The sequence below is a fragment of the Desulforhopalus vacuolatus genome (assembly GCF_016918505.1).
Lineage (GTDB): Bacteria > Desulfobacterota > Desulfobulbia > Desulfobulbales > Desulfocapsaceae > Desulforhopalus > Desulforhopalus vacuolatus.
Window position 1 is genome coordinate 57,672 of the sequence record NZ_JAFFPZ010000001.1, and the last position, 115,343, is coordinate 173,014.

Below are 115,343 nucleotides of genomic sequence, written 5' to 3' on the forward strand. Positions count from 1 at the left end.
CCATGACGCCACGTACGGGCAGAGTTGCCAGTCCCCCTCTCCCTTCTGGATCTTCTTCCCGACCTTGTCCAGCTCGACCATCTGTTCCGGCACAATATTCTTTGTACCCTTCAAAAAGATCACGGGAGTATCCCCCTCTTTCAACATCTCCTCACCGAGTTTCATCCCCGCATAGGCCAGTGCCCCGTAGGGTCCGAGGGCGTAGATAGCGTAGCCGGAAAGTGCCGGAACAACCGCCTTGCTCAACGAGGTGACAACGATGTCGGTGAGACCGATATTAAGATTATCGAGTGCCCCTTTCAGCGGAATATCAAGGTCGATATTGCCATCCTTGTTCTTCAGCACCGACAAAACCATGGACAGCGGTATCGGCAGTTGATTATCCAGCTTTGCTGCAAGCTCTTTGGAGATCAATTTGGTCTCCAGATTAATCAACAGCACATTGTTGTCCATTTTCAGGTAATTCCCCTCCAGATTGACGGAGGTTTTAACCTGCAGCTGGCCGCTCGCCAGCCCGGTACCCACAGACTGTATGGTATAAGCAGTGACGTTCTGCAGCGGAAAATTTTTCAGACTGAGAACCAGGTCAGCTGCGGGATCACGTAAAAATGGCGAGATGGAACCTTTCACACTGAGCGGAGCGCGCCGCTCCAGCATTCCGTTGAAAAGAAGCGGCGTTTTGGCACCCGGATTTCTCGAATCAAGCGCGCCAATGGTGAACTTTTTGATGCTGAGATCATTCTTGAAAATGGCGGGAAGAGTGTAGTCTGAAAAATTAACCCCGCTGTTCCCGCTGATTGACATCTCTCCCAGGAAAATGGGAAAAGGCAGGTCAAGCGGTGTACCCTTCTCTACTTTTTCCCGTTTTTTCTCCTTCGCCACCTTCTCAACCGGTTTCACAAGAGTATCTTTTTCTCCGTCACCTGCACGCATGGCGTCAAGCCGCTCGGAGATATTAATCCTGCCCTCTTTATCTCGCACTATGGTCGTGAGCAGATTCCTGAAATCGAGTTTCTCTCCAGAAAAACCACCTTTGCCCATCCACTTAATGCCGGTAAGACGGGCCTCTCCAAGGCTCAGCCCGGGCTTCTCATCACTTCCTTTCTCCCCATCAAGAAAAACCAGCTTGTTGAACGAAAGACGCTCCACCGAGGCGGTACCATCGAGAGCTGCCTGCAAACCGCTGAAGGTAATATCACGCAGGTTGAGCAGTTCGGCATTGTTGTTGACAGCTCTTATTTTCGGACTCTTGACAGCCAGCTCCTGCAGAGAAAAATTTTCCAGGTCATCGGTGCCAAAGCTGTTGAGACTGAGAGATGGCACGATAACCTGCAGGGGAAAGTCACCCTCTACCGTAGTCACCAGTCCCTCGGCGCTAAGCTGTGCGGCCTTGAGCTTTGTGCCGCCCTGCCCCTCAAAATCCTTGAGTTTCAGGCTTCCCAGGAGAATCATGGGCTCCTGCGCTCCATCCATCAGCAGGGTAAATCCTCCCGCGTCAAGAGAACTGGTGCTCTTAATGTCTATCTTTTCACCAAGACGCAGCCCGGTTTTACTCTGCACTCTAAGGTTTTTCTCGCTGATCTTCATTCCCGCCGAAGCGAGGTTCACATCAATGGTCTCACCGGTAAGGACTCCGTCGATACCAATACGGCTGCCACCTTCCGGCATGCCGAAGCTGAAGGTTCCATCCCATCCCAGCCCCTGCAGGGCGACCGCGATCTCTTCACTCTCTTTTCCAAAGGTGAAATCAAGAGGCTTCAGAGTAAGCACACCGGTGGTATCCACCACGTTGGCCTCACCGTCACGCTGCCCCTGATAGCCAATTTTTCCCTTCCAGTTAAAATTCTCCTCGGCAACATACATGGAGCTTTCCGGCATGGTGTAGTTGAGCACGGCGAGATTCAACTCCCCGTCGAGACTGACGAGGTTCTGCCTGGCAAGGTCGTAGCCAATTTTCCCCTTCCACACGAACTCATTGGCGGTGGATTGCAGGATGGGTATATGGAAATTTATTCCGGCAATGGTAAGAAGACCACTGTAGTCAACAACAACACCGTCACCGATGGTTACGCTGGTCATGCCATCAAGCTTGACGAGTTTTTCGCTGGTGGTCAAGTCAGCGCCGGGAACACCGAGATCATAACCGTCGGCAGTGAGAATACCGTCGGTCTGCACCAGCATTGGTGCCTTTTGCGGCATGGAAAAGGCAACCTTTCCATGGTAATTGAGATTGTCGGCAGAGGTGCGGAAGGATTCAGAGCCGACGTCCGCCTTCTTCACATTAATATCACCATCATATTTGACGTCGATGACGCCTTCTTTCATCGTAAAATCAACCACTCCCATAAGTGCCGCTATTCCACCGAAAGAGGGCAGAGCATCCTTGAGAAGAGTGTCCAGCTCATCAAGATCGAAGGCACTCACATCCACCTGACCGGCAACCTTGAGTTCAGGCATTACCCGCAACGCAGAGAGGTTCAGAGCAATCGGTTTCCCATTGACACTTCCTTTCAATGTCAAAGTCCCGGGTGCGGCACCTTCACGGGTGGAAAAATTGTTGAGAACAAGGCTGTCCACCTGCACTTCAAGGTCAAGCAGCGGAGAGATATAGTGCACCCTGCAGTTCGTAAGGGTGACATTGCTGGCGAGAAAAGCCCAGAGAGGACTCTCCTCTTCCGGCTCCGTCACCGTTACCGGAGGGGCCTGTGGCTCGTCCGCCTTTGGCAGATTCACGGTGCCGATTTTAACGCTGCCATCGGGGCCCTCCACCACAAAGAGATTGAGATCGGTGTAGGTGGCGCGGGTCAGGGATATATCTTTTTTGAAGAGCGCAGGCAGGCTCATCTTGAGATCAAGATCGGCCTGACTCATCAGTTTTTTGTTCCCCTGCTTAAGATCAACCCCATTCAGCCACACCCGACCGGCAAAAGGGTTCCAGCCGAGCTTGTCTATGTGGGCGCTGTCTGCACCATTCTGCAACAGCCAGTCGGTGAGGTAATATTTTGCGCCAAGTGGCAGCACAAAGACAAAAAGAAGCACAAAAATCCCCGCAAGCATTCCAACAACGGAGTACCAGCGGCGATACCAGCGTTTCTTCCGAGTCACTTCCTGCGACAGGGTTTCTCTTTCGTCAAACTGCCCTTTGTCCTTTTCAGCCCCATCAGTACTGACACCTGCAATGTTATTTTCTTTATTTTCCGGCATGGTCCGTATCGGTTGAGGTTTTCAAAAGGGGACCTTAAATAATTTTGTGTTTCGTTCATATTCAAGGTTCCCCAAAGCCCTTCCTGCCCCTTGTTCACTGAGCCTGAGCCGATCAGGGTGCCAGCCGCACCGGCGGCTGCCACAGGCCCTCTTTTTTCACATACTGGAAACGGTCATGCAGGCGGCTTGAACCGCCCTGCCAGAACTCTATCTCCTGCGGTTCCACGCGAAAACCACCCCAAAAACTCGGAATGGGTACTTTGCCCTCGCCGATCTTCCGCTTCATCTCATCAAGTTTCTGCAGCAGTGCCTGCCGTGAAGTCAACGGCTTGCTCTGACTTGACACCCAGGCCGACATCTGGCTCTCTTTTGGACGGCTGAGGATATATTTTGTTGACTCTGCCACCCCCACCTTCGTCGCCCGCCCGCAGACACGCACCTGGCGCTCCATCTCAAGCCAGACAAAGATGAGAGAGGTCTGCGGGTTTCCGGCAATTTCCCGGGCCTTGCGGCTTCCGTAGTTGGTGTAAAAGACAAAACCACGCGTATCATAAAATTTAAGCAGCACCGTTCGCTGACTCGGCATGCCGTTCTCCCCTACCGTGGCAACCACCACTGCCGTAGGGTCAGGCATACTCACCGCATCGTTGCGCGACAGCTCCAGTGCCTGTGCAAACCAGTGAGAGAACTGCTGCATGGGGTCGGCCACAAGATCTTTGCGGGACAGCCCGTCTTTGACATAATCTCTGCGATACTCTCCCAGATCCATTACTGAAGCCCCTCCAGTTTCCACCCTTCAGTTCCTGTCGAACGCGCCCAGCTCCACTCTTCTTCAAATTTCACTGGCGTGTTCATATCGCCGTCCACAAGTTTGCCGTTGCTATCGCTGACATTATAATCCAGCAGGTTGGCGATAAAACGAACGGTGATAAAATCTTCCCGGCCATCACTGCCTGCCGCCACAATCTCAACGCTGCGAATAGCGATGGATTCCAGTTTATTGATAATTCCCTTCTCCCGCATCTCGGCAAAATGCTTCTCATACTCTGCCGCGAGCTGATCACCGAGCAGATGACGATAACTTGACAGATCCCGCCGCATCCAGCCCGCCTGTACCTGAAAGAAGACATCTGAGGCAACCTCTTTAAAGTGGTCCTCGTCAAAATTACGGTCGTACTGACGAATCTGTGCCAGTCCTTCTGTCACCTCCATCGGAGTCTCGGCAAGGGGCTGCTGTTCTGTCTCTGTCTCTGTCCCCGCGCCAGCGGCTGAACCGAGACCGGCCCCAATGCCGGAACCGATATCCGGGGTAACACTCCCACCGGTGTTCTCCCGGTTCACAGGTTTCTGCTGATTTCCCGAGTTCTGCCCCGGAAACTTCCACTGCCCGCTGCTCTTGGAACTTCCACCGTCCTGAGAACTTTTATAGCGTCTCCACAGGAACCAGGCACCCCCAGCGAGCAGCAGAGGAAGCAGTAATCCCATCCCCTGCCCGCCCGAACCGAGAAGGGAACCGAAAAGCATTCCGCCGAGGGCTCCTCCCAGCAGGCCGCCCATCAGACCGCGGCTGAAACCGCCACTCTGATTCTGCATGCGGTTATTAGAAGCGGGGGCCTGTTTCTGTGCGGGACGCGTCATCTTAAAGCTCTTGCCGCCCATCTTCGAACGCGCCTCAGCGTATTGAGGAGTAACTGCGGTGACTGTGACTCCCACTACAGTGTAAACGCAGAGAAGAGACATAATAAGACTCAAAGTAAGGAAAAAACGTTTCATAATCGTTTTATGCTCCTTTTTTGTTAAGGTTTTGTTGAGTTTCCGGTGCAGTTTTTCATACGGAAAAAAAGGAACCTTGAATTACGGGTAGACTTTCTCCTTTTCAAGGGTGCAAAAAAGTTTCACACACTATAGTCTGTACTGTCAGATTTGCTACACCACAAAGATAATAATATCGATTTCTCCGCGCTGCGACTCTACATTACCCTGCCGCGCCTCCTGCCATTTTCTCCCAACAGATGATTTTTTCATATTTGACATGACTACTCTTCTTCTCATCGCCCCGCCTCATTTCAAGGCCTGTGAACCTCCCGCCTCCCTCGCCTTTCTCTCTGGTGCACTGCGGGCAGGGGGCGTGGAATGTGTGACGGCCGATCTCAACCTGGAAGGACAGCTCCGTCTGCTGCAACAGGCGAAGAACCTGTCCCTGGAGGGGAAATGGCAACAACGGGCGGTAAAAAACTGCAACCGTAACCTCAAGGCACTGCGCATGCCGCGCAGCCGACAACTCTACGGCAACAATGACCGCTATCGCCGTTGTGTCATCGATATAAACAAAGTGCTGGAAATGGCGGCAGCCGAAACGGGAGCAAAAGCCAGTCTGGCCGATTTTCAGATTCCCGGCCGTTCTCCGCTCGCTTCCGAAGATCTCCTGCAGGCAACCAGAGAGCCGCAAAGCAATCCGTGGTTTTCTTTCTTTTCTCATCGTCTGCGCGAACTGCTCTGCGAGAACCGCGCAGACTGGCTGGGGATCTCGCTCAATTTCCTCAGCGAGGCACTCACGACCTTTGCCATTATCGGCTGGATGCGGCAGGAATTCCCCGAAGTGAAGCTGGTGGTCGGCGGCGGATTGGTCACCACCTGGATGAGCCACCCGAACTGGAGCAGCCGGGGGAGTCGTCTGGCCACTCTCGCCTGCTTCATCGCCGGTCCCGGAGAAGAGGCTCTGACCACCCTGCTCGGCGGCACACCGATCGCCGATGCGCCTCCGGATTACAGAGAGCTTGCCGGTCCGTATTTTTCACCCGGATTTGTCCTCCCCTGGACCGCCTCACGCGGCTGCTTCTGGCGGAGATGCACCTTTTGTCCGGAGACCGCCGAGAGGAACACCTTTCTCCTCAGTCCACCCCGGAAAAACATTCTTCAGCTGGAAAAGCAGTGCGAACGGCACTCTCCGGCCCTGATTCATTTTCTTGATAACGCCATCACCCCCGCAATGATGCGAGAGCTGACAAAATGGCGAATGCCTCCATGGTACGGATTTGCCCGTTTTGACGGCCTCCTCACGAACGAGAAGTTCTGTCGTAAACTGGCCGCATCCGGCTGCGTGATGCTCAAGCTGGGACTGGAATCCGGAGACCCTGCGGTACTGGCCGCCATGAACAAAGGGACGGCCCTGCCCCTCGTGGAACGGGCGCTGGCCAGCCTGAAGAACGCTGGCATTGCCACCTACATCTATCTTCTCTTCGGCACCCCTGCAGAGGAACGCGATGCGGCCCTGCGCACACGGGATTTCGTCGCCGCCCATGCGCAGGAAATCGACTTCCTCAATCTCGCCATCTTCAACATGCCGCGACTCTCCGAAGAGGCACGCGGTGGCATTACGACCATGGACTTCAGCGATGACGACCTCTCCATCTATACTGACTTCGTCCACCCTCTCGACTGGCACCGCAGCAAGATTCGCCGTTTCCTTGACAGTGATTTTCGCCGGACTCCGGAGATAGCAGCTGTTCTGCGCCGTGATCCGCCCTTTTTTACCTCCAACCACGCAGCCTTTCTCCTCCCAGCCACTATACAGTATGCGGAGCGACAGAGATGAACATGTCGGAACTGCCTGTCAACGCCATCCTGCCGGAGCTGAGACAGCTCCTTGCGGAGAACCATGCCGTCATCCTCGAAGCAGAGACAGGTGCGGGAAAATCAACCCGCATTCCCCTTGCCCTGCTCAATGAGAAGTGGCGGGCGGGCAGGAAGATCATCATGCTTGAGCCGCGTCGTCTCGCCGCCCGCTCGGTAGCCGCCTTCATGGCGCGGCTGCTTGGTGAACAACCGGGACAGCGGGTGGGTTGGCAGATCCGCAACGACTATCGGCCGGGGAGTGTCATTGAGGTGGTCACTGAGGGGATTCTTACCCGCCGCCTGCAGAGTGACCCCGAATTACAGGATGCGGCACTGATCATCTTTGACGAATTCCACGAACGTTCCATCCACGCCGACCTTGCCCTCGCCCTCTGCCGCGAGGTACAGACTGCTCTGCGCCCCGATCTGAAACTGCTGGTGATGTCTGCCACCCTTGAGAGCAAACCGCTCTGTGAGATGCTGGAGACATCAGCCTGTCTGCAGGTGCAGGGACGCCTTTTTCCGGTAGAAACCCGGCATCTGCCGCGTCCCGTCACGGGGAATATTACGGTGGCAACCGCCCGCGCGGTTCACCGCGCCCTTGATGAAAAAAACGGCGATATTCTGGTTTTTCTCCCCGGCGTTGGAGAGATTCGCCGCACGCAGGAGATTCTGCAGGCAGAGCTGTCACAGACACTGGTAACGGCTCTCTATGGCGGTCTCAGCTTCTCCGCTCAACAGCAGGCGCTGGCACCCGCACCTGCTGGACGCAGCAAGGTGGTACTGGCGACCAACATAGCCGAGACCAGTCTCACCATCGAAGGTGTCGGCTGCGTGGTTGATTCCGGCCTTGTACGCAAGGCTCTCTTTGATCCTGCTACCGGAATGACCCGCCTCGTCACCCGCAGGATTTCCAGGAGTTCGGCTGAGCAGCGAAAGGGCCGGGCGGGAAGACTGCGGCCGGGCATCTGCTTCCGCCTGTGGAGTGAAGGGGAAGAAACAGCCATGAAGGAGCAGGAGGATGAGGAGATTCGCACCACCGACCTCTCCCGCCTGGTCCTTGAACTGGCAGCCTGGGGAGTAACGGAGCGGGATGGCCTGCCATGGCTGACGCCGCCACCTGAAGGCAATTTTCGCCAGTCACAGAACGTTCTCACCCGACTCGGTTTTCTCGATGCCCGCGGTATCACACCTCTCGGCCGCAGGGCCGTTGAACTGGGTGTATCCCCTCCTCTTGCCGCACTGCTGCTGAGGGGCAACTCCACAGACGCCATCTGGCTGACCGCCCTGCTCGGGGAGCGTGACATTTTCCGGCGGGATTCCGGTGCGGACCTCACACGGCGACTTGAGGCCCTGACAGCTTTTCGCAGGGACAGCCAGCGGGCCACACGCTCCTATCCCCTGTTGCGTCAGGCAGCGGAGCAGGTGATAAAAAGCGGAAAAACGCTGAAGAGAAAAAGTGCTGACGGGCAGGGGGATAATTCCCCTGCCACCCTGCTGGCCTTTGCCTGGCCGGAGAGGGTGGCACACAAAAGAGGGGAAACGCGCAATGGCCGCGCCGAGTTTCTCCTCGCCGGAGGTGGAAGCTGCTTTCTGCCGCTGGAAGACCCTCTCTCCCGTGCCGAATGGCTGGTGGTGGCCGACCTTGATGGCGAACGCAGCGGCGGGCGCATCTATCTCGCCGCAGAATACAGCCGTAAAGAGCTGGAGATACAGTTTGCAGGGGAACTGGAGGAGACCATCCTCTGTAACTATCTCCGTGGGAAGCAGCGGCTGGAGGTGGAGAAGGTGCAGAGTTTCGGCAGCATTGTGCTGGAACAGCGGCGCATCGCCCACCCGGAGTCGAAGCAGATAGAAGCGGCACTGCTTGAGGCGGTACGAGTGGAACGTCTCACCATCCTGCCATGGACGAAAAAGCTCAGCCACTGGCTGGATCGCGCCCGCTGGCTGGCCGCCCAGGGAGAAGACTGGCCAGACGTGAGTGAAGAGAATCTGCTCTCCGGGCTCGACCACTGGCTGGCACCCTTTCTCGCCGGGCTGACAAGTATTGGCAGGCTGGCAGAGATCAACCTTCGCTGCGCACTGCAGTCCCTCTTTACACCGCAGCAGCTCAACGACATAAAGCGCGAGGCCCCGACTAACTTCACCACTCCTTCCGGACGTACTCTGCCCATCCTCTATCGCAAAGATCAGGGACCGGTGGTGAGCGTCAGACTGCAGGAGATGTTTGGCCAGATCGACTCCCCGCATCTTGCATGGAAGCGGATTCCCCTGGTCTTTGAACTGCTCAGCCCGGCCGGACGTCCCATCCAGACCACCGCCGACCTCGCCGGCTTCTGGGTCACGTCCTATAAAGAGGTTGCCCGGGAAATGCGCGGTCGCTATCCCAGACATCGCTGGCCGGAAGAGCCATTACAAGAGAAACCGGGCAGGTCTCTGAAGCGCAAATGATACCATTTACATTTTGTATTGACCAGAGAGCGCGACTGCGTGGACATCTTTTTTTGTGATTACGAATAAATAAACAGGATGTAAAGAGAGCATAATACCATTCCTATTAAGTTATACCCCGTTTTGTCTGCTGTTTATCCATTCATGGTTACAAACGACAAAAGGAACCACGAATGGACACGAATAAACACGAATTATTACTGAAAAAACCATAAGAGAATGCCCTTGTGGTTGAATTCGGTCTGTTATTTGCTTTGAGGTAATTGATGTATGAGAGCGTAAAACGCTCACCCCCGACTTGCGGATGACTACCAAAGTTGATTAATAATCCTGGTGAACCGTACGGCTTAACTTCGGATACAAACGTTTTCGTTTAATGCGTGGTCCCTGTTCGTGAAAATTCGTGTCCATTCGTGGTTACAAACTGCAAAAGGAACTACGAATGGACTCGGATAAACACGAATTATTACTCATTCGTCATCGCCAAAAAAAGATGTCTACGCAGTTGCGTTCTCCGGTCAATACAAAATGGAAATGGTCTAATCATGCGAAAAAGGGCATTTTTTATAAAAGCGTAACTTCTTAAAGTTTTTCGCTGTTCCGTCTTTTGCTTTTCCCCGTCTCCTTTCTCCTGTCTCCCATCCCCCTGCCTTTGAATTCGCCAATAGAAAGTGAAAATGGCATTTAGCGAGGTTATAACTTAAGAGGAATGGTATAAGAAAAGGGTTCCAACGAAGTACTCCGTTGGAACCCTTTTTATTGTCACTGTGAAGGTCGACGCGTCAGCGCTTCATGCTCATCATCAAATAGGCCTTGATGAAGGCGTCGAGATTGCCATCGAGGACCGCATCAATGTTGCCGGTTTCGTAGTTGGTACGCAGATCCTTGATCATGCGGTAGGGCTGCATGACGTAGGAACGAATCTGACTGCCCCACGAGATACCCATCTTATCCCCGGCGAGACTTTCGTGCTCTGCTGCCTGTTTCTGCCGCTCCACTTCATAAAGCCGGGAAGCAAGCATCTTCATCGCAGTATCCTTGTTGTGATGCTGGCTGCGCTCGTTCTGACACTGCACCACAATTCCTGTAGGAATATGGGTAAGACGAATGGCGGAACTGGTTTTATTAACGTGCTGACCGCCCGCGCCGCTGGACCGATAAGTATCAACGCGCAGATCCTTGTCATCAATCTCCACGTTGATAGAATCGTCAAGTTCCGGCATTACCATCACCGAGGCGAACGAGGTGTGACGACGGCCGCTGGAGTCAAACGGAGAAATACGCACCAGACGGTGGATCCCGATCTCCGAGCGGAGGTAACCGTAGGCAAAGCGACCGGTGAACATGACACTCACCGATTTAACTCCGGCCTCATCCCCTGCCTGGTAGTCAAGGATACTGGTCTTGCATCCATGACGCTCACCCCAGCGAAGATACATGCGCAGAAGAATATCGGTCCAGTCTTGAGCCTCCGTACCACCGGCACCGGCATGGATTTCAATAATGGCGTTGGAGCGATCGTGCTCGCCGGAGAACATGCATTCCAGCTCGGCGAGAGCAAGGCTCTCTTCAATCTCTTCAATCTTGTCGGCAATCTCCTGTTCCAGCTCGACGTCCTTCTCCTCAATAACCATCTCAAGGAAAAGATCAGTATCCTCATACTCTTTCCAGCGGGCGTCAAATCCGTTGACAGTGTCCTGAAGCTGTCCCAGTTCCTTCTGAACCTCCTGCGCCACATCCGTTTTTTCCCAAAAACCGGGGGCGAGAGTCTGCTGTTCAAGCTCTTCAATGCGAAATCTCAGATTAGAGACGTCAAAGATGCTCCTTCAGGCCGAGCAGGCGACCTTTGATATTGTCAAGTTTCTGTTGCGAAACTGCGGTACCGATTTCAACAGCCATAAGAGTTCTCCTTCTTCATACGGGGAGTAGAGCCAGCCATTGCCGACCGGTCTCCGGTAAATCCTGCAGCCGGACACTCTGTCCGACGAACGCGTTGATTTATCATTATTTTACAGATTATACAACCCTTTTGCACACTGCGGAAGCAGCAGACAGCACAATCGACACCAGAAAACAAAGTGGGCCGAAAAGCCAGCCGAATAGCACATAGGGAGTACAGCCGCTCATCAGCGGGGCGAGAACCGTCTCCGCCGCAGGCACAAAAAGATCACTGCGCTGTTGCACCCGTCCGTCGGGCAGGATCAGCCCGGAGTAGCCGGTATTGGCCGCGCGGACGATGGCACGGCGGGTCTCAACGGCACGCATGATGGTCATGGCGAGGCTGTGCTTCGGTGCGCTGCTTCTGCCATACCAGGCGTCATTGGTTATGTTGACCAGCAGATTCGCACCCGCGTTTACCCACTCGCGACTCAGCTCTGGAAAAACCGATTCATAACAGATTAGCACTCCGGCATGTAGAGACGTATGCGCCCCGGGAACGTCGTCTGTGTGAGCGAGGGGAATCTCCAGGGGCGTATGGATGGTGCCAGGGGTAAAATTTCCTCCGGACTCCACCAGTGGTGCGAGAAAGGGCAATACCTTCTGCAGAGGTACATATTCGCCAAAAGGAACCAGGTGAGATTTAAAGTAGAGGGCATCCAGTTGTCCCTGCGGGGTAAGCAACAGAGCGGCATTGTAAAAATTCAGCAGCTTTTTCTGTCGGTCAATGACCGTAAACCAGGGCACCCCCGTGAGCAACGGGGTCTCACTGGTACGAACAAAGTTGACGAGGTTCTCTGTAAGATCACTGACGCCGGGATAGAATGGCATGGCCGTCTCCGGCCAGACGAAAAGATCTGGTTGTTCACTGCCGTGAAGCAGACTGCGGGAGAGCGTCAGGTAGTTGTGAACCGTCTCCTTTTGAGCCTCGGGACTCCACTTGTCCTTTTGTGAGACGTTCCCCTGGATTATGCCCACCCGTACCTCGCCGGCGGGCTCTCCCGAAGGAAGAAGCGAGGCAAGTGCATAGAGCATAATGCCCGCGACAAGAAACAGTGACACTGAATGTCCGCATTTTATATAACGGGACAAAAGCAGCCAGACACCCGTATTGATGAAAACCAGCATTGCCGTGACGCCGTGGTGTCCGAGCAGTGCTGCCGGCTGAATGAGAAACGGTTCTGAAGCAAGATAGCAACCAAAATCCATCCAGGGAAATCCTGTAAAAACCCACCCTCGAAGCCAGTCCAGTCCCACCCAGCAGGCAGGCAGAAAGAGGAGCAGGAGGACAGCGGGAAACCGGGAGGCGACCTGGCGTACTGCAAGGCAGAAGAAGGCGGGATAAAGAGCCATATAAACAGAAAGGAGCAACAGAGCAAGCACCGAAACGGGCAGCGGCAGGCCACCATACTGGCTGATGACATTGACAATCCAGTGAAGCAGAAAAACAAAGAGCACCACCCCGAAGGCGAGCCCCGCGAGGAACACGTTCTTTACCGACAGCGGTTGAAAAGCCGCCTGCTCAAGAAAAAAAAAGAGCGGAACAAGAGCAAAAAAAGAGAGAGGCCAGAAACCGACATCACCTGGGGCTGCAAGCCAGAGCAGAAGGGTGGAGAGCAGCGGGAGGAGAGAGATCCCGCAGCCCGGTCGACGTTCCTCATTCCACACCATCATGACTGTTGCTCCGGCTGATACAGATTTGGATCAACCCTCGAAACACGGATTCGTTCAATATGGCGCATAGAGGCCTTTTCCACCCGCAGTTTCAAGCCGGAGACCTCCACCTCGTCATTTTTCTCCGCAAGGCGACCGAGCGTCTGCACGACCAGTCCACCAATAGATTCATAGGGCCCCTCAGGAAAATCCACGTTGAAATACTCTTCAATTTTCTCCACGTCCACCCAGCCGTGGACACGGACACAGCCGTCTGTGAGAACCTCAAACGTAACCTCTTCGTCAGTGACATCGTCATACTCATCATCAATCTCACCGACAATTTCTTCGAGGATATCCTCCATGGTCACAAGACCGCGCACTGAACCAAACTCGTCGGAAACAATGCTGATATGCAATTTTGTCCGCTGAAATTCACGCAGGATCTCGACAATAGGCCGCTCTTCCGCGCAGATGTTCACCGGCCGGAGAAACTCCTCGAGATTTGACTCTTTCTCTTCAAGTCCGGCACAGAGACGCAACAGATCCTTGACGTGGATGATGCCAATCATGTTGTCAATATTCTCGCGGTACACCGGAATGCGGGTAAACCCGCTGTCAATGGCCAGGGTAATCAGATCAGAAACAGGGGAGGATATCTCACAGGCAACAATCTCTGCAGCGGGAGTCATCACCTCGGAGGCGGTAGTGTCGTGGAATTCAAGGAGGGAATTAATCATTTTCTCCTCAAGTGAGGAGATGAGCCCATGCTCCTCTCCCTCCTCAAGAATATCCTGAATTTCCTGATCAAGATCTTCCCTCATCCCCTTTTTACGAAAAAGGATGAAGTTTAGAATTCTCTGAAGCAGGCTCAAGGAAAAGGATTTCGTACAGATCTCCTTCTCCTCAGGTTCAGAGGGGTCACTATCTTCGGTTTTATCAGAGGGGGCTGCATCATCCATAGGTATAGAATTTTCCAAAGAAAACAGGGTTTAAAAAGGTAGCAGGAAAGGACATTTAATTCTCCGACACACCAGCAATTCACGGCCAAAAAAATTTTACCCTTCAAAAAAAACAGAGGGTTTTTTCATTCTTACATATTATCACCTTCAGGAATTTTCATCCGGCAGAGAATTGTAGTGCATGGCAGCTGAGTTGAGCTAACATATACTGCTAACTTACTAATATATCGATAATTAGAAATTAAAAAGAGTATCGCTTCACCAGCCAGGGACTATAGCTCATACTCTGCCAGACTCAAAAGAAAGACATCATTGTTATGAAGTGGATCAGCCAACGACTGCTTATCCAAATTTTTCTGTAATTTATCCCCAGATCGCTACACACAGCTGCCTCAGGCGAAGAAACGATTGTGCCATATCGCAACATTCATCAACGCCCACAGGATATGGTTATGATTGGCTTTCCCTGCACAGTGCTCCTCAATCAGCCTGTTCACATAAGTAACATTAAGATTTTCCCGAATTACCCTGGAATCATTGAGTAAAGAGATCATATAATTCTTCAGTTCTCCTCGCAGCAGATGCTTCACGGGCAAACTGTACCCCTGTTTTCCCCTATGGACAATTTTATCAGGCAGCAGCCCCTGCAAAGCAGCACGAAAGATATGCTTTGTCTCCATCCCCTTAATTTTCCAGCTTCCCGGCAGAGATGCCATGAACTCAACAAGGACATGATCCAGCAACGGCACCCGAACCTCCAGAGAACTCGCCATCGACATGCGATCTACTTTCATCAGAACCGAATCTGCCATCATATATCTCATATCAAGATATATCTGACGATTTATTTCATCTCCCCCATCACAACGATCATTATATTCCTTCACCAACCGAAAAGGATCCATTGTCATTTGGGCAGCAGTTGTATCTGTAAAAAGCTGTCTTTCAATGTCACGAGTCAAAAAATACTGCCAGCGAAGATGTTTTCCGGCGGAGTCAAGATTGGCACCATCAACAAAGCGCTTCAACATATTAACAGCACCCTTCTTCTGCTGCTGATCGGGTAAAACATTCATCGCCCGCCCAATAAGATGCTTGCGGATTCCAGCAGGAATCAAATGAAAATAACGATCAAGCCGTGCCGCCTTAAAACGATCGTACCCTGCAAGGCTTTCATCTGCCCCTTCTCCTGATAAACAAACAGTGACATGTTCTTTTGCCTGTTTGCAAAGAAGATAAAAAGGAACCGTTGAAAGGTCGGTCATAGGCTCATCAAGATGCCAGAGCGTCTGCTCCACATATTCAGGTTTAAGGCTGTCAAGCATAAGAACATGATGCTCTGTATCACAATGATCAGCAACAATTTGCGCATAATCAAGCTCACTATAGGATTTATCCTTATAACCTATAGTAAAGGTGCGCAAGGGCCCACTGATATGCCGCCTCATGAGAGCAACAATACACGAGGAATCAAGCCCTCCGGAAAGAAATACACCGAGGGGAACATCACTTACCAAATGACTTTTTACTGCAAAGTCAAGTTGAAAACGAAACTCCTCAACGGCCTCATCAAAACTCAGGGTATTTTCTCCCGGATGGAACTTAAGATCCCAATACCGCTGAATATTTATTTTTCCTTTTTCATAAACAAGAGAACAACCAGCAGGGAGTTTGTTAATTCCTGCAAACATTGTTTCAGGAGAAGGAACAAATTCAAAACCGAGATAGTCGTAAAGTGCCTGATAGTTAACCCGACGCTCAACCCTGGAACTTTCCAATAAAGTTTTTATCTCTGAACCAAAAAGAAAATACCCTCTCTGGAAACTGTAATACAGCGGTTTGATGCCAATACGGTCACGGGCAAGAAGAAGGCGTTTTCTGGGAACATCCCAAATGGCCAGTGCAAACATTCCCCGTAATTTCTCAAGAACTCCATCACCCCATTTTTCGTAACCATGGACAATGACCTCAGAATCGGTATTACTGCGAAAGACATATCCGTCCTGCTCCAGATCATGCCGTAATTCTCGGAAATTATATATTTCACCATTAAAAACAAGAACAACAGAACCATCATCGTTGAACATCGGCTGGTTCCCGTTATCGCTGAGATCAATAATGGAAAGCCGCCGAAAAGCAAGGCTTATTTCATCACTGACATAAATACCTTCATGATCCGGCCCCCGATGGACAATCTGTGCTGCCATTTTTCTGGCCAGCATTTCATCATTCCAGTTGAACCCACAGATTCCACACATGCCCTTTCACCCACTTTTTATAATCAAAAATGCACCTTCATTCCAAGAGATCACACAGTATAAAACCCAGGCCAATTATTTTTTATGAAAGTAGCCTTCCTGAATATACCACTCACCAGTACGCTTAAGCCCTTCATCAAGTCCCACCCTGGGTGCATAGCCAAGATCACGTTTCGCCTTGCTGATATCAAAAGCCCGATTCTGACGAAACCAGTCAACACGCCTGGGGAAAATCGGCGGCGTAATCTTCAGAGGCTTACATATCTTCTCACAAATATGACCTGCGATTATCAGCGGCAAAAGAGGGAAGTGCGGAATTTTAACGTTTACCCCAAGGGCTGTCGCGGTACGAGAAACCAGATCGTTGAGTTCAACATACTCTTCATCCGCAATCAAATATTCCTCACCAACCCCTTTCCCCGGCTCCATGGCAAGCATAAATGCGTCAACAAGATTATCAATATAAAGAGGATGATAAAGCGTTTTCCCGGAACCAAACATAAGGAAAGAACCATTATTAACCCGGCGAAAGATCATCGCAAACCGCTCTGGATCTCCAGGGCCATAAATGGCAGCGGGACGAATAATAATAGTTTCCATTCCCTTAGAGATGTATTCCTTGACTTTCGGTTCGGCCTCATACTTCGTTCGTTGATAATAATCCCCCGGGGCAATGGGTGAATCCTCTCCACCCGGCGGATGTTCAACATTGCCATGAACCCCGCAAGTCGAGCAATAGACAAACTTTTTAACACCTGCTTTAAAAGCCTCCTCCAGTACAATCTCCGTACCGTGGATATTCACCTCATCATAGTACTCATTCGGCACATCCAACTCTCGGAAAGCTGCAGCGAGATGTTGTACAATATCAATACCCTGCATGCAGTCTGCAACCACACTACGGTCCGTAACACTACCAATAACGACCTTCGCGCCCCATTCGCGAATCTCATCAGTCTTCAACCCCTCCTGATAATCAAGACTAACCACTTCATGCCCCTCATCAAGAAGACGTTTTACCAGAGCCTTCCCCGTAAAACCGGTTCCACCTGTCACAAGAATCTTCATATCTCTCCAATGTTCCTAGTAAAATACTATATATTATATATCTCCAAAAGGATCTTACCAGCATGAGTTGCAGAATAGAAATCTGCAACTCTCGTCTGTGCCTTTATGCCTATATCATGCCATCGCTCTCGGTTGATAAACGCCAGCTCCATCGCCTGCACGAGACCATGCGGTGAAATATCCGCCGCATAAAAACAGTTTTCTTCAAGCAACTGTCTATTGTTCAACAATTCAAAACAGACCACAGGTAAACCAGTTGCCATATAGTGAAGGATTTTTCCGCTCGCCTCCCCCGAACCAGACTTCTTAGGATCGACAGCAATATCTGCCACCGCTAACCATTCCGCCAGTTGCAGATAAGAAACCTCTCCAGGAATAAGGACACTCTGCTCCAATCCTCTACTCTTTACCTCTTTTTGCAACCATTCAACAGGATACCCCAGAAAAACAAAGAACCATTCAGGATGAATGGTTGCAATTTCCTCCACTGCCTCTAAAAGGATATCAACTCCTTTACCAACAAGAAGCGACCCGGTGTAAATTACCACGTCTCTTTCTTGAGGAACACCCTTTCTTTGTCGCATAATATTTTTATCTCTTATCTGAAAGAAAGTATCAGGAACTACATCCGCCAGAAGAGTAACTTTTTCTGCTGCCACAGCACATCTGGAGAGCAGAAAATTATGACTTGCAGGGGATGAACAAACAATACTCTCCGGGAGACGGCAGATAAGATACTCTACCCCAGAGAAAAAACGCAATAATAATGGAAAGTTACGGAAATAACCGTACGCTTCAAGCTCACCAGAAAGACTTCCCTGTACATCCATCACTACCTGCATCTTACGCCAGAAAAGAATGCGACTGACAATCCAGCCAATTCCGCCTCCCTCATGAAGATGACCATGAAGAACTGTCGGACACTCTTTAAATGCCGTTTTCAGCACCAGAAAAAACAGAAAGAAATCAGCAATAATACGGTATGGAGAAAACCCTGCACTTGTCTTTGTATAACCAGGAATAGAAAAAATTCGACGAACATCAACTCCTTCGACATCTTCACCAAGGCCATAAGTACAGATAATCACCCGTAAACCGTTTTCCTGCAGGCTTCGCACCTCATTGAGAATACGAATATGGCAGCCACGATTGGCAAAAAATGGAGTAGGAGCGATATGTAAAATAGGTTGAGACATAGCGGTATATGCAACAAAAAATTATTAATTTTTCAATGAAAAATAAGCTGGTAATGTCGTTCCACAATATCAAGCTGCTCTTTCTTCTTCTCCTCTGTCCAGCTCAGTGTCCTCTGCATTATATCAGCCACACTCTCGAGCACATCCCGGCCAGGATAGCCGACAGAACCCAAACCAGTACGAGCAAAGACAACATCCTCCAAAGTACAGGCCATCTCTTTTTCTACTGCCCATAAAACCTCTCCAGCAACACAGCCTCTTCCTTCACAAACCCTGTCAAGAGCTCCTTCTTTTTCCCGCATCCAGGCAACGGCCTCATCCAGTTCAGATCCAAACGTTTGAACCAGATGAATAATAACATCCTGATCAAAAAGATGCGCATAACGTTGTCTGGCTGATTCTTGAAAATCTGTAAAATCAGAAATTTTCCCGCCAACCAATGGAGTAAAAGATGTTTGGCTCTTCTCCTCACAGCCAAATCTGGAGGCAATCATATCCACCGCCTGTTCAGCAACCGCTCTCGCTGTAGTGTACTTTGCACCCAGGACAGAAACAATCCCTCCGACACCATCTTTTGCAGCATGATCAACGAGTTGATACTCTCCATGCCCTTGATATGTATCCGTTTTTATCTCATCACTCAGCAAGGGATAGAGTCCCGAAAAAGCATAGTAGACATCTTTACGTTCAAGTCCAATCCCTGGAACAATCTCATTTATATCGGCAAGGAAGTCGACAATATCTTTTTCAGTAACACAAACCTCATCCGGTGTCCCCTCAAACGGAACGTTTGTCGTCCCAATCAGAGATCTGCCTCTCCAGGGAATGATAAAGATATGACGCCCCCCCCTTGTTACTACTCCTTCTGTTTTCCTGCCACTGCTCAGTGCTAGAGCATATTTCCCTTCCAGTTGGCGAGTAACAAGATGCACTCCCTTGGAAAAACCAGTAGTCTCCTTACGCAGCTTTATCTCAGGAATCCTTCGATTAAGTGCCGACAAAAAAGGACCGGCAGCATTTGCAGTCATCCGGGCACGAACGGAAAATTTTTCCCCACTCAAGGTGTCAACACAAGAAACACCAGCAACACGCCCTTCTTCAAAGAAAAAATCTTCCACCATACAATAATTGGCAACAACAGCTCCCCTGGCAGCAGCAGACTTCACAACCTGCAGTGTCATCCGCTCAGAGTTCGTCATATGCACTTCGTAAAGGGTGTGTCCTCCATTTATTCTACTAATATTACGTAGAATACTCGCCATTGAAAGAACTGTACTTTTTCCCAAAAGATGACCAGAAGGAACCTTCTTGGAACAATCCTCTATTTGTGAATTAAGGCAAGAACAGAGGAGACGATAAAGCCACATTCCAGTACAGAGTGCTGTGCGTCCTTTCATAAAATCCCCCTGGTATGTGGGAATAATAAAAGGAACAGTCGTTGTCAGCTGAGGGGCAATTATCTGAAAGAAAGTTCGCTCCCGAGCCGACTCCCTCACCTTATTAAGCTGCAGCGTCTGCAGATAACGAACCCCTCCATGGAGAAGTTTAGAAGAAGCAGAAGATGTCGCCATACCAAAATCTCTCTTTTCAATCAGTGCTGTTTTTATCCCGCGCAATGCTGCATCATAGGCCAGAAAAGCTCCTGTGATCCCCCCGCCAATAACAAGAAGATCAAACTCTTTTTCCGCCAGACATTTGAGATCTCGTCTCATTTCTCTTCTTCTCCTTTTTCGAACAGTATAACAAACTCTAAACCCTTCTGAGGGTAGTTTTTATTATTTATGCTCAAAACCAAAATAAAATGGTATTTCATCCTGCTTTCTCAGTTTTCAAAATTAAAATAAAACATCGTATAAAAAAATGATAACACATCTTTTACACAACAAACAATTCCAAGCAAAAACTCCTCACTACACAATATTATTCCCTGAGAAAAACTGCAGAGATAAACTTATATTCAAGAATGAAGTGTAACATCCACATTACTCCAAAATAATTTGAATAAAGTTCTAAATCCAAGTTTTTTCCCTGGTCTATGGTTTTATCGACTCACAACCATTCCCAATTTGAGCCCGAAATCGGTCTGAAATTGATTTTCGCACCATCGACTATAAATTCAGAGTAAAAGAAGTGTCATGCCGTTTGTTACCCAACAATATGTAAACTCGGTGAGTACCAGACATATTTCTGGTGCCATTTCGACACACTAATGAATTTGCCACTGTTGGTGTTTTTTGAACAGAGATCTCATCTTTGATATCATTCCGATTATGTCATCAGTATTGCAGTGAAACCGGGTTATACAGTAACACGCAGGTGCTGCAAATACAGATGTGCGTTGAACAGGTACAAAAAAGCCCGGTTTTGAAAACCGGGCTTTTCAAAAACAATGAGAAGAAAAAATTGTCCGAAACGAACTCACGCCTCAAGCAATCGTTCCCTGTTAGAACTGGTACGCAATACCAAGGCGGAAGGCAATGTTATCCATCGGGAAGTGCCCTGTCTGAGCATTGGTCTGCACACCGTCCAGGTAACTGTCAAATTCAGCATCAACATCTGCGGAAACATACTGCATTGACAAATTGAGCATCCAGTGTTCCACAAATTCCCACTCTGCACCGGCAGTAAGTAAAAGAGCAGTAACATCGTCCACATTCATGTATCTGTAGGTATCATTGCGGGAAATGTCATGCGTCCAGGTAGATGTTGCATCAAAACCGCCGGAGAAGAAACCAGCACCAATACCAATAAACGGAGTGACCGATGTTTTATTTTTATAACGCCCGATCACACTTATGGTGGGTCCTGCGAGCGTAACATTACCATCAGTTTTAATATCCATGGTCTCGCCGTTGGTAGCTACAGTTTCAGCCTCCATCTGGTCATAGGCAAACTCAATCCCGACGTAATCATTGAAAAAATAGGTAAGATAACACTGCATCGGCGCAACATTCTGATCTTCGTCAAGAGCATAAATAGTTCCGAGGTACGTTCCTGTACCATATGTCCCTCCCTTGTGGCCGGAATCATCATCGGTCAGTGTACGGTATACAGACCGTGTTCCTATCTGCAGATGTCCACGAATAAAGTCAGGGATGACACTTTCTTCACTTTCTTCTTCCGAAGTGAGATCCATGACCATTGAGCCGTCAGCCGATTCAACGGTCTTTGTGGTCTGCGGCTCCACAGGGCTGACAGGGGAGGTTTCCTCTGCGAGTTCAATCACTTCTACAGCAATGTCTTCAACAGCAGCAGTTTCCTCTTCCACCTGCGACGCGGGAATTTCTACCTCAAGGGCAATTTCCTCCGCCACGGCTTCGGCCTTGTCTGCTGTTTTATCTTCTGCAGCTGTCACGGCAGTGGCCGCATCAGTAGAAATTTCATCGTCTTGAACTGTGACTTCACTGACGACTGCTTCTGAATCTGCGGCAACAGTTGAAGGAATTTCTACCTCAAGGGCGATTTCCTCCGCCACGGCTTCAGCCTTGTCTGCTGTTTTATCTTCTGCAGCTGTCACGACGGTGGCCGCATCAGTAGAAATTTCATCGTCTTGAACTGTGACTCCACTGACGACTGCTTCTGAATCTACGGCAGCAGTTGAGGAAATTACTTCTTCAGCATCTGCAAAAGACGGCAGAGCTGCACATAAAAAGAGTGTGGAAAGTATCATTACATGCAACACTTTACTGTTGTATACGTTTTGCATTGAATCATCCTGTCAGTAATAAATGAAGGACCTGAAGCGAAAGCGGTGCGGATCACACGCCTCGCTGTTGTCCGGACTTCTCTTTCCCACAAAATACCTCCCGCAGAAAAGAACAAATATTTTGTTCTTCCCCCCGCCTCAACAATCCCTGAAAGACTCTTTCAGAAATGCCCCTCAGGCCCGACAAGTCTGTGCAGGAAAAAAAACAAAAAATACATAACGACACGATTTTACCATACATTAAACAGTTGGACAATATTCATTCAGCACATTTCCCTTGAATGCCCCCGGACAGGCTGTTATATAAATTAACATCTTGCCCGCCTGAAGGGTGGGATTTTTACGCATTCAGTTAAATTTATCGAGAAGTATCTCTACTCTCTATGAGCCGTTACAGAACCCTGCCATTTTTATCTCTCACACTTTGCGTTATCCTGATCATGCTCACTAACATCAAACCTTATATTCAGATTGCCATTTTTGATCACTGGTTCAAAAACGTTTTCATGCTGCCAGGGGTTGTCCTTGCCTTTTATGCTGTCCCCCCGCTTTTCGGGATCACAGCTCTGTGGCAGTTATTGCTCGCGTTGCTGGCAACCGGTTTCGTTGCCTCAAGCAACTACGTTATTAATGAACTTCTGGATGCACCCCTTGATACATTCCATCCGGTGAAAAAATTTCGCCCGCTTCCATCCGGCAAAATCAACAAGAGCCTCGTTTATTACGAATGGATTCTACTCGCAGTTATCGGAATCTCCCTTGCAGCCTGTCTGGGCAGCACCTTTTTTCTGATTGATCTCTCCCTGTGGATTATGGTGTGTATCTATAACATTCCACCCTTTCGCAGCAAGGACAAGCCATATCTTGATGTGCTCAGCGAATCCATCAACAACCCCATCCGTCTCTTACTCGGCCGGTACGCCACCGGGATAGCCATTTGCCCCTCTCCCTGCTGCTCGCGTACTGGATGATTGGAGCCTTTTTTATGGCAGTGAAACGCTTTGCCGAATACCGTAAAATCAATGATGCGGAGCGAACTTGCAATTACCACCGATCCTTTATTTATTATAATGAACCCGCCTGCTCACCAGCATTCTCTATTATGCCGTTACCTTCACTCTCTACTGCCTGCTCTGCAGCTGCGCCATGCTGCTTCTCCTGTTCACCACTATTCCAGTAATGCACACATTCTTTCAATTCTCTCTCTTAACCAGCCCCTAAAGGATAATTATGGAACAACCTGCCCGCCCTCTTGCCCTGTTTGATTTCGACGGAACTCTTACTTCCCGCGACAGTTTCGCCCTCTTTTTAATAAAGACAAGACCTTTGCGCTTCTACCTGGCGGGAATACGCTTCCTGCCACAGATCCTGCTCTTTTTTGTCCGCAGGTATCCAAACCAGAACCTGAAGGAGCGTTTCCTCAATTTTCTACTGGCAGGCATGCATAAGGATGAGCTGAAAAACAGAGCTGCCACTTTCGTCAAGGAGGAGATTCCCGCAATCATGCGGCCACAAGCCGAAGTGACGATAAAAAAGCTCCTCGCAGACAAAACGCGGGTCGTTGTGGTTACCGCCTCTCCACGACTGCTGGTGGAACCATGGTGCAGGAAGATGGGAATAGAGATACTCGGGACGGAGCTGGACTTTGCAGACAGCATCTTCACCGGCAGGATTGACGGTCTCAACTGCCGGGGAGAGGAGAAGGTGAGGCGGATCAACAAACTTCTCGACCTCAAGAGATATGCTCCCATCGATGTCTATGGAGACAGCTCGGGAGACCTGGCCATGCTGGATCTGACCAGCACGTCCCACCAGCATTTTAAACCTTTCCGCGATTGAGCTGAAACTGAACAAAAAACAGCGATCTGGAAAACCGGATCGCTGTTTTTTTGTTCAGTCAAAGAGAACCACCTCGAACAGATGACTTCATTCGTCCGTGTCAATCTTCAAGATCTTCGAGCCTGGGAACAATGTGTCCCCTTTCTTCGCAGAAATAGTGGTAACAATCCCCTGCATTCCCGCGAGAACAGGTGTCTGCATCTTCATCGCCTCCATTATGGCAACCCGGTCACCCTGAAGTACCTCCTGGCCTTCTTTCACCGCAATCTCTACGATTTTGCCTTTGAAGGGTGAACGAACGTCACCGGCTTTGGCAAGGTCGAGGATCTCTTCCCTGGTTAACTCCTGAATCTCACTCACACCACCAGCCCGTTTTTCCGCCTGGTAACTGAAAATAGTCTGATGGTGATCAACAACCATATAGACGTTGACTTCGCCGGTCTCACTCACTGGTGACGGCCCAATTTCGACAAGATGTTTTTTGCCGTGACAGTCGTTGTAATTCAAGTGCTCGCCGGTCTTGAACCCACCATCTTTAAAGAAAATTGACGGCGGCAGGACATAAACTTCGCCGTACTCTTCGGAAAATTTAAAGAAATCCACTGCGTCATTCGGCTGTTGCAGAAAGAGTACAAGCTGGTGGTTCGTCGGCTCATAGCCAAGATGCTCGGCAAGAGCAAAACGTTCGTGGGCGAGGTCCATATCCGGAACCTCTCTCTCGCCGCCCTCCTCTTCCAATACTTCACGCCAGTTCCCCCCCAGCACCTTCTCATAGATCCAGTCCTCCGGTTTGAAGAAGGGAAAAGGTCCATACTTGCCGAGAAGAAGATTGCGCAGATCTCCGCTTGGATTGCCGTAGCGCTCGCCGTCGAGGATATTGGAGACCGCCGTCGTCCACAAAATCTGTGAACCCGGGGTCACCGACCAGTAGTTACCCAGTTCCTTCTGTACCCGTGGCAGTTCTTCCTGCAGAATCTCCGGCATCTTGTTAAGGAAACCACCCTTCACCGCCTGCTCAAGACTCGAACCCATTGCCCCACCAGGCAGTTTATGGGTCTGCACCGTCGGTTGAAACCCTTTTATCTGTGACTCAAAGGGGGCATAATATTGACGCTCAGACTGAAGGATCTGTGAGGTTTCATTCACTGCATCTTCATCCAGCCCCTCCGGCTCAAAACCATAATCCCGCAGAGTCTGCACTACGGTAAGAATCGGCGGAGGCCCGTAGAAACCGGTAAAAGAGGCATCGCCCGCATCAACGATACCCGCACCGTTGCGCACCGCAGCCACAATCCGTCCGATGTCATTGCCGTCGGTATTATGACCGTGATAATGGATTGGCACATCGGGGTAGTGCTGTTTCAACCCGTCCACCAGTTGACCTATGCGTTTTGGAGTACCGAGTCCGCCGTGATTCTTAATGCAAAGAGTCACATCCTGCCCCGTCACCTCAAAAATTTCCCCGGCCTTTTTAATATAAAAATCGTTGGTATGTTCCGGCCCGGTGGAGAAGCAGAGACATGGCTCGTTGAGTTTACCGGCCCTGCCAACTTCTTCGAAGACCGCCATCATATTAGGAACATAATTGAGAAAGTCGAAGGTGCGCCACACATCAACGTAAGGTGCAAATTCCCGCACCGTAAAGCGAATCACATTCTGCGGATAGGGTCGATAGCCGAACAGATTTGTGCCACGACAGAGTGTCTGAAACATGGTGCTCGGCATTTTTTCCCGCATCAACTCCAGTTTCGTAAAGGGGTCAACCTGTTTGCGCAGGATATCTACATGAACTGAAGCACCGCCGGTGATCTCCAGTGAAAAATAACCAGCCTTCTCTCTGCTCGGCGCGGCAAGCAGATCGGTATGCAGCAGAATACGATTCTTAAAATCAGACTGTGACAGATCCCTTGCCGTATTCGTTATGTAATACCTGCCCTCTTTTGTCACTTCCCGCAGGGTCTTTGCAATCTCACCCACCGGAGTTCCCTGAACAATTCGTCTCATAGTATCTTCTCCGTTTATTTGGCGAATGGATTCTCTTTTGAATGATGAATTTCAGCGATGAATCGGGCCAGTTTGCCCCCCTCACTCGCCTCTTCATCGTAGTGAAATATAAAGGGATGGGTCTCTATGTAGGAGGTATCGAAATGACCGCTGATAAAATCCTTCTCTACAACGATGTTTTTGTAGAAGGGTATGGTGGTCTTCGGTCCACGAATAGCAAAGTTGTTAAGACAGCGTGCCAGCCGCCCCACCGTCTCCTCCCAGGTGTAGCCGTGAACGGTAAGTTTTACCAGCAGCGAATCATACTCTTCCGGTACGGTATACCCCTGATAGGCCATCCCGTCGAGACGCACCCCGAAACCACCGGTGGAACGATAAACCGTCACCTTCTTGCCCCCCTCAGGCATGAAGTCATTTTTTGGATCTTCAGCATTGATGCGAACCTCAATAGCGTAGCCACGTATCTGTACATCCTCCTGCTCAAAGGGCAGCGAATGCCCGAGGGCTATATTGATCTGATTACGCACAATGTCAATGCCGGTTATCATCTCTGTAACGGTATGTTCTACCTGAATCCTTGTGTTAATCTCAAGAAAGTAAAAATTGTCATCCTGATCGATCAGAAATTCCACTGTCCCCGCATTGAGATAATTGGCTGCTTGTGCTGCCTTCACCGCTGTATCACAGATTGTATCAAGCAGTTTTTTGTTTTGTATATGTGACGGTGCCATCTCAATCAGTTTCTGGTTGCGTCGCTGAATCGAGCAGTCGCGAGTACCAAGATGAATGGTCTTACCAAAATTATCGGCAAGGATCTGTACCTCCACATGACGGGGATTGAGGACCAGTTTCTCCAGATAAACAGAGTCGTCATTAAACGCGGCCAGCGCCTCAGAACGGGCCATGGGCAGCTGTGCCTGCATCTCCTCATCACTGTCGATTCTGCGAATTCCCCGCCCGCCCCCGCCAGACGTCGCTTTGAGCATGACGGGATAGCCGTGTTCCGCTGCAAAACCAAGTGCCTCATCAATCCCTTTGCGTCCCTGAGAAAGATTTTTTGTCCCCGGAACCATGGGAATACCGGCCTCAGCCATAATATGTCGGGCAACGACCTTGTTTCCGAGATCAGCAACGGTCTTTGAATGCGGCCCGATAAAGATGATCCCTTCTTCTTCACAAACCTTCGCAAAAAGAGGGTTTTCAGCCAAAAAGCCATAACCAGGATGGATGGCGACAGCCTTCGCTTTTTTGGCAGCAGTCACCATTTTTTGAATATTAAGGTAATCACAACGTGGCCCGTCACCAATCCAGATGGCATCGTCTGCAGTAAGGATATGACGCGACATTTCATCAGGGGTTTCATAGACAGCAACGGCCTCAAACCCGAGTTCCTGCACTGCCCGGATAACCCGCAGAGCAATTTCCCCGCGGTTGGCTATAAGGATTCGTGTTTTCAAGGTTCCTCCTTCAGGATTCGTGTTATTAATGGAAAACGAGCCGCAACAGAACGTCACGACCGTTGGGTAAAGGTATTACCAATTTTAGAGCGAAAAAATACTTATTATTAAAATAAATATTAATTATTACAGCTTTTCTTTAACTTTACGCAAGGACTTTTTCCACTGCCTCGACGAAAGGAATCCTTCGGGCAGGATATTTGTCCTCCCCTTGTTCATTGACGAAAGGACGATTTTCCGGTAATAATGAGAAGTTTTATCCTCAAAGCATAACTTCCAACCATCCCACCACCCGGACATCATCGGATGTCCACTGCGAGGATTTGTCTATGAAAGCACTCATTGCCCTTGAAGATGGCACAATCTTTGAGGGAACCTCTTTCACCGGAGCCGGGGAAGCCCTCGGTGAAATCGTCTTCAACACCTCCCTCTCCGGCTACCAGGAGGTACTCACTGATCCCTCCTACACCGGTCAGCTGGTCACCATGACCTATCCACTGATCGGCAACTACGGTATCAACGATGAAGACATGGAGTCAGCGGGAATACACCTGAAAGCTTTTCTTGTAAAAGAATACTGCCCCTTCCCCTCTAATTATCGTTCAACCAAAACTCTCGCTGTATTCCTTCAGGAGTTCGGCGTGCTTGGTGTTGAGGGTTTTGATACCCGAGCCCTCGTACACCATATTCGTACAGCCGGTGCGATGAAAGCGGCGATCTCCACCGAAGATCTTAATCCCGCCTCACTCATTAAAAAAGCCAGTGGCTGGAGTGGAATTGTCGGCCGGAATCTGGTGGCAGAAGTAACGTGCAGTGAGCCATACGGCTGGGCAGATAATCAGCCTGTGCCAGGAACGAATTTTTCCTCTGCAAAGGCTGTCGGCAGTGAAAAGTTCAAAGTGGTCGTTTTTGACTTCGGTGTCAAATACAATCAGTTGCGCATTCTCTCCGAACTGGGTTGTGCGGTACAGATTGTCCCCGCCACAACCTCTGCAGAGACGGTACTGGCGATGAACCCCGACGGAATCTTCCTCTCCAACGGTCCCGGCGACCCTGAGGGCATTCCCGGTGTGGTGGAAACAGTGCGGGCACTGCTCGGGCAAAAACCGATCTTTGGCATCTGCCTCGGACATCAGATTCTCGGCCTCGCGTATGGCGGGTCTGCCTATAAGTTAAAATTTGGCCATCGCGGTGGCAATCAGCCGGTGAAGGACCTGACCACCGGCCACATTGAAATAACCGCCCAGAATCACGGCTTCTGCATTGATGAGAAGACCCTGCCTGCAGAGGTAAAAATCACCCACATTAACCTTAATGACAACAGCCTTGAGGGGATGCAGCACACTCTGTATCCGGCCTTCTCGGTGCAGTATCACCCCGAGTACGCCCCGGGCCCCCACGATGCAAAATATCTCTTTGATCGCTTTCTCGATATGATGCAGGGCTGAGAAAAAAATTTCCCCACCGTTTCACAAAACTCTTTCAACAAGAGCGGATAACCATGCCAAAACGTACAGATATAAAAAAAATTCTCATCATCGGCTCCGGCCCCATCATTATCAGTCAGGCCTGCGAGTTTGACTACTCTGGTGTCCAGGCAGTCAAGGCGCTGAAAGAAGAGGGTTATGAGGTCATTCTCATCAACTCAAATCCCGCCACCATTATGACGGACCCCGAGTTGGCCGACGCCACCTACATTGAGCCGATCACTCCGGAATTTCTCATTAAAATTATTGAGAAAGAACGTCCCGACGCCATTCTTCCCACCCTCGGAGGACAAACTGCACTGAACATTGCCATTCAGGTAGCGAAAACCGGCGTGCTGGAGAAATACAACGTAGAAATGCTCGCCGCCAACATCGACGTTATCAACAAGGCTGAGGGGCGGGAAGAGTTTCGCGACGCGATGACCAAAATTGGCCTCAAGGTGCCACAGTCCTACATCGTGAGAGACCTTGACGCCGCCATGGAAGCAGGTGAAAAAATCGGCTTTCCGATCATCGTGCGCCCAAGTTTCACCCTCGGAGGCACCGGCGGCGGCGTCGCCTACAACCGCCGGGAACTGCAAGAACTCTGCACCTCCGGACTTGACCTTTCCATGACCACCGAAATCATGGTGGAGAAATCGTTGCTCGGCTGGAAAGAGTATGAGCTTGAAGTAATGCGCGACAAGGCAGACAACGTCGTAATTATCTGCTCCATCGAGAACATGGACGCCATGGGTGTGCACACCGGGGACTCTATTACCGTGGCACCGCAACAGACACTCTCCGATGTTGAATACCAGAACATGCGCGATGCCGCCATCGCCATCATCCGCGAGATTGGTGTGGAGACCGGAGGTTCCAACGTGCAGTTCGCTGTCAATCCGAAAGACGGCGAATTGATGATTATTGAGATGAACCCCCGCGTCTCCCGCAGCTCGGCGCTGGCCTCCAAGGCTACCGGTTTCCCCATCGCCCGAATTGCAGCCAAACTCGCCGTCGGCTATACCCTCGACGAGTTGAAGAACGACATTACCCGCGAGACGTTCGCCGCCTTTGAGCCCTCTATCGATTACTGTGTGGTGAAAATTCCCCGCTGGACCTTCGAGAAATTTCCCGAGGCGGAAGATCACCTCACCACTGCCATGAAATCGGTGGGTGAGACCATGTCCATCGGCCGCACCTTCAAAGAGGCTTTTCAAAAGGCGATGCGTTCCCTCGAAACCGGCCGCTTCGGCTTCGGTGGCGACGGCAAAATGCCCCTTGACAACCTTCCTGAAGAGGATCTGCTTGACCGCCTGCGCATTCCGAATTCAAAACGTCTTGCTCATATTTATGAAGGGCTTAAACGTGGCATGACAGTGGAAAAAATTTCCGAACTCACCCTTATCGATCCATGGTTTATCCATAATCTCAAGCAAATTGTACATATTGAGGGAGAGATTCGTGAAAAAGGCTTTCAGGAGCTGGACACTGATTTCCTGCGCTACTGCAAGAAACACGGCTTTTCCGATGTACAGATTGCCTTCCTCACCGGCGTTGACGAGGAAGACATCCGCCAGCTCCGCCTGAAAAAAAAGGTTACACCGGTGTTCAAACTGGTGGACACCTGCGCCGCCGAATTTGAATCCTATACCCCGTACTATTATTCTACCTATGAGCAGGAAAACGAGGCAAAAGTAACCACCGCCCGCAAGATAATCATTCTCGGCGGTGGCCCTAACCGCATCGGCCAGGGTATCGAATTTGACTATTGTTGCGTGCATGCGGCAATGGCCCTCAAGGAGTTGGGAGTGGAGTCGATCATGGTCAATTCCAACCCGGAAACCGTCTCCACCGACTACGACACCAGCGACAAACTCTTCTTCGAGCCGCTCACCCGCGAGGATGTGCTGTCAATCATCGATCAGGAGAAACCAGATGGAGTCATTGTCCAGTTCGGCGGCCAGACACCTCTCAATCTTGCCGTCCCTCTTGAAGAAGTGGGTGTGAAGATTATCGGTACCCAGCCTGACGCCATCGACCGTGCTGAAAACCGCGAACGATTCAAGAAGCTGCTGCAGAAGCTGAATCTGCGTCAGCCCGCCAATGACATCGCCTATACCGTAGAAGAGGCACTGGTCGCCGCCCGCACAATCGGCTACCCGGTGGTAGTACGTCCCTCTTATGTCCTCGGCGGCCGCGACATGCGTATCGTCTACTCCGACGAAGGTGTCAAAGACTTCATGAAGGCAGTGAGCAATGGCGCCAGCCGCATGGAACACCCGGTACTCATTGACCAGTTTCTTAAGGATGCCACCGAAATTGATGTGGACGCCCTTTGCGACGGCAGCAATACGGTGATCGGCGGCATTATGGAACACGTTGAAGAAGCCGGAATTCATTCCGGGGATTCTTCCTGCGTCCTGCCGCCGCACACCCTGACCGCCACCATAATCGAATCCATCAAGGATGCGAGCCGGGCAATGGCCGAAGAACTTGGTGTAATCGGACTGATGAACGTGCAGTATGCGGTAAAGGACAATCAGCTCTATATCCTTGAAGTCAATCCACGCGCCTCCCGCAGCGTCCCTTTCACCAGCAAGGCTACCGGTGTACCCCTTGCCAAACTGGCCACCCGGCTGATGCTCGGCGAAACGCTGGCGGATATCGGTTTTACGACAGAAGTAGAAGTGAAACACTGGGCGGTAAAAGAGGTGGTCTTTCCCTTCGACCGTTTTGAAAATGTTGATACCCTGCTTGGTCCGGAGATGAAATCTACCGGAGAAGTAATGGGGATTGATGACAACCTCGGCCTGGCCATCGCCAAGGCCAGCCTGGCTACCGGCGTAAAGATTCCGCGAAGCGGCAACGTCTTCATTTCCGTACGTGATAATGACAAGAAACAGATTGTCGCCGTTGCGGAGAAGCTGGAGCTGCTCGGTTTCACTCTCTTTGCCAGCAGTGGCACCATGAAATATCTCAAGCGTGCCGGGGTAAAATGTGAACTGGTGAAAAAAATATCCGAAGGAAGACCACATATTCTTGACAAGATCCGCGACAACGAAATTTGCTGGATCGTCAACACCTCGCTCGGCAAGCGCACTACCGAGGACAGCTACCTCATCCGCCGGGCCGCACTGGACTACCATATTCCCTATACCACCACCGCGAGTGGGGCAGGCGCAATGGTAAAAGCCATTCAGGAACTGTCGAAAAAAGAGCTCGAGGTACAGCCGGTGCAATATTATAACAGACTGCTCAGTTGATTTTCCCTCAACAATTCTGTTTTTAGCTCGACAATTCTGTTTTTAGCTTTACATTTACAGGTTTTAAGTGGGAGTTTCCCGCGCCACGGATACCGTGGCGCTCACCTTGTAAAACCATAACAGCACGGCAATTCAGCCCTCTGCCCATCAATGGAGAGTCCGTTTGAATACCTTTTACAAAAATCTGAGCATGTGGCTGGTTATCGGTCTCACCTTTATTTTGCTCTTCAATCTCTTTAACAAACCACAGACAGCCACCAACTCTATTCCCTACAGCGAGTTCGTCAGCGATGTGGAACACAAGAGCATCAGTTCCGTAACCATTAACGGTGATGTCATTACCGGCGAGCTGAACAGCGGACAGAAGTTTCGCACCATTTACCCGCTCAACGACGGCAAGCTTATGGAGATAATCCGCAACTCAGGTGCCTCCATTGAAGTGAAGGAGCTGGATAAAGATAACTGGATGATGACCCTTTTCGTCTCCTGGTTCCCAATGCTGCTGCTGATCGGGGTGTGGGTTTTCTTCATGCGCCAGATGCAGGGCGGTGGCAAGGGCGGAGCCCTTTCTTTTGGGAAGAATCGTGCCAAGCTCACCGAGCAGTCCGAAAACAAGGTGACCTTTGCCGACGTGGCCGGGATTGACGAGGCCAAGGAGGAACTTGAGGAAGTTGTCGATTTCCTCAAAGATCCCGGAAAATTCACCATCCTCGGTGGCCGTATTCCTACCGGTGTGCTCCTTACCGGCCCTCCAGGTACCGGGAAAACTCTGCTTGCCAAGGCCATTGCCGGCGAGGCGGATGTTCCTTTCTTCTCTATCTCTGGTTCCGACTTTGTTGAGATGTTTGTCGGTGTCGGAGCCTCCCGGGTACGTGACATGTTTGCACAGGGCAAGAAAAACGCGCCCTGCATCATTTTTATTGATGAAATTGATGCGGTAGGACGTCAACGTGGTGCTGGACTTGGAGGTGGTCATGACGAGCGCGAGCAGACCCTCAACCAGCTTCTTGTAGAGATGGACGGTTTTGAAACCAACGACGGTGTTATCATTATCGCCGCCACCAACCGTCCCGACGTCCTTGACCCGGCCCTGCTTCGCCCCGGCCGCTTTGACCGCCAGGTGATAGTCTCGGTCCCCGATGTCGGCGGCCGTCGGAAAATTCTTCAAATATATGCACACAAAACCAAGATAGACCCGCAGGTCAACCTTGACCTCATCGCTCGCGGAACTCCCGGTTTTTCCGGAGCCGATCTGGAAAATCTCGTCAACGAGGCTGCACTGATGGCAGCCCGCACCGGGGTCGGTCAGATCAATCAGGAATTACTGGAAAAAGCCAAAGACAAAATCATGATGGGTGCTGAGCGACGCTCCATGATCATCAAGGACAGTGAAAAAAGGATCACCGCCTTCCATGAAGCGGGCCATGCTCTTATCGCCTGGATGCTGCCCGAGGCGGACCCCGTACATAAGGTTACCATTATTCCCCGCGGTCGGGCCCTCGGCTTGACCATGCAGTTGCCGGAGGATGATAAATATACACACAGCCTCACCTACCTGCAGGATGAACTCTGTATTCTCTACGGCGGACGCATCGCCGAAAAGATTATCTTCAACGAGATCACCACCGGTGCCGGGAACGATATTGAACGCGCCACCGGCCTGGCCCGCAAGATGGTCTGCGAATGGGGCATGAGCGAAGAACTTGGGCCACTGACCTACGGCAAAAAGGAAGAGCAGATTTTTCTCGGTCGGGACATCAACCAGTCACGAGATTTCTCCGAAGATACTGCACGGCAGATTGATGCCGCTGTCCGTCGCATTATTAACGACGCAGTTGCCACCACTGAAAAAATTCTTACTGAAAACAGGGATATTCTGGAGAAGATGGCTGAGGAACTGATAGATAAAGAAACCATCATGCTTGAGGATATGGAGAACATCATTGAAGGACTCCGTCCCGATAAATACACTGAGGACATCAAAGAACGCCGCCGGAAAGAAGAGGAGATGAGAACTCAACCCATTCAGCCGGAAGAGAAAAAAGAAGAAACGGTTTTCACCGCCACTGAAGAACCGGAAGAAAAACCGACAGAAGCATCCGACGACAAAGAAAAACCGGAGGAGTAACAGCAACGCTTCTCTGAAAATTTCTTAAAGAACAGAAAGAGGGCAATGACATCAGTCATTGCCCTCTTTCTGTCTCCAGCGCACAGCTCAAAGAATAACTGGCAAAAGACGATAAACATGACAAAAACACGTACAAAAATAATGGCTGTACTCAACGTCACCCCGGACTCTTTTTCCGACGGTGGCAGATTCAATACTGTTGACACGTCCCTCGCCAGGGCAGCATCTCTGATCGCCGACGGGGCAGATATCCTCGACATTGGCGGGGAATCCACCCGTCCCTTTGCAACCTCCGTGGGACTCGAAGAGGAATTGCGCCGGGTAATTCCTGTCATTGAGGCTATCCACAGCGAGCACCCTGCAATTCCCATCTCCATTGACACCATGAAGGCAGAGGTGGCACGACAGGCCCTCGCCGCCGGAGCCACCATTCTCAACGACATTTCCGCCTGCCGTGCCGATGAAGCAATGGTCAACGTTGCGGTAAAAAGCAACGCTCCGCTGATTATCATGCACATGCAGGGCACTCCGCAAAATATGCAGGTCAACCCGCAATACAACAACGTGGTGGAGGAAGTGTTAAACTTTTTCCGCAAACGCCTTGCCAGCCTTGCCAACGCAGGTGTGAGCCGGGAAAAGATCATTCTCGATCCGGGCATCGGCTTCGGCAAACGACTGGAGCATAACCTCAGTCTGATCCATCATCTCAATCGTTTCGCCGAGCTGCACCAGCCGATACTTCTCGCCCACAGCCGCAAAAGCTTCCTTGGTGACGTCACCGGTATCAAGGAAGAATCGCAGCGGGACTTTGCGACAGCCACCGTTGCCGCCCTCGCCTGCGCTTCGTGGGTGGATATGGTGCGGGTACACAATGTTGCCCTCACTCGCGAAGCACTGCTGATAGCAGAAGCCATTGCTTCAGCTGGATAAGAGGGAGAAAAAAAAAGGGAGACGGGAGAAAGGGAAAAGCAAAAGACGGAACAGCGAAAAACTTTTTGCCAACGAATAAAAGCTCTAAACATTCGAATAAAGGCAAAAAAATTAAAAAAATATTTTAAAATTAAACAGATAATTGCTGTTGTTCTATCTTTACTCTTTGCGTTCTCTGGTTAACACAAAATGTAAATGGTATAATACCATTTCCATTTTGTATTGATTCATCACCATTGATAGAAAATCGGCACGGCAGTGGTTTCCCACAATGTTGTTGTAGAGACAAGGCATGCCTTGTCTACACTGTGACGGGAAACGTAACGATAACAGTGGAATTACACAACCATTGGTGGGCTAAACTGGTAGTAATTCCCGGAATTATTAAGAGCAGGTACAACCGCGATTGGGCCCCCCAAATGAGGCATAACTTAATAGGAATGGTATAACTTGATATCGGAGTCTGGCGTTTACCTCCAAGGTTTGAAGACCTCCCGCCTGCCCCAGGGACATTTCTCAGGAAAACAACAGCCCGGAGGTAAGCCAGTAGTAGAAAATATAACCGCCGGCAATCAGCAGCAGAACTGCGGAAATTTTCTGCACCCACGGCATCACCCTGCGCAGAGTGCTGACCACAACCCCCTCACGTAAGACCGCAATCCCAAGAGTCAGCAGCAGGATGATACTTCCCATACCAAGGATATAGCTGATAAAAGGCCAGATACCAGTAAGAAAATTCCCTGATGAGAGCGAACTCCCCACCACCATGAGAAAGATCGGCAGGGTGCAGCCAAGCGAGGCAGCCCCGAAGGCGAGACCAAAGAGAAAGAAGCCGCGCACACTGATATCACGGGGATCGCCAATCTTCGCGGAGAGACTCTGAAAACCACCAAAAGAGAGATTTTTCCCGGCGAGCATTGCCAGCCCGAGCAGGAAGAGCAATCCTCCCACGATCAATGCGACCCAGGGCATAAACTCCATCAAATAGCTTCCCCCTGCGGAGACAGCAACCCCGACAGCCCCAAAAAGCAGACCGAAACCTGAGGTCACCACTGTGGCAATCCACACTGCCTTAAAAAGACGCAGCAGAAAGGAGCCGTCACGAAAGGTTTGATCCTGAGCCCCGAGATAGAGGGTGAGATAAATGGGCAGCATGGTGAAACCGCAGGGATTTACGGCTGACACCATTCCTGCCCCGAAAGCGTATCCGAAGGGCAGCAGTGTTGCAACCTGTGCCAGCCATTGACTTATTTCTGCCTGCATGATGACCTCTGTGCTGTAGATATTTTGGAACAAATTGAAAGAGTTCTCAAAATAATCTCCCTGACGAAAATAGCAACGCACACTTCCTGCCTCTGCCATCCCGTTCGCAGAAGAGACATCGACACGAAAACCCGAAACAAAAGTATCCCGCCGTCCTCTTTATAAACACTGATCAAGGGCCTAAAACAGTCTTCTTCCTGCAAAAAAAATCCATTTTTTTTCATTTAAAGCCTCTCTTCATGCAATTCTCCTCACCTTACGGTATAGTCTTTTTTCTTGGGCGGGGGCCTTCCCATGCCAAATACAGGCTGTTTTTTATTCTTCAATATCTCTTTTTATTTCAGAGGATTACTATGAAAAAGTGTTGCCTTCTCGCAACGGCTCTGCTCGTTGCCCTGTTCCTGCCGATCTCTGCTTCTGCAGAGGAGGCGCAAACCCTGCGTATTACCCTGCAACTGCCGCTGAAACACCATCTCGGAACCAACCTGCAGAATTTCAAACAGGAGGTTGAAAAAGAAAGCAACGGCAACCTGAAGGTGGAAATATATCCCTCCGCGCAGCTCTACAAAGACAAGGAGGTTCCCGAAGCGGTCGCCTCCGGTGCCATTGAAATGGGTGTTGTCTCCGTACCGCAGTTTGCCGGAACCATCCCCGCCATTGATATTTTCTATGTTCCCTTTGTCTTTGACACCCCCGAGAAAATACAAAAAGCCACCGCTCCCGGCAGCGCTATCCGTTCCGAGCTGGATGCAGCCATCCTCAAAACCGGAACTCGTGTCCTCTGGTGGCAGGCCTACGGCAGCTCCATCATCCTTACAAAGGATAAACCTGTGCGTCTCCCTGGCGATTTGAAAGGAATGAAGATTCGCGTCTACGGGAAAACCCTCGGCGATATGGCCACCACCCTCGGAGCTGCGCCCACCATGCTCTCCGGCTCGCAGCAGTTCATGGCCTATCAGCGTGGAACCGTTGATGCCGGGATGACCGGCATCACTCCGGTAAAATCCCGCAAGCTGTATGAAGTAATGGACAATATGACGCTCACCTACAACGCCGATATTGAATTTGTAGTTATCATCAACGAGCAACTCTGGCAGAAACTCTCCGATACACAGAAGGCAATCATCACCAAATCCGCCCGCCGCGTGGAAAAAGAGCTGCGCGAAAAGGTCGGTCAAATTGAGAAGGCCGATCTCGCCTTTGTGAAAACAAAGATGAATGTCATCTCCCTTACCAGCGAAGAGCGGAGCCTGTGGCGCAAAGCCACCGCACCAGTTATCGAGAGCTACATCCAGCGCACCGGAGATCTCGGTAAAAAACTCATCGACGAAGCTGCAAAGCTGTAAATTATGCTGCGAATTATCGATTCCATTACCCGCGCTGCCGCTCTGCTGGCAGCGTGGCTCTTTTTTACCATCGGCCTGATGGTCACCTGGGAAGTGATCATGCGCAAGATTTTCAACGCCCCCACCATCTGGGCGGATGAACTTTCGCGCCTTCTCCTCGTCTGGGCGGTCTATCTCGCGGCGGCAGAGGTTCTGAAACGCCGCAAGCTCATTACTGTGGAGCTTTTTGAGCATCTTCTCAATAAGAAGGCAATACGTTATTTCGACCTGCTGGCACTCCTCGTTATCTTCATCTTTTCCGCAGTGGTCACCTGGTACGGACTCGGCACAGTAAGAGATGCCATTGAACTCGGACGCAAGACCTCCAGTATCCTCGCCATTCCCAAATGGGTCACAGAAAGTTCTATTCCGGCGGGCTTCGGGCTCCTCGCAATTCAGGCAGTGGCAGAGGGAATCAAAGCCATCTGCCGCAGAAAGGAGGTGTCCCCGTGACAACACTGTGGATCCTGCTGGCACTCCTTGCCCTGCTCCTCTGCCGCATTCCGGTGGCCTTTGCCCTCGGCGGCATTGGCCTGAGTCTGCTCTACGTTAAAGGCTTTTCTCTGGCCATGGTACCGTTAACACTCTACGGTTCCATGGATAATTTTGTGCTGCTCTCCGTGCCTCTCTTTCTGCTGATGTCAAACATCCTGCTGAAGGGTGGCGTCGGCAAAGATCTCTTTACCGCCGTACAAAGCTGGGTGGGACACTGGCCGGGCGGCCTCGGTATTGCTACCATCATCAGCTGTGCCATCTTCTCCGCCATTTCCGGCTCCTCCCTGGCCACAGCGGCCACCATCGGAACTGTGGCCATTAGCGAAATGACAGCGCGCGGCTACAGCCGCCCTTTTGTACTGGGCCTGGTAGCGGCTGGTGGAACTCTGGGAATTTTAATTCCACCCTCCATCCCGATGATTGTCTATGGCGTCATTACCGAGGAGTCCATCGTCTCGCTGTTTCTGGCAGGCATCGGACCCGGTCTGCTGCTGGCAGCCTGTTTTATCATCTACTGTTTTCTCTATGGAAAGTTCAGCTCCAGCTATCAGCCGGTAGCGAAGGCAACCCCTGCAGAGCGCGGGACAGCAACGCTGAAGACCATCCCCACCATCTGTATTGCGGGAATTGTCATTGGCGGAATTTACGCTGGCTGGTTCACTCCCACGGAATCGGCGGGGATCGGCTTCAGCCTCTCCCTTCTGCTGGTGACTGCCATGAGGCGGATGAGCTGGGGAATGCTTTATGTGGCCGTACAGGAATCGATGGTTACAACTGTCACCCTTTTTCTCATTGTCGCAGGCGCAAAACTCTTCGGCAAGGCAATCACTCTCTACCGCATCCCGCAGGAAATCTCCCTGTTGATCACCAGCAACATTTCCGAACCGGCAATGTTTGTTTTTCTGATCTGCATGGTCCTGCTGCTGATGGGCTTTTTTCTCGAATCGATGTCGATGCTGCTTATCATGATGCCGGTAATCTACCCCTCACTCGGAGGACTGGGAATCGATCCGATATGGTTTGCCGTGATTTTTGTCATAATGATTGAGTGTGCTCTGATTACACCGCCGGTGGGCCTGAATCTTTTTGTTATCCAGGCAGTCTCACAGGCTCCCCTTGGAGAGGTCATTCGCGGGGTGTGGCCCTTCATTCTCATGCTGGCGGGCTCCATTATCCTGCTGTGGTTTATACCTGACCTGGCCTTATATATTCCGTTCAAGATGTAATTCCACCGTTATACCCCTGTGGCGACAACGTGGTGTTGTATCGTTTCGCGGGGTATCGGTGATGGTTGCCATTCTGGTGATTATCGCCACCGTAGAGACAAGGCATGCCTTATCTACACAACAAAATACGTTGGGATCTATATCTCAAAAAACCTGCTGGATGTTTTCTTCCCTGGTCTCAACCTGGGAAGAAAACATCCTTGAGGGAATGAATTATTTACTACTTTTTTTGGTGATTTTCTTCTTTTTTTCTTTCATCTATTCTTACTTTTTTCCTGTCTTTTGCTTCTGCGTTTCTGCGCTTCTCATCTGCAGTTTCTAAAAGTAATCCTGGCACCTGGCATGGTTTACCGTTTTTATCTAACGCAACAAATGTCAAATACGCCGATGCAATGTGTTTCGTTTCTCTTGTAAAAACGTTTTCAGCTTCGACTCTCACTCCAATTTCCATGGAGCTGCTTCCTGTAAGATTTATGCCAGCTTTTAAACTTATTACTTCTCCGATAAAAACAGGATTATGAAAACTGATACGATCAATAGAAGCCGTTACTACATTGGTCCCGGCATGTTTGAAGCCAACAACACTGGCTGCATTATCAATCATTTTCATGATGACCCCACCATGAACGTTCCCGGCATTATTGGCATCAGTGGGCAGGGATATACTGCTCATAAAAACTACGCTGTCTTGAATTTTCTTTTTATCCATTTTTTTCTCCTTTGTTTACAGTTAAATTGATTACAATCACCACTGGTCAAAATATCAAGGAATACAAGAGTATTCAAGGGACCCTGCCGTGTAAACATGGTCTCCAGCTCCAATGCAGAAAACATCCTGTTTCTTCCGGTATCATGAGACAAGCAAAGTAACGCCGCGATCCTGAATGTTTACCTCGCTGATCTTCCACCAGTCTCGCCGATCACAGGCAAACGATGGCTCCCGATGCGGCACATCAAAGTGTAATCATAGTCTTGAATCTAAGCGTAAATTATTGTCTACTATAGTAAATTATACGTTTCTATAAATCCTTAAAGATCTTCGATAAAACCGAAGTTTAAAAGATTCTCCACGTATGTACTCGATAGACTCTACCAAGCTACAATATCCATGGCTGCTGTAGTACAACAGTTTACACGAATTACAGGGATTGCAGGTTCCTTTTGCTTTCAATTTTCATTATGCATGTTTTATTTATAAATACAACCGTTTAAGATAGTATTCTTTGAGTAAAAGTATCCTTATATATTTCTACTATATACTGCATTTTACTACATTATAAATGAATCTATACCATACTTATTTGCATAGACAACATCCAACTTTTTATCCCTTGAGAGGACCGCATAAATGAAACCGCATGATCTCTTTGTCGCCACATTCCCAGGTTGAGCCTGTTGACAAAGGGAGGCGACAAAAGAGTGTATGAAGAATAAAAATAAAACATGAACAACATAATTAATATAAAAATGAAAATATGGGTAGATGCAGATGCGTGTCCGGTCGTAATCAAAGATATCTTATTTAAAGCCGCTGAAAGAACAGGCATACGATTAACTCTTGTTGCGAACAAACCTGTTCGTATACCAGCATCGTCTTATATCAAATTTATTCTCGTTTCACCTGGCCCTGATGTCGCCGACAAAGAAATAGTTAAGAGACTTGAAGTTGGAGATCTTGTTATCACCAGTGATATTCCTTTAGCTGCAGACGTTGTTAAAGAAGGAGGTTTTGCTCTAAATCCTCGTGGTGAAATGTATACAACGGAAAACATAAAAGAAAGATTAAGTACCAGAGATTTTATGGATACCCTCAGGTCAAGCGGGATAGACACTGGTGGCCCATCAGCCCTAAGCAAACGGGACCGTCAATCTTTTGCTAATCATTTGGACCAGTTCTTGAGAAAAAATTCTGAGAATACATATCGGGACAGGAACGGCCATCACTGACCGCCCTTCCCACACTCTACCGGGCTATGATAAACATCGCGGAAGGGAGAGTAAACGCAAGGGTTCCTTGAATAATCTTGTATTTCGTTCATGTTCAAGGCACAGGAGAAAATTTACCGGAGGTATATGTTTGATATTCCGAGGATAAATTTTTGACTGTAACGAAGAAGATGGGCGAAAGACTGATTATTCAAGGTACCCGCAAATGAGACAGGGATAAGGCCCCAATGCATTTCATGGCTGCCTGTGCGCCGCTTTATACCGGATCGTGATATCTGCATAGCAGCGTAACCAGAAGTCCCCTTCCGGCGAAGAGAAAAAACCGGGGCGTTTCAGGCCAAGGCCATAGGCAACACGGGCGTTCTCATACGCACCGTCAATATCACCGGACCTGTCCCGCACTTTTGATTCCAGGAAAAAAGCCAGAGGCGATTCCGAATCATATTCCAAGGCCTTTTGGGCATCTTCCTGGGCGTTTTTATTCTCTCCGATTGCCAGGTGAGACAAACCCTGGCGGGCATAATAATAGGATTTCAGCGCAGGTGTTAAAGGGCTTGAAGTCTCAAATCCTTTTTTAAAATCACTCAGGGCGGCTGCATACTTTTTCTGTGTGTAAGCAAGATCTCCCCTTCGCAGATAACACAAACCGCAGTCTGGCTGAAGCTGGATTGCCTGCCCCAGAAATGTGACTGCTTTTTCAGGATGGCCACGGCGGACGGCAATGGCATACTGCAGTTTCAGCGCCTCTGCTGTAATTCTTGTATTGTTTCCCTGGGCAAAACGCGTCCGTCTGGCATGGCGCATGGCCTGATCCATGTCCCGGTGCTTATATGCGCGATATGCAAGACTCAGTTCTTTTTGGGCATCCAGAACAAAGACACCAGCCCCCAGTAATCCCAATGCCACGAAAAAGGTCAGGATTCGGGCCCATGTAATCACCGGCTCTCCTTCGGCTGGCTGTTAATGCCCACAAGCAGAAAAAACACCATGAAAAAAAGGTCGAACAGGTTTAAAAAAATCCAGAATCCCCCGTTAACCCCCAGTTGGAAATTCTTTGCGACCGCGCCCCCGAGAAGGGTTATTCCCCAGATCGACTCTTGTGTTCCCCCCTGGATCACCCGCCCCAGCCAGCCCACAGGATCAAACCATGGCTGGGCCATACCAAATCCAATGGCCTGGGCCACCATGAAACAGGCAAAAAATATCAGAACCAGTGTTATGGAACATGGCTTTTTTATAGTTTTCCGGTGAGTTAACGTCGTTGAGCAGACAATCACCGCCGCCCAGGGAATAAACAAGCCAGCAAGGACTCCCTGGCCCAGTACAAAATACCCATACCAGTACCTGGCCCATCCGGCAACAACACCAGCGAAAATTGCCAATCCCATACCGGCTGCCAGGTAACAAAGCGGCATACGCACTGTTTTCCTTTGTGACTGGACCGTTACATTTTGTGTCTTTTCAACGGTCATACCCAATTTTTCACCTCACATTTAAAAGATGCCCCTTTTGATTCTCCACCAGGCCCCCTTGTTGAAACACCTGGTCTCTCAATTCCATATAATACCATTCCTATTAAGTTATACCCTGTTTTGTCTCCTGTTTATCCATTCATGGTTACAAACGACAAAAGGAACCACGAATGGACACGAATAAACACGAATTATTACTGAAAAACCATAAGAGAATGCCCTTGTAAACCACGGAAGACAGGGAATATGAGAGCGTAAAACGCTCAACCCCGACTTTCGGATGACTCCCAAAGTTGACTAATAATCCTGGTGCACTGTACGGCTTAACTTCGGATACAAACGTTTTCGTTTAATGCGTTGTCCCTGTTCGTGAACATTCGTGTCCATTCGTGGTTACAAACTGCAAAAGGAATCACGAATAGACTCGGATAAACACGAATTATTACTCATTCGTAATCGCCAAAAAAGATATCTACGCAGTTGCGTTCTCTGGTCAATACAAAATGTAAATGGTATTATACAGGGGAAACCGAAAAACCCCAATACCATAACCATGGTATCGGGGTTTTCTTTTACAGGGTACTGCAGAAGCATCTCCGCAGTTTCACTCAATCCTTTTGCAGAAAGGGGTATTCATAAGTAGAAGGTGCCAGAAATGTCTCTTTCACTGTTCTCATGGAAACCCAGCGCATGAGGTTGGCTGCCGACCCGGCCTTGTCGTTGGTGCCGGAGGCACGACCACCGCCAAAAGGCTGTTGACCGACAACAGCACCGGTGGGTTTATCGTTGATATAGAAATTGCCTGCGCTGTGCTCCAGAGCCGCCATGGCAGTACCTACCGCCAGACGATCCTTTGCAAAGATACTTCCAGTAAGCGCATAGGGAGAACTTTCATCACACAACCTCAAGGTCTTTTCATAATCAGCGTCATCATAAACATACACGCTTATTACCGGCCCGAAGATCTCTTCAACCATGGTTTTAAAATGGGGATCGGTTGCCAGAATGACGGTAGGTTCAACGAAATAGCCTTTGCTGTCATCACATCCACCGCCGATAAGAATCTCCGCGCCATCGTTATCTCTGGTGTACTGAAGATAGGAAGAGATATTATCAAAAGCGGCCTTATCGATAACAGCACCGACAAAATTGGTGAAATCAGTGGGGTCACCCATTTTAATGGTACTCATCTGCGCCCGAACCTCTTTCTCAATATCGCCCCAGAGAGATTTCGGAATAAAGGCCCGGCTTGCAGCAGAACATTTTTGACCCTGGAATTCAAAGGCACCCCGCACAATCCCGGTGGCGACCTGTTTCGCATCTGCAGAGCTGTGCACAAAGATGAAATCCTTACCGCCGGTTTCCCCGACAATTCTCGGATATGCATGATATTTGGTGATATTTTCGCCGACAGTTTTCCACATTGACTGAAAAACACGGGTGGAACCGGTGAAGTGAATTCCTGCAAGGTGTTCACTTGCCAGTGCAGTATTCCCCACATCAGAACCAGAGCCGGGAACAAAGTTGATAACTCCTGGCGGAAGCCCCGCCTCCTCAAAGATCTGCATCAAGAGGTATGGCGTATATACAAGTGCGGAAGCAGGTTTCCAGACCACTGTATTGCCCATCATGGCGGGAGCAGTCGGCAGGTTACCCGCAATCGCGGTAAAGTTGAAAGGAGTAACGGCAAAGACAAAGCCTTCCAGCGGGCGGTACTGCACGTAATTCCACACTCCTTCAGAAGAAGTGGGTTGATTACGATAAATTTCTTCAGCATATTTTGCATTGAAGCGGAGGAAGTCAATCAATTCACAAACAGCGTCAATTTCTGCCTGGAATACAGTTTTTCCACCAACCAGCATCGCCCCGGCATTAATCTGATAACGATATTTTTTCGAGATAAGCTCGGCAACCTTCAACATAATCGCCGCACGCTCTTCCCAGCGAATGGAACGCCACATTTCCTGGCTCGCCACGGCACAATCAATGGCCTGCTGAACCTCTTTCGGTCCCGCTTTATGGTATTCAGCAAGAACATGGCCGTGATCATGAGGCATGGTAACTTTACCCATATTGCCAGTTCTCACTTCTTTCCCGCCGATGATAATGGGAATTTCAATCTTTGTTGCCGCCATTTCTTTCAACGCAGCCTGCATGGCCTTTCTCTCCGGACTTCCGGGAGCATACGAATAAATAGGTTCGTTGGTCGGTTCTGGAACATTGATGATGGCGTTGTTTACTAAATTCATAGGTATTCCTCTTGTTTTAACCTTTAACAAAAATTGCTTTGACAGCCATTGAAACCATATTTGGATTTTCTTTCAGTCGACGGGTGCAATATCCAAACCAGTCGGCACCATAAGGGAGATAAACCCGCATGGGATGGCCTTTATCAATGATAGATTGACGCAAACCCGGTGCTACGCCATAGAGCATTTGGAACTCATATTTATCTGTGGGAACTTTATATTTTTCCAACAGCTTATACGCACCTTCAACGAGGGCCGAATCGTGGGTGGCAATCGCCGGAAACATCTTCAATTTCAGCATCACCTCCAAATCTTCGAGGTAATGATCACGAACGTCCTGCGCATCTTTAAAGGCAATCTCCGCAGGCTCAACATAGATACCTTTACAGAGACGGAGATTCACCGGTGCTTCAGGTGTATTGAGATCCGCGAGGCTCTCAATATCACTTTTTGTCCGTTTCAACATTGCCTGTACAACAAGCCCGACATGATTGGGGAATTCCTGCTTGAAACGTCGGAACATGGCAATTTCCATATCGGTGCATGGAGAATCTTCCATATCAATCCGGATAAAACGGTTATAGGAGACAGCCTTTTCGATCAGCTCATGAATATTTTTCTCACACACCTCTTTATCAAGCAAGAGGCCGAAAAATGTAGGCTTCACCGAATAGCTGGTGGCAAGACCTGCTTTTTCCGTTCTTTCAATCAGATCGAGATACTCTCTCTTGTTCTGCTCGGCCTGATCAAGGCTGGTGATAAACTCCCCAAGAATATCAATGGTAGTTTTAACCTTTATTTTATTGAGTGCCTGCACTTCCTCCATGGCCTGTTCAACATTTTGACCAGCAACGTACTCCCTGGAAAAACGCCATACAAAGGACTGTGGAAGGTATGGTAAAATATTTGCTACGACTTTTTGTAACATGTTGTATCTCCTGTTTAATTTTTAAGTATATCCCTTTTGCACTTGAAGATTGTATACAATTAATGTATAAGGATTGTACGAATATCAAACAAACATGTCAACTATTTTTGATTCACAGGAGAAAAAAATGACAAAAAACGTTGAAAAGCATGATAAGGAGCAGCAAAAAGAAAAGGAGAACAGATCTTCCGAGGAATTTGCCTATCAGAAGTTAAAAACGGCCATACGCAAGCGTTACATCACCAGAGGAAGTAAACTTGTTGAAACAACTCTTGCGGAAGAGCTCGGCATCAGTCGGACCCCTGTCCGCAGCGCAATAAAACGCCTTGAGTCAGAAGGCCTCGTTAATATTTTCCCTAATCGGGGCGCTTTTGTGATAACTCCCACCCGCAGAGAGATTGAAGAGACCTTCCAGGTGCGGGCGGCCCTTGAGTCCATGGCCATTGAACTGGCCATAGAGAAGGCGTCGGATGAGCAGATAGCAGAACTTCGCCACATCATCAACAGGGAATATGAGATCCTTGAAAGAAAAGCCATGAACGAGTACTGGCCGAATAACAATGCCATTCACCTGAAAATAGCGGAAATGAGTGATAACCGTGTCCTTTTCCTGCGCGTTTCCGAGATTCTCGAACAAAGCTCTCTTTATCTGGTACTCTACGATCCTTTCTCCCGCCTGGATTACTGTCCCATGGCGGAGCATGAAAAACTTTTTGCAGCCCTGAAAGCAAAAAATAAGGCGGCAGCACGCGCCGCCATGGAGGAGCATCTGAAAAGTTCAACGGCATACGTGTACGTCGCTGAAGAGGTACCTGAAGATTACATCTCCCTTCACTCAAAGATGGAAAATCCTTAAAAAATACAAGTTGAATTAATACTACAAAGATGTAATCTTTTTCATCTCAAGGATTTACGATTATGTCCATGAACGGGTGGCGGGAGAAAAGCATTACAGTCTCTCCCCCGTCCCCATCCTCAACTGAAAAGGAGAAAAAATATTCAAAAATCCGTCATTCGGATACACGAAAGAAGAGACATCCAAGACGAAAACCATTCAACAAGGAGCTTGACATGCTGAACAAAATTTTCCCTGCGGTTTGCGCCGCAGCAGCCACCGCACTCTTTTCCTTCAATACTGTCTTTGCCAGTCCGACAATTCTCAAGTTCGCCGGTCAGAGCGCTGCAAATCACCCGGCAACAGCCTTCATGAATGATATTGCCAGCCAGGTGAAAGAGAAGACAGACGGAAGGATAGAGATAAAAGTCTATCCTTCCAGTCAGCTGGGCAACTACTCCACCGTGTACCAGGAGCAGATCCAGGGAACAATCGCCCTCTCCTGCATCTCTCTTCCCAGTGATTTCGATCCCCGCATGGAACTTGTTTACATTAATGGCTACGTGAACAGCTATGAAGATGCCAGGCGTATTTTTGCACCGGATCAATGGATGTTTCAAAAACTCAGTGAGTTCAATGAGCGTCTCGGCGTTAAACTTCTCGGCTTTTTCATTGAGGGATTCATCGGTATAGGCACGACAAAAGAAGTTGCAGAACCACTCAACCCCAACGTTTCAAAAGGTGCTGTCGTCCGTATTCCCAACATGAATGTGTATAAATTCGGGGCAGAAGCAATGGGATACAAAACAGTGGGTATTCCCTATCCTGAAGTATATCAGGCAATACAGACCAGAGTTGTTGATGGCGTCGATGGATATCCCGTTGCAGCTGCGTACACCAATCTCTCCGATGCAATCAAATACTGGTACAACACAAAATACTCTATTGAATTTCAAGGCTGTATGGTAAGCGAAAAAATCTGGAAGACCATCACCCCTGCAGATCAAAAGGTAATTCAGGACATTTTTACCAGTGCGACAATGGCTTCCATTGATAATGCCAAAGAAATTGATGATCACTATATGGAGCTTATGCGTAAAAAAGGCATCACAGTATATGATTACACCTCGGAAGAACTGGCACCGATGACCGCCGCCATTGTAAAAACATGGCCGAAGTTGAAAAAAACGATGAATCCTGAACTGATTGATGAATTTGTAAAAGAGATGGCACCAAAGAAATAAGATATCTGTACACATTTTATTTCTTTCATTTTTCAAATGCCTCCGGAGAATTCCTTTCCGGAGGTGTTTTCCCGCGACATTAGGGAACCTTGAATAATCAGTCTCTCGCCCATCTTCTTCGTTACAGTCGAAAATTTATCCTCGCAATATTAAACTATAGCTCCGGTAAATTTTCTCATGTGCCTTGAATATGAACGAAATACAAGATTATTCAAGGTACCCATTAAAGGAGTATTCTCATGGCGAAAAATGAATATGAGAGCAGCAGCTCTGCTCTCATTCAGCTTGATCTCTTTAACACGCCAAAGAACCTGTTCGACAAAATAACGATCAACTTTTTTTGCGTTACCTGTTTTACCATGACAGTACTTCTGACCACTGTTATCTGTGCAGTAACTTTCTTTCGTTATGTGCTTCAAGGAGATTTGTATGGCTATGAAGAGTGGGTGAAACTCTTTGCTTTCTGGCTCTATTTTGCCGGTGCCGCCGCTGGAGCGTGGGCACGAACCCATATTTCTGCGGACCTTGTCAACGTCTATGTAAAAAGAGGACTCCTGCGCAACGGATTGATTTTTCTGCGCAATCTCATCAGCTTCAGTGTGTGTGCCGTTTTTACCTGGTATGCGTTGAAATTCTTTCTGTTTGGATACACAGGCCCCCTGGGAACCGGCATCGCCATTCCCAAAACTACCGTCTGGCGAATTCCCTACTGGGCAGGCTATCTCTCTGTCCTTACAGGGATAGGTTTTATGACTTTTTACTTCTGCAGAGATTTCATCATCAGTGCCCGTTACCTTTTCAAAAGGAGCCCTAAATGATCTTCTTAGCACTTATTATTCTCATGTTCTGTCTCGTCATCGGGGTGCCGGTCCCGGTGAGCTTCATGGCATCCTCTCTGGTCCTCATTTTTTTTGGCGGACCTGATGGTGCCGGCTACGCGGCTTCTCAACTTCTGCCCTACGGTTATCAGCAGATGAATTCCGTCCCGCTTATTGCTATTGCCCTCTTTATTGCGGCAGGCGGAATTATGGAAAAGGGGAAGATTGGCGGACATCTGATTGATTTTGTCGACGTCTTTGTCGGCCACAAACATGGCGGACTCGGCATCGTTGCCACCATCTCCTGTGCTATTGTCGGCTCCATCTGTGGTGCTGCCGTGGCCACGCTTTCCTGCGTTGGTTCCATCATGTTTCCCCGCTTCGAAAAGGAAAACTACCCGCGGGGTCTCTCTGCTGCACTCATTGCCAACGCCTCGCTGCTGGGACTCCTTATTCCTCCCAATGCGACTCTAATTATTTTTGCATGGATCTCAGGGCAATCGGTACTCGCCTGCTTTCTCGCCACAGTTATTCCGGGGTTTATCACCATCATCCTTCTGTGTACAGTTAATGGCTGGATCCTCAAACGCTACGACATGAAGGTGACTAACGAGAAGCGAAACCGCACCACTGCCGATAAAATAGCACTCTTTAAATCGAGAGGAAAAACAGCGATTCCGTCCCTTTTCCTGCCAATTATTGTTCTTGGAGGGATTTATGGCGGTATCATGACCACCACAGAAGCTTCTTCCATGGCAATTCTCTATGCCATCCCGGTTGGAATGTTTATCTACAAGGGGCTGAATCTCAAAAATACCTACCAGACTCTTGTTGAGGCCGCGATCACAACTGGTGTCATCATGGTGATGCTCTACTGTGTCTCCATGCTCAGTCGTCTCTACCTGCTGGAAGACCTGCCGGGTGTATTGCTTACTCTCTTCCAGGGGATTTCCGACAACCCCCTCGTCATCATGCTGATGATCAACATTTTTCTGGTCGTCATGGGAATGCTGATGGACGATATCAGCGTTGTAGTGCTCACTACGCCGATTCTTCTCCCCATCGTAATGCAGATAGGCTACGATCCGATCCATTACGCCGCCATTGTCGGTGTAAATACGGGCCTGGGCTGCATCACCCCTCCGGCCGCACCGGTGCTCTACCTCTCAGGTCGTCTCAGCGGTACCCCCATTGACGAGATGATGGGTCCCTGCCTCTGGTTTATCGGACTCTGCTGGATTCCGGTCCTTGCCATAACAGTGTTAATGCCAAAAATATCTCTTCTGCTTCCTCATTTTATTCTGGGAGCCGCATGGTAATAAGGAGACAATTATGAAATTTTACGAAACACTCTTCGCTGTCTTCTGCTTTGCCTTCTTTCTTGTTGCCCTTACCACCCAGACGCCCTTTGCCTACCTGGCAGCGGCAATCTTTGCGGCCCTCTCCCGCACCGCAAAGAAAAAAGGCTGGTGGGATAAAACCGAGGAGTAAGAAACAGCTCCAGTCAAGAAGAAATCGAGCCGGGCGAGACAGGTCTCGGGAGCCTGTATCACCCGCTTTCGCAAAATCAGGCACAAGAATAATGTCCGTGTTGATTGATGGCTGAAGACTCCCTGGGCACACAATGGCAGTGCAGGACTTGCGGCCTGTACAGAGTATACAGGTCCGGGGATGGAGAACAGTAAACTATGACGAAATCTTTTTCACATTCCACCAGGAACTCTGAGAATACCAACAATACATACGATATAGCAGAGTCCTTTCCAGTGCTGATGATGACCTGTGTGAAACACCTGAGGGAAAGTCTCAATGCACACTTTATCGAAGCCGGGCAAAGTGTTACCACGGAGCAATGGCTGATTCTCACATTCCTCGCACATCAGGATGGGGTTTCCCAGCAGCACCTGGCAAATCGCTATGACAGAAGCAAGGTGTCAACCATGGCCCTGCTGAAGAAGCTGGAAAAGAACGGTCTTATCATCAGAAGACCTGATCCTGGCGACGGCAGGAGCAATCTCGTCTCTCTGACCAGAGAGGGACGAACGTTGCAGCATTCGCTCATCCCCCTGGCAAAGGAAAATATCACCCGGATGAGTAAGAATGTGCCACCTGAGGATATCGAGCAATTGAAATCAATCTTGAGGAAAATTACTCAAAATCTTAAGAGCTGATTTTTTTAAAACCAAATTAGTTAGGGTGCTTACTATGATTTAACCCTGAAGTAATTCTACAGAGAATCAAAGAAAGGCTCAATCATGACAAAAACATCAAACCGTAAAATGCTGGTGCTGCTCTCGTTACTGGCGGCATTTCCACCACTGTCAACAGATATGTACCTCCCTGCCCTGCCCCTGCTGAGCAACACCTGGCAGCAACCGATGTCTGTTATCAATCTGACTCTCGTTGGTTTTTTCACAAGCTATTGCATCTTCATCCTGATCTACGGCCCGCTGTCCGACAGGTTCGGCAGGCGCTATCCACTCCTGGCAGGAATTGGGCTGTATATCGTTGCCAGCCTCTTTTGTGCAGGGGCAGAGAATATTGTAAGCCTGATTGTATTCAGGGTGCTCCAGGCCGCCGGGGCCGCATCTGCCTCTGCACTCTCCATGGCCATCACCAAAGATCTTTACCAGGGAAAAGAACGACAGCGACTGCTGGCATACATGGCTATGATTATGGGGCTGGCACCGATGCTGGCACCACTTTTCGGTGGCTGGATTATGACCTGGGCTTCCTGGCCATGGGTATTTTTCGCCCAGGCCTTTATTGGACTTGTTGCCTGGGGCGGAGTCTTCCGAATGGCAGAACCGTTGCACACGAAGTCCAATGACAGTATGATAAAAACCATTGGTTTATATTTATACCTCTTGAGCAACAGGAGATATGTACTCCTCGTTTTACTGTTTAGCTGTATCGTTCTGCCGCATTTTGCCTTTATCGGATCGGCAGCAGAAATTTATATCAATAATTATGGGACCACCGAACAGGTATTCGGCTATTTCTTCGCCTTTAACGCACTGGCAATTGTCACGGGGGCATTTGTCTGTACCTGGCTGCAGAAAAAAATAGAACCTGGCGTCATTTTAGCTCTCAGTTTTGGCGGGATACTGCTGGGTGGTGTTATTATGTTTGCAGGTTTTTTTCAGGAACCGTGGAGTCTGGCAATACCCATGGCCATCGCGTCGTTTTCCTTCGGCCTCAGCCGTCCTCCAAGCAATCACCTGATCCTTGAGCAGGTTGACAAGGGGGTCGGAACAGCATCATCATTTATGATCTTTGTCTACTTCATGACCGGAGCTTTTGCCATGTGGCTGATATCGCTCGGGTGGGCAGACAAAGTTGAAGTTATCTCACTCCTGGCCATGACAAGCGGAGGGATTGTTCTCGCGATATGGCTCATCTCTCCACATTTCATGTTATCCGACAGAAAAGGGAACCTTGAATAATCAGTCTTTCGCCCATCTTCTTCGTTACAGTCAAAAATTCATCCTCCGACAAAGCGAGGAACGAGACGTCGATATATCAAATACATAGCGGTGATTTTTTTGTGAAAATGCTTCGCTTCTGGATAAAAGGCCTATTCTCAGACAGACTCCTGGGTGATCGAAAAACGTAGACTTCCATGGCATGGATTTATTATCTTCGACAAAATTAGCGTACATTTTTTTCCCGTTGGCCTTAAAACCCCTTTTTCAAAAAATAGACACTTGCATTTCTCTACAATAAAACGCATATTATAATGGTTATGCCTGCCGGGGCTACAGTGAAGCTTGCCCCGGTACTCAACTTGGCTCAACACCGAGCTCAAAATGATGTGTTACCTTGACAAAACAGGAAATTATTACAATTTTTACTAGATCTGTAGATCACCTTCAACTATCTTGTTTCTTTATACAATAATAGTTTTGGGGTAAGTACTTGAATAAATAAGGAGACTATTTCTAATGGCATTCTGGGATAATTTAAAAGAAAAAGTAGATAGCATGAATAAAAATCTATCGACTAAGGTTGCCCAATTCAAAAATAACGACTTTGCTGATGCTACAATGGCTATATGTGCGCTGGTTGCAGCAGCCGATGGAGACATCGACGGGACAGAAAGGCAAAAAACAGCTGCTTTTATCATGAGCAATGAAACTCTTAAAATATTCGATGCCTCGGTCCTTCGCGAAAAGTTCAATTTTTTCTGTGACAAACTTACTCAAGATTTTGATTTTGGTAAAATTGAATGTATTCAGAGTATTTCAAAAGTAAGAAAAAATGAAGGCCAGGCCAGAGCCATAATTCAAATTGGAATAATCATTGGTGGTGCGGATGGAAACTTTGACTCCGATGAAAAAAAGATTGTTAAAGAAGCTTGTAATGCAGTTGGAATCAGCCCCGGTGAATTCGATCTGTAATAATTTTTCAGTTGTCTGGACCACTGGTGACATGATGATTCTTGTATAGTGTTTTGAGCAACGTAACAGCAACCCTCAGAGGGTCTTGCTGACGTTCCAGAAAGAATTTCTCTAAAACAGCACACTCAGGCTTTAAGAGTATTCTCTCTTTCGCTATGCTTACGAATTCCCGAACTGTAGACTCTTTTGTAAGAACAGTAATCCATCCACTGTCTTTCAAAGAGTCTACAGCAATTCGGTTAAAATCAAAGATTGGCCCTAAAACGACGGGAACTCCGGCAAGGAGCGATTCCACAGGATCAAAACCTCGTTTTCTTGTATCATACCCTCCCCCCAGGTAAGTCAACGCACAACTATTGTAGAGTTTATTTAAATCGCCATATGTGTCAACAAAAAGGAATTTAGGATTCTCCCCACTTTTTAATCTGGAATAAAAAACCAGGTCTTCCCCCAGACATTCAACAGCATCTCTAATCATCCGATTACGGTCCACATTAGTAACAACTCTGGGAGCGATAATTAGAGCATCCAGGTAAGGTGACAATTGTTGAAAACCTTCTATAGCTATCTGAATGTCCCTTTGATCAACAATATTTGCTGCCATCATAACCCGTGGACCGCACATTGTGATTAAGGGAGGCATCTTTGAAAAAACATTACACTGATTGAACATGTCCGCAATTTTCAGAAACATTGGATTGATATAGAAGGTGTTCTCAGTTTTCGGATGCCGGGTTATCAATCTTGATATGGTATAGTCATACCACGGTGCGATATCATCAGGATGATCATATAAAAAGAGGATGAGTGAAGGCTCTGATTTGAAATGAGGAGAATCTGGAACACCAGGTGCGGAAAAGCGAGGTAATTTATTTGGCAATTTCACAAAATCTGCTAATTTATCGCTTATCGCTTTAAAATTTTTCAAATTCTCTATCCCGAGACGTTCCTGACGAAAAATCAATCTATAACGTGCATAGGGAAGTAAAGAAACCATAACTTTCAGCAAATTTCTTAAGGGCTTTACTTCTCCGCCCCAATCACGCATCCTGATCTCAATAAGCGTTTCTTTTCCAAGAGCAAGATTTTTACTCAATTGATTTACGGCATATATATCCGGTTTTACCCGAGGGTATTTAGCAATATGGAAAAGGTGATTCAAAAAAACGCACCGTGACTTGCGAAAAATCTCGATCTCCTCAAAAGGAAGGCGGGGGCCAGGTACCGCCAACTTCGTGAGATTATTCTTAAGATGATATAGTATCAACTCAAGAATTTCTATTACGCCACTATGGTTTTTTTCATCCGATACGTAACCACCTCGTTTATGGATATAATTCTGTACCAGTAATGAAGAACCTGAGATGCTGAGTGGGAAAGACGCATATTGTAGTAATGTCAAATCATCTGGCGCATCTCCAGCTGCGAATGCAATCAGGTAATCATCACCAAAATTATGATTAAACGCCAGATACTTATCTCCTTTTTTTGGGATAATGGAAATTTTCCGTTTACCGACGGAGGTACGAAACTTGTTCTCCAGGAAGCCAGACATCTTTGATAGAAAATATTCGGATGAAAATTTGTCTCTACCTGAATAAAGCAGGAAACCCTTATGATTTTTTTTATAGCATTCGGTATCAACAGGCAGTTTATGGGCTTTGACTATCGTCTGTGCTTCCGCATGAATTGTGGAGAGATCTATTCCCTGCAGTACATTTTCTGTCCATTCCGGGTAACCCTCAACAATGGTACCATGTTCTAAAATCCAACCTGTTATTTCTACTCCAGCCTGCAAAAAATGGGTCTTGAAATCAACAACCGTATCAGAAGATCTACCAGTGGCCACAAACAGGTCGAGGAATCTACTGATATCTTTTAATAAAGCTAATGTCCTCTTATCTATTACAGCATTGGATACCCGGCCATTTATATTTAATCCATCTGGGATCGTTGTGGCATGGCTTATTGTGGAATCAAGATCAAATACAAATGCTTTTTTCTTAGGTGAGGTTTTCATAATCCCTGCGTGATAAAAATCTTGACAACCGGCTTTGAAAAACATGGTCAACTCTCATCCAACCACCTAAAGCTGGAACAATCCAGCTCTCTGAAACCCTCTGATACATTCCTGTGTGATCCATCTCTAATTCACTCCTTGCGCCAATCCGGTCATCCTGCCACGGTTTCGTTTGAAGTTGCAGATTGAAAAATTTGCTCATTTCTGGTGGTAATTGGGGAACAATCTGTTCATCAGATATTGGCCAGGGGTCAAATAACACCAGCAGTGGATTTCCTGGTGTCCGAGTAAAGCCTCTGGGAGATTTTGCTTCAGGAATAGCGGAGGTTTTAGGATCAAACAATTTCCCTAACGGTCTAACAGCCCACCCTTTATGCGCGGCAAAACGTGCAGCACGCATTATTGAACGGGGAAAACGACGCCTTGAAAAATCACATAATACAGGTAATCTCCCTAAGTCAGTAGCAATCTGTACAGCCTTTTCAAGTCCTTTGCCCTCAACTGTATTTTCAAGCAAAATTCGATGTTCTGAAGATGAAATTTTAAGATTTGTATAAAGGAGAATCCTTCTCTCAGGGCATAAATTATTTTCTTGATAGAGCGAGACCCCTTTGGGCAGAAAACTGCAAAAATAATCTGTTGGTGTGCACTGGTTTAAAATAACAAAAAGGGGGGCAGTTCTGGCAAGTTCTAATAATTCAATCCAACCTTTATAGATAACATCAGCTTCCCTTCTCAGCAGCTCCCGTAACGACCATGCAGTTGATTGAAATGTCCATTTATATCTGTTTTGCAGGTCCATCATAGCATCAAGAGGAAAACTGTCAGCCTCCCAGTAGGAAACATTGGTAGAAAGAAATGCAAGTAACTGGTTACCAGCATGTATCATGTCTTTATTAAGGGAAATATTATACTGTTGGGAGACCCTTCCAAAGACGTGTTGTAACCAACGCTTATTTTCAATATTCCGAGTGAGTTGAGCGCTGATTTCGGGATAGCTCAGCCGAGGATATCCTGGATCAAAATTTGCTTGATCAGGTGTCTCGGGAAGCGAGAGAGATTCAGTGCTTGAAAAGACCTCATCCAGTAATTTACGGGTTAAGATCTTGCAGGAAGCTGCTGATAATGCTTCAATGCGTTCAGGAGTGGGCCGACTACCATTTTCTATTAACTGCTTGATAAGAAAAAAATTTGTATCTCGGTATTTTTCTGACGCTTTAGGGAAAAAAACAGCATCGGGAAAATCTTTAATATTGGTAATAAAATCATTCATAATAAAAGAGAAGACAAGGACTTTTAAGAATCGTTTGAATGTAATTTGTTATAAACCCAAGTCAGCATATCCTCGGTCCCTAAATGGGATGACTGCAGAGAACAATATCCATTTTTCTTTGTAACTAAATCCTTTATCTGAGGACTGGAGTCCTGAAGAGTCACTGGAATAGAGCATGTACTCAACATCTGCAAATCATTATTTTCATTACCGAGAGCAATAAAAGGGTCAATGTTAAACGAAGATAATCCTTTTGTCTTGTCAGGCAATTGAGGGTATATGAATATCTTGTGTTTTTCTGGGTAAATATACCAATTTTCACCGCTATCTTTTACAATTTTTTTAATATGATCTACAGGGTTACGGAACTGTTCAGGTGGGATAAGCCCGAGACAATTCTCATACCCTGTCAAAGACTCCCAGGCAGGAACCCTGTCGTAAACATAGCGCCATTTATCACTTGTATTTTTTCCAACATAAAGTGAATCCCTGACAACAAGCCCATTTTCTAAAATAAAGCCGCTAAATTGAATATCAGGAACTTGATCTGTGAATTTTTTAACACTTGAAGCATTGCGACCCGTAGCAATAATAACGGGCGCTATTTGACTAATACTCAATAATAATTCTGATGATTTTTTTGAAAAGCAGGCAACACCTGACCGGCCTTTAACTTGAAACTTAGCCAGTTCCCGGTGCAATATGGTGCCATCAAGATCAACAATAACCGCACGTGGTCTACTCATACCGTTTGATAATTTTCGAATCATATATGATCTACTGTAAAGTAGCAGAGCTCATGTTGTCTCCAGATTGCAGGCAACACGTGTTTGATATTCTCTCAAAAATAACTGGTTATATTGTACTGGAACCCCTCTCCTGTCGGCCAAAGCTAAGAGTAATTCATAATGTTCCCTTACATATTCATAGCTATCCATGAAAAAAAGTGTATTTGGAGCAGCATTAATTAAGGCTCGGCACACCTCATTACTATGTATTCGTAAACTGGTATCTTTAAAGAATTTCACTCTATCTGCCTGGGTATATTGCACTAACTGCCTGGGACTTGCTTTCTGCCAGGCCTCAACTACATCAAGACGAAGGTAATCTTGAGGAAAACGGTAAGCAGAAAAAAAACTTTGGTTATCAACATAAAAGGTTCTTGAAAATCCTAGTGTGGCCAGCCCTGTAAAACACGCAGAATAACAAAAAATATCTTCCTGAGCCCCTGAGAATTCAGCCCATCCCCAGGGGTCTATCAGTACCGCCAGGGGACCCGTTTTAAGTTTTGCTATCTCCCTGGCCACCCCTCCGCGTCCGGTCCAGCCATCTACGAACATAATAACTCTCTCAGGGTTATCTTTTTTAATCTGGGCGAGAGCTGTCTGGTCTATACCCAATCCTACAAAGAGAGAAAGAGAAGCTACTTTAGAACCAGGAAGCATCTGATTCAACCAGTCAGCAACAGGCACTCCTGCCCTTAAAATAGAAACAAAGAGAATTTTGTTGTTATCCGGTTGCCATCTTTTAATACGTGCGACTAAATTCTGAGCTGCAACCTTTATAACATCAACTTTTCCGTAATCGATGATGCTTTCCCAGAAAGCGTTATTTAGATCTGGCTCAGGTGATGGCGTTGACCAGAAAGTATTATTCCCTGTATATGCACGATCTAATGGCCTGAAAAGATGAAGTTCAGTAAAGGGATTAACTTCTTCAAGAAGATTAATATAAAACTTCTGATTCCAGTGTGATTCCTTTTTAATTGTTTTTTCAGTCAATTGCTTTTCCCTATCTTCTTATTGTATTTCCAGTATTTGCAAGATGCTTCTATGAATTATAGTTGATCTCGATTTTTCAATAGTTCAGAATAGAAATTAGTTACTCTTAATTAATTCAGTGAGTGGGAAGGGACATACTGTAAATCCATACTCTTCTAATTTGTTTTTCACGATTTTAGAAATTTCTTTATCTATCGGATCATTAAGGATGCAAATCATCCTTGAAAGATTTTTGTAGTTATACAGAAAATATTTATTATCAAAATCTAACCTGCTGACAATAGAAGCATTATCAATTTTCCATGGACTTAATGTTATATGCTGAAACGAGAATCCTGGATTTTTCAACGCAAGACGGGTGGCTATATCTACAGTCTCACCAATTACCAGCACTGTAGTGTCTTCGAAAGAATCAGAAAGATGCCAGTTCGGATCATTGTCTTCTTTGTTGTGTTGCTCATACAGAGCGGATCGATATTTATACATAAGCCAACTATCATGATGACCGATGTCCTTTAACCTGTTTTTCCTTTCGGGAGCAGAATTTTCAGTATTGATCGTTGTGGATAGTATTTTCTTGGGATCAGTAAAAGAGGTATCAGTAAAGACGAGAAAGCTCTGGAAAATACACTTAACATCAAAAGACTGTGCTATTATGAATGCTTCCTTTTTTTGTTTTTTATTGCGAAAATCAACCAGGGCAAAAATTCGAATGGTCTTTATCTTTAGCTGAAAACAGAATCTGGACAGGACTTCAAAAACAGTATTTCCGGTGGTAAGTTCGTCTTCGACAATCCATATTTCTGATATTTCTGGACTTGGAACCGGAATGCTGTGATTCGGGCCATGAGAATGCTTTTCAGTAAAAACAATACCAGATGTAGAAGGACGTCGGGTGGAGCTTAATAAAGCAGTTGTCATCCCATTTTCTCTGGCAACTTTCTGCATCAGGATGGAAGGTATTATACCGGACTCAGTAAGACCGATGATTAATATATTTTCCCCCGCTGATTGGACCTTTAACGATCTTTTCAAGATCGTTTCCAGACATTCACATCCTGTGAGTAGATTGTCATTATTTACAGGAGAGATTTTTCCAAGAAAATCAGCTGTAAATGCCTCTCTGCGTTTTGGATTATTCTCACGTTCTATATGAAAATAGTTTAACTTTGTCATTTACTAATCAACATAAGATATTTGGTGGTTTTTTAAAAAAATTGTGCACCATCCCCATAGGTAATATAGAAATGATGCACGAGGTGATTTTTGAGAATACTATTCTAAATCAGAAGAACACCGTTAATATTCGTCCTTTCTATCATAGCAATTCCTGAAAAGAAATAAGTTGTTCGGCAATAATGTTTGCAAAAGGAAGTTCTACGGCCCTGGCAGCTACATAAGCGACAAAAGCGAGATACATTCCAATAAGTATATATGCTGTCGCTTTAGTAAGCTTCTTCTTACAGAGAAAAATTAAAAAGGTTATAAGCGTCAGCAAAAATAATAGAACTCGCAGTTCTATTATATGAGTAGCAGTCTCAGGAGCGATAGTAATCGAGCCATTTATTATGGTATATAAAAATAAAGGAGCTCCAAGAGCAAAGCAGATATCAAATATATTGCTACCCAGAGCATTTGCTATAGCATCGTCATAGTTTCCCTTTCCTGCATCTTTAATGGAAAGGATTGTATCAGGCACGCTACTGGCGGCCGCAGCAATAATGACTGCTACAAAATACCCATGAATACCGAGTGAGTGACCAATTCCTTCACAGGCATAAACTAAAATCCAGCAGGCAAAAGCGATATAAAGAGTAGACACAGCAATCAAAATTGTCGCATTTTTCTGATAAAGTTCCTGACCTCTAACTATGGCTCCTTCGAGATCTACCTTAAGTAAGGATATTAAGATAGATCCACTTTCTGCTCTATGATCTTCTTCCTCATCCTCATCTTCATCCTCATCTTCTTCAACGTCATTACTACCGTTTGTTCTATGTCGATAAATCATCCAGCTCCCATAAGAGACATAAAGCATCATCAAAAACAGGCCATGATACCAAGACAATGTCTCTCCCAGGAAATAGATGAGAAAAAGTTCTGCTGTAAGCAGGGTAATACCATCCCGTATAACTACACTTCGCGATATCTCAATCGAAATGTTTGTGTTACGCCATAAAACAAAGATTATAACCAATCCGGGAATTACCATAGCATTAAATACTGCACTTCCTGCTGTCGTCCCGATTCCTCCGGCAAAACCTGTAGTATCAGTAAACAGAAACAGATATATGAATGTTACCAGCAATTCAGGCATGGAACTACCTATTGCGTTAATTGTTGCTCCTTTAGTGCCTTCCCCCATATTTCTGCCGAGATAATCGGCCGCTGTTTCAAAACCGTCACAGGCTTTGGCAATCAGCAAGCTGGAAGCTACACCCATACCAATATAAAAAAGTAATTCCATAAATATATCTCCATCACATTCAAAAAGATTGTCTCTGAAGGGCCAATATGATCCCTGATTGTTTAACTGTAAATATAGGTAGTGCCTGATCGTACTTTAATTGACTATGATTTTCCTTGAAAAAATGGTCATGTGCTCTGTGGAATGTTATATATAACACCATTCCTATTAAGTTATATCCCGTTTTGTCTCCTGTTTATCCATTCATGGTTACAAACGACAAAAGGAACCACGAATGGACACGGATAAACACGAATTATTACAACCTTTCTTACTCTTTAGTAATGATTTCAGCATATCAGGTCATTTCTCTCCGGGAACTGCTGCTAATTAATCAAGGGGTAGGTGTCTCACTCATATTGACACAAAGGGGTGTCCAAAATGCGTAAAGAAACAAAAATATCCAGAGTGAAAATTCAATCTGAACTAGATTATATTACCCAATCACCGTTTCAAACGGTGATTGGGTACCACTTGGCAACAACTTTTGTTCGTCACAAATCCAAGTGCAAAGAAATCTTCCGGCATATTTAGTTTAAACTCTATAAATGCAAATCTACCGGATTATCTTTATGCACAGTATCTCCCTGAAAATGACCTGAATAAAATCATGTAGCGTTCAGGCCATAGGTAGTACATGCTGCAGAGAGACCACCTGAGTAGCCCTGTCCTACAGCAGTGAATCTCCATTCACCACCCTTCTTGTACACTTCACCAAAAACCATTGCTGTTTCCATGGAATAGTCTTCAGTAAGATCAAAGCGAACAATTTCCTGATTGTTGTCGTCATTTACAATACGAATAAAGGCGTTGTTGACCTGACCAAAATTTTGTCCCCGGCTTTCGGCGTCATGAATAGTACAAACCATAGCCAGTTTGTGAATGTTAGCATGTTCTTTGTCCAGTTTGGCAAGATCGACTTTTATAACCTCATCATCCCCGTCGCCGCCACCGGTTAAGTTATCTCCCAAATGTTCAACTGCCCCACCAGCTCCTTTAAGATTATTATAGAAAATGAAATCACTGTCACCACCAGCTTTGTCGGCTTCATTGAGGAGAAAAACTGAAGCGTCTAAATCAAAATTCTGGCCATCAGTCGCGCGTTCATCCCAACCGAGCCCAATGTGAATCTTTGTCAATCCTGGTGCTTCTTTTGATAGTGATATACGCCCACCTTTTTCTAATGATATAGCCATTGAAAATCCTCCTTTGTGATAATAATTATTGAGCAGTGATAAGAAATGAATTGGTATTAGGGTACCCATTAATTAAAGAGAAGGCAAAATTATTGGTATCAGCTTATCAAAAGTTCGCCCACTTCCCCAATCCTCAAGTGCTTTAAATTTCCATTCTCCACCATGACGATATAACTTTGCGATGACGAGACCTGTATGCCCTCCACCCTGCACGCTCAGGTTATAATGGGCGATCTCTTTTCTACCTTTGTTATCTTTGAGAACACAAAATGCATTAGGTATACCATCAAAAGTGGCGGACGAAAAACTGTTAACCGTAAAAACAAGGGATTGAATATCCTGCGGCACAGAATCCAGTTTGACTAATATCTCCTCATTAGGTGTGCCTTCTGCACCTCCACCAGTGAGGTCATCACCGGTATGAGTTATAGAACCATCTGTGCTTACCAGGTGTTTAAACCAAACGGCGTCCTTTAGTTGCTTTTGGCCATCAAACATGAGACACGATGCATCCAGGTCAATTTCTACTTTTTTGACTCCTCCAAAAAGTCCCTTCTTTTCTTGCATGCTCCACCCTAAGCCAAGTACTGCTTCAGTCAGCCCGGGGGCCTCTTTCTTGAGCGAGATGTTACCGCCCTTAGTCAATTTTATAGCCATAGTATTACTCCTTAATTTTAATCTGTAACCAATAAAACACTTCGCAATAAAACCAGGTACAATTTGATACAATTTACACTCTGCCACAGGACTAGCTTTAAAATTGTACAAATCCCAGCCTGACCAAAAAATTATATCATTCTAAAATAAAAAATAAAAGCTTAAATTCCAAGAATATGCCTCCCGAGACTCAACAAGCAAATTATAGTCCCTGGCTGGTGAAGCGATACTCTTTTGAATTTATAATTGTCGATATATTGGTAAGTTAGCAGTATCTGCTGGCTCAACTCAGCTGCCAGGCACTATATGTCGCGATCTATATGTTTCACTTTGGCCCTTAACCATCTGGACTACCACTAACCGCCCCCCTTTTTCCTTAGAGATAAGGATAGTGTAGCCACATCAGACCGAGATAGCAATGTCCAGGCCGTGCGTATAAGCCCGTGTAGCCAACGCCGACATTTGACAGTCTCCCACGAACAGGAGTCTTTTTTTGTCCAATGCTTTCAACGCTTGATCAATGACAGGAACGTATAAACCGTCATCGGCACGTTCTCCAGATACTGTTGATGTCGCCAGTGGAAATCCCAGGGGAACAAGGCTTGACATCATATTTCGCACTTCTCTAAATGTTTGATTATACTTGTTTTTTTAAACTAAAACAAGCTGCCTGATCCGGCATCATGATAAGCGAAACCGTTGTGGCATCTACACGTACTCTTTTTTGATCAAGATCGTAAACTCGAATAAAAGTCTTCCCAAGCCCGATTTCGACATTTTGCCAATGTCCGGGATTACTCAGTTTTTTGAGCAGGAGAGTCAATCGATCATCGGTAAAATCTGTTTCACGGATGTGCTGCCCGGTAATTTTTTCCAGAGTATAATGCGCCAGGATATTTATTTTATTGCGAACAGTATGGAAAACAGAGCTTCAACGAGGACGTATATTTCACTGATCACCGAAAATCCACATTTAAAATCACGATTCACAGAAATAATTCTTGCCGCTCCTGCTATAGATGCTAAGGTGTTTAATCGTAAAATTGTACCCGCAATGGTACAAGCAGACAATCCATTCACGTTGTACGCTTCATCTGAATATCTTGCATTAAAAGTCTCTAAAGCAGTTCATGGAGGGGAGCACTCAAGAGCTGGAGATTCAGAAAAATACTTGATCGTTTTTCAGGTATTGAAAATTATAGATTCTACAAATAAAAGAACAGGACTCAAAAAGATACGTTGTGTTAATGAGATATCTTCAGGATTTAAAAAAAGAAAGATGAATATAACTCATTTCACTGAATTTCACGAAAAGATCGAAACCAGTATCTCAACTATGTGTGAATGGCCACAGTAAAGGAATCAAATGAAATTACCTAAACAGCTGGTGGAAGAAAACGTCGAATCAGACGTCCGATTGGTATTAGAAAAAGAGAGAATCCCGCTTTATAGTGATTCGAACTTTTTTATTCCTGTTTTACAACTCAATCCAGAATTGGCTGAGCAACTTTATCGTGCGAAATTTCTTGGCGAATTGACAGTAAGTTATTGGGCGGTAGAAAGAACTTTAGAAAATGAACTGCACGGATTGCAAAATGTAAATAACAAAAGCGACCGTGTTTCAAGATTGTTAATTGTAACAAATGACGGATCACCTCGTTTTTATCGCCAAATAGAGTTCCTTCATAAGAAACAGGGAGGAAGGGTTTTGATTTGTCGGCTGGATATTGATTCTTTATTGATGGGAAATATTCTCAAACTTAAAGATAAGCAGGTGAAGGCTGTCCTTCTGAACAGAAAGGAATCGGTGGTAAATGTGCTTAAAAGTCTGCTTTAAGCTGGCGCGTGTCTCTTGTGGGTAGAGGAAGAAAAGGGGGCAGGTCGCACAGTTTTCCCAACAAGATAATACACCGGATAAACCTGTGATCTGCGACGTTGCCTGCAGTTATCTATAATCAAAGTATCTCCAATCAACCTGGCCACTGGATTCAAGAACAAGTGAACACGTTTGCCTGTGAAATTTTCCAGTGGTGTCAGCCCTTTTAAGACCTTTCTCGGTGTCAAATTCAACAGAAAACCGATGGCTTATAGATTCTGGTGACCACCCAGGTCGAAGCCACTTCCAGATTCTGGTGACCACCCAGGTCGAAGCCACTTCCGTATAATCTGCACTGCTTCTGGCCTTTGTTTTGTGGCCTTCTCGGCGAATTTCACGTGAAATTGTACTCTTAGAACGATTCAGTGTATCAGCAATCTCTGTCTGAGATCTTCCAGCTTGAAGAAAAGCCATGATCTGGTACCTTTCTAAAAGAGTGCGTTACTGGCAGCTGGTGCCCGGCCCGTATAGGGGAACCTCCGGTCAGGTTGTGGTGACGTAACCATACCGACACAGCTCACTCTTTTTCATATTACGGTGTTGCACTTATTGTACTAATCCAGCGTTGTTTTTCAGGTGAAATCAAGACCTGACAAGATCAATCACAGCAACAGCTGACGCGGCGCGTGTCAGCAGCGTTAACTGTCTGCGACGCAAAAGCGCAATTCATCCCAAGTGAGAGGCAGTATGGATTTAGTCTTACAAATATGGGGAGGTACTTTTTATCTATCAAATAAGATATTACTCGCACTTTCAGAAGGCAGGACAGGATCATCAAGAAAGAAATTCAAAATTTCTGCGTGGTTAACCTACCTTATTGGTGTTCCAGCCTGGGTTACTATTTTAGTAAGCCATCAAAATTGGATAGCATCATCAATTGAGGCTGGTGCAACACCAGCCATGCTTTTGGGTTTATATAATGCTTATTATGACAATAAAAAACCAAATAAAGCATTCAATAACATTGTTACGGTAATTACCTGTTCTTCTCTCATTTTTGGACTTTCATATAGTATAAGTTATCATTCAGGTATTACTTCCATCTCACAGGTTATGGAAGTTGGAATGATGTCAGGTTTTCTATTGGGTAGCAACTATTTGGCCAAAGGTAAAAATACAGGCTGGCTTTTCTTTATGTTAATGAATATGAGCACGGCAGCATTAATGTTATTGCAAGAAAAACAAATATTAATGGTGCAGCAGTTGCTATCACTTTTTTTTGTTATGTATGGCTATAATAAAACTAGACTTAAACAGAACTAACGAAGGCTGGATTCAAGTAATAAGTGCAACACGCTTGCTAATGAAGTTTTCCAGTGGTGTCAGCCCTTTTAAGCTCTCTCTCGGTGTCAAATTCAACGACAAAACGCCGTTGTCTATTCCTCTTGAGAAAGAGTTTTTATATCATTTTTTTTTGGACAGAGTCTTCTAAGTCCGTCATTGCTATTTTCATTTGTTCCTCTCTGCCAGCTTGTGTATGGTTTCGCAAAAAAAACATCAATGGAATAACATTCATTGGTTTTGGCGTGAGCTGCAAATTCACTGTCATTGTCCATGTCATTGTCCAGCTTCAATGTCTCGTTACGCCCCGTCATTATGTCAAAAAGGCCGTTTATCACTGAAGCAGCTTCATTCTTGCACTTCGTCTGTGTTCGGCCACAAAGCGTAAAACGACTGGCACGCTCCACAAGAGCAACAAGGGAAACGTTCTTCCCATAACCAAAATTTAGGCTTGTTTTCTATAAATCTTATGTATATTATCCAATTTAGGGGGAAAAACAGTTCCAGCTCTAAGGAGCTATTAGTGAAATACAGAGAAAAAGTTTACGTGGGATATAACTTATGGAATTGAAAGTTTTAGTAGATAACAATACAATAATTGATCGTTATTTTTTGGGTGAGCCCGCAGTCTCCTTTTTGATACGTGATGATGAAACAAAAATATTATTTGACGTGGGATATTCAGAGATATTCATAAAAAATGCACTGCAAATGAATGAATCCCTTAGAGATATTAACTATGTTGTCCTCTCCCATGGGCACAATGATCATACTGGCGGTCTGGTTCCTCTGGCCAGGTTCTATGCTGAGGCAAAAGCTGAGAACATAAATTATATCGATCCCACGATTATAGCGCATCCAGATACTTTTTCATACAAAGAGTACGACGGTAGTGATATTGGTTCCATGCTGGACGGGAATAAAGTTGGCAAATATTTCACTACCCGTCTGGTACGCGAGCCGATGTGGATAACTGATAATATTGTTTTTCTTGGAGAAATAGCAAGAGGGAATGATTTTGAAAACACTGATCCGATCGGGAAATGTGAAAAATCCGATGTAATGATAGACGATTATGTTAAAGATGACTCTGCAATTGTATACAAATCGCATCAAGGTCTGGTTGTCATTACAGGTTGCTCTCATGCTGGTATATGTAATATTATTGAGTATGCAAAAAAAGTGTGCGGTGAAAATCGAATTGCAGATGTAATTGGGGGTTTTCATCTTATTGCACCAGGCAAGACTCAGGTTGAAGGGACACTGAAATATTTTGAGGCTCAGCATATAAAAAATATTCATCCATGTCATTGCACCGGTTTGAAATATAAAATTCAACTCTCAAAATCAACGAATGTCATTGATGTTGGAGTTGGTTTATCTCTTCATTATCAATAAGGTTCCTTGAATAACCAGTCTTTCGCCCATATTCGATGTTCCCATAGCAACCACGCACAAAAGGTCTGTAAGAATTGAAGAACTTCAAACAGCTCAATATCATCCCTGACCACCCCGGGCAGGGTCACAGTACTCAACGAAAAACAAACATTGTGAAGAACGCCCTCCTGGAGCTGACCGCCTCCAGGGAGATTGCCGGGACCGGCATACACACATCCTGTATGGTCATAAGGGAGTCCTGGTCATGAAAGCGGGTATACTTGTTGAAATAATCTCTGCCATGCTGATGGGAACTCTCGGAATATTTTCACGCAAAATAGATCTGGATCCGCGTCTCCTTGCCTTTTGCCGCCTTTTCATCGGCAGTGGTTTCCTGCTGCTCACCCTCATCTTCTGCGGCCGTCTCCGCACGCTGCGTCTCTGGCCTGGTCTGCGGATCTTCGCCAGCGGGGTCTTTCTCGGTACCTTTGTCGCCACTTACTTCATGGCACTGCAGCTCACCTCGATGGCCAACGCCGTCATCCTGCTCTTTCTTGGTCCCCCTATCGCCTCCATCTTCGCCCATTTTTTCATGGGTGAAAAATTGCGCACCATCAACGTGGTACTCATCGGCCTTGCCATCCTCGGGTTCGCCATGCTGCTGGAATTCAAGTTCAACTTTCCGCTCCACGGTCGTCTCGGCAGAGGACTGCTCTTTGGCATCGTCTCCGGCATTACCTACGGCGGCTTTATCATCTGCAACCGCACAAGAGGAAAGGGGCCCACGTTGGATCGCACCTTTTATCAGCAGATGGTGGCCAGTCTCTGTCTCATCCCCTTTCTGCTTTCTGGCTGGCAGGAAATACCCGGCATCACTGGTGAAACATGGCTGTGGCTTCTCGGCCTCGGCTTCTTCCCTGGTTTTATTGCACTGTACGGCTCAGTTTTCGCTCTTGAGCGGCTGCCGACGATAATCTTTGCGACTCTCTCCTATCTCGAACCTCTCTTCGTCGTACTCTTCGGCTGGTATCTTTTCGGGGAACATCTGAGTGTAATGCAGGCGGCGGGATGCGCCCTGGTGCTGGCCAGTGGGGTGGTAACGGGCGTGTCACGGAAATAAAAAAAACGCGGTTCTGTACAGCGCCGCAGGACACCGAACAGAAACCGCGTTTTTTCGTCCCTGTTCCACCCAAAAAACAGATGGAGCAGGAGAGAGAACGGGAAGAGAATTACTTTACTGCCAACAGTTCAATCTCAAAGTCGAGATCCTCTCCGGCCAGCGGGGCGTTGGCATCAAGGTAAATGTGGGTTTCTGAGATCCTGCTCACTGTAGTACGCAGGAGTTCACCGTGGGGGCCACCAACCTCCAGCATCATCCCCACTTCCGGGTTCAGATCAGCGGGCACCTGATCAAGCGGAGCCTCAATCATCATGTCGGGATTATGTTCACCGTACGCCTCAGCGCAGGGAATGTGAATTTTCTTTTTTTCCCCTACTTCCATACCAATCACACCCTTCTCAAAACCAGGAATTACCTGACCGCCCCCCACCTTGAACTGCAGCGGGTCGCGTCCCTCGGAAGAGTCAAAAACTTTACCATCCTTAAGCGTTCCCTTATAATGTACCTGGACTGTATCGTCTTTTTTTACCGTCATTGGAGAGTTCTCCTTGTCAAAATTGGACAAACGCCTGTATCACGCTTGTTTGTATTGCGGTCATACACCGCGCCTCGCAGGATTGAACTAAAACCATAACATATTGTTTTACAAGCACTTCTGCAACATTTGCACCCTGTCAACAGAATTATTCACAGTATTCTTTACTTTTTATTCCCTGAAATTTCTGCCATTCCGTCTTATAATATGGATGGTAAAAAATTCATCCTGTGAAATAATTCAAGGAAAACAATGCGCAAGACCAAAATCGTCGCAACTCTCGGACCCGAAACTGATTCTGTCGACAAAATTTATAACCTTATCATGGCGGGGGTGGATGTTGCCCGGATCAATCTCTCCCACGGCAATCGCGCCAGCATTGAAAGGGCAATCAATCTTGTCAAAGAGGCTCGGGAAAAAGCTGGTAAACCCACAGCCATCATGCTCGACAACCGCGGTCCTGAAATCCGTGTCTGTGAAATTGAAGGCTCCCTGCAGCTTATCGCCAACCAGATCCTAACCCTTACAGGCGACAACACCTTTCACAGTGCCAGCCGAATAGGATGTAACTACGCCGGTATCGCACAAGATGTTTCTGTGGGGGAAAAAATCCTCCTCGACGACGGCAAGATCATCCTCATTGTCGATAAGATCGAAAAAGACGATATTATCTGCACCGTACGGAACACGGGGAAACTGAGCAGTCGTAAACGGGTTGCTCTGCCCGAATCCATCGTCAACCTTCCCGCCCTTTCCGACGAAGATATCGATGACATCATTTTCGGTGTGAGACAGGGGGTCGATTTTATTGCCGCCTCCTTCATCCGCAAGGCCAAAGATGTCTGGGATGTGCGTAAACTCATTGAAGAACACGGCGGGAATCTCGCCATCATCTCCAAAATTGAGAACCAGCAGGGCGTTGACAATGTGCAGGAAATTCTTGAGGTTTCTGACGGCATGATGGTCGCCCGCGGTGATCTCGGCGTTGAGTTGCCCGCTGAGCAGGTACCAATTATTCAAAAAAAGATCATCCGCATGGCCAACGAGGCTGGCAAGCCGGTTATCACCGCCACCCAGATGCTGGAATCAATGATCTCCAGCCCCTCTCCCACCCGCGCTGAGGCCAGCGACGTCACCAACGCCATCTTCGACGGCACCGACGCGGTGATGCTCTCCGCCGAAACTGCCGTAGGGCAGTATCCGGTGGAGGCAGTGCAGTTTCTCGTGCGTTGCGCTGAAAGTGCCGAGGCTGCCATGGATTATGAGGCCCTGCTTGCCGAGGGTCTGCGTTATCGCAAGAAAACCATCACAGACTCAATCTCCTACGCCTGCTGCGCTGCAGCCCAGGACCTTGAAGCCCAGGCGATTATAACCTCAACAACTTCCGGTTCCACCGCACGAATGGTCAGCCGCTACCGGCCCGGTACCCCGATTATCGCCGTGAGTACCAACGAGAGTAAACTCCGCCAGTTGCAGTTGGTCCGGGGAGTAACCTCCCTTCCCGGACGCAGGCCTTCCTCCATGGATGAACAGCTTGACATCTGCGTTGAAACCGCCCAGAAGGCCGGTCTGATAAAACACGGCGACCTCGTCGTCATCACCGCCGGCATGCCACTCGGCATGGTGGGCAGCACCAATCTGATCAAGGTGCGAACGGTGGCCAACGTCTGTTTCCTCGGCCAGGCAGTCTCTCCAGGTGTCGCTGAGGGTGTGGTGCGTCTTATCCGCAAACATGCTGACTGGGAAAATCTGCCAAAAGATGCCATCGTTGTACTGCAAAAAACCGACAGCAGTATGATGGAGCAGCTGCGCTTCGTCCGTGGCATCATCACCGAAGCAAGTGGTCTCACCTCCCACGCGGCCATTGTCGGCCGGGAACTCTCCATCCCCGTCGTCTGCAACGTTCCAGACGCCACCTTTACACTGGAAAACGGTCAGATAATTACCATTGATGGTGCCTCCGGGCAGGTCTCTTTCGGCCGGGCCTCCGTATGAAGACAAAGAGAATAATAGTTATTGGCGGCGGCGCGGCAGGCCTGCTCGCCGCGACATCCGCCGCCCGCTGTGGTGCAGAGACCGTACTGCTGGAGAAGATGTCCCGTACGGGGCGCAAGATCGGTATCAGTGGCAAGGGGCGCTGCAACATCACCAACTCTGCAGGTGTTGAGGAATTTCTTTCCCATTTCGGCCGAAACGGCCGCTTTCTTCGGCAGTGTTTCCAAAATTTCTTTTCAGAGGATATTCTCAAACTCCTTGAAGAACAGGGAGTTTCCTCCGTGCTTGAGCGAGGCGGCCGCTGGTTTCCGCGCAGCAGCCGGGCGATGGATGTGGTACGCGCCCTCTCTGAAATGGCAAAAAAGAGTGGAGTGAAGGTTCGCCACGATACACCGGCAGAGGAAATTGTTCTGCGTGACGGTGCAGTGTGCGGAGTACGTGCCGGAGGGAAACTGATTGAGTGCAGTCAGGTTATTCTCGCCACCGGCGGCCGCTCCTATCCACGCACCGGCTCCTCCGGAGACGGCTATCCCATGGTCACCAGACTCGGGCACACAGTGAGCGAACTCTATCCGGCCCTGGTTCCCCTGGTAAGCAGTAAAAAACTCACCGGTCTTAACGGCCTGAGTCTGCGCAACATCTCCCTGCGTCTCTTTGTCAATGGTAAACGCAAGGCACAGGAGTTTGGCGAGATTGCTTTTCAGGATGGTAAAATTGCGGGACCGCTGGTACTGACACTGAGTGAAGGGATTGTGCGGCTGCTCAATAAGGGGAAGAAGATTGAGCTGGCCGTAGACCTGAAGCCGGCACTGGATGAGGCAAAACTCGACGCACGACTGCGCCGGGACCTGGAAAAGCGCCGCGAAGAGAAGATCAGCTCGATTCTGCGCGGCCTGCTGCCGGAAGAACTGGTTGAGCTGTGTCTTCACGAGTGCGAACTTGACGACAGCATCGACACCACCGCCTTTTCGGCAAAACAGCGGGTAAAATTGCTGCACTGGTTGAAGGATTTCCGTCTGCCGGTGGTCGGATACGGCGGCTGGGCCGAGGCCATTGTCACCTCCGGAGGCGTCTCCTTGAAAGAGATCGACCCACAAACCATGCAGTCGCGACTGGTTCCGGGGCTCTATCTCGTCGGGGAGCTTCTCGACCTCGCAGGGGACACCGGCGGTTTCAACCTGCAACTCGCCTTCTCCACCGGCTGGCTGGCGGGAGAGTCAGCGGCGAAAGCCATGGCTTCCTCTACTCCTCATACGCCCTGACGACGGTGACGTTCATCGTATAGGCCGTCTTCATCTCAATGCTGCCAGCCTCCAGTCGTACCCGACTGGTGGCTGGTCCCGCCTGCAATATCCCGCTTGCAAAAACGGGACGCGAGGGATGCGGCAATTTCATCTCCACTGGCACTGTCACCAGCACCGTCTGATTTGCCGGTGGCGGCGGGTCATGAGCATTACCAATCCACGGGACCAGTACACACATATTTTCTTTTCCCTCAACGGGAAGCAAAAAACCCGGCAAGTTCACCTCTTTTTCCAGCACTGCCGGATTCACCTTTTCCGCACCGGAATTTCGTACATCACGGTATTCCGCCCAGTCAAACCCGCGCGCCTTGAAATCTTCAACAGCCTTGTTCAAATCTTCAATGAGGTCGGCATCATCGGGATCAATCTTCTCCGGCTGGGTCTCCTTCATATAGACAACCCAGCCCGCCAGTCCCTTATCCGCTTCGGAAAAACTCTGGTAGAGATTTTCCTGCAGTGAGGTGCCGGGAAGAGAGAGATCCTGCCATTCAACAGCCTTCACCAGCGTAACATCATCAAAACTGGCGGCACTGCCCACCGTTGCGGGGAGCAGCAGGCACAACAACAAAAAACATCGCATTCTTTCTCCTGTACAGTGAGAATATGGGGACAGCAGGTATTACTCAGTGAAGACCAAACTCTTCATACACCCCGCCAAGGGGAACAGCATAGCAACTCCAGTTTCCCTGTCCTGCCTGGCTGCAGCTGTAATTAATCCCAAGAACTCTGCTGCCCGTGGCAGAGTCAACCAGCGGGCCGCCATGAAAGGAGCCAGGCAGATTCATCGCGGATTTCATATAGATACGGCCGGATTGTCCACGATAGAGATTTCTCCACTCTCCACGAATGCTCTCCAGAACGCTGCCCCGCTGACCACCTACGGCAAGGAGACGCGCCCCTTTCTGCAGACCAGATTCAGAGAAATCGTTTTCATCTTTGAACTGTGCAGCCATCTGCTCTCTGCCCACCTGCAGGAATTCCATTGATTCACCCTCAAACTCAAACAGGGAGAGGGCATAGTTTTTTCCTTCCACGATGGAAATAGCCCGGCGATGGCTGCCATCGGCAAACACCAGCACATAGTCCGAGACCTGCAGTCCCTTCTCGATTTTTTGCACTATTCCGCGCCACTGTGCTGCGGTCTTCTCACCCATTTGTAGACGGGTACGGGCAGTGACCTGTGCGGGATCGTTTTTCTTCACCAGAAAATCCAGCCGCGCCTGCTGTGCCTTTACCCACTTGTCTGCCGTGGCAAGGTTGCTGAGTGCCCATTCCTGCTTGCGGGCCGAACCCTCAATACCTCTGCGAACGGTAACCACATGTTTACCATCAAGGAGAAATCCGGACACCGGTCCCCACGGAGTCTGCACCACCACCGTGCCAAGGTAAACCCGTCCGAGCCCCTTCGGAGCGCGCGTCGGCAGCTTCATTTTTTCAATCAGGGAGTTGCGGATCTCCTCTGCAGCCTTCTTTCCCGTCTCCACTCCGGCCGTCACTTCTTTCTGCTGCGTTGGTGCAATTTTCGCCTTTGACTCCACTGAGGTCGCCGCAGGAAGCAGTGCACGTACCCTGGAGAAGATATCCCCCCCGGTCAATTGAAAAAACAATACTGCGATGGTACAGAACAAAAGGAAAATCAGCAGAGAAAAAAAGAAATAAGAACCACGGGAACTGCCGGGAACGATGTCCTCCGCTTCGTTAAATCCAGAGCCATCCTGCTTCACAAGGGTATTCTTTGCAGAATGAAGCCTGTTTACACGCGGGGTCTCCGGTCTTTCAATCTTTACCATGTGCACCCCGGGTGTTGGGGAGAGTGAGGTGAGATCTGCTCCGCAGAGAGCGCATTTCGTCGCATCCTCGGGTTGACGAGTGGACATTCCATAGTGTGTTCTCCGCAGTTCAGGTATTGGATCACGCGTGCCAGCCAAAAAAACAGAAGCAAAGCACGAATTATTCAAAAAGGATGTCATTTATCCGCGAGGTAATCTGCTCAGGGAGCCGGGCGAACAGCGTTCGGAAGAATTGAAAACGGTGCCATCGGGGCATCAAGCAGCGACCCGAAAGTGCGAAAGAGTTCCGCCTCCCTGACAGTGATTTGCCTGTCCGCAACAATCACCTGCCGACAGCCCTGCAGCAACCTTTTCTTTGTCGCCGGTTTCAGCCGGGCAAGGGTATACAGCGCCCGCTCAAGTGTGGAATACTCCGGCATTCGGGGCAGCAGCTTCACGCCCTGAATTCCCATGGCCTGCACCCCGGCGGCAAAACTTTCCGCAATCCCGCCAGCGTTCTTCTCTTGTACCTGTCCCGCAATGGCAAGAGTGGAAAGCAGGCAGCTGACAGCGTCTCTTCCGTTCATCAATTTCATAATGCGAATATCGGGCGCAAGACGCTTGCGCAGGAGGGAGAGGAAAACCCACTCCCGCAGTTCAATCCTGCCGTCCGCGTCCACAAGACGGCCAGCCAGTGTAAGATACTCCTCACTCTGCCGGGGACTCATACTGCGCAGCGCTGGCATGGCAAGATCAAAAAGGGGCAGACGCTGAGCCTCCGGAATATCGTATTCCAGCCACTTTTTGAGAAGCCGGAACATCTCCTGCGGCAGGTAATTACGCAGAAGCGTCCTGCTCTTTTCACTTTCCTCGAAAATCAACAGAAGGGGAAGGAGTCGGGCGGTACAGCTTTCACCCGCGAGGGAAAGGAGTTCCTGCGGAATCCCCTGTTTGAGAAGACGGCCAACCTTCGGATCCATCTTCCGGTCTGTGTCCGCTCCATCCCGAAGGGCTGTAGAAGTGGCAATTCCCACCGCAGCAGCAAGAACTGTTTGTTTTCGAACAGACGTATCTGCCCCTGAAATAGCGGAAGATACCGGGCCAGTCTGTTTCCTTTTCTCAAACAGCCAGGCATCAAGCGTTCCATCCCAGGCAGGATCAATCGCCAGAATACGTTGTTCAAGCGGGGGATGGTCGGCAAGAGCAGCAGAAAACAGTTTGAATTTTTCTCTTCCCGCTGCCCCGAACATCATAAAGCCCATTTCCCGCGCCTTTTCCGAGCGCATGAAAGTGCCGGAACTCTGTGCCAGCAGACGTTTCAATGCGCCACCAATGGTATCACTGTCCCGGGTAAACTGTACTGCACCGGCATCGGCGAGAAATTCCCGCTGTCGAGACACCGCTGCCTTGAGCAACATGGATGCAAAATTTCCCCCAACGCCAACCAGCATAAGCAACAGATAAATAAAAAATACTGTGGGCCCCGGCTTCGAGAGCGTACGGAATTTTGCCCTGGAAGAATTTGTCCCGGGCAGGCAGGCAGTGCCAAGCTGTGAAAGACCGGACAATGCCCCGGCCATTGCCACAAGACGCATATTGAGACGCATATCACCATTGAGGATATGGCTGAATTCATGACCGATTACCCCCTGCAGTTCTTTACGGGTAAAGTGATCAAGTGCGCCCTGTGTGATCCCGATAACCGCCTCATCCGGAGTATTGCCAGCAGCAAAAGCATTCAGCCCCTGCTCTTCCCGCAGAAGGTAGACTGGAGGTACCGCCATCCCGGCGGCCAGCGCCATCTCCTCCACCACATTGAGAAGCTGCTTTTCAGAAAGGGTTGTGAGTATCTCCCTGTTGAGCAGTTGGCCGCCGACAGATTCAGCAATACCTGCCCCGCCGCCCCGCCGGCAACTGATATAATTGAAAAAGGAGAAGAGAAAGACAACAGCAGAGATAACAGTGGCCGCCATCAGCGCGTGCAGCACAGGCCCCCCCGTACGGGACAGTGTACCTGCCATATTGTCGCCTGAAAAAAAGTAGATATGGCAGAAGCTGCTCACGAAGGGAATCATGCCCAGGATGAACCAGTAGCAGAGAGAGACAACAAAAACGAGCAGGATGAAGTAAAGCAGGAGCCATCTCGTCCGGCGTCTGGCATTGTCCTGTTGTTGAAAAAAGTCCATTGTCCCGGGGAGAGGGCAGAATTGCCTGGAAACAAAAAAGCAACAGTTGCATACGCCGTCCGGAGTACCGCTTCTGCTGCCGGGAACATCGAATAATTGCCTGTGTTCTTCGTTCCAGTCAAAAATTATCTTCGAAGGAAGTGCCAGACTCCGATATCAGGGTACCCATCAATCACACAGGTGATGAACAGTAAGGCGGTATACGTACCTTCACGAAATTCTTTTCAGAAGGAGACCTTCGGCGGTGCCTGAATCTGTTCATGATCTTCAAACTCAAGGAGCTGTGCAGGTTTGAAGTGGAACATATCACTCACCACACTGGCCGGAAAACTTTCCCGCGTAGTGTTATACATGGTAACGGCATCATTATACCCCTGACGGGCAAAGGCCACCTTGTTTTCTGTAGAGGAGATTTCCTCACTCAAAGCCATCATGCTGGTACTGGCTTTCAGTTCGGGATACGCCTCAACAACCAGGTTGAATCGGCTGAGGGCACCCTGCAACTGCGATTCCGATGTATTGAGGCGACCCATAACCTCTGCATCCTCAGGGTTTTCTCCCGCCTGCTGCAAATTCCTGACCGCCGTGTTCCGCAGATCAGTGATCTCGGTCAGTGTTTCGCGCTCATGTTTAAGATAGCCTTTTGCAACTTCGACAAGGTTGGGAATGAGATCATGGCGACGTTTGAGCTGTACCTCAATCTGGGCAAAGGCATTCTTACTGCGGTTGCGCAGGACAATGAGACGATTATAGAGACTGACAAGGAGCATGGTCAGCCCGGCAAGGATAGCAGAAATGATAATCAGGGCAAGAAACATCAACGTTCTCCTGAACACAGAATGTGGTGTAACTTTTTCATAATGGAATCTTGAATAATGAGCGATTGCGATCACATTCAAGACATAAGGGTACCCATAACAGGGAATGTACTGTAACCAGGAAAATACGTTCCTGGTTAATCGACAAAAGCCCAACAATTCGATATTATAGCAGAAATTTTTTAAAATATCACGAGGAAGAAAATCATGCCGATCATAATCAGTAACAATGTCATTCTCAATGATGACGAGGTCGAAATAAGTGCTGTTCGCGCACAGGGAGCCGGCGGACAAAACGTTAACAAAGTTGCCACGGCCGTCCATCTGCGCTTCAACATCAACGCTTCATCCCTGCCTGATTTCTACAAAGAGCGTCTCCTGGCAAAGAGTGACGGACGAATCACTGCCGATGGCGTGGTGATCATCAAGGCACGGCAGCACCGCAGTCAATTGCAGAACAGAGAGGAAGCAGTTACCCGCCTTGTTGAACTGATACAGAGTGTGGCGATTACACTCAAGAAAAGACGTCCGACCCGGCCGGGACGGGCATCGAAAGAGAAACGGCTGCGGGGAAAAAACCACCGCAGCCGGGTAAAAAAAATGCGCGGGAAGGTCCACGACGAGTAAAGAGTACCGTGAAAAAACTCACCTGGAGGAGGCAGCAACCTCACTGTAGTGCAGCCCGCTACCACCAAAGATATCAAGAGCGCTGCCAACGGTGTAGTCGAGGCGACCGCCGCCCAGCTCCTCAATAAGATGAATATCTTCCCTGCAGCTTATTCCCCCCGCGTAGGTGGCGGGAATTGGGGAGAGTCGGCCGAGGCGGGCAACCAGCTCCCGCTCTACCCCCCGGCACTTCCCTTCCACATCCACCGCATGAATAAGGAATTCGGCGCAAAATGCCGACAGCTCCTGTAATATGCTGCTGTTTACCACCACCTTTGTAAACTTCTGCCAGCGGTCGGTGACGATATAGTAATCATCAGCTTTCCGGCGACAACTGAGGTCCAGAACCAGTCGTTCCGCCCCCACCGCGTCAACAATTTTCCTGAGACTTTCCATATCAATTTCACCGTCCTTAAAGACTGCAGAGGTGACAATAACATGAGATGCCCCGGCCTCAATCCAGCTGGCGGCATTTTCAGCGTTGACACCGCCGCCGAGCTGCATTCCTCCCGGCCAGGCCGCCAGCGCCTCTTTTGCCGCAGTGTCATTCCCTGCGCCAAGCTTGATAATATGCCCTCCGGTCAAAGTATCCCGGCGGTAGAGTTCGGCAAACCAGGCTGGCGGCTTTTCGGCAACAAAGTTGGTATCGGGGATGGCAGTGTCGGTCAGTGAACCACCGACAATTTGTTTGACAACACCGTCGTGAAGATCAATACAGGGACGAAATTTCATAGCCTGTTCAGGGTTGGAGGGAAAAAAGGGGAATAATAAAAAAGGGCAGAACGTCCTTAAAGAACGCTCTGCCCCTTTCAAAGACACCATCGAAGGGCGAAAAATCAGCCCTTCTTGATCAGCATGGTGGAGGGATCCAGGTGAAGTGAGGTTCCAACCTTCACCTTGGAGGAATCGCTCTTGAGAATATCCAGAGTAATCTCTTTTTCCGCCGGGCTGATGAACAGTACGTTGTTAAAGAGGTCTTCGATTTCATTACAGGGTGCCGGAACACCGGAAGCACTCTTCCGGTCATCCTCGCGATGACTGGTGGCAGAGAACCATGCCATCTGCAGATTGCGCTCTTTGATAAAGGCAATCAACTCTTCCAGGTCAGAACGGGAACAGTTTTCGAAATCATAGTCATCAATAATCAAACAGTCCGGGCTGAAAATGTCCTGATCCACCAGGTCATTAAAACGCTCGGCAAGCAGAGCTTTGGAGAAAGAGCTCTCTTGAAAGGTCATGATCATGCGCTGCTTCATGATCCCGGGGATCTCTTCAATATCCTCGCCGTTGATGGTACGCAGCAGATCTTCATACCAGGTACGGGTCTTTTCCACACCTGCACCGATGGCAACGTGCAGTACCTTATTTCCCTGAAGCATATTGTCCAGAGCAAACTGTACCAGAATAGCAGTCTTCCCAAGACCGGCGCGGGCTATGACCAGGCCGATGGAGGGGTCTTGTGTTGAGGCGCTGATATCCAGCGCGTGCAGGGGGGCTTTCTCGTTCAATTGACTTCCCATGAGTTACCTCATTTATAATGGATAGCTCCCGCATAAGACTTCACCAGGTGGAGCAGCGGGAGACATTCTTATAGTCTACTCCCTGACACAAAAAATATCAGGAATACCGTGTTCAAGCGTTGAAATCAGCCGTTCTTACGTTCTTCTTCATATTTCTTGATCAGTTCATCTCCAACGCTTTTCGGAACCGGCTTAAAGTTGGCAAATTCCATGGTAAACTCAGCCTTACCCTGAGTAAGTGAGCGCAGATTGGTGGAATAACCAAACATTTCAGAGAGCGGGACCTCGGCCTCAATAACAGAATAACTGCCATCTTCGTTCGTCCCGATAATCATACCGCGACGCTGATTGATAGAACCCATTACAGGACCCTGAAACTCACTGGGGACTTCAACCGCAACTTTCATGATCGGCTCCATAATGGTCGGTTTTGCCTTCATGTAGCCCTCACGGAAAGCCCCTGCAGATGCGAGCTGGAAGGCAACGTCGGAAGAGTCAACGGCATGGAAGGAACCGTCATTTACCGTACAGCGGACACCGACAATCGGAGCACCACAGAGTGCACCTTTTATCATCGACTTCTGAAAACCTTTATCACAGGAGCTGATGAATTCGCGGGGAATGGAACCACCGACGATCTTGTCAACAAACTCGTAATCACCCTCTTCCATCGGCTCCATAAAACCGGCAACGCGACCGAACTGACCGGAACCACCGGTCTGTTTCTTGTGGGTGTAGTTGAAGTCAGCATGCTGGCTGATAGTTTCACGATAGGCAACCTGCGGGGCACCAACCGCAACCTCAGCCTGGTATTCACGCTTCATCCGTTCAATATAAACCTCAAGATGCAGCTCACCCATCCCGGAGATAATAGTCTCACCGGTTTCATGGTCAACGAAGGTTTTGAACGTTGGGTCTTCCTTGGTAAAACGGTTCAACGCCTTGGACATGTTGACCTGAGCCTTGTTATCCGCCGGAACAATGGCAAGCGAGATAACCGGTTCGGGGATGTGCATGGAGGTCATGGAAACGTTTATACCTTCAGTGGTGAAGGTATCACCAGAGGCACAGTCAACTCCAAACAGGGCGACGATGTCGCCAGAACCACACTCATCGATTTCTTCCATCTCATCGGAATGCATCCGGCAGAGACGACCAACACGAACCTTTTTCCCGGTACGGCTGTTAATCACGGTGTCACCCTTGTGCAGTTCACCCTGATAGGTGCGCACATAGGTCAACTGGCCATAACGTCCGTCTTCCAGTTTGAAGGCCAGCATGATAAGGGGATCTTCCGGATTATTGGTAACTGCGAACTCTTTCTCCCCATCGTTCAAGTCAAGAGCGTTGTTGGTAATATCAGTCGGGGAGGGCAGGAAAAGTTCGACAGCCTCAAGCAGCAGTTGTACACCCTTGTTTTTGTAGGCGGAACCCATCATGACAGGGGTGAATTCAAGATCAATAGTACCCCGGCGGATGGCGCTGTAGATAAGTGCGGGATCGATATTATCACTTCCCTCAAGCAGAGCTTCCATCAGCTCTTCGGAGTACATGGAGACCTCTTCGAGCAGAGCCTCACGGCGTTCAGCGGCCTCATCGGCCATCTCTGCGGGGATTTCTTCCATACGGATGTTTTCCCCGTTGTCACCATCAAAATAAACCGCCTTCATAAGAATGAGATCGACCATGCCCTGGAGGTTGGCTTCAAGGCCAATGGGCATCTGCACCAGGTGGGCGTTGAGGTCGAGTTTGTCCCGCAGCATGCCGGTAACTTTATAGGGATTTGCACCGGTACGGTCACATTTGTTGATGAAAGCAATGCGGGGAACATTATAGCGGGTCATCTGCCGATTAACAGTGATGGACTGGGACTGCACACCCGCAACGGAGTCAAGAATCAGCACCGCTCCGTCGAGAACACGCAGCGCGCGCTCCACTTCCACGGTGAAGTCAACATGGCCGGGGGTGTCAATAATATTAATGTCAATATTTTTCCAGGTACAGTGTGTGGCAGCAGACTGAATGGTAATACCGCGCTCCCGCTCGAGTTCCATGGAGTCCATTGTTGCGCCGACACCATCTTTACCACGAACCTCATGGATGGCATGAATTCTGTTAGTATAGAAAAGAATCCGCTCTGTCAGGGTCGTTTTCCCTGAATCAATATGAGCACTGATCCCGATGTTACGTACTTTGGACAAATCCTTGTTCATCTGCTAACCTCTACAACGTTATTGGCCGGTGGCTCCGACCGCGCTTTTAGAAAGAAAAAGGGGGAGTGAAAAAATGAGAAATTCCGCTCGGATTCAGGATACAGCAAAAAGATTCTCTACAGGTATCTGCTTAATATTCCGGAGAAAAACTTTCGATTGCTGCAAAGAAACTGATAGAGATATCAATTATTCAAGGTTCCCGGAAGAGCCACAGCCTCCCTGTAACTCCCACCTTACAACCAGTTATCCTCCCGCAAAAGGGGGAAAATTTACGAAAAATAATCCTGCAACATAGACGATGGTGGGGCAAATTACCAGCAAAAAAAAAGTGACAATGCCCTTTCAGCTGCCGTCCCAGCCGAAGCGGGTAAAATCAATACAGCCGCCGGCATCAAATACAATGCCTTCTTCTTCAAGAAGCTGACGCTGCCAGAGATGTTCTCCCGAACTGCGGGGGGAGACTTTTCCCTCCCTGTTCACGACACGATGCCAGGGAAGATTGTATTTCCCGGCGGAGGAAGAGAGGAGCCGGGAAACCTGCCTGGCACCCCGGGGATTTCCAGCAAGAGTGGCAATGTCGCCATAGGTGGCAACCCGCCCTGCCGGAATTTTTTGCAGCAGGCATATTGCCTGCGAAGAAAACTGCTTCATAAAAGAACTCACTCTTTTTTCTTCAGCTTCCGGTTTCTCTTTTGTTCTAAAACCCGCGCTGCGGGACCGCTCTTTCCCTGCGTTTTTTGAACATTTTTTCCCTGCCGCCGAGGAGGAAACTTCCCCGCTCTCGACCGGGCAACCAGTGCCCCCTTCTGTTTCTCTTTACGGGCAGTATCGCGCTCCACAAAGATCTTTTCACCAGTCTGAAAGTCACGCCCCGTGGCATACATCAGGGTGGACCATGTGGAGGGTGTCGGTGTGAAGATCTGCACCTGCTCTGGTGTCATTCCCAACTTTTCATGACAGAACACCCGGGTCTCCTCCATATCCCGCAGAGTACAGCCAGGATGTGCAGCGATGAAATAGTAGGTGAGGAACTGTTTTTTATCGGCCTCTTTTGAGAGACGGTCAAACTCTTTCTTAAACTTCAGAAGTTCCTCCATCTCAGGTTTCCCCATCAGTCGCAGCACTTTTTTGCTGGTATGCTCTGGAGCAAGTTTCAACTGACCGGAGACATGGTCATGACAGAGCTTCCGCATATAGCGCGTCCCGTTTTTGTGATCGGCGAAGATGAGATCCTGACGGATGCCTGAACTGACAAAAACTTTCTTCACCCCCTCTATCGCCTCAACTGCGGCCAGCAGATCAAGCTGTGCGCCGTGATCCGGCCGCAGAGAAGGGCAAACCGTCGGATAGAGGCAGCGCCGGTCGGCACAGGCACCCTTCTTCAGTTTTTTCTGGCACTCAAAACCATACATGTTGGCGGTAGGGCCACCGAGATCATGAATATATCCCTTGAAATCCGGCTGCGCCGCCATCAACTTTGCCTCCCGAACAATCGACTCTTTACTCCGACTGCTCACCGTCCGCCCCTGGTGCACCGCTATTGAGCAGAAGTTACACTCGCCATAACAGCCGTAGTGCGAGGGAATGGAAAAACGCAGGGTCTCCATTGCACGCACCTCACCCTGTTGTGCATAGAAGGGATGTACCGCCCGTTCGTAATGGAGATCATGCAGTGCATCCATCTCCTCCCGCGTTGAGGGCAGAGGTGGTACAGACAGCACCAGCCAGCGATTGCCATATTTCTGACAGAGCGGTTTGGCAGTGATGGCGTCCATATTATTATAGAAGAGCTCAAAGCTGCGGGCGTATGCCGCCATACTGTCCCGTGTCTCTTCAAAGGAAGGCAGTTCAAGTCCGCGCGGTTCATCAAGAATTCGGGCCAGCCCGCGAATCCCTTCAATCGACTCTCCGTCACGCAGAGCACAGGCAAACTCGAGAGCACTGTTGTGCCCCATACCAAAGATAAGGTAATCCGCCTTGGCATCAAGAAGAATGGAACGCCGCATTTTGCGGCTGGTGGAGTCGTAGTGGGCAATGCGCCGCAGGCTCGCCTCAATCCCGCCGAGAAGGATGGGCACCGTGTTCTTGAACCAGCGGCGAATGAGGTTGGTATATGTGATCACTGCCCGGTCGGGCCGGCGGGTGTTGTCACCGCCGGGGGTGTAATCGTCCCTTTGACGACGTTTGCCGGAAGCTGTGTAGTTGGCAACCATGGAATCCACCGCACCACCGGTCACCCCCCAAAAGAGGGTCGGCTCGCCGAGGCGGGAGATATCTGCAGAGCTGTCGATATCCGGTTGAGCAAGTATCGCCACCTTGAATCCATGCGCAGTGAGATGGTGGCCGATAAGAGCAATCCCCATAAAAGGAGAATCAATCCAGGTATCGCCGCTGACAAGAATAATATCTGGACGATCCCAGCCGAGCTCGTCCATCTCCTGCCGTGTTGTGGGAAGAAACATAAAAAATTACCTCGTAAAGGGTGCACGCTCCGAATCTTCAACAACAAATCGGGCAGTGCAGAAAATAAGGGCATCTTGCATAATCGCCCATCTTTTTTGTTCCAGTCAAAAAAATATCCCTGGAGGGAAGCGCCAGACTTCGATATCGAAGGTACAGGCGGATAAATTTTCTGCTGTGCCTCGAATATGAACGAAATACAAAATTATTCAAGGTACCTACTGTATAAGGATGAAAAAAAAGTAATCTATCCTTTTTAGAAAGACAGACAACTGGGAAAAAATCACATCTGCATTTTTTTTCGCGAACAGTTTCTGAAAGTTCACACCAGTATCCCTGCACAGACTTTTTTTTCGTCCTGCTCTACTGTATAGTTCCATATTCCCTGGAGCTTCAGGTTTCAAGGTACCCCAAAGAATCTTTCAGCAATTTTACAGGAGCAGAAATATGTCCAGCAATTTCGGAAAACTCTTTTCCATAACAACATTTGGCGAATCCCACTGCAGATCTGTGGGGGTGGTTATCGATGGCTGCCCTCCAGGGCTTGAACTCAGCGAAGATGACATCCAGCCACAACTCAATCGCCGCCGCCCGGGACAAAGCGCCCTCTCCACCGATCGCCAGGAAGCGGATCAGGTGATGATCCTCTCCGGCACCGAACACGGCAAAACCCTCGGGACACCCATTGCCCTGCGGGTCAATAACAAAGACCAGCGCCCCGGCGACTACAGCGAGATGAGCCACATTCCCCGCCCCTCCCACGCCGATTACACCTACCAGACGAAATATGGCATTCGTGCCTCATCCGGCGGCGGTCGCTCCTCCGCACGCGAAACCATCGGTTCAGTGGCAGCCGGTGCCGTGGCAGACAAGGTACTGCGGGAAAAATTTGGCATTGAGATTGTCGCCTGGGTGGAAAGCGTCGGCGATATCGTCGCAGGTGTGGATACAGTTCATTCTGGAACCATCACCCGTGACGAGGTAGACCGTACAACCATTCGCTGCCCCGATGAGAAGGCTGCCGGGCTGATGGAGAAACGAGTGGGCGAACTGAAGGACGAGGGAGATTCCATTGGCGGTGTAGTCGGCTGCGTTATCCGCGGAGTGCCGGCAGGCATCGGCGAACCGACTTTCGACAAACTCGAAGCGGAGCTGGCCCACGTCATGCTCGCCATCCCCGCCACCAAGGGCTTCGAGGTCGGCTCCGGCTTTGCCGGCACCACCCTCAAAGGCTCACAGCACAACGATCCTTTTATCCTGAAGGGGAAAAGCCTTGGTACAAAAAGCAACAACTCCGGTGGCACCCAGGGAGGAATCTCCAATGGGGAAGACATCACCCTGCGCATTGCCTTCAAGCCGCCGGCCACCATCTCCCTGCCCCAGCAGACGGTAGATTTTGACGGAAAGGCCGTCGAGCTGGCCGCCAAAGGCCGGCATGACCCCTGCGTCGTACCACGGGCCATTCCCATCGTCGAATCGATGGCAGCACTGGTTGTCCTTGACATGATCATGCAGCAGGAAGCCAGAAAAGCGCTCAGTTTCACCTGAGACAGCGATATTGATCAGCTGAGAGGCCTCGTCTGCGGGGGGCCTCTCAGCTGATCAATACACCTTGAAGGATTTTAAAAAAAGATTTAATAAAGAGAGTTCTTTCGGATTTTTCGGCAATTACGCCGAAGTATCCTCTCACTCATTCCTGCAGTTTTTGTTCGATGCGGTGTCTGGAAACAGCTTTGCCTCACAGAAACTCCACCTGCGGTATTTTTTACCATGAGTTCAAAACTCGGCTTCAGCGCCCGCTTTGAGCGCATATCACCTCCTGCGGGGCTCTTCCTTCTCGTCCTCAGTATTTTCATCGGCGCCATTACGGGACTCGCCTCTGTTCTCTTTGTCAAACTGATTTTCGCCATCCAGCGTTTCTCCTATGGCGGCATCCACGACCATTTCGCCTTCATCGGCAACTGGGTTTATCTTATTGTTCCCATCATAGGCGGTCTGCTCGTTGGTCCATTGATTCTCTTCGCCTCCGAGGCCAAAGGCCACGGTGTTCCTGAGGTAATGACGGCACTCATCATGCGCGGCGGGCGTATCCGCGGCCGCGTTGCGGCGGCCAAGATTCTGGCATCCTCCCTCTGCATCGGCACAGGCGGTTCCGCAGGCCGTGAAGGCCCGATTATTCAGGTGGGTTCTGCCTTTGGTTCCTCCATCGGCCAGCTGCTGAAACTCTCCGATGAACGAATCCGCAACCTTGTCGCCTGCGGGGCCGCTGCGGGGGTCGCCGCCACGTTCAACGCTCCCATCGCCGGGGTAATCTTCTCCGTAGAAGTTTTGATGAGCGGCCTGGAGTTGCGCAACTTCGGCAACGTGGTCATCTCTGCGGTCACCGCCTCGGTCGTCAGCCGCAGCATCATCGGCAGTCAGTCCGCCTTTGATGTGCCTGAATATGCCATGAACTCCATGCCGGAGATCTTTCTCTACCTTGTCCTCGGTCTGGTGGCAGCGCTGGTCGGAGTGATGTTCATCAAGATGCTTGACTTCAGTGAAAACATCTTCGATAACTGGAAATTTCCCCAGATCTTCAAACCGGCCATCGGCAGCGTACTGCTCGGGGGTCTTGGTTATATGTACATGCAGCTTCCCGGCCTGCAGTTTCCCCATCCGGGACCACACACCGGCTATCTCAACGTTCCCATCCCGCAGATGTACGGCGCGGGCTTCGCGGGAATTGAGCAGGCAATCAGCGGCGGCACTCTGTTGTGGATTCTCTGCGCGATGGTGATTCTCAAACCGATCGCCACATCCATGACCCTCGGCTCCGGGAATTCCGGTGGCGTATTCGCCCCCTCACTTTTCACCGGTGCCATGCTCGGCGGTGTGCTCGGTCACCTCTTCAGCAACTGGTTTCCCGAGATGAATCTGCAGGTCGGGCCCTTTGCCCTGGTTGGCATGGCCGCCCTCTTTTCCGCCACCGCCCACGCCCCGCTGACAGCCATGCTCATCGTCTTTGAGATGAGTGGCGATTACGGCCTGATTCTCCCCCTGATGGTTGCCGGGGTTTCGGCGAGTTACTTCTCCCAGTGGCTGCATCAGGAGTCGATCTATACCATCAAACTGGCCAAACGCGGTATCCGTTTCTATGAGGGCCGTGACATGGATATTATGCAGGGGGTAAAGGTGAGCGAGGTCATGCGTACCCATCCCGTCACCATCAGCAAAGATGCGAGTTTCTCCGAACTGATGGGCCTCTTCCAGGAAACTTCTCTGCGCAGCTTTCCGGTAATGGATGACGAGAGCCGACTGTGGGGCATTATCACCCTCGGCGATGTGCGCATTGCCCAGGACCATGCAGATTTCAATCCGCGCGGACTCACCGTTGCCGACCTCGCGAAAAAGGATATTGCGGTCATGTTCCCCGATGAGCCGATCTGGGTTGCCATTCAGAAGATGTCCCCCCGTGACCTTGCCCGTCTGCCGGTTGTCGAGCGCGGCAACGGTGATCGCCTTTGCGGGATTATCAGCCGCTCCGACATCCTCCGCGCCTACGACGTGGGTGTCGTACGCAGGCAGCGCGGAGAACTCACTGAGAGTCAGGCGACACTGCGCAAGCAGAAAGAAGCTGGATATATGGAGTTTGTACTGAGAGAAGAGGACAACTGCAACATGGCGAAGATCAAAGATATCACTATTCCCGACACGGTGAGTCTGGTCTCAATCCGCCGGGGTGAACAGCTGGTCATTCCGCGCAGCGAGACACAGCTGCAGGCCGGTGATGTCATCACTGTATATGGCAGGCTCAGTGATATTGACGAGGTAAAAAATGTCATGAATGCCTGCATGTTTCCGAAGACGGTTGAGACGAAATGACAGTACGCCTTTTCCTCTTGCTCGTTTTTACCATGCTGCTCTGGGCCGGGACCTTTATCAGCGCGCGTCTCCTCGCCGGAGAAGCGACGCCGTCGGTCTCAGCCTTTCTGCGCTTTACCATCGCCTCCCTGTCACTGATCGGCATTATCCTTATCAGCGGAAAGAGTCTCTCCCTGCCCCCGAAAAAAGCGTGGTTTCCCCTCATTATCCTTGGAGCAACCGGTGTCTTTGCCTACAATATCTGCTTCTTCAACGGCCTGCGTTATATCAACGCCGGGCACGCCTCGCTCTTTATAGCTTCCACCCCGCTGGTAATTATCTTCATCACCATCCTCACCGGCATGGAAAAGGCCTCACTGCGCAAAATTATCGGGGTACTTATCTCCCTCCTTGGCACGGTGCTCGTCATTACCAACGGGCATCCCCTCACCTTCCCCGGCAGCGGCAGTTTCGGTATGGGCGAAATATTCCTCCTCGGCTGCGTGGCCAGCTGGAGCGCCTTCACCCTTGCCGGGCGGCTGGTTCTGCGTCATCTCTCCCCACTGCACACCATCTGCTGGACATCAATCGTCGGCTCCGCCATGCTCTTTCCCCTCGCCTGCCGGGACGGTCTTCTCACCAGCCTGCCAACTCTTCCCTGGCAGGTGTGGGCAAATGTTGTCTATCTCGGTGTCTTCGGCACCGCCGTGGGTTTTTCGCTCTACTATCAGGGCATCGAAACCGCCGGTGCGAGCCGCGCCGGAATCTTCATCAATCTTGTTCCCGTCTTCTCCGTCCTGCTCTCCTGGATGCTGCTCGGAGAGGCCGTCCATCTCGTAGTCCTTTTCGGTGGAGTACTGGTACTCAGCGGAGTAAGTCTGGCCAGCTTCCCATCGCAGCAGGCGGAACCGCTCGACTGAACGCCCTCTCCGGGACTCCACCTTCAGATATCTTTTTTTGGCGATGACGAATGAGTAATAATTCGTGTTTATCCGTGTCCATTCGTGGTTCCTTCTGTAGTTTGTAACCACGAATAGGCACGAATTTTCACGAACAGGGGCAACGCAAACGTTTGTATTCGAAGTTAAGCCGTACAATGCACCAGGAGTATTAATCAACTTTGGGACTCATCCGAAAGTCGGGGTTGAGCGTTTTACGTTCTCATATTCCGTGCTTTCCGTGTCTTCCGTGGTTTACCAGGAGCATGAGAACATACCGAATTCAACCACAAGGGCATTTTCTTATGGTTTTTTCAGTAATAATTCGTGTTTATTCGTGTCCATTCGTGGTTCCTTTTGTCGTTTGTAACCATGAATGGATAAACAGGATACAAAACGGGGTATAACGCATGGAATAAAACTGGTAGCAATTCTCTGTTTAATTTTTTTTGCCTTTATTCGAATGTTTAGAGCTTTCCTTTGGCAAAAAGTTTTTCGCTGTTCCGTCTTTTGCTTTTTCCTGTCTCCTGTCTCCCGTCTCCTGTCTCCCGTCTCCCGTCTCCCGTCTCCCGTCTCCCGTCTCCCGTCTCCCGTCAGTTCTTCAGGAGACTAAAGGCAATCCACCACATAACGCAACCGATAATGAAGTCAAGAACCCGCCACGACACCGGCCTGCGAAAGAGCGGGGCCAGCAGACGGGCACCGTAGCCAAGGGTAAAGAAAAAAATGAAGGAGGCACTCATTGCGCCAAGAGCAAAAGCCCCCTGATGCTGTGGCCAGCGGGTGGAGATGGAGCCAATCAGCACCACCGTATCAAGGTAGACATGGGGATTGAACCAGGTGAATGCCAGGCAGGTGAGCAACGCTGAAGTAAGGGTGCCGCGACTCTCAGCCCCCTCCCCCAGAGCCTCATCACTCTTCCATGCGCTGTAGAAACTGCGCGCGCCGTAGAAAAACAGAAAGAGAAATCCCGCCCAGCGTGCCAGCGGTATAAAAAAGCTGATTTTTGAGGAGATAAAGCCAAAACCGAACACACCGACGCTGATAAGAATGGCATCAGAAAGTGCGCAAAACAGGCAGAGAGGGAAAACATACTCCCGTTTCAATCCCTGCTTGAGGATAAAGGCATTTTGTGCACCAATGGCAAGAATAAGGCTGAGTGCAAGGGTGAAACCGGCTATAGCTGCATGCATATAAAAAATTCCAGTGAACAACACAGTTTTATCAGAAAGAGGTTCCCACAGAAATGGTCAGGGATGAGAAGATAATAAACTTCACCAGCTGCAACCCTGCGGCAAGCAGCAGGTGTCGTCCCCGTCCGGTGGAAAGATAGAAGATACAGGTCAGTTCACCAAAGAGTAATCCTGTTCCCCGCGTCACCCGCACCACTCCAAGCCAGAGATACGGCAGGACCAGAATCGCCCTGCCGATCTCCCTTCCCACGGCACCGAAGGAACCCCACGAATGGATCAAACTGTGATCCGTAAGCATGGAACCAAGGATGCTGCCAAGAAGAGTCGCACACAGCAAAGTGAAAAAGGCGATGACCAGACGAGAGATAAGGGGCTGTTTCAATTTCATGACGTCACCATAAAAATATCACTCGTCACAGAACCCGCCACTTAAACCTCGAGATAATGCAGAATGCCCTTCGCCGCTGCCCGTCCACCGGCGATAGCGGTTACAACCAGGTCAGAACCACTCACCGCATCCCCTGCGGCAAAGACCTTTTCGTTCGCAGTCTGACCGGCGAACGTCGCCGTCACCGGAGCCACAATCCGCCTGCAGTCATCCAGCGTAACCCCGTTCTCCACAAGAAAAGCGGGTGGGCTGGGCCGAAAACCAAAGGCCATTATCACTGCGTCTGCCGGTAAGGTCTTTTCACTTCCAGCCACCGGCTCTGGTCTCCGACGGCCGCGCTCATCCGGCTCACCAAGTTCCGTTGAAATAACCTCCACACCGTTTACCCGGCCATCCGCCCCGAGAGTAATTCCAAGCGGCTGCAGATTCCACAGAAATTCAACGCCCTCATCCTCGGCATTGCCCACTTCTTTTACTGAACCAGGCATATTAGTCCGATCACGACGGTAGGCACAACTCACCTTTTTCGCTCCCTGGCGAATGGAAGTGCGCAAACAGTCCATGGCGGTATCCCCGCCGCCAAGCACGACAACCTGCTGTCCTTCCATATTGATCCAGGGGAAACGGTCGCGTCTGCCACCCATAAGGTGATCAATATTGCCTATCAGAAAGTCGAGGGCATTATACACCCCGTCGGCATCCTCATTTTTCAGCCTCGCGGACATCGGGGTATAGGTTCCCACCCCGACAAAGACCGCATCATACTCATTGAGCAGCTCCTCAAAGGGTTTATCGACACCAATCTCCACACCGAGCTCAAACCCGATGCCCATCTCAACAAAGATTTCCTGCCGCAGCTCCATCACCTTCTTATCCAGCTTGAAAGAAGGTATGCCAAAGGTGAGCAGACCTCCAATCTCGGGATGGATATCAAAGACGGTCGGCGCCACGCCGTTACGCACCAGCACATCGGCACAGCCCAGTCCCGCAGGACCGGCCCCGATTATTGCCACCTTTTTGCCAGTGGGCTTCACCTTGCTCAAATCCGGCCGCCAGCCCATGGCGAAGGCCGTATCAACGATATATTTTTCGTTGCTGCCGATGGTCACCGCACCGTAATCATCGTGCAGTGTGCAGGCCCCTTCACAAAGCCGGTCCTGCGGGCAGACCCGACCGCACACCTCGGGCAGAGAATTTGTCTGATGACACAACTCCGCCGCCTCGACAATACGACCTGCTGTCAACAGTTTTTGCCAGTCCGGGATGTAGTTGTGCAGCGGACAGCGCCACTCGCAGTACGGAAGGCCGCAGTCAAGACAGCGTTCTGCCTGGTTACGTGCCTGGAGTTCCTGAAAGGGCTTATAAATCTCAACAAATTCGTGTCGGCGCCTTTCAATGCGCTTTTTTTGCGGTTCAACCCGCTCTACTTCGAGAAATTGAAAAACATTATGCTTCATAATAAAGTCTCCATCGTGCGGCTGCTGGAAATCGTTCCGGGTTAGAATCGCGTTTACTGGGTGACGGCCAGGGCCTCCTCTGCGCCGTGATCTCGACGACCGAGAAGCGTTGCTACATCACTGGTCTTCGGTTTCACCAGTTTGAAGAGCTCAACAAAATGTTCATCAAAGCCCTCAAGGATATGCTCCGCCCGCAGGCTGCCGGTCTCCTGAAAGTGCCAGTTGATGACGCTGCGCAGGTGCTCCTGTAAAACCGGCAGACCGGTGAGAGAAACAACCTCCACCAGTTCGGGGTTAATACGCCCTTCAAGCTGGCCACTTTCATCAAGCACATAGGCAAACCCCCCGGTCATCCCGGCACCGAAGTTAACACCGGTGCCCCCAAGAATAGTGACATGGCCACGGGTCATATATTCGCAGCAGTTATCCCCCACCCCCTCGACAACAGCACGGGCGCCGGAGTTACGTACGGCAAAACGCTCCCCGGCCCGTCCGGCGGCAAAGAGGCGTCCACCGGTGGCACCATAGAGGCAGGTGTTGCCGATGATCGCCGCTTCGTGGCTTTTGTAGCTGACTCCCATGGGTGGCCGGATAACCAGCCGGCCGCCGGCCATTCCTTTGCCCACATAGTCATTGGCGTCGCCGGTGAGCACCATGTGCAGACCGCCAGCGTTGAAGGCACCAAAACTCTGCCCCGCTGAACCGTTGAAATGCAGAGTGATGATATCGTTCGCCATCCCCTTGTTGCCGTGGTGCTCGGCAATGATACCACTGAGGCGCCCACCGACGGTACGATCGGTATTCTGGATGGTAAAGCTGCCTGAGCCTCCGCTGCGGCTAACCACCGCCTCGCGAAACTGCTCGGCGATCTGCAGATTAAGTTCGCCACGATCCAGGGACACGTTCTTTTCTTTATAAAAGAGCGCGCCGGGAATCTGCGGCGTCGCGGTCTCAAGCAGCGGCTTGAGATTAAGCTTGCGCTGCCGGTCAGTTCTTCCTTCGAGTTGCTCAAGCAGGTCAGTACGACCGATGAGATCTGTGAGATGAACAACACCAAGCTCGGCGAGCAGCATCCGCGTCTCCCGTACGAGAAACTTGAAGTAGTTCATCACCATGTTCGGCACCCCTTTAAAAAACTCCCGGCGCAGGGTCTCATCCTGGGTGGCGATGCCGGTGGCGCAGTTGTTGAGGTGGCATATACGCAGGTAACGGCAACCGAGCGCAATCAGCGGGCCGGTACCAAAGCCGAAGCTCTCTGCGCCGAAAATCGCAGCCTTGACGACATCCGTTGCTGTCTTCAGACCACCGTCCACCTGCAGGCGCACCTTATGTCGCAAATTGTTTTCCACCAGCGCCTGTTGCGCCTCAACCAGCCCCAGCTCCCACGGACTGCCCGCATATTTCACTGAGGTAAGCGGACTGGCACCGGTGCCGCCATCATAGCCGGAGATAGTAATCATGTCGGCATTGGCCTTGGCCACCCCCGCAGCAATAGTGCCGACTCCCGGCTCTGAAACCAGTTTGACACTGATCTGCGCATGGTCGTTGACCTGTTTGAGGTCAAAGATAAGCTGAGCAAGGTCTTCAATGGAATAGATATCATGATGCGGCGGCGGCGAAATAAGGGTGACACCAGGGACAGCGAAGCGCAGTTCGGCGATCTGTTTCGTCACCTTATGCCCAGGAAGCTGGCCGCCCTCGCCAGGCTTGGCACCCTGTGCCATCTTAATCTGAATGACCTCGGCATTGACCAGATATTCCGGGGTAACCCCAAAGCGACCGGAAGCGATCTGTTTGATCTTCGACACTTTTTCTGTGCCGTAACGAGCCGGATCTTCCCCACCTTCACCGCTGTTGGAATAGCCGCCGAGACGGTTCATGCCGATGGCCAGCGCCTCATGCGCCTCCGCACTCAGTGCACCAATGGACATGGCCGCAGAGTCAAAGCGGCTGTAGAAATTCTCTGCCGGTTCCACCTCGTCAAGCTGCAGTGGATTCTTCACCTTCTTCAGACCGAGCAGATCACGAAAGCAGGCTGGTTCCCGTTCCGAGACAAAGCGTGAATATTTCTGATACTCCTCAAAACTGCCGGTGCGCACCGCTGTGCGCAGGGTCGTGACCACATCGGGGTTGTAGCAGTGATATTCCCCCCCGTAGATATATTTGAAGTGACCACCGCGGGCCAGCGGCTTGTGCAACTGCCGCCAGGCGAATTTCGCGCGGTCAATATGCTCCTGCTGAAATTCAGCAAAACCGGCACCGCCAACTCGACTGATGAGCTCTCCGAAACAGAACCCGGTCAGGTCATCATCAAGTCCGACCGCCTCAAAGAGCTGCGCACAGCGATAGGAAGCGAGGGTGGAGATTCCCATCTTGGAGAGAATCTTCATCAGTCCCTTGTTGATCCCCTTGCGGTAGTTGCAAATCGCCTTCTTGAGATCCATTTTAATGATTCCATCGGCGACAAGTTTGTCGATGGTTTCATAGACGAGATAAGGATAGACAGCGGTAGCACCAACGCCGAGCAGCACGGCAAAGTGATGTGGATCGCGGGTAATACCTGTCTCAACAACGATGTTCACATCACAGCGCAGATTATTTTCCATCAACAGCCGCTGCAACAGTCCAACCGCCATGACTGACGGGATAACCAGTTTATCCTCTGAGATATTACGGTCGGTGAGCATGAGCAGAACTGCACCATTTTTTGCCTTCTCCACCGCCTCTGCAGCAACCCGTGCCAGCGCCTCTTTCAACCCCTCTTCCGGCTTATAGGTGAGGTCGAACCAGGCATGGTCGTAATCCTTTTTATCCAGGGCAAGCAGAGCATCCACTTCGGAACGCACCAGCACTGGTGCAGGGAAGAGCAGACGACGGGCATACCCCTGGCCCTCATCAAAAACATTTTCCTCACGGCCGATGCAGATCTCCAGCGACATCACGTGTTTCTCACGTAACGGGTCAATGGGCGGATTGGTCACCTGAGCAAAGCGCTGGCGGAAATAGTCGCAAAAGTTACGCCGACGCTGTGAAAGTACCGCCATCGGCGTATCATCGCCCATGGAGGCGATCGCCTCCTGCCCCGTTTCGGCAAGCACCTGCACGACCTGCTCAATCTCTTCCGTAGTCAGTCCGAAAAGCTTCTGGTAGACCTTCAGGGTATCCTCATCAAAACACTGTCGCCCGACTTTCTGGGTGGGATCAGTATCAAACGGTGGCAGAATCTGACAGTTTTCCTCCATCCACTTGCGATAAGGATGACGACGCTTCAGCTCCTGATCAATATCCCAGGAGGTCCACCTTTTGCCGGTACGGGTGTCGATAACCAGCAGTTCGCCTGGTCCAACCCGTCCCTTTTCTACAACTTCGTCCGGCTCGTAGTCCCAAATCCCCACTTCCGAGGCGAGGGTAATGAGCCCGTCGGTAGTGACCACATATCGCGCCGGTCGCAGCCCGTTACGGTCAAGACCGCAGGCTGCAAAACGACCGTCACTCATGACAACCCCGGCAGGGCCGTCCCACGGCTCCATGTGCATGGAGTTGAAGTCGTAGAAGGCACGCAGATCAGGATCCATATCCGGATGATTCTGCCAGGCGGGCGGGATCAGCAGGCGAAAGGCACGGAAAAGGTCCATGCCGCCAGCGAGGAACACGTCAAGCATATTATCAAGGGAAAGCGAGTCTGAACCGGTCTCATTGACAAAAGGAGCACCATCAAGCATATCCGGCAGCAGCCGGGAGCGAAACTTGTAGGCCCGCGCCCGTGCCCACTGACGATTCCCGGTGATGGTGTTAATCTCGCCGTTATGCGCCAGCAGGCGGAAGGGCTGAGCCAGCGCCCACGTGGGAAGGGTATTGGTGGAAAACCGCTGGTGAAAGAGACAGATGGCGGACTGCATGCGGATATCAGCAAGGTCCGGGTAAAAAAGTGGAAGATCCACTGGCCGACAGAGGCCCTTATAGACAATTACCCGGTTGGAGAGGCTGGAGATATAGAACTCCCCGCCCTCTTCGATACGCTTTTCAATTTTGCGACGGACAAGGTAAAGGCGCCGTTCCAGCTCCTGTGCTCCCCAGCCATAAGGCGCGTTGAAAATAATTTGCACAATCTGCGGCAGCGATTCTTTGGCAATTCCGCCAAGCACCGACGGTTCCACCGGGACATCGCGCCAGCCGAGAATGGTAAGGGTTTCGCGGCGCAGCTCCTCTTCAACGACCTTTTTCTCTTCCGCCGCCTTTGTATCATCGCGGTTGAGAAAAATCATACCGATACCGTACCGTCCGCCAAGATTCCACCCTTGAGTTTCGGCATAGGCCTGAAAGAAGACGTTCGGTTTCTGCAGCTGCAGTCCGCAGCCGTCACCGGTGCGGCCGTCGGCCGCAATACCACCGCGGTGAGTCATACGTGCGAGAGAGGAAATCGCGGTGCGCACCAGTTTGTGGCTCGGAACGCCGTCCATCTGCGCAATAAGACCAAAACCACAATTATCCTTAGACTGCTCGGGTTTATAAAGCATGATATTCCTCGTTGATGAGAGAGGGAAAACTCACGAAAGTGAGTTTGTTGTTGACAATAATGTGACAGTCTTTGAAAGTACAGTGAAGGACACTATTCTGCAACATATTTGTGATATTCTCACACTCCGCAAAAAGCGGTAAAACAATTTTTTCACCGCGAAGAACACAGAGGAATACGAAGGAAAACAAAAACATTTGAGAATACAGATTTTTAAAATGGCTCATGTTACGCTTTAAGGTCTTATTTAATCAGCACTTCAACCAGCGAACCACTTGATCCGGCCCGGACGGCTGTATCATTACAACCTCGGCCATAATACGGAACAGATATCCTCTAGCCGCTGGTATCCATCAAAATAAAACGAAATCGGCTTAAATCGGCAAAGAAAATTTGACTTCTGGCTTTCATCTCAATATATTTGCAAGGTGATTTAATGTGGGATTGCTGTATCTGCAGCTTTCCTTAACTGCCTCTGTTGAGGTCATAGCATAAGGGAATAGTCCCCGGGAGGAGTATAAGACATGGCAGAAACAAACGATCGCTGGCTGTCAGTGGATGAAATATGCAAACACCTTGGTGTCGGTAAAGACACCGTTTACAAGTGGATCAATAAGCACGGAATGCCCGCTCATCGCATGGGCCGCCTGTGGAAATTCAAAAAAGAACAGGTAGACGCATGGGTTGAGGCTGGTGGCGCAGCATCTCATATCACAGATGAGTAATGAATGGCAGAGCCAATAGAAAATAAAGTGACACGATCACTCAAAGCAGCGGAAGAACTATACCACAGTCTTGTGTTGATTGTTGGCAAAGGTGGTTCTGGTAAAACTTCTGTTGTTCAGAATTTGGCAAAACTGCATCACGCCAGGCCCATCAATATCAATCTGTGCCTCTCTAAAAAGCTGCTTGAGCTGACTGAAAAACAACGGCAGCTGAAGCTGTCCGAAATTTTAGCACAGGCAGTCAACGGCAACGGCGATAACGTTTTTCTGGATAACATTGAGATCCTTTTTGATGTTGAACTTAAGCAGGATCCTTTGCGCCTGCTGCAGGGATTGTCCCGAAATGTAACCGTTGTGGCATCTTGGAATGGCACCTTTGAAAAAGACAGGCTGACCTATGCGGAACCAGGCCACCGCGAATATAGACGTTATGATTTAACAGACACTCTGGTTGTCAGTATGAGTGGCGAGGCAACAGTAGATTTTAAAGACCTGAGGTGTCCTTTATGAAGGAAACACTTTAGTTCTGGCCAGTGCCACCTGATAAACAAGAACCTTTACAATAAAAACCAACATTGTTGGCAAGCGAGGATAACCTGACATGAAATACGGAGAGCTCATTCAATTTGATCCGATAGAATCGGTTGTTCAGCTGCGCGATGCTGACAAAACAAATGCTGCCCATCAGCTGGTTAACACCTATGTGGTTTCTGATGAAATGGCAGAGCGAATGGTTCGCCTTGTAATTCCTCAGCTTCAGTTTGAGCAGCCGGTCGATAACAAAGGCATCCTGGTAGTCGGTAATTACGGTACCGGTAAATCGCATTTGATGTCTGTCATTTCCAGTATTGCTGCCGATGCGTCCCTGCTTGACAGCTTAAACCACGAAAGCGTTAGATCGGAAGCAGACAAGATTGCTGGTAAATTTAAAGTCATCCGCACCGAGATCGGAGCAACGACCATGTCTCTCAGGGATATTCTGGTGGCAGAACTTGAAGAGCACCTCGAGAACATGGGCGTGAGTTACGTTTTCCCGGACTCGGGAACGATTAGCAGTCATAAACGGGTTTTTGAAGACATGATGACCAGGTTCGGTGAAATATTTCCTGAACAAGGGCTCCTGCTGGTGGTCGATGAGCTGCTGGATTATCTGAGAACCCGAAAAGATCAGGAGCTCATCCTTGATCTGAACTTCCTCCGTGAAGTCGGCGAGGTTTGCAGGGACCTTCGCTTCCGTTTCATGGCCGGTGTACAGGAAGCAATATTTGACAGCCCGAGATTTGCCTTTGTCGCTGACAGTCTCCGCCGGGTCAAAGACCGTTTCGAACAGATCCTGATTGCTCGAAGCGACGTTAAGTTTGTGGTCTCAAAGCGATTGTTAAAGAAAACCACGGAGCAACAGGCAAAGATCAGGGAACACCTCACTCCATTTGCAAAATATTATGGTGGATTGAACGAGCGCATGGATGAATTTGTCCGGCTGTTTCCGGTACACCCTGATTACATAGATACATTTGAAAGAGTGACTGTTGTCGAAAAGCGCGAAGTCCTCAAAACTCTCACCAGGGGTATGCAAGGTGTTTTGAATAAAGATGTCCCGGACAACGAACCCGGCCTGATCGCCTTTGACAGCTACTGGGACACCTTAAAGGAAAATGCATCTTTCCGGGCGATTCCCGAGATCCGGGCGGTTATCGATTGCAGTGAGGTGCTGGAATCACGCATCGAAAACGCCATCGCCCGCAAGCAATACAAGCCGATGGCATTGCGCCTGATCCACGCGCTCTCTGTTCACCGCTTAACGACTGGTGATATCTACGCACCAATGGGAGCCAGTGCCGAAGAATTGCGCGACCGTCTCTGCCTGTTCGATCCGTTAATCGCTGAACTGGGGAGTGACGAACCGGACAAGGATCTGCAGACCCACGTTGAAACCGTTCTTCGTGAAATACATAAAACAGTCAGTGGGCAGTTTATCTCCTTTAACGCTGACAACCGCCAGTTCTATCTCGACCTGAAGAAAACTGACGATTTTGATGCTCTGATTGATAAACGAGCCGAGAGCCTGGGAGATACTCAGCTCGACCGTTTTTATTACGAAGCCTTGAAACGAGTCATGGAGTGCCAGGACTCGACCTATGTGACTGATTATAAAATCTGGCAGCATGAACTGGTATGGCAGGATCACAAAACGGCTCGTACCGGCTATCTCTTTTTCGGCGCACCCAATGAGCGATCTACTGCCGTACCGACGCGGGATTTTTACGTTTACTTTATTCAGCCAAACGATCCTCCGCGCTTTAAAGACGACAAGGTCAGCGATGAGGTTTTTTTCCGCTTAAAGCCGTCAAAAGAGACCGGTGAAGAATTTCAGACATCTCTGAAAAGTTATGCCGCAGCGCTTGATCTGGCAGGAACCTCTTCAAGCCATGCCAGGGCCACTTATGGAGACAAAGCCAACGGCTTCCTGAAAAAACTGGTGCAGTGGCTGCAGAAGCACATGACAGATGCCTTCGAGGTGACCTGTCAGGGCCGGGCCAAATCCATGACGAAATGGGGAGAAGGCAAATCCATCAGAGAACTTTCAGGTCTATCGCCGAATGAAACCATCAACTTCCGGGATCTGGTCAACACCATTGCCGGAGTATGCCTTGCACCTAATTTTGAAAATCAGGCACCCGAGTATCCGTTTTTCTCCGTCCTGATTACCGGAAGCAACAGAGCTCAGGCGGCGCAGGATGCGCTCCGGGCAATCGGCGGTCAGAATCGAACCAGGCAGGCAACAGCGGTACTGGATGCCCTGGAGCTTCTGGACGGTGAAAAGATAGAACCTTATAAATCCAAATATATCCGCTTTATCCTCAATGTCGTAAAGGCGAAAGGTCACGGACAGGTCGTCAACCGTAATGAAATCATTCAGGACGACCATGGCCTGGAATATATGAATCCGGGCGGATTCCGTCTTGAACCGGAATGGGTGACAGTGCTGATAGCCTCGCTGGTCTATTCTGGCGACATAGTCCTTTCTATCCCTGGCAAAAAATTTGATGCCACCGGACTCCAGCAGCTTGCGGCAACTGGCATGGATGAACTCATCCGGTTCAAGCACCTTGAGCAGCCCAGGGAATGGAATATTCCGGCGCTCAAGGCCATGTTCGAACTTCTCGGTATGACACCGGGAATGGCCCAGCTGGTTACCCAGGGCAAAGATGAGCCCATTCAGGATTTACAGCAGGCAGTAGGAAAACTTGTCAAACGGATTGTGATGACCCAGCAGACCCTGCGCGAAGGACTTTCCTTCTGGGGGCTGGATTTGGTTCAGGGTTCAAACGACTCAGGACTCACAACTCAGAAATCAAAACTGGAGGCTGCAAAAACTTTCTTAGAAAGTTTGCAGGCTTATACATCACCCGGCAAGTTGAAGAATTTTCGCTATAGTATAGACGAAGTGAAAGCCCATAAAAAAACGGTAAAAGCGTTGGATGATCTGGATGCTCTGCGCGAATTTGTCATGGACCACAGCCCGACAGCATCATGGCTTTCAACTGCTGAGGGTGTACTGCCACCAGAGCATGACTGGGTTGACCGCATGAAAACGACCCGGCAGGATGTGCTGGAAATGCTCAATAAGATAGATTTGACTGGGCTGGCAAACCAGTCCCAGAATATCGGGACAAAGCTTCAGCAGCTCAAGAAAGACTATATCGTTGTCTACATCGGGCTGCATACCAAAGCCCGGTTGGGTGTTAACGACGACAAACGCAAAGCAGCCCTGCTGGAAGACCACCGACTACAAACGCTTCGGAATCTGGCAGGCATTGATTTGATGCCAATACAGCAGCTCACTGATTACCAGAACCGACTGGCCGGACTGAAAAGCTGCTTTGCCCTGACCGAGCAAAATTTGGAGACCACACCGGTCTGCCCCCATTGCGGATTCCGCCCGTCGGTGGAAACCGGAACGGCTCAAGGCTCTCAGATGATCGATCAGATGGATAACGACCTTGATATCATGGTGGGCAACTGGACATCAACGCTTCTTGGTAATCTGGAAGACCCAATCACCCAGGCCAACATGGATCTGCTGAAAATGGACGATCGTGAACCACTGGAAGCGTTTATCAAATCCAAGGAGCTGCCGGTGCCGTTGGACACCAATTTTATCCATGCTCTGAAAGAAGTGCTGTCCGGGTTGGTGAAAATAGCGGTTAAAGCGCAGGAGTTGCAGAAAGCACTGCAGATTGAAAGTGGTCCGGCAACACCTGCCGAAATCAAAAAACGGTTCGATGATTTCATCGATCAGCTGACAAAAGGCCAGGACCAGGCAAAAGTCCGTATCGTGCTTGAATAATCCGCCGATTACGAAAATGGGCGCAGATAAAAAAACACAAAATAATAATCTGCGAGAATCCGCGAAATCTGCAGATAACACATAAGGATTTAACCATGGCGAAACAAGAGCGTTTATTTAAGACAAAGGTCGTTTCCGGCAAACCGGGCAGCGGCAACCTTTTTGAAGAGATTGTATCCAATGATGGACCGGTGAAATGCCTTGGTCTGGAGTTTGAAAACGATGAAGCCAGGCGTGCCCACTTTACCGAGGAACTACGCAAAAAACTGCAAGACCCTGAATTCCGCAAGATTGAGGGATTCCCAATCGGAGAAGATGAAGACATTCTCAATCTCAGTGATCCGCCGTATTACACCGCCTGCCCAAACCCATGGATCGCCGATTTTATTGAAGAATGGGAAAGCCAGAAGCCGGAAAAACCTGCGGATTATCATTATCACCGGGAGCCATTTGCAGCCGATGTCAGCGAAGGGAAAAACGACCCTATTTACAATGCGCATTCTTATCATACCAAGGTGCCGCACAAAGCAATCATGCGTTACATCCTCCATTACACGGAACCGGGAGACATCGTTTTTGATAGTTTTTGTGGAACCGGAATGACGGGCGTGGCGGCCCAAATGTGCGGTGATAGTGCCGAAGTTAGATCACTTGGCTATCAAATAACTAATCAAGGCACTATTAAAAATGGAAATTCTCAAATATCCAAACTTGGTTCGCGTAAACCTGTACTTTCAGACCTGTCTTCGATTGCAACATTTATTTCAGGAACGTTAAATATTGCTGGTCAATCCAATGCTTTTGATAAAGAAACAACAAAGATAATCGAAGAAACAGAAAAACAATTATGCTGGATGTACGAGACTTTCCACACAGATGGGAAGACTGTCGGTAAAGTCAATTATTTTGTTTGGTCCGAAGTATTTATATGTCCTGACTGTTCTGAAGAATTTAGTTTTTACAAAGGGAGTTATAATGAAAATACGAAAAAATTGTCAGCAGATTTACAGTGCCCACACTGTAATAGTAGTCATAAAAAAAGAGCTCTTGATAGGGCTTTTGAAACGATTTATGACACTTTATTGAATAAAAGCACTAAAATTGTTAAGCAAATACCTGTATTGATAAATTACAGTATTGGGACAAAAAGGTATACTAAAGTTCCTAATCAAAGTGACTTGCTTACAATAGACAAGATTAAGGATTACTCTTTAAATGAATGGTTTCCGTCTGTTGACATTCCTAAGATAGAACGGTTTTACAAGGATGGTCTTCATTTAATAAATATAAATAACACATCTCAATTCTATACTAAAAGAAACTTAATTGCCGCAGCAACCATCTACAAAAAGTTTACTACTAATAAGCAAAGGCTTATGTTTACCTCTTTTTGTGAACGACACATTGTCAAAAGAAATAGGTGGCTCCCAACTGGCCCAATAAGACCTTTAAATAATACATTATATTTTCCGCCACTGTATGCTGAAGTGAATGTTTTTAACATTGCTAAAAGGAAATGGAAGGACCATAAAAAGGCATATGGGAAAATATTCTTATGCTCGGATGCATGTGTAACATGCCAAAGTTCTACCTATCAAAAATATATACCCAATAACTCTATAGATTACATTTTTACAGACCCACCTTTTGGTTGGAATCTAATCTATTCTGAATTAAGCTTTCTTTGGGAAGCATGGCTTAAACTCAAAACTGACTCTGAGTGTGAGGCGATAGTAAACGACAAAGCAGAAAAAGACTTATTGCAATACAGGAATCTTATTACTGCTTGTTTTAAAGAGAATTTCCGCATTCTTAAACCAGGGAAGTGGATGACTGTTGAATTCCATAACTCAAGTAATTCTGTGTGGATCTCAATTCAGGAAGCTTTAACATCTACTGGCTTTATTGTAGCAGATGTTAAAACGATTGACAAAAAACAAGGATCGATCAATCAAGATTATTATCGAGGTGGTGCTGTAAAACAAGACTTAGCAATATCTGTATATAAACCAAATAAAGAGTTAGAAAAAAGTTTTCAGCTATCATCCGGGACTGAAAATGGCGTTTGGATATTCACAAGAAATCATCTGTTTCAGTTGCCTGTATTTATCCAATTTGAAGGAAATATAAAATTTATTGCTGAGAGAAAGGATTATCTATTATACGACCGCATGATTGCATATCATGTTCAACATAATGTGACGATACCAATATCAGCGGCTGAATTTTACGATGGGCTTTCAACCAGATTCCCTGAGCGCGATGGCATGTATTTCCTGCCTGAACAGGTGGCAGAATACGACCGCAGAAAGATGATTGGCGGCGGGAAAATGATACAGTCAGAAATGTGGATTAAAGATGAAGCATCGGCCATTGAATGGCTGCGCAGCCTGCTTCGTGACAAGCCACAGAGCTTTCAGGATATTAATCCGCTGTTCATGAAGGAGATCAACGGTTGGAGTAAAAATGAGGTCGGCTTGGAACTCTCTACCTTACTGGAGCAGAATTTCCTTCCTTACGAAGGCAAAGGTCCGGTCCCCGACCAGATCCACAGCTACCTGTCTACCAACTGGAAGGACATGCGTAAGCTCGCCAAGGATGATTCGGCACTGATAGCCAAGGCCAAAGGCCGCTGGTATGTACCAGATCCAAACAAAACGGGTGACCTTGAAAAACTCCGTGAAAAAGCGCTGCTCAAAGAGTTTGAGGAGTACAAAGAGTCTAAGAAAAAACTCAAAATATTCCGTATTGAAGCGGTCCGTGCCGGATTCAAGAAAGCGTGGCAGAGCCGTGACTACAGTTCCATTATCACTGTAGCCGAAAAAATACCGCACAAGATCCTTGAGGAAGATTCCAAGCTCCTCATGTGGTACGACCATGCGGTGACAAGATCAGAAGAGTAAGCACAGATGGACACCAATACACACAGATTTTTATATAAAGAGGAAACGCATAAGGTCATTGGATGCGCACTCGAAGTATTGAAGACGATTGGACATGATTTGCTGGAAAAATCTTATGAGAATGCTTTGGTTGTGGAGTTTCAGCTCAACCAGCTGAAGATAACCGCTCGTCATGTCGGCAGCCTTCTCAATTTTAAACACCCAAAACTACAATGGGAGAGAAGTATACTATGAAAATCATCTGTGTTCATCAGTGGTTCCAGAAGGTAAAATATGAATGAGAAAGAAATTTTAGATCTTCTCAAGCAGCATGAGTGGAAGGATATTGAGTTTAAGGAAGCCAAAACTACTGTACCCAAAAACGCGTATGAATCTGTATCTGCCTTTGCCAATACGGAGGGTGGTTATCTCGTTTTTGGTGTAAAAAAGGATGGTTCTGATTTTGATGTTGTTGGTGTCATAGATGTAGACAAGGTTCAAAATGATTTCCTTACCGCTCTGAGACAAAAGGAAAAATTCAGTTCTATTATTGAAGTTCAAGAAGGATTGCAGAGGGCAGAAGGGAAAGACCTGCTTATTTTCTATGTCCCGGAAGTCAATCGCACGAATAAGCCTGTCTATCTGAATGGAAATATAAAGCGAAGTTTTCTCCGCAAAGGGGCTTGTGACGTAAAATGTTCTGATGAAGAACTGAAGCGCTTACTCACCGATGCTTCAAAAGAACGATATGATGGCAGAACTGTAGATTATGACATCAGTAAATGCTTCAATTCAAAAGATATTATGTGGTATCGCCGTCAATATGAAGGCAAAGCTGGAAATCGAACCTATGCCGACTTGAGCGATGAAGAATTTCTCTTTCAGTTTGGTTTGCTCAAAGAGACACCATCAGGAAGAAAGCCAACGCTCGCTTCTCTTTTGTTATTCGGTCAGGATGGTTATTTGCGTGGCCTGTTGCCACGACCAGTCATCGATTGTCAGCGTTATCTCTATCGTTCCGACTCCAGCGATGAGAGAAGATGGCATGACAGAGCGGTTTGTGACTACAATTTAGTTCAAAGCTGGACTGCCATCATTGAGTGGTATTACCGCTTCGCAGAAATCCCTTTTGAAGTCGACCCTAAAACGATGCAGCGTAAAGATCAACCCGTTGATTATGTCGCATTTCGTGAAGCAATCGTCAATATGCTCATCCATCAGGATTATTCAGATCACACACGCAAACCGGTGATCCAGCATTATAAGGATTTAACGCGATTCTGGAATCCGGGCGATGCTTTTGTTTCCGTTTCTGATCTACTGGAACCCGGTGAAAAAGAAACTCGAAATCCACTAATAGTGACTGCATTTCGTAGAATCGGGTTTAGTGAGAATGCTGGATGGGGGTTGCGTGATGTGTTTAGCTCCTGGCGTGGTTTAGGTCATGTCCCGCCAGAGCTGACTAACGATAAATCCAAAAAATCTTTCGAGCTGGTACTAAAGTTGGACGTCTTACTCTCTGCTGACCAGCTGAAATTTCAGAAGACTATCGGAGTTCATCTCTCTGAAGATGAAGCTGCCGCTTTTGCGTATGCCTGCAAGAAACAGGCACCTTTTCTCCTAAGTGATATTAAAGGTGTTCTTAATAAGTCTACAAGTGCCTGTGTCGCAGTTGTAGATCAACTGGTGAATCAAGTTTTATTGTCTCGGATTGATGAAAACATTTTTGAATTAGCTCCTGTTATGAAGCAAAGATTTCAGGCAGAGGTCCAAGCCGGGGCTCAAGTGGACAGCTCATATACTCATGATGGGGTCCATGATGCTGAGTCAGGGGGCCATGATGGGGTCCATGACGATAAATCAGGGGGCCATGATGAATTAAATGATACCGAAAGAAAAATCTTATGTGCCTGTATGAATACCAAAAGTACTCCGGAACTCCTGTCAGAATTGGGTTATACGAGTCGTACAAGAAATTATCGAACTGCTTTAAGTAAGTTGATTGATAACGGGTTAGTTCTTATGACTCAGCCAGATAAGCCTAGAAGCAAGTCACAGAAATATGTCATTTCCGATAAGGGTACCACAGTTCTACAAAAACAGGAGCTGTCCGGTGACTACGTTGGTACCTGAGTCACATAATATCCGTGTTCATCTGTGTCCGTCTGTGGTTCCCAATAAGAGGTAGATTAATGGATAACTGGCAATACAGCACTTTACACAAAAGCGCCTGCAAGGTTGTTGATGAACAGACCTTATGGGGGCAGACAGTATGTCGTGTCTGGTTGCCGAATCAGGATGCGGTCGTGCGTGTTCCCCAATCTGATCTTACCTCTCTCTCCACTCATCACTCGTCACTTACCACTCATTACATCGCATATATTTCAGCGGCAGCCAAAGTGGCTGAGGTGTTGGAAGGCTCTTCCGGCGCATCCGACGGGCATGTCTTACTGGCTCCCATGGAGTCAAACGTCACTCCACTGCCGCACCAGATTCATGCACTTTCCCGGGCCATCTCCGGCGACCGCGTGCGTTATCTGCTGGCCGACGAGGTCGGGCTTGGAAAAACCATCGAAGCCGGACTTGTGATGCGCGAGTTAAAATTACGCGGTCTGGTACGCCGGACCCTGGTGGTGACTCCAAAGAGTCTGGCCATGCAGTGGGTAGCTGAAATGGACACTCATTTCAACGAATCCTTTTCTCTGGTCAATCCAGGCGATCTGGATGCCCTGGAACGCTTGGAACGGCCGGGCCAGTATGTCAGCGGGGAAATAGACCATACGAGCGATTATAACCCCTGGATGCGGTTCCCTCAGGCAATCGTAACGCTGGATGCCGTTAAACCGCTGACACGCCGCAGAGGCTGGTCAAAAGAAAAGATTCAAGCGTATAACCGGAATCGTTACGAGAAACTGCTCCAGGGCCAATGGGATTTGATTGTGGTGGACGAGTCCCACCGAATGGGCGGCAGTACCGATCAGGTGGCCCGCTACAAACTGGGACAGGGACTCGCCGAGGCTGCACCGTATCTCCTTCTTTTGTCGGCAACACCACACCAGGGGAAATCCGATGCCTTTCAGCGTCTGATGAGTTTACTCGATCCAATGTCTTTTCCTGATCTGGAGAGTGTGACCCGGGACAGGGTTTCTGAATTTGTAATACGGACTGAAAAACGCAAGGCGGTGACCGCAGACGGCAAACCTCTTTTCCGCCCGCGTACCACACAAACACTGAGTGTGGATCTGGAACGGAACCCGGCACAGGTAGCTCTGTATGAAGCGGTTACTGACTATGCAAAAGAAGGCTATAACCGTGCGGTAAAGGACCACAAACCACATATTGGTTTCTTAATGGTTCTTCTGCAACGAATTGTCACTTCAAGCTCACACGCAATCCGCTGCACGCTGGAGCGAAGGCTGCAGGCACTGGAAAATTTACGAGAGACTCGCATCTCCCTCAGCGATGAAGAACTGGAGGATTTCACAGACATTGACGGACAGATGCAGCTGGACCTGCTGGTTGAGGTGGACGAACAGGGAAGAACCAGTGAGATGGCGGAAGTCAACGCTCTGCTGGATCTCGCCCGGGTCGCTGAAATGGCTGGTCCAGATGTTAAAACAGAAACCTTGATGAATCTTATTTTCCAATTACAGGGAGAGGAGAATGACGATCAGCTGAAACTGCTGATTTTTACTGAATTTGTTCCAACGCAGGCAATGCTGAGAACCTTTCTTGAGGAACGAGGCATCCCATGTGCCATCTTGAACGGCTCGATGAGCATGGATGAACGTCGGATGGCTCAGCGTGATTTTCGTGATAGTGCCCGGGTTCTTATAGCAACAGATGCTGGTGGTGAAGGTTTGAACCTTCAATTCTGCCACGTGGTGGTTAACTATGATTTACCATGGAACCCGATGCGTATTGAACAGCGGATCGGTCGTGTTGACCGTATTGGTCAAAGCAAAATAGTCCGGGCTGTCAATTTTGTATATGAAAACTCAGTTGAAGGGCGGGTGCGGGAAGTTCTTCGGGCAAAGCTTTCCATCATTCTGGATGAAATGGGCATCGATAAAGAGGGCGACATTCTGGACACTTCATTGTCCGGTGAAATGATCGAAAAGATGATGACTCATGTCATTATGGAGGATGCCAATCTGGATGCAGAGGCCGATCAGACGGTGCAGAATCTTCAGGAAGAAATGCAGCAGGTTCGAGAGCAATGTGCTGTCTATGGAATATCTGAGGAGCCGGACTTACCATCGGCTGAAAAGCTGCGCAGCCATCCTCTGCCGTACTGGATAGAGCAGATGACAATCCATTATCTGCACACGAAGGAGTGTAAACTGGAAAAGGATCTGTTGGGCTGGAACTTTACATGGCCGGATGGCGAAAATGTGCAAAGTGCAGTCTTCCAATCCAGAGCCCTTTCATCCGATGGGAATCTCCTGTCACTTGAAAATGCCCGGATTCGCGGCCTGGCCATGAATCTGCCTCAGTTTATTCCCGGACAGTCTTTACCTTGTGTATCAATAAACGGACTCCCTGAAACCGTTACAGGTCTGTGGGGCCTTTATGAAATCCGCATGTCTGTTCAACAGCCGGCAAACTCTCAGATCAGAATCCCTCTGATAAGACGAAGCTACCTCCCGGTTTTCATGAGCAATGAAGGAAAGCTGTTCATGCCAACCGCAAGGCATATCTGGGATCAGTTGTTAACCAATGATCTCCGCATAGACAGCCTGAAAGATTCGAATGAGTCCATTGCGGCTGGTGAAAAACTTTTTTCTGCAGCAGAACAGGCCGGTCAGGAGCTTTTTGATACGATGCAGGCAGCTCATTTTGCAGCAGTGGCCCGTGAAGAAGAGCGCGGCATGATTGCTTTTGCCTCACGCCGTAAAGGCATCGATCGGCTGGGACTGCCTGAAGTTCGACAGTTCAGGCTGGCCCGTCTGGATGAAGATGAATCACAATGGCGCAGCGAGCTTAAATCCGCCCGGCAGATAGTACCGGAAATGCGGCCGTTGTTAATGTTGAAAATTGGAAATGGAGGTGTTTGTGAGTAGCTGGCGAAACACCATCCTTAAAGATTTTGTACCGAATGTAGCCAGACTGACGCTGGTATCTGATCCTGATTGTCTGTTGACCGAAGAAAAACTGGCAATGGAGCTGAGGGAACGTGGGTTTGATCTCATTGAGTTTAATGACCCGATTGAGTTTAGATATGCCTATGAATCGAAATATCGATCCATTTGGGACCGGGGCGAGCACACCGATCTTGTTGTGATCCTGAGATTGCAGGATGCGGAATTGGAATCCTTGCCTTATGACCTGCTGCAGGCGGGAAGAAAGCTGGCTTTCAGTTTTGGGGATCTTTTCCCCAACATGAGTTATCCCGTTGTTGAGCAGCTTGATCGCAGCCTGCTGGATTCACTGTTTGATGCCCAAAAGAAAACATCCCCCGACCGCATGGGTGATAACGCCACCAGGGATTTTATACTTCGACATGTATTTGGAGTTGCTGCAGAACTCATATCCACTGAGGTAGATCTTCTCCGCTTTCTGTTGCGATTACACTACGGGAATTCTGCAATCCCATCGATCCTGGCAGACAGGCTGGTTGAGGTATTTGAAAGCAGTGGCAGTTTTAAAGACTGGAGCCTGTCTCAAATCATTCCGGATGCAGAACAGTTCTTTGTATTCATTCAGGAACGCTGGCCAATATTCCTTGAAAATCTCAATCAAACAAATCAGATCAAAGACGATCCTGCAGCCTATGGCTTAAAGGTCCAAGGTCCTGTGAGACTTCCATTCGACCATCAGGACATACGGGTTTATATCGATAATTTATTTGTCGAGAGGAAGCTTGCACCTGTCGACTTGCCCGGTATAGATATAGCGAAAGACTCTTGGATTTTAAGCGGCATTTCAGCAGCCAGGTCAGACAGCGAGGACCTCAGGATTTCCCGACTGTTTGAGCTTGTTGATACGGCTAACGTATCAATGGATTCGAGATACACTGACTGGATTGCATTCGCCATGAAATGGGCGGAGCTTTCGGCTCTTATACATACGGCGAGTAATGCTGATCATAAGAAGCGTTATAGTGAAACAGGTCAAAGGCTGAATGGTCTTTTTGCCGATTGGTTGGAAACGCATTATGCCAGCCTGATAAATCTGCCGCCTTCAACTCCGGCAATGTTGCACCACGTTCCGCGATACCTGGCTCGATATATTGAAGGTAAAAAGAGCAAAAAGGTCGCGCTGGTGGTTATAGATGGCCTTTCGCTGGATCAATGGGTAACGGTTCGAAACATAATCCAGAAACAAAGCAGCGATCTTGTTCTGCGTGAGTCAGCAACCTTCGCGTGGATACCTACGCTTACGTCTGTCTCACGACAAGCCATATTTTCAGGCAAGCCTCCGATCTATTTTCCGTCTTCCATCAACTCAACAAACAGCGAAGAAAAGCTATGGAAACAGTTTTGGCAAGGCCATGACGTTTCGAAGCTGGATATAGCTTATAAACGCAGTCTCGGAGATGGTGATGCTGAGGTCGCGATGGAGAGTTTAATCAATCCGGCACAGACCAGGGTTGTCGGTTTGGTGATAGATAAAGTGGACAAGATCATGCATGGGATGCAGCTCGGAGCCGCAGGCATGCATAACCAGATAGATCAATGGTGCCGAGGTAAATACCTAATTTCTCTGCTTAATTATCTGAGCAGGCATGACTATGAAATCTGGATAACATCAGACCATGGCAACATGGAATCGATTGGCAAAGGACGGCCAACAGAAGGTGCTATTGCAGAGAGCCGTGGAGAAAGGGTTCGCATATATCCGACACCGGAGCTGCGCTCACAGATCTCTTCGACATTTACCTTTGCGCGTGAATGGTTTCCGTCGGGTCTGCCTGATAATTATTTTCCGCTGGTTGCCACCGGAAATGATGCATTTGTTCACGAGGGCGACTCAATTGTCGGCCATGGAGGTGTTGCTATCGAAGAAGTTATCGTGCCTCTGATCAAAGTAGAAAGGAGAACACAATAATGAACAGACGACACGACAAACTGGGTATCAAGCAGACCATTCAAAAACACTGGATGGACTATGTTGTCAAAATGATGTTAGCCGGTCTCAAAGAAAAAGAGATTCGAGCTGAATTAGACGAATTTTTAGCTCAAGAAAAGCCGTACTCCGGGCAGGTTCCCAAAACGCACTCTTTTGCCAAAACAATTCTCGCATCGTGGTTTGCGCCGGACAAAGATTTAATTCCCTTCAGGGATCATGCCCTTTCACTTGTTCGACATGAGAACCCCCGGAACTGGCTTCCATATCACTGGGCGGTGATCTCTGCATCATATCCCTTCTGGTTCAATGTAGCAAAACAGACAGGGAGGCTTTTCAACTTGCAGGATCAAATTAAGCAGTCGCAAGTTTTCTCCCGACTCAAAGAGCAGTACGGCGACAGGGAAACGGTGACCAGAAATGCCCGATATGCAATCCGATCTTTTGTTGCATGGGGCGTGTTAGAGGATTCCAAAGGCAAGGGCTGCTACGAACAAAGCAAACCAATGGGTATCAGTGATCCAAATCTCACAATACTCTTATATGAGGCTGCTCTGTATACTGATAAAGAAGGAAAATCTGTCCTTGGATTGTTGAAAAATAATCCGGCATTCTTCCCGTTTCAATTGCTCGTCTTGACAGGCAACTACATCTCACAGCAGAGCAATAATATCGATGTCGTCCGCTACGGGCTGGATGATGAGCTTTTGAAATTGAGGGATAAATAATAACCCTGTCAGCAGCAAGAAAGGTTATTCTTTTTCTTCTTCCGGGCGACGATTTACACACTCGGGTTCGCTGCACTTTACAGTACAGAAATATGCACCAAACCCGGAATCCCAGGTAATTTTCCCTTTGGGACATTTTTCAACGTACTCCGCATACTTTATCAGCCGGTCAACAATGTTCCCCGGCACGGAGTGCTCCATCTTGCAGGCTGTCGCATCAGCCTCATCATGTTCAATACCGAGTACTTCCATAAGAAAACTCTTCAAGGCACTGTGCCGATGGGCCACATCTTCCGCCAGTACCCGCCCCTCATCGGTGAGGGTAATCAGATCGTAGGGAGCATAGTTGATAAGACCACGACTGCCGAGAGTCCGCAACGCTCCGGTGACAGAAGAAGCCCGCACCTTGAGATAATCGGCAATATCCTTTGCCCGTGCAGCCATTTTCACCTTTGAAATCTCATAAATCGCCTCGAGGTAATCCTCCTGGCTTGCTGTAAGTTTCTGTTTCTCTGCCATGTTGAAATCCATTTTAGAGTGTGGAACATACGCATACTGCCCGTTTTCAAGTAAATTTAACTGAATGCGTAGAAATCCCCGCCGTTCAGGGCGAAGATGCAGAGCGTGAACGCCAACGGTGTTCAACGTATCCTCTTCTTCCGGTGTCTGCTGTTCTTCTCTGTACGAACGAATAATGGGAATATCGAAGTTATAGGATAAATTTCCTTCTGTCCCTCGAATATGAACGAATGCAGGCGGTTTCAAGGGACACAGCAGTCAATGTCGAGAGTCGATCTTGACTCAGGAATCACGCTGTTTACTCCCCTGTTTGACGGTACAGGGTATGAGCCCGGTCAACGCTCTGCGTACAAATACGGCCAGGCTGGCCAAATCCAGTCTCAATACGTCGATTCTCAACCAGGGTTGGGGAAATTCAGGCAGCAGTTGGAATGCAGTCAGGCGTGACGTGGTGTGAAGTTCCTGCCATCAATCCCCATAACATCAGCAGGACGTGTTCTGCATCTGGACATATTTCAGCCAGGAAGCGCAAGAATCAATCTCAATTCAGGTGTGTCGAACGCGGCAAAGAATATTTTAGGGCATCCCTAAATAATTTCGCATTATATATATTTTTTCGTAGAAAGTACAACCGCCAATCAATTTTTTCCTTTCCTTTTCACATCACAACGGGCAGGAACAGTCCCAAAAAAAAATTTACTCTTTATTTGCTCGCGGACTGTGTTATATTGACAGGTCGCAATTTATTCATAAATTCAGCCTCTTCTTGATGCAGCCAGGAGATTAACACCCCCTTTTCGCATCTTCATTACTGGGCGCTTATCACCACTGTATCGCGCATTATCACGACGCTATCTGCCGGGGCTTTCGCTGTTTCGCCACGTTATGAAACCCGCATATTGCTACTGAAATGCTCTCCACAGTTCGGGCTCCCGCATACTGGAATACAATAATATAATGGTCGACACGCACCCTGAACATACTTCGCACCTCTCTGCTTTTGAGAGCCGGGGCGACAGCCTCATGGAGCAATTCCTCCGCCTGAGCGAATTTGAACAGGCACTCCTCACCCTTCTCGCTATTGCCTGCGAACCGGCACACACCACTCTTCTTATTCACTGTCTGAAACTGCTCGAATTGAAGAATCCCCGCGGCAATCAGCCAACTGTTGCCAATATCAATCATTACTTCACAAAATTTGCGGGCATGGGCCTGCTCACTGAAGAGAAACAGTGTGCTCTGGAAATTGCAGAAAAACTCTGCAAGAAAGCTGTTCTCGATGGCGTCTTTGGACCATGGTCGGAGACAATTCGAGCCGAAGCACCGGTCTCCTGGTATTATGGCAAATGGACCACCCGCTGCTGGCGCGCCATGCGCGAATGCCGTATCGCCATCTACACCATGGATTTTGAAGCGATAGATGAGGCAACAGAGTTTCTCAGCAGCCAGTGTGCCCAGCTCATCGGTCCTCCTCCGGCAGCAGTACGGGTCGTTTGCTGTCCCTTCGACGGCACCTGGTTCCGTGCCCTGCCGGCATCTTTCCAGTTTTATCTCATGAACAGTGTTCTCGCCTGGGGGCAGGCCTCACTGACCACCTGGCCTGAGCTGCTGGAATTTCTCGGCGGTGAGGGAGGGCTCGACCATCTCAACCCCGACGAACGTATCCCCTTCCAGCGTCTCTACTTCAATGAGCTTCTTCTCCGCGCCCGCTTTAAAGAAGCTCAGCAGCAGATTGACGCGGCCCCTGAGGCATTCAAAGGCACCGGAGCTCAGGGAAGTCTGTGCTTTCTACGCTATGACACCCCCGCCGACCTCAACGCCTTCGATGCCGACCTTGCCTTCCTCAGTAAATACAACCCGGACAGCCCGGTCGCCATTTTCGGCATCGGCGGACTCTTCTCTGTGCTTGCCCGTATTGCCGCTGTAAAAGACAAGGCCTGGGGAGACTCAGCCACAGCTATCACCACCGCGCTCACCCTCTTTGAAAACGTCCGCGAAAACCGCTGCTACGGCTGGCTTGCCGCAGTAATCGACGCCCAGCTCAACAGCAGTCAGCATCAGATAACCCTGCCGGACGCCCCCATCGATGCCATTGAGCTGATCTTCGCGGCCCTTTGTCAATACTGGCTCAACAACGCCATCGAGCTTGACGTTGAGGAGGAGGTTGTCACGTTTTTCCACCGGGCCATCGACCAGGAATTCCAGCTCCTTGCCGCCATTCTCGGCGAGATTCTGATGGAGACCCGCCCCGACAGTGAGGAGGCGGCACAGGCTGCAGAGCTGCGCAAAAATCTCAACATCCGCCCGCTGCTGCCGTTAATTACCCCGGAAGAACCCTGGCGGCGCAGTCTCGCCGCGCTCATTTCAGCCACCGACACTGAGGAGCAGGAGAGCAATATCCGCATGGCGTGGATGGTCAGCTTCCTCGGCGGCAAGATCCAGATCAACCCGCGCGAACAGAAGATACTGGCCAACGGTTCGTGGAGCAAGGGACGCCCCACCTCTCCGGCCCGACTCTATCAGGGAAGCCGTTTTCCATGGCTCAGCCCGCACGACCGACGAATTACTGCAACCATCGTCAAACAGCACAACCCGGCCACCAACTCTACCACCTGCCAGTTTGACATGGACAAGACCATCCTTGCCATGGTCAGCCATCCGCACCTGTTTCTCGCTGATTCTCCGAACACACCCGTGGAATTTGTTGAAGGCGAACCGGAACTGCTCGTGGAGGAACAGGGCGACAACCTGCATATCTGCTTCGCCCAGCCCATCACCGGCGAATCCATCAATTTTTACAAAGAAACACCCACCCGCA

85 protein-coding genes and 2 pseudogenes (2 of these 87 cut by a window edge) are annotated in these 115,343 nt (G+C 48.8%); 42 read left to right on the top strand and 45 right to left on the bottom strand.

The genetic code is table 11. The annotated features are described in order from the left end of the window. The 3 genes from JWG39_RS00270 to JWG39_RS00280 all read right to left on the bottom strand — a co-directional run. A protein-coding gene (locus JWG39_RS00270; RefSeq protein WP_205217341.1) for a DUF748 domain-containing protein crosses the window boundary here: on the bottom strand, positions 1–3,204 show its 5' portion. Its footprint begins 222 nt before the window's first position; only the first 3,204 of its 3,426 coding nucleotides appear in the window; its start codon is at positions 3,202–3,204; its stop codon lies off the left edge, out of view. Between the two features lie 112 nt (positions 3,205–3,316). After that, entirely contained in the window at positions 3,317–3,973 is a 657-nt protein-coding gene (gene pdxH, locus JWG39_RS00275; RefSeq protein ID WP_205217595.1) for a pyridoxamine 5'-phosphate oxidase, read from the bottom strand. Continuing rightward, complete coding sequence (locus JWG39_RS00280; protein WP_240191903.1) at positions 3,973–4,977, bottom strand: Tim44 domain-containing protein; 1,005 nt, start codon at positions 4,975–4,977, stop codon at positions 3,973–3,975. The genes pdxH and JWG39_RS00280 overlap by 1 nt, the downstream gene beginning before the upstream one ends. A gap of 259 nt (positions 4,978–5,236) precedes the next feature. On the opposite strand from JWG39_RS00280, the gene JWG39_RS00285 reads away from it, so the two are divergent. Together JWG39_RS00285 and hrpB are read left to right on the top strand one after the other, a co-directional pair. Then, positions 5,237–6,799 carry a B12-binding domain-containing radical SAM protein gene (locus JWG39_RS00285; RefSeq protein ID WP_205217342.1) on the top strand — a complete coding sequence of 521 codons (1,563 nt, stop codon included), beginning with the start codon at positions 5,237–5,239 and terminating at the stop codon, positions 6,797–6,799. Further along, the gene (hrpB, locus tag JWG39_RS00290) at positions 6,796–9,270 is read left to right on the top strand and encodes an ATP-dependent helicase HrpB (RefSeq protein ID WP_205217343.1); all 2,475 of its coding nucleotides are present in this window, start codon (positions 6,796–6,798) and stop codon (positions 9,268–9,270) included. Before JWG39_RS00285 ends, hrpB begins: the two co-directional genes overlap by 4 nt. Before the next feature lie 782 nt (positions 9,271–10,052). Here the strand turns inward: hrpB and prfB are convergent. The 8 genes from prfB to JWG39_RS00330 all read right to left on the bottom strand — a co-directional run bounded on the left by prfB (position 10,053) and on the right by JWG39_RS00330 (position 22,051). Next, positions 10,053–11,169, bottom strand: a protein-coding gene (gene prfB, locus JWG39_RS00295) for a peptide chain release factor 2 (protein WP_439099693.1) whose coding sequence is annotated in 2 segments (ribosomal slippage) — positions 10,053–11,097 and positions 11,096–11,169 — 1,119 coding nt in all. Because the reading frame shifts where the segments join, the coding sequence is not laid out codon by codon here. 117 nt (positions 11,170–11,286) lie between these two features. Then, on the bottom strand, positions 11,287–12,882 hold the full coding sequence (lnt, locus tag JWG39_RS00300) for an apolipoprotein N-acyltransferase (protein ID WP_205217344.1): 1,596 nt from the start codon (positions 12,880–12,882) through the stop codon (positions 11,287–11,289). Then, entirely contained in the window at positions 12,879–13,685 is an 807-nt protein-coding gene (locus JWG39_RS00305) for a hemolysin family protein (protein WP_240191905.1), read from the bottom strand. Before JWG39_RS00305 ends, lnt begins: the two co-directional genes overlap by 4 nt. 530 nt (positions 13,686–14,215) lie before the next feature. Continuing rightward, positions 14,216–16,081 carry an asparagine synthase (glutamine-hydrolyzing) gene (gene asnB, locus JWG39_RS00310; RefSeq protein WP_275888929.1) on the bottom strand — a complete coding sequence of 622 codons (1,866 nt, stop codon included), beginning with the start codon at positions 16,079–16,081 and terminating at the stop codon, positions 14,216–14,218. Positions 16,082–16,156: 75 nt separating this feature from the next. Next, positions 16,157–17,149: an NAD-dependent epimerase/dehydratase family protein gene (locus tag JWG39_RS00315; protein ID WP_205217347.1), complete on the bottom strand. Its 993-nt coding sequence runs from the start codon at positions 17,147–17,149 to the stop codon at positions 16,157–16,159. A 26-nt stretch (positions 17,150–17,175) separates the two neighbouring features. Next, positions 17,176–17,979 carry a glycosyltransferase gene (locus tag JWG39_RS00320; RefSeq protein WP_205217348.1) on the bottom strand — a complete coding sequence of 268 codons (804 nt, stop codon included), beginning with the start codon at positions 17,977–17,979 and terminating at the stop codon, positions 17,176–17,178. 398 nt (positions 17,980–18,377) lie between these two features. Further along, the gene (locus tag JWG39_RS00325; RefSeq protein ID WP_205217349.1) at positions 18,378–20,057 is read right to left on the bottom strand and encodes a glycerol-3-phosphate dehydrogenase/oxidase; all 1,680 of its coding nucleotides are present in this window, start codon (positions 20,055–20,057) and stop codon (positions 18,378–18,380) included. 731 nt (positions 20,058–20,788) lie between these two features. Then, positions 20,789–22,051 carry an OmpW family outer membrane protein gene (locus JWG39_RS00330; RefSeq protein WP_205217350.1) on the bottom strand — a complete coding sequence of 421 codons (1,263 nt, stop codon included), beginning with the start codon at positions 22,049–22,051 and terminating at the stop codon, positions 20,789–20,791. A 383-nt stretch (positions 22,052–22,434) separates the two neighbouring features. On the opposite strand from JWG39_RS00330, the gene JWG39_RS00335 reads away from it, so the two are divergent. After that, the gene (locus tag JWG39_RS00335) at positions 22,435–23,022 is read left to right on the top strand and encodes a UbiA family prenyltransferase (protein ID WP_205217351.1); all 588 of its coding nucleotides are present in this window, start codon (positions 22,435–22,437) and stop codon (positions 23,020–23,022) included. 94 nt (positions 23,023–23,116) lie between these two features. Here the strand turns inward: JWG39_RS00335 and JWG39_RS16650 are convergent, their stop codons facing one another. Then, on the bottom strand, positions 23,117–23,248 hold the full coding sequence (locus tag JWG39_RS16650) for a hypothetical protein (RefSeq protein ID WP_275888930.1): 132 nt from the start codon (positions 23,246–23,248) through the stop codon (positions 23,117–23,119). Between the two features lie 33 nt (positions 23,249–23,281). On the opposite strand from JWG39_RS16650, the gene JWG39_RS00340 reads away from it, so the two are divergent. Further along, positions 23,282–23,890, top strand: coding sequence for an HAD-IB family hydrolase (locus tag JWG39_RS00340; protein ID WP_205217352.1), 609 nt, complete (start codon positions 23,282–23,284; stop codon positions 23,888–23,890). 87 nt (positions 23,891–23,977) lie between these two features. Here JWG39_RS00340 and JWG39_RS00345 read toward each other — a convergent pair whose 3' ends face one another. Further along, the gene (locus JWG39_RS00345) at positions 23,978–25,894 is read right to left on the bottom strand and encodes a biotin/lipoyl-containing protein (protein WP_205217353.1); all 1,917 of its coding nucleotides are present in this window, start codon (positions 25,892–25,894) and stop codon (positions 23,978–23,980) included. A 14-nt stretch (positions 25,895–25,908) separates the two neighbouring features. Continuing rightward, entirely contained in the window at positions 25,909–27,351 is a 1,443-nt protein-coding gene (locus JWG39_RS00350) for an acetyl-CoA carboxylase biotin carboxylase subunit (protein WP_205217354.1), read from the bottom strand. Between the two features lie 329 nt (positions 27,352–27,680). Here JWG39_RS00350 and carA point away from each other — a divergent pair, with 329 nt between their 5' ends. The 4 genes from carA to folP all read left to right on the top strand — a co-directional run bounded on the left by carA (position 27,681) and on the right by folP (position 35,141). Then, positions 27,681–28,799, top strand: coding sequence for a glutamine-hydrolyzing carbamoyl-phosphate synthase small subunit (gene carA, locus JWG39_RS00355; RefSeq protein WP_205217355.1), 1,119 nt, complete (start codon positions 27,681–27,683; stop codon positions 28,797–28,799). Between the two features lie 53 nt (positions 28,800–28,852). After that, on the top strand, positions 28,853–32,083 hold the full coding sequence (gene carB, locus JWG39_RS00360; protein WP_205217356.1) for a carbamoyl-phosphate synthase large subunit: 3,231 nt from the start codon (positions 28,853–28,855) through the stop codon (positions 32,081–32,083). Positions 32,084–32,246: 163 nt separating this feature from the next. After that, complete coding sequence (ftsH, locus tag JWG39_RS00365; protein WP_205217357.1) at positions 32,247–34,211, top strand: ATP-dependent zinc metalloprotease FtsH; 1,965 nt, start codon at positions 32,247–32,249, stop codon at positions 34,209–34,211. A gap of 117 nt (positions 34,212–34,328) precedes the next feature. Next, a complete protein-coding gene (folP, locus tag JWG39_RS00370) occupies positions 34,329–35,141 on the top strand; it encodes a dihydropteroate synthase (protein ID WP_205217358.1) in 813 nt (270 codons plus the stop codon). A 516-nt stretch (positions 35,142–35,657) separates the two neighbouring features. Here the strand turns inward: folP and JWG39_RS00375 are convergent. Beyond that, positions 35,658–36,404 (bottom strand): cytochrome c biogenesis CcdA family protein, encoded by a 747-nt coding sequence (locus tag JWG39_RS00375; RefSeq protein WP_205217359.1) that lies wholly within the window; start codon positions 36,402–36,404, stop codon positions 35,658–35,660. Positions 36,405–36,757: 353 nt separating this feature from the next. Between JWG39_RS00375 and JWG39_RS00380 the strand changes: the two genes are divergently transcribed. Genes JWG39_RS00380 through JWG39_RS00390 form a run of 3 tightly spaced genes read left to right on the top strand, consistent with a single transcriptional unit; the run spans position 36,758 to position 39,510 of the window. Then, positions 36,758–37,750, top strand: a complete 993-nt coding sequence (locus JWG39_RS00380; protein WP_205217360.1) for a TRAP transporter substrate-binding protein — start codon at positions 36,758–36,760, stop codon at positions 37,748–37,750. A 3-nt stretch (positions 37,751–37,753) separates the two neighbouring features. Next, positions 37,754–38,242: a TRAP transporter small permease gene (locus JWG39_RS00385; RefSeq protein WP_205217361.1), complete on the top strand. Its 489-nt coding sequence runs from the start codon at positions 37,754–37,756 to the stop codon at positions 38,240–38,242. Beyond that, complete coding sequence (locus tag JWG39_RS00390; RefSeq protein ID WP_205217362.1) at positions 38,239–39,510, top strand: TRAP transporter large permease subunit; 1,272 nt, start codon at positions 38,239–38,241, stop codon at positions 39,508–39,510. Before JWG39_RS00385 ends, JWG39_RS00390 begins: the two co-directional genes overlap by 4 nt. Positions 39,511–39,730: 220 nt before the next feature. Here JWG39_RS00390 and JWG39_RS00395 read toward each other — a convergent pair whose 3' ends face one another. Further along, positions 39,731–40,219, bottom strand: a complete 489-nt coding sequence (locus JWG39_RS00395; RefSeq protein ID WP_205217363.1) for an acyl-CoA thioesterase — start codon at positions 40,217–40,219, stop codon at positions 39,731–39,733. 758 nt (positions 40,220–40,977) lie between these two features. On the opposite strand from JWG39_RS00395, the gene JWG39_RS00400 reads away from it, so the two are divergent. Then, complete coding sequence (locus tag JWG39_RS00400) at positions 40,978–41,457, top strand: YaiI/YqxD family protein (protein WP_205217598.1); 480 nt, start codon at positions 40,978–40,980, stop codon at positions 41,455–41,457. A 234-nt stretch (positions 41,458–41,691) separates the two neighbouring features. Here the strand turns inward: JWG39_RS00400 and JWG39_RS00405 are convergent, their stop codons facing one another. From JWG39_RS00405 to JWG39_RS00420, 4 genes are all read right to left on the bottom strand, one after another. Next, positions 41,692–42,396: a tetratricopeptide repeat protein gene (locus JWG39_RS00405; protein ID WP_205217364.1), complete on the bottom strand. Its 705-nt coding sequence runs from the start codon at positions 42,394–42,396 to the stop codon at positions 41,692–41,694. After that, positions 42,393–42,872, bottom strand: a complete 480-nt coding sequence (locus JWG39_RS00410; protein ID WP_205217365.1) for a hypothetical protein — start codon at positions 42,870–42,872, stop codon at positions 42,393–42,395. Before JWG39_RS00410 ends, JWG39_RS00405 begins: the two co-directional genes overlap by 4 nt. Before the next feature lie 665 nt (positions 42,873–43,537). Further along, positions 43,538–45,178 carry an L-glutamate gamma-semialdehyde dehydrogenase gene (pruA, locus tag JWG39_RS00415; protein ID WP_205217366.1) on the bottom strand — a complete coding sequence of 547 codons (1,641 nt, stop codon included), beginning with the start codon at positions 45,176–45,178 and terminating at the stop codon, positions 43,538–43,540. 16 nt (positions 45,179–45,194) lie between these two features. Then, entirely contained in the window at positions 45,195–46,106 is a 912-nt protein-coding gene (locus JWG39_RS00420) for a proline dehydrogenase family protein (RefSeq protein WP_205217367.1), read from the bottom strand. Between the two features lie 127 nt (positions 46,107–46,233). Between JWG39_RS00420 and JWG39_RS00425 the strand changes: the two genes are divergently transcribed. The 8 genes from JWG39_RS00425 (at position 46,234) to JWG39_RS00460 (ending at position 53,403) form a co-directional block, all read left to right on the top strand. Next, positions 46,234–46,962: a GntR family transcriptional regulator gene (locus JWG39_RS00425; protein WP_205217368.1), complete on the top strand. Its 729-nt coding sequence runs from the start codon at positions 46,234–46,236 to the stop codon at positions 46,960–46,962. 215 nt (positions 46,963–47,177) lie between these two features. Next, positions 47,178–48,185, top strand: coding sequence for a TRAP transporter substrate-binding protein DctP (gene dctP / locus JWG39_RS00430; protein WP_205217369.1), 1,008 nt, complete (start codon positions 47,178–47,180; stop codon positions 48,183–48,185). A 239-nt stretch (positions 48,186–48,424) separates the two neighbouring features. Then, the gene (locus JWG39_RS00435; RefSeq protein WP_205217370.1) at positions 48,425–49,003 is read left to right on the top strand and encodes a TRAP transporter small permease; all 579 of its coding nucleotides are present in this window, start codon (positions 48,425–48,427) and stop codon (positions 49,001–49,003) included. Next, entirely contained in the window at positions 49,000–50,322 is a 1,323-nt protein-coding gene (locus JWG39_RS00440) for a TRAP transporter large permease (RefSeq protein WP_205217371.1), read from the top strand. The genes JWG39_RS00435 and JWG39_RS00440 overlap by 4 nt, the downstream gene beginning before the upstream one ends. Before the next feature lie 13 nt (positions 50,323–50,335). Next, complete coding sequence (locus JWG39_RS00445; RefSeq protein WP_205217372.1) at positions 50,336–50,494, top strand: hypothetical protein; 159 nt, start codon at positions 50,336–50,338, stop codon at positions 50,492–50,494. Between the two features lie 197 nt (positions 50,495–50,691). Further along, positions 50,692–51,174, top strand: a complete 483-nt coding sequence (locus JWG39_RS00450; RefSeq protein ID WP_205217373.1) for a MarR family winged helix-turn-helix transcriptional regulator — start codon at positions 50,692–50,694, stop codon at positions 51,172–51,174. Between the two features lie 84 nt (positions 51,175–51,258). Continuing rightward, the gene (locus JWG39_RS00455; RefSeq protein ID WP_205217374.1) at positions 51,259–52,449 is read left to right on the top strand and encodes a multidrug effflux MFS transporter; all 1,191 of its coding nucleotides are present in this window, start codon (positions 51,259–51,261) and stop codon (positions 52,447–52,449) included. A 498-nt stretch (positions 52,450–52,947) separates the two neighbouring features. Then, positions 52,948–53,403 (top strand): tellurite resistance TerB family protein, encoded by a 456-nt coding sequence (locus JWG39_RS00460; protein WP_205217375.1) that lies wholly within the window; start codon positions 52,948–52,950, stop codon positions 53,401–53,403. A gap of 7 nt (positions 53,404–53,410) precedes the next feature. On the opposite strand, the gene JWG39_RS00465 is transcribed toward JWG39_RS00460, so the two are convergent. From JWG39_RS00465 to JWG39_RS00500, 8 genes are all read right to left on the bottom strand, one after another. Beyond that, positions 53,411–55,468 carry a hypothetical protein gene (locus JWG39_RS00465; protein ID WP_205217376.1) on the bottom strand — a complete coding sequence of 686 codons (2,058 nt, stop codon included), beginning with the start codon at positions 55,466–55,468 and terminating at the stop codon, positions 53,411–53,413. Next, positions 55,407–56,696: a hypothetical protein gene (locus tag JWG39_RS00470; RefSeq protein ID WP_205217377.1), complete on the bottom strand. Its 1,290-nt coding sequence runs from the start codon at positions 56,694–56,696 to the stop codon at positions 55,407–55,409. Before JWG39_RS00470 ends, JWG39_RS00465 begins: the two co-directional genes overlap by 62 nt. Before the next feature lie 23 nt (positions 56,697–56,719). Continuing rightward, positions 56,720–57,466: an HAD family hydrolase gene (locus JWG39_RS00475; RefSeq protein ID WP_205217378.1), complete on the bottom strand. Its 747-nt coding sequence runs from the start codon at positions 57,464–57,466 to the stop codon at positions 56,720–56,722. 27 nt (positions 57,467–57,493) lie between these two features. Next, complete coding sequence (locus tag JWG39_RS00480; RefSeq protein ID WP_205217379.1) at positions 57,494–58,477, bottom strand: cysteine protease StiP domain-containing protein; 984 nt, start codon at positions 58,475–58,477, stop codon at positions 57,494–57,496. A gap of 96 nt (positions 58,478–58,573) precedes the next feature. Then, positions 58,574–59,653: a phosphoribosyltransferase domain-containing protein gene (locus tag JWG39_RS00485; protein WP_205217380.1), complete on the bottom strand. Its 1,080-nt coding sequence runs from the start codon at positions 59,651–59,653 to the stop codon at positions 58,574–58,576. Between the two features lie 142 nt (positions 59,654–59,795). Next, entirely contained in the window at positions 59,796–60,944 is a 1,149-nt protein-coding gene (locus tag JWG39_RS00490) for a sodium:calcium antiporter (protein WP_205217381.1), read from the bottom strand. Positions 60,945–61,552: 608 nt separating this feature from the next. Beyond that, positions 61,553–62,140: a TerD family protein gene (locus JWG39_RS00495; protein WP_205217382.1), complete on the bottom strand. Its 588-nt coding sequence runs from the start codon at positions 62,138–62,140 to the stop codon at positions 61,553–61,555. A 72-nt stretch (positions 62,141–62,212) separates the two neighbouring features. Further along, positions 62,213–62,797, bottom strand: a complete 585-nt coding sequence (locus JWG39_RS00500; RefSeq protein WP_205217383.1) for a TerD family protein — start codon at positions 62,795–62,797, stop codon at positions 62,213–62,215. 883 nt (positions 62,798–63,680) lie between these two features. Here JWG39_RS00500 and JWG39_RS00505 point away from each other — a divergent pair. Next, the gene (locus JWG39_RS00505; RefSeq protein WP_205217384.1) at positions 63,681–64,154 is read left to right on the top strand and encodes an alpha/beta hydrolase; all 474 of its coding nucleotides are present in this window, start codon (positions 63,681–63,683) and stop codon (positions 64,152–64,154) included. Positions 64,155–64,163: 9 nt separating this feature from the next. Next, complete coding sequence (locus JWG39_RS00510) at positions 64,164–64,634, top strand: hypothetical protein (protein WP_205217385.1); 471 nt, start codon at positions 64,164–64,166, stop codon at positions 64,632–64,634. A 375-nt stretch (positions 64,635–65,009) separates the two neighbouring features. Here the strand turns inward: JWG39_RS00510 and JWG39_RS16380 are convergent. Further along, positions 65,010–65,099, bottom strand: a pseudogene (locus JWG39_RS16380) (helix-turn-helix domain-containing protein); the annotation flags it as partial. Between the two features lie 261 nt (positions 65,100–65,360). On the opposite strand from JWG39_RS16380, the gene JWG39_RS00520 reads away from it, so the two are divergent. Further along, positions 65,361–65,936 carry a hypothetical protein gene (locus tag JWG39_RS00520; RefSeq protein WP_205217387.1) on the top strand — a complete coding sequence of 192 codons (576 nt, stop codon included), beginning with the start codon at positions 65,361–65,363 and terminating at the stop codon, positions 65,934–65,936. Positions 65,937–66,049: 113 nt separating this feature from the next. On the opposite strand, the pseudogene JWG39_RS00525 reads toward JWG39_RS00520, so the two are convergent. Further along, a pseudogene (locus JWG39_RS00525) lies at positions 66,050–66,370 on the bottom strand (IS30 family transposase); the annotation flags it as partial. 145 nt (positions 66,371–66,515) lie between these two features. Between JWG39_RS00525 and JWG39_RS00530 the strand changes: the two are divergent. Both JWG39_RS00530 and JWG39_RS00535 read left to right on the top strand, forming a co-directional pair. Further along, entirely contained in the window at positions 66,516–67,352 is an 837-nt protein-coding gene (locus JWG39_RS00530; protein WP_205217389.1) for an MBL fold metallo-hydrolase, read from the top strand. A gap of 244 nt (positions 67,353–67,596) precedes the next feature. Next, on the top strand, positions 67,597–68,451 hold the full coding sequence (locus tag JWG39_RS00535) for a DMT family transporter (RefSeq protein WP_205217390.1): 855 nt from the start codon (positions 67,597–67,599) through the stop codon (positions 68,449–68,451). Positions 68,452–68,560: 109 nt separating this feature from the next. Here JWG39_RS00535 and JWG39_RS00540 read toward each other — a convergent pair whose 3' ends face one another. Next, positions 68,561–68,986 carry an FKBP-type peptidyl-prolyl cis-trans isomerase gene (locus JWG39_RS00540; protein ID WP_205217391.1) on the bottom strand — a complete coding sequence of 142 codons (426 nt, stop codon included), beginning with the start codon at positions 68,984–68,986 and terminating at the stop codon, positions 68,561–68,563. A gap of 252 nt (positions 68,987–69,238) precedes the next feature. Between JWG39_RS00540 and pyk the strand changes: the two genes are divergently transcribed. Further along, on the top strand, positions 69,239–70,981 hold the full coding sequence (pyk, locus tag JWG39_RS00545) for a pyruvate kinase (RefSeq protein WP_205217392.1): 1,743 nt from the start codon (positions 69,239–69,241) through the stop codon (positions 70,979–70,981). Continuing rightward, a complete protein-coding gene (locus JWG39_RS00550) occupies positions 70,978–72,243 on the top strand; it encodes a BaiN/RdsA family NAD(P)/FAD-dependent oxidoreductase (RefSeq protein WP_205217393.1) in 1,266 nt (421 codons plus the stop codon). The genes pyk and JWG39_RS00550 overlap by 4 nt, the downstream gene beginning before the upstream one ends. Here JWG39_RS00550 and JWG39_RS00555 read toward each other — a convergent pair. From JWG39_RS00555 to JWG39_RS00570, 4 genes are all read right to left on the bottom strand, one after another. Further along, complete coding sequence (locus tag JWG39_RS00555; protein ID WP_205217394.1) at positions 72,224–72,865, bottom strand: DUF3299 domain-containing protein; 642 nt, start codon at positions 72,863–72,865, stop codon at positions 72,224–72,226. The two genes, JWG39_RS00550 and JWG39_RS00555, sit on opposite strands and share 20 nt — an antisense overlap. Before the next feature lie 43 nt (positions 72,866–72,908). Next, positions 72,909–74,162: a hypothetical protein gene (locus JWG39_RS00560; protein ID WP_205217395.1), complete on the bottom strand. Its 1,254-nt coding sequence runs from the start codon at positions 74,160–74,162 to the stop codon at positions 72,909–72,911. A gap of 113 nt (positions 74,163–74,275) precedes the next feature. Then, on the bottom strand, positions 74,276–76,240 hold the full coding sequence (locus JWG39_RS00565; RefSeq protein ID WP_205217396.1) for a M48 family metalloprotease: 1,965 nt from the start codon (positions 76,238–76,240) through the stop codon (positions 74,276–74,278). Positions 76,241–76,464: 224 nt separating this feature from the next. After that, the gene (locus JWG39_RS00570; protein WP_205217397.1) at positions 76,465–77,058 is read right to left on the bottom strand and encodes a LemA family protein; all 594 of its coding nucleotides are present in this window, start codon (positions 77,056–77,058) and stop codon (positions 76,465–76,467) included. 207 nt (positions 77,059–77,265) lie between these two features. On the opposite strand from JWG39_RS00570, the gene arfB reads away from it, so the two are divergent. After that, the gene (gene arfB, locus JWG39_RS00575; RefSeq protein WP_205217398.1) at positions 77,266–77,685 is read left to right on the top strand and encodes an alternative ribosome rescue aminoacyl-tRNA hydrolase ArfB; all 420 of its coding nucleotides are present in this window, start codon (positions 77,266–77,268) and stop codon (positions 77,683–77,685) included. An 18-nt stretch (positions 77,686–77,703) separates the two neighbouring features. Here the strand turns inward: arfB and hisA are convergent, their stop codons facing one another. The 5 genes from hisA to JWG39_RS00600 form a co-directional block, all read right to left on the bottom strand. Continuing rightward, a complete protein-coding gene (gene hisA, locus JWG39_RS00580) occupies positions 77,704–78,456 on the bottom strand; it encodes a phosphoribosylformimino-5-aminoimidazole carboxamide ribotide isomerase (RefSeq protein WP_205217399.1) in 753 nt (250 codons plus the stop codon). A gap of 104 nt (positions 78,457–78,560) precedes the next feature. After that, positions 78,561–79,244, bottom strand: coding sequence for a DEAD/DEAH box helicase family protein (locus tag JWG39_RS00585; protein WP_205217400.1), 684 nt, complete (start codon positions 79,242–79,244; stop codon positions 78,561–78,563). Between the two features lie 125 nt (positions 79,245–79,369). After that, entirely contained in the window at positions 79,370–81,457 is a 2,088-nt protein-coding gene (fusA, locus tag JWG39_RS00590; protein WP_205217401.1) for an elongation factor G, read from the bottom strand. Between the two features lie 342 nt (positions 81,458–81,799). Further along, on the bottom strand, positions 81,800–82,108 hold the full coding sequence (locus JWG39_RS00595; protein ID WP_205217402.1) for an MGMT family protein: 309 nt from the start codon (positions 82,106–82,108) through the stop codon (positions 81,800–81,802). 8 nt (positions 82,109–82,116) lie between these two features. Further along, complete coding sequence (locus JWG39_RS00600) at positions 82,117–83,919, bottom strand: YgiQ family radical SAM protein (protein ID WP_205217403.1); 1,803 nt, start codon at positions 83,917–83,919, stop codon at positions 82,117–82,119. Between the two features lie 445 nt (positions 83,920–84,364). Here JWG39_RS00600 and aroC point away from each other — a divergent pair, with 445 nt between their 5' ends. The 3 genes from aroC to JWG39_RS00615 all read left to right on the top strand — a co-directional run bounded on the left by aroC (position 84,365) and on the right by JWG39_RS00615 (position 88,680). After that, entirely contained in the window at positions 84,365–85,465 is a 1,101-nt protein-coding gene (gene aroC / locus JWG39_RS00605) for a chorismate synthase (protein WP_205217404.1), read from the top strand. A 222-nt stretch (positions 85,466–85,687) separates the two neighbouring features. Then, the gene (locus tag JWG39_RS00610) at positions 85,688–87,781 is read left to right on the top strand and encodes a chloride channel protein (protein ID WP_205217405.1); all 2,094 of its coding nucleotides are present in this window, start codon (positions 85,688–85,690) and stop codon (positions 87,779–87,781) included. Continuing rightward, complete coding sequence (locus JWG39_RS00615; protein ID WP_205217406.1) at positions 87,778–88,680, top strand: DMT family transporter; 903 nt, start codon at positions 87,778–87,780, stop codon at positions 88,678–88,680. The genes JWG39_RS00610 and JWG39_RS00615 overlap by 4 nt, the downstream gene beginning before the upstream one ends. A 611-nt stretch (positions 88,681–89,291) precedes the next feature. Here JWG39_RS00615 and JWG39_RS00620 read toward each other — a convergent pair. Genes JWG39_RS00620 through gltB form a run of 4 tightly spaced genes read right to left on the bottom strand, consistent with a single transcriptional unit; the run spans position 89,292 to position 96,256 of the window. Beyond that, positions 89,292–89,900, bottom strand: a complete 609-nt coding sequence (locus JWG39_RS00620; RefSeq protein WP_439099696.1) for a LysE/ArgO family amino acid transporter — start codon at positions 89,898–89,900, stop codon at positions 89,292–89,294. 22 nt (positions 89,901–89,922) lie between these two features. Beyond that, a complete protein-coding gene (locus tag JWG39_RS00625; protein ID WP_205217408.1) occupies positions 89,923–90,279 on the bottom strand; it encodes a hypothetical protein in 357 nt (118 codons plus the stop codon). A gap of 41 nt (positions 90,280–90,320) precedes the next feature. Next, a complete protein-coding gene (locus JWG39_RS00630) occupies positions 90,321–91,736 on the bottom strand; it encodes an FAD-dependent oxidoreductase (protein WP_205217409.1) in 1,416 nt (471 codons plus the stop codon). Between the two features lie 53 nt (positions 91,737–91,789). Continuing rightward, positions 91,790–96,256, bottom strand: a complete 4,467-nt coding sequence (gltB, locus tag JWG39_RS00635; RefSeq protein WP_439099697.1) for a glutamate synthase large subunit — start codon at positions 96,254–96,256, stop codon at positions 91,790–91,792. Positions 96,257–96,776: 520 nt separating this feature from the next. On the opposite strand from gltB, the gene mads1 reads away from it, so the two are divergent. The 9 genes from mads1 to JWG39_RS00680 all read left to right on the top strand — a co-directional run bounded on the left by mads1 (position 96,777) and on the right by JWG39_RS00680 (position 112,006). Continuing rightward, a complete protein-coding gene (gene mads1, locus JWG39_RS00640) occupies positions 96,777–96,977 on the top strand; it encodes a methylation-associated defense system helix-turn-helix domain-containing protein MAD1 (protein ID WP_205217411.1) in 201 nt (66 codons plus the stop codon). 3 nt (positions 96,978–96,980) lie between these two features. After that, positions 96,981–97,487 (top strand): BREX-3 system P-loop-containing protein BrxF, encoded by a 507-nt coding sequence (brxF, locus tag JWG39_RS00645; RefSeq protein ID WP_205217412.1) that lies wholly within the window; start codon positions 96,981–96,983, stop codon positions 97,485–97,487. 91 nt (positions 97,488–97,578) lie between these two features. Then, entirely contained in the window at positions 97,579–101,328 is a 3,750-nt protein-coding gene (locus tag JWG39_RS00650) for a DUF6079 family protein (RefSeq protein ID WP_205217413.1), read from the top strand. A gap of 95 nt (positions 101,329–101,423) precedes the next feature. After that, complete coding sequence (locus tag JWG39_RS00655; protein ID WP_205217414.1) at positions 101,424–104,231, top strand: DNA methyltransferase; 2,808 nt, start codon at positions 101,424–101,426, stop codon at positions 104,229–104,231. 6 nt (positions 104,232–104,237) lie between these two features. Beyond that, positions 104,238–104,465: a GxxExxY protein gene (locus tag JWG39_RS00660; RefSeq protein WP_205217415.1), complete on the top strand. Its 228-nt coding sequence runs from the start codon at positions 104,238–104,240 to the stop codon at positions 104,463–104,465. Between the two features lie 39 nt (positions 104,466–104,504). Next, a complete protein-coding gene (locus tag JWG39_RS00665) occupies positions 104,505–106,343 on the top strand; it encodes an RNA/DNA-binding domain-containing protein (RefSeq protein WP_205217416.1) in 1,839 nt (612 codons plus the stop codon). Between the two features lie 59 nt (positions 106,344–106,402). Next, entirely contained in the window at positions 106,403–109,273 is a 2,871-nt protein-coding gene (locus JWG39_RS00670) for a DEAD/DEAH box helicase (RefSeq protein WP_205217417.1), read from the top strand. Further along, positions 109,266–111,260, top strand: a complete 1,995-nt coding sequence (pglZ, locus tag JWG39_RS00675) for a BREX-3 system phosphatase PglZ (protein ID WP_205217418.1) — start codon at positions 109,266–109,268, stop codon at positions 111,258–111,260. Before JWG39_RS00670 ends, pglZ begins: the two co-directional genes overlap by 8 nt. Continuing rightward, positions 111,260–112,006: a hypothetical protein gene (locus JWG39_RS00680; RefSeq protein WP_205217419.1), complete on the top strand. Its 747-nt coding sequence runs from the start codon at positions 111,260–111,262 to the stop codon at positions 112,004–112,006. The genes pglZ and JWG39_RS00680 overlap by 1 nt, the downstream gene beginning before the upstream one ends. Before the next feature lie 24 nt (positions 112,007–112,030). Here JWG39_RS00680 and JWG39_RS00685 read toward each other — a convergent pair whose 3' ends face one another. Then, the gene (locus tag JWG39_RS00685) at positions 112,031–112,771 is read right to left on the bottom strand and encodes a metal-dependent transcriptional regulator (protein WP_240191909.1); all 741 of its coding nucleotides are present in this window, start codon (positions 112,769–112,771) and stop codon (positions 112,031–112,033) included. A 79-nt stretch (positions 112,772–112,850) separates the two neighbouring features. On the opposite strand from JWG39_RS00685, the gene JWG39_RS16655 reads away from it, so the two are divergent. Beyond that, positions 112,851–112,982 (top strand): hypothetical protein, encoded by a 132-nt coding sequence (locus tag JWG39_RS16655; RefSeq protein WP_275888931.1) that lies wholly within the window; start codon positions 112,851–112,853, stop codon positions 112,980–112,982. Positions 112,983–113,482: 500 nt separating this feature from the next. After that, positions 113,483–115,343: the 5' portion of a DEAD/DEAH box helicase gene (locus JWG39_RS00690; RefSeq protein ID WP_240191910.1), read on the top strand. Its footprint extends 2,321 nt past the window's final position; 1,861 of the gene's 4,182 nt are visible here — the first part of the coding sequence; it begins with the start codon at positions 113,483–113,485; its stop codon lies beyond the right edge, outside the window.

What these genes read in the sequence shown, in the direction of transcription:
- JWG39_RS00600 (WP_205217403.1), bottom strand. Translation starts at nt 83,919, where the DNA reads ATGTTTCTTCCCACAACACGGCAGGAGATGGACGAGCTCGGCTGGGAT.
- JWG39_RS00500 (WP_205217383.1), bottom strand. Translation starts at nt 62,797, where the DNA reads ATGGCTATAAAATTGACTAAGGGCGGTAACATCTCGCTCAAGAAAGAG.
- JWG39_RS00655 (WP_205217414.1), top strand. Translation starts at nt 101,424, where the DNA reads ATGGCGAAACAAGAGCGTTTATTTAAGACAAAGGTCGTTTCCGGCAAA.
- JWG39_RS00505 (WP_205217384.1), top strand. Translation starts at nt 63,681, where the DNA reads ATGCGCCAGGATATTTATTTTATTGCGAACAGTATGGAAAACAGAGCT.
- JWG39_RS00595 (WP_205217402.1), bottom strand. Translation starts at nt 82,108, where the DNA reads ATGAAGCAGTTTTCTTCGCAGGCAATATGCCTGCTGCAAAAAATTCCG.
- JWG39_RS16655 (WP_275888931.1), top strand. Translation starts at nt 112,851, where the DNA reads ATGAGCCCGGTCAACGCTCTGCGTACAAATACGGCCAGGCTGGCCAAA.
- JWG39_RS00475 (WP_205217378.1), bottom strand. Translation starts at nt 57,466, where the DNA reads ATGATTCGAAAATTATCAAACGGTATGAGTAGACCACGTGCGGTTATT.
- brxF (WP_205217412.1), top strand. Translation starts at nt 96,981, where the DNA reads ATGGCAGAGCCAATAGAAAATAAAGTGACACGATCACTCAAAGCAGCG.
- lnt (WP_205217344.1), bottom strand. Translation starts at nt 12,882, where the DNA reads ATGATGGTGTGGAATGAGGAACGTCGACCGGGCTGCGGGATCTCTCTC.
- JWG39_RS00615 (WP_205217406.1), top strand. Translation starts at nt 87,778, where the DNA reads ATGACAGTACGCCTTTTCCTCTTGCTCGTTTTTACCATGCTGCTCTGG.
- pyk (WP_205217392.1), top strand. Translation starts at nt 69,239, where the DNA reads ATGCGCAAGACCAAAATCGTCGCAACTCTCGGACCCGAAACTGATTCT.
- JWG39_RS00375 (WP_205217359.1), bottom strand. Translation starts at nt 36,404, where the DNA reads ATGCAGGCAGAAATAAGTCAATGGCTGGCACAGGTTGCAACACTGCTG.
- JWG39_RS00395 (WP_205217363.1), bottom strand. Translation starts at nt 40,219, where the DNA reads ATGGATAAAAAGAAAATTCAAGACAGCGTAGTTTTTATGAGCAGTATA.
- JWG39_RS00490 (WP_205217381.1), bottom strand. Translation starts at nt 60,944, where the DNA reads ATGGAATTACTTTTTTATATTGGTATGGGTGTAGCTTCCAGCTTGCTG.
- JWG39_RS00455 (WP_205217374.1), top strand. Translation starts at nt 51,259, where the DNA reads ATGACAAAAACATCAAACCGTAAAATGCTGGTGCTGCTCTCGTTACTG.
- JWG39_RS00530 (WP_205217389.1), top strand. Translation starts at nt 66,516, where the DNA reads ATGGAATTGAAAGTTTTAGTAGATAACAATACAATAATTGATCGTTAT.
- folP (WP_205217358.1), top strand. Translation starts at nt 34,329, where the DNA reads ATGACAAAAACACGTACAAAAATAATGGCTGTACTCAACGTCACCCCG.
- JWG39_RS00420 (WP_205217367.1), bottom strand. Translation starts at nt 46,106, where the DNA reads ATGTTACAAAAAGTCGTAGCAAATATTTTACCATACCTTCCACAGTCC.
- JWG39_RS00585 (WP_205217400.1), bottom strand. Translation starts at nt 79,244, where the DNA reads ATGGGAAGTCAATTGAACGAGAAAGCCCCCCTGCACGCGCTGGATATC.
- JWG39_RS00380 (WP_205217360.1), top strand. Translation starts at nt 36,758, where the DNA reads ATGAAAAAGTGTTGCCTTCTCGCAACGGCTCTGCTCGTTGCCCTGTTC.
- JWG39_RS00665 (WP_205217416.1), top strand. Translation starts at nt 104,505, where the DNA reads ATGAATGAGAAAGAAATTTTAGATCTTCTCAAGCAGCATGAGTGGAAG.
- JWG39_RS00555 (WP_205217394.1), bottom strand. Translation starts at nt 72,865, where the DNA reads ATGCGATGTTTTTTGTTGTTGTGCCTGCTGCTCCCCGCAACGGTGGGC.
- JWG39_RS00325 (WP_205217349.1), bottom strand. Translation starts at nt 20,057, where the DNA reads ATGAGACGAGATCTCAAATGTCTGGCGGAAAAAGAGTTTGATCTTCTT.
- JWG39_RS00550 (WP_205217393.1), top strand. Translation starts at nt 70,978, where the DNA reads ATGAAGACAAAGAGAATAATAGTTATTGGCGGCGGCGCGGCAGGCCTG.
- JWG39_RS00425 (WP_205217368.1), top strand. Translation starts at nt 46,234, where the DNA reads ATGACAAAAAACGTTGAAAAGCATGATAAGGAGCAGCAAAAAGAAAAG.
- JWG39_RS00565 (WP_205217396.1), bottom strand. Translation starts at nt 76,240, where the DNA reads ATGGACTTTTTTCAACAACAGGACAATGCCAGACGCCGGACGAGATGG.
- JWG39_RS00650 (WP_205217413.1), top strand. Translation starts at nt 97,579, where the DNA reads ATGAAATACGGAGAGCTCATTCAATTTGATCCGATAGAATCGGTTGTT.
- JWG39_RS00285 (WP_205217342.1), top strand. Translation starts at nt 5,237, where the DNA reads ATGACTACTCTTCTTCTCATCGCCCCGCCTCATTTCAAGGCCTGTGAA.
- JWG39_RS00320 (WP_205217348.1), bottom strand. Translation starts at nt 17,979, where the DNA reads ATGGATGTACAGGGAAGTCTTTCTGGTGAGCTTGAAGCGTACGGTTAT.
- JWG39_RS00520 (WP_205217387.1), top strand. Translation starts at nt 65,361, where the DNA reads ATGGATTTAGTCTTACAAATATGGGGAGGTACTTTTTATCTATCAAAT.
- aroC (WP_205217404.1), top strand. Translation starts at nt 84,365, where the DNA reads ATGTCCAGCAATTTCGGAAAACTCTTTTCCATAACAACATTTGGCGAA.
- JWG39_RS00485 (WP_205217380.1), bottom strand. Translation starts at nt 59,653, where the DNA reads ATGACAAAGTTAAACTATTTTCATATAGAACGTGAGAATAATCCAAAA.
- JWG39_RS00510 (WP_205217385.1), top strand. Translation starts at nt 64,164, where the DNA reads ATGAAATTACCTAAACAGCTGGTGGAAGAAAACGTCGAATCAGACGTC.
- carA (WP_205217355.1), top strand. Translation starts at nt 27,681, where the DNA reads ATGAAAGCACTCATTGCCCTTGAAGATGGCACAATCTTTGAGGGAACC.
- asnB (WP_275888929.1), bottom strand. Translation starts at nt 16,081, where the DNA reads ATGTGTGGAATCTGTGGGTTCAACTGGAATGATGAAATGCTGGCCAGA.
- JWG39_RS00450 (WP_205217373.1), top strand. Translation starts at nt 50,692, where the DNA reads ATGACGAAATCTTTTTCACATTCCACCAGGAACTCTGAGAATACCAAC.
- JWG39_RS00335 (WP_205217351.1), top strand. Translation starts at nt 22,435, where the DNA reads ATGAGCCGTTACAGAACCCTGCCATTTTTATCTCTCACACTTTGCGTT.
- JWG39_RS00400 (WP_205217598.1), top strand. Translation starts at nt 40,978, where the DNA reads ATGAAAATATGGGTAGATGCAGATGCGTGTCCGGTCGTAATCAAAGAT.
- JWG39_RS00570 (WP_205217397.1), bottom strand. Translation starts at nt 77,058, where the DNA reads ATGTTTCTTGCCCTGATTATCATTTCTGCTATCCTTGCCGGGCTGACC.
- JWG39_RS00445 (WP_205217372.1), top strand. Translation starts at nt 50,336, where the DNA reads ATGAAATTTTACGAAACACTCTTCGCTGTCTTCTGCTTTGCCTTCTTT.
- JWG39_RS00435 (WP_205217370.1), top strand. Translation starts at nt 48,425, where the DNA reads ATGGCGAAAAATGAATATGAGAGCAGCAGCTCTGCTCTCATTCAGCTT.
- JWG39_RS00680 (WP_205217419.1), top strand. Translation starts at nt 111,260, where the DNA reads ATGAACAGACGACACGACAAACTGGGTATCAAGCAGACCATTCAAAAA.
- JWG39_RS00385 (WP_205217361.1), top strand. Translation starts at nt 37,754, where the DNA reads ATGCTGCGAATTATCGATTCCATTACCCGCGCTGCCGCTCTGCTGGCA.
- mads1 (WP_205217411.1), top strand. Translation starts at nt 96,777, where the DNA reads ATGGCAGAAACAAACGATCGCTGGCTGTCAGTGGATGAAATATGCAAA.
- JWG39_RS00670 (WP_205217417.1), top strand. Translation starts at nt 106,403, where the DNA reads ATGGATAACTGGCAATACAGCACTTTACACAAAAGCGCCTGCAAGGTT.
- JWG39_RS00305 (WP_240191905.1), bottom strand. Translation starts at nt 13,685, where the DNA reads ATGAGGGAAGATCTTGATCAGGAAATTCAGGATATTCTTGAGGAGGGA.
- JWG39_RS00440 (WP_205217371.1), top strand. Translation starts at nt 49,000, where the DNA reads ATGATCTTCTTAGCACTTATTATTCTCATGTTCTGTCTCGTCATCGGG.
- dctP (WP_205217369.1), top strand. Translation starts at nt 47,178, where the DNA reads ATGCTGAACAAAATTTTCCCTGCGGTTTGCGCCGCAGCAGCCACCGCA.
- JWG39_RS00660 (WP_205217415.1), top strand. Translation starts at nt 104,238, where the DNA reads ATGGACACCAATACACACAGATTTTTATATAAAGAGGAAACGCATAAG.
- hrpB (WP_205217343.1), top strand. Translation starts at nt 6,796, where the DNA reads ATGAACATGTCGGAACTGCCTGTCAACGCCATCCTGCCGGAGCTGAGA.
- hisA (WP_205217399.1), bottom strand. Translation starts at nt 78,456, where the DNA reads ATGAAATTTCGTCCCTGTATTGATCTTCACGACGGTGTTGTCAAACAA.
- JWG39_RS00280 (WP_240191903.1), bottom strand. Translation starts at nt 4,977, where the DNA reads ATGAAACGTTTTTTCCTTACTTTGAGTCTTATTATGTCTCTTCTCTGC.
- fusA (WP_205217401.1), bottom strand. Translation starts at nt 81,457, where the DNA reads ATGAACAAGGATTTGTCCAAAGTACGTAACATCGGGATCAGTGCTCAT.
- JWG39_RS00340 (WP_205217352.1), top strand. Translation starts at nt 23,282, where the DNA reads ATGGAACAACCTGCCCGCCCTCTTGCCCTGTTTGATTTCGACGGAACT.
- JWG39_RS00470 (WP_205217377.1), bottom strand. Translation starts at nt 56,696, where the DNA reads ATGAATGATTTTATTACCAATATTAAAGATTTTCCCGATGCTGTTTTT.
- JWG39_RS00495 (WP_205217382.1), bottom strand. Translation starts at nt 62,140, where the DNA reads ATGGCTATATCATTAGAAAAAGGTGGGCGTATATCACTATCAAAAGAA.
- arfB (WP_205217398.1), top strand. Translation starts at nt 77,266, where the DNA reads ATGCCGATCATAATCAGTAACAATGTCATTCTCAATGATGACGAGGTC.
- JWG39_RS00460 (WP_205217375.1), top strand. Translation starts at nt 52,948, where the DNA reads ATGGCATTCTGGGATAATTTAAAAGAAAAAGTAGATAGCATGAATAAA.
- JWG39_RS00630 (WP_205217409.1), bottom strand. Translation starts at nt 91,736, where the DNA reads ATGAAGCATAATGTTTTTCAATTTCTCGAAGTAGAGCGGGTTGAACCG.
- carB (WP_205217356.1), top strand. Translation starts at nt 28,853, where the DNA reads ATGCCAAAACGTACAGATATAAAAAAAATTCTCATCATCGGCTCCGGC.
- JWG39_RS00315 (WP_205217347.1), bottom strand. Translation starts at nt 17,149, where the DNA reads ATGAAGATTCTTGTGACAGGTGGAACCGGTTTTACGGGGAAGGCTCTG.
- JWG39_RS00625 (WP_205217408.1), bottom strand. Translation starts at nt 90,279, where the DNA reads ATGAAATTGAAACAGCCCCTTATCTCTCGTCTGGTCATCGCCTTTTTC.
- JWG39_RS00330 (WP_205217350.1), bottom strand. Translation starts at nt 22,051, where the DNA reads ATGCAAAACGTATACAACAGTAAAGTGTTGCATGTAATGATACTTTCC.
- pruA (WP_205217366.1), bottom strand. Translation starts at nt 45,178, where the DNA reads ATGAATTTAGTAAACAACGCCATCATCAATGTTCCAGAACCGACCAAC.
- JWG39_RS00610 (WP_205217405.1), top strand. Translation starts at nt 85,688, where the DNA reads ATGAGTTCAAAACTCGGCTTCAGCGCCCGCTTTGAGCGCATATCACCT.
- JWG39_RS00560 (WP_205217395.1), bottom strand. Translation starts at nt 74,162, where the DNA reads ATGTCCACTCGTCAACCCGAGGATGCGACGAAATGCGCTCTCTGCGGA.
- JWG39_RS00410 (WP_205217365.1), bottom strand. Translation starts at nt 42,872, where the DNA reads ATGCCGCTTTGTTACCTGGCAGCCGGTATGGGATTGGCAATTTTCGCT.
- JWG39_RS00535 (WP_205217390.1), top strand. Translation starts at nt 67,597, where the DNA reads ATGAAAGCGGGTATACTTGTTGAAATAATCTCTGCCATGCTGATGGGA.
- pdxH (WP_205217595.1), bottom strand. Translation starts at nt 3,973, where the DNA reads ATGGATCTGGGAGAGTATCGCAGAGATTATGTCAAAGACGGGCTGTCC.
- JWG39_RS00540 (WP_205217391.1), bottom strand. Translation starts at nt 68,986, where the DNA reads ATGACGGTAAAAAAAGACGATACAGTCCAGGTACATTATAAGGGAACG.
- JWG39_RS00345 (WP_205217353.1), bottom strand. Translation starts at nt 25,894, where the DNA reads ATGAGACGAATTGTTCAGGGAACTCCGGTGGGTGAGATTGCAAAGACC.
- JWG39_RS00465 (WP_205217376.1), bottom strand. Translation starts at nt 55,468, where the DNA reads ATGTTTTTCAAAGCCGGTTGTCAAGATTTTTATCACGCAGGGATTATG.